The organism is Nitratireductor sp. B36 (genome assembly GCF_020833685.1).
Classification (GTDB): domain Bacteria; phylum Pseudomonadota; class Alphaproteobacteria; order Rhizobiales; family Rhizobiaceae; genus Nitratireductor.
In genome coordinates this window covers 544,118-658,732 of the sequence record NZ_JACKZY010000003.1, presented here as the reverse complement: position 1 = coordinate 658,732, position 114,615 = coordinate 544,118, and the positions used below count along the sequence as shown (strand labels likewise).

Here is a 114,615-nt window from a genome sequence, read left to right as displayed (position 1 = left end):
CCCATCGAAACGAGCCTGCCGCCAGATGAGAACCGGCTTCGGTTCTTCTTCCTCGACGGATGCATTTTCGGCCGAAGCCTCGGAAGCAGGCGCTTCAGCCACAGCCTCAGCTGCTGCATCCGCGGTGGTCTCAGCAGCCGCAGGCGTTGCGGTCTCGGCGGGTGTCTCCGCCACAACGGTCTCTGCCTCTGCTCCCTCATTTGGCTGGGCAGTGGCCTCCTCGGTCGCCGCGGCCGTTTCCGTCCCCTCAGCCACGGGCGCGGCTGATTTGAGTTCCTCGGCCTTTTGTGTCGCTTCCTTTTCCGCAGCCGCCTCGTCGAGCGCCTTCAGATGCGCGGCCACCTCTTCAGCTGATTTCGGCTCTCCACGATAGCCCAGCCCCTTGAGGATCGCTTCCATATCGTCAGCGGTCGCACCAAGAATGGACATCATTGCCGGCGTGACCACAAAGGCAGCACCGTCATAACCGCCTTCAGGCCGCGCGCCCGCTCCCGGCTTCCACGACAGCGCAGGTCGAATAAGATCTGCAAGGCGCTCAAGAATATCGACACGCACCGCACGGCGACCGAGATTGCGATAGCCCGCGAGCCCGTAAAACGCCTTTTCAAAGGTCGGATCGGTGACGATAGACGTGCGCCCCGCGGCAAGCGCGTTCACGACATCCCCATAGCCCGACTTGTCTTTAGCGTCGTTTTTCAGCGCCCACAGAAGTGTCAGAAGCCCTGCAGGAGCGGGTTTGATCAGCGCAGGAACAAAGATGTGATAAGCGCCAAAGCGCACGCCAAGGCGGCGCAACGAGGCGCGCGCGTCCTGATCGAGAGCGCGAACGTCTTCGGCCACATTGCGGCGATTGAGCACGCCGAAATTCTCGGCAAGCTGGAAGGCGATCCCGCGCGCCATTCCCGAAAGACTTTCAGTGTTGCGAAGGTCCACCAAGGGCTTCAGTAGCGACTCGATCTGATATGTCACAAAGCGTTCGGCACGGGCAGCCACCTTGTCGCGTGCCGGCCCGGTAAGCTGCTCATCTGCCAGGAGCACCACACGCGGCTTTAATGCATCCTCGCCAGCCACCAGGGTTGCGATAGGCTGTCCGAGCCAACGCAGCAGACCATCAGAATCGAGCGCCAGATCTCCATTGCCCGATGAGGCAAAACGCTCCGCACGAGCTTCATACTCGGCCGCGAGCGCTTTTTGCGCGGCTGCCTTGACGGCGCGCGCATCCTCGCCCTCCGCCGAACGGTCGGCAGTAAAGCGGAACCCTAGCATCTCACCAACATGGTGCCCCTCGACAAGGACTTCGCCAACGGGGCTGATTTCTGCTTCCGGCATTGCATTCTCTCTCAGGCGCTTCATGAGCACGGAAGTCCTGCGGTCCACAAAGCGTTTCGTCAATCGCTCATGCAGCGCATCGGACAAACTGTCCTCAATCTCTCGTGTTTTTTCTTGCCAGTGTGTCGCATCGGCCAACCAACCGGGCCGATGCGAGACAAATGTCCATGTGCGGATCTGCGCGATCCGCTGCGATAAAGTGTCGATGTCCCCCTCGGTAGACGAGGCACGTTTGACCTGTTCAGCCATATAGTCTTCATCGACATGGCCCATTCGCGCCAGATCAGAAAAGACTGCACCAACAATTTCCGCGTGCTGGGCCGGTGCTATACGCCGGTAATCGGGCAGCACACAGGCTTCCCACAGAAGCCCGACGCGTTCGCGCCCTTCCGCCAGCTTGCGTATGTCCTCATCCCGCGACAGAAATTCGAGCACTTTGGCATCCGCAGCAGGCAGTGCGCGAGTGAGCCCCTCAACCGGAGGCGGCATATCGAGAGATGCCTTGAGAGCATCAACGCTTGAAAAGTCGAACGCGGCCGTGCGCCATTGCAGCACCTTGACCGGATCAAACTCATGCGCCTCGATACGATGGACCAGCTCATCGGCGAATGGGTCCACCTGGCCCGTCACACCAAAGGTTCCGTCCCTCAAATGTCGGCCTGCACGTCCGGCGATCTGGCCGAGTTCCGACGGATTGAGGTCGCGATACTGGAAACCGTCGAACTTGCGGTTTTGCGCAAAGGCAACGTGGTCCACATCGAGGTTGAGCCCCATGCCGATGGCATCCGTCGCCACCAGATAGTCAACATCGCCGGATTGATAGAGCGCCACCTGCGCATTTCGGGTGCGCGGGCTCAACGCGCCAAGCACCACGGCGACACCGCCGCGCTGGCGGCGGATCAGTTCGCCGATCGCATAAACCTCATCGGAGGAAAAGGCCACGATGGCCGAGCGACGCGGCAGCCGCGTGATCTTGCGCGAACCGGAATAGGTAAGCACCGACATGCGCGGCCGGGTTATGACCGAAAGGCCCGGTAGCAGCTTTTCCAGGATGCCGCGCATCGTGCCGGCACCCAGCAGCAGCGTTTCCTCGCGGCCCCGCAGGTGCAGGATGCGGTCGGTGAAGATATGCCCGCGCTCGAGATCAGCGGCAAGCTGCACTTCGTCGATGGCGACAAAGGCCACATCCGCCTCACGCGGCATTGCCTCCACAGTACACACCGAGAAGCGCGCGCCCGGCGGCGATATCTTTTCCTCGCCGGTGATCAACGCCACATGCTGCTCACCCACTTTGGCGACAACACGCGTGTAAACCTCGCGAGCCAACAGGCGCAGTGGCAGGCCTATTATCCCGCTCGAATGCGCCACCATACGCTCAATGGCGAGATGCGTCTTGCCCGTGTTGGTAGGGCCGAGGATGGCTGTGACGTTGCGCCCCGAAAGTGTCCGGGGACTGGCATTCTGATTCTGGAAATTCATAGGGCCCGGAAAGCCGTCTACCTCAGCGAAAAAAGGCGAGCACACGGGTTAGCACGCTTTGCCTTCGCATTCCAAGGCAAGACTGACACTCCGCCGACAAAGCCTGCCCAAACGGGGAGGAGAAAAATTCGCTTGTTAAGGTTTGGAACGAGTCTGGAACGAATCAGCGACGAATCACTCACTTCGAGTGTTTCCCGTTTTGTTCACCCCAATATGCTGTGCATCGCTCAGCACGTGGGCCTACATGCTGAATCGGCACCTTGCCCAAATGGTATGAAACCGGGGATGAGCGTTAACTTTTGAGCGAAAGGCAGAGGACCGCGTCTCTTCTTCCCGAACAAGCATAAGATTTCGTTAGGAAAATTTGCTGAGCGGTTAACGGGTTTTCGACGCTTCGAAGACCCACGCGTTAACACTTCGACCAAACCCGGAACGAATCGGCGACGAATCAGTGATGCCGAAATGTTCCTGATACGTTCGCCACTACATCTGGTGTTTTCCACCAGCTGTCGACAGATAAGGAACAGCTTATCCACAGGGCCGGAGTGTCAGGATGAATGCCGCGTTAACCAAATTGCTTCAATTTGATACAGAGATACGCAAAGCACGACGCTCGCTTTTCTCCACAGCACCGGGTCACTCAGCCGCGCAATGCAGCAGTTTTTCCTTCAGACGAAGTACTGTCCGCCATTGACCGTCAATGTCGACCCGGTCATGAACCCGGCCTCGTCCGAAACCAGAAAAAGCACGGATCTTGCAATCTCCGAGGCCTCGCCCAACCGCCCCACCGGGATCTGGGCGATGATTTTCTCGCGCACGGCTTCCGGCACAGCCATCACCATGTCTGTGGCGATATAGCCCGGGCAGATCGCGTTCACTGTCACGTTGAAGCGCGCCCCCTCCTGGGCCAATGCCTTGGTGAAACCGATCTCGCCGGCCTTGGCCGCCGAGTAGTTGGCCTGCCCCATCTGGCCCTTCTGACCGTTGATGGAAGATATATTGACGATGCGACCGAACCTGCGTGACCGCATACCGGCAAAAACCTGATGCGTCATGTTGAAGACGCCGTTGAGATTGACATCGACAACCGCGCGCCAGTCTTCCACCGTCATCTTGTGGAACATCACATCCCGCGTGATTCCGGCATTGTTGACCAGAACGTCCACCGGCCCGAGATCGGCTTCGATCTTCGCAACACCTTCGGCACAGGCATCATAATCGGCGATCGACCATTTGTAGGCGGCAATGCCGGTTTCCTCGGCAAACCGCGCCGCCGCCTCGTCATTGCCCGCGTAATTCACCGCGACCCGATAGCCAGCATCCCTGAGGGCTGTTGCTATTGCCGCGCCAATGCCACGAGTTCCACCGGTAACAAGTCCCGTCTTCATGCAGGTCGCCTCCCTGAAAATGAATCGTCCCCGCCGCCTTCGCCCCATTGTGCCTGAGCGATAAGCCGGCTGGCACGCGACGTCTGCCGCCGCGTGCCGGCAAACAATCTACAGCGCTTCCACGCACATGGCGACGCCCATTCCGCCGCCAATGCAAAGCGTCGCCAGCCCCTTCTTCGCGCCCCGGCGGCGCATCTCGAAGGCCAGCGTGTTGAAAATGCGTGTGCCCGAAGCTCCGATCGGATGGCCGATGGCGATCGCTCCGCCATTCACGTTCACGATCTCCAGGTTCCAGCCCATATCCTTGTTCACGGCACAGGCCTGTGCGGCAAAGGCCTCGTTGGCTTCGACCAGATCGAGATCTTCCGCCTTCCAGCCTGCCTTTTCCAGCGCACGGCGCGAAGCGGGGATCGGCCCCGTGCCCATGATCGCCGGATCGACACCTGCCGTTGCCCAGGACGCGATGCGTACGAGCGGCGTCAAACCACGGCGCTCCGCCTCGCTTTCGCGCATCAGAACCACTGCAGCAGCACCGTCATTGATGCCTGATGCATTGGCCGCCGTCACGGTGCCCTCTTTGTCGAAGGCCGGACGCAGCTTCTGCATACCCTCAAGGGTCGCGCCATGACGGATATACTCATCCTCCGAAATGACCGTCTCCCCCTTGCGGCTCTTCACGGTCACGGGCACGATCTCGTCCTTGAAACGCCCGGCCTTCTGAGCGGCCTCCGCCTTGTTCTGCGAGGCGAGCGCAAAGGCGTCCTGCTCCTCACGCGTGATCTGAAACTGCCGCGCCACATTCTCCGCCGTGATACCCATATGATAGCCGTTAAAGGCATCCCAAAGGCCGTCGCGGATCATCGTGTCGATCATGGCGTAATCGCCCATCTTCACCCCGGCACGCAGATAGGCGCAATGCGGCGAGAGCGTCATGGATTCCTGCCCGCCGGCCACGATGATGTCGGCATCGCCCGTAGCGATCTGCTGCATTCCGATGGCGATGGTGCGCAAGCCCGAACCGCAGACCTGATTGAGCACCCAGGCGGTTGTCTCCTTCGGCAGGCCGGCTGCGACCGAAGCCTGACGTGCCGGGTTCTGCCCCTGGCCCGCGGTCAGCACCTGACCGAGAATGACCTCATTCACCTCTTCAGGCGCCACGCCAGCGCGTGAAAGCGCTTCCTTGATGGCAGTGGCGCCCAGTTCGTGCGCTGGCACGGTGGCAAACGATCCGTTGAAAGAACCGACCGGTGTCCGAGCGGCACTGGCGACGACGATGGCTTCAGCTGTCGACATGAAGACTTCTCCCGTGAAAAGGCGATACGTAAAATTGTGCAGCCCGTGCAACGGACTGACTTCATCCGCATTTGTCGCGGCTAATAAGTGACGAGTCAAACGGTAGTGTGCAGCGCAACAACTGTTGCGCGTCGCCGAAGAAAAGCGACCGCGTCTTCGCCCCTGCGAAAACCGCTTTCATTCGACCGGATTTTGCGCATATCCTGCCCCTGGTCCTTGAATCCAGGGCATCGTTATTCCAGGTCGACGGAAGAGACGACCGGAAGCGACGCCATAGACACCGTGCTACGGGGAGGTCAGTAATGCCAGCCAAGGACGACCCGATCGTCATCAAGAAATACGCCAATCGCCGTCTCTACAACACCGGCACCAGCACCTATGTGACGCTGGAAGATCTCGCTGAAATGGTGAAACGCGATGAAAATTTCGTCGTGCAGGACGCCAAATCCGGCGACGACATCACCCATTCGGTTCTGACCCAGATCATTTTTGAATTGGAGAATGACCGCAACGGACAGAACATGCTGCCCGTATCCTTCTTGCGCCAGCTCATCGCCTTTTACGGCGATCAGATGCAGATGGTTGTTCCAAGCTTTCTCGAACAATCCATGATGGCCTTCTCGAAAGAGCAGGAGCGCATGCGTGAGCAGATGAACAAGGCCTTTGGGACCTCCTCAATGGACATGATGGGCATGTCAGCTCCAATGAAAATGGTGGAAGAGCAGACACGCCGAAACATCGAGATGTTTCAAAATGCAATGCGCATGTTCACACCGATGTCTGGCGCTTCCGAGCCACCCGCGGCTCCGGAAAGGGACGCGGGCAATGACACGCACCGCTCCGACGATCTGAAAGATTTACGAGAGCAGATTGCCGCGATGCAACGCAAGATTGATTCAATGGGCGATTCCTGACCTGAAGCTCTTTCCCAACTGAACTTCCCTTCGGACTGCACGAGATGACCGACCCTGTGCGCGACCGGCATTCTATGCTTTCAGGCCTGACGCCGGTGCTGAGTGAGGGCATCTATGTTTTCTGCAGCGTCCCCCGCCAGGATACCTCTGAGACGCTCATCAAGGACGCGCTCTGCGTTTTCAAGGAAGAGGAGGGAACGACGCTGGTCGTCTCCCTGCAAAGCGCCAGGGCACATGGCTTCGACACAGATATGCCGATGCGCCGGATCGTCCTTGGCGTCTATTCGGCGCTAGACGGTGTGGGGCTAACCGCTTCCGTGGCCACGGCGCTGGCAGAGGAAGGCATTCCTTGCAATGTGATCGCTGCTTTCCATCACGACCATGTATTCGTGCCCGAACAGCTCGCGGAAAAAGCCCTTTCTGTCCTTCACGACGTTCAGCAGCGCGCTGAGGTGAATGCGGCAAATGGGTAGCCCAAACGAAAAAGGCCGGTCGAAGACCGGCCTTTCCGCAATTCACTAGAGAAAGTCGCTTATGCGTCCTTCGGCTCCAGAACCTGGCGACCGCGATACATGCCGGTCTTCAGGTCGATGTGGTGCGGACGACGCAGCTCGCCCGAATTCTTGTCTTCGACATAGGTCGGTGCCTTGATGGCATCGGCCGAGCGGCGCATGCCGCGCTTCGAAGGCGTCGTTTTCCTTTTTGGTACAGCCATTGTCCTGCTCCGCTAATCGGTCAAAGGCCGTTGCGGCCCCTTGATCCAGGGCCCAGCATCTCGGCCGGGAATTGGAAGTCGGCGTGCCTATACACGTCAAAACGGCCTTTGGCCAGTGGGTCGCAATGCATTTTTTTTGGAGAATTGCTGCAATCAGGGTTTCAGACACCCCACATAACCGCCAGCCTTGCGCGCCCGCTGCTCGATATTTGCAGCGAGCCTGTTGAGGCCGCCGGATGGCTTTGCCGGATTGCGCTCCAGCGGATTGGGCAACGTCACTGCCAACAAAGCGGCCTGGCGGCGCGTAAGCTCGGAAGCCCGCCGCCCGAAGTAATGTTGCGCCGCAGCCTCCGCGCCGTAAATGTTCGGGCCCCATTCGACAATGTTCAGATAAATTTCAAGGATACGTCGCTTGGAAAGGACAAGATCGAGGTAAACCGCCAACGGAAGCTCCAGACCTTTGCGCACGAAGGATCGGCCCTGCCAGAGATAAAGATTCTTCACGGTCTGCATTGGTATGGTGGAAGCTCCCCGCGCCTTTTCGCCCGACAGCGCATCGTTGATGACGAGGTTCAGCGCGGCCCAGTCGATCCCGTCATGCGCACAGAACTGCCCGTCCTCCGACATCACAACAGAGTGCTGGATTAGCGTTCCCATTTCATCGAGCGCAGTCCAGCGGCGGTCATATCCTTGAAGCGTCGCCAGATCGCGCATCATCAATGTGGAAAGAGGGTGAACGAACGGGACCTTGTACAAAAGCGTCAATCCGGCCGGTATCAGGGCCAGCACCACGAGGATGGTCACAACAAGGCGGAAAAACCGTCTTCTCCATCCACGGGCGGTTCCTGCCCGCGCTTTACCGCTACGGCCACGACGCCGGCTGCCCATGGTCGACGGCTTTTTTTCGGGATCGACTGTCGGGCCGCTCAATCCTGTTTCCCCGCATTTGAAACGCCATAACACTGCTTTCCGCATAGCGCTCCAATGCCTGCGGCGCAATGGCACCAACAATCGGACTTGACCCCGACGCCCAATAACGGCATCGCTCCGGGCATGGAAGAGACACTGCCCCTCCCCTTCGAGATTAAACTGGCCGCCGGCGCGAGTCTGGTCGAGAGCACGCTGCGCGACCTGCTCGCGCCCCGCCCACTCGAGGGAGAGCTGCATCGGCCCGAACGTTTGCTGAAGGCCATGCGCCATGGCGTTCTGAACGGCGGCAAGCGCCTACGGCCTTTCCTTGTGCTCGAGACTGCCGCACTGTTCGATACGAAAAACCAGAGCGCTGCATTGCGCGTGGCTGCGGCACTGGAATGCGTACATTGCTACTCTCTCGTCCATGACGATCTGCCTGCAATGGACGATGACGACCTGCGGCGTGGCCAGCCGACTGTTCATCGCGCCTTCGATGAAGCCGCTGCGATCCTGGCCGGCGACAGTCTACTGACCTTCGCTTTCGACATCATCAGCGCCGGCGAGACAGATTTACCCGCTGAAACGAAGGTCATGCTTGTCAATCGGCTCGCCCGCGCCTCTGGCATGGGCGGCATGGCCGGAGGTCAGGCGCTCGACTTGGCTGCCGAAGGCTCCGTCCTCAGCGAAGAGGAAATACTCCTCCTGCAATCTATGAAGACGGGCGCCCTCATCCGCTTTGCCTGCGAGGCTGGCAGCTTGGTGGGCGGCGCGCAACCGGCGGAGATGGAACGTCTCGGTGAATTTGGATCCGCAATCGGTCTCGCGTTTCAGCTGGCCGACGATCTGCTTGATCTCACCTCCAACAGCGAAACGATGGGCAAAGCGACCGGCAAGGATGCCGCCGCTGGCAAGGCGACTTTGGCGAGCCTGCATGGAATTGAGTGGACCCGCCATCAACTCAATGGTCTCGTTGCTCAGGCTGAAGAAATTCTGGAGCCATTCGAAGAACGTGCCGAGACCCTTCGCCAAGCCGCTCGTTTTGTGGCCAATCGCGATAAATAGCACTATCTCGGACCCGTATTTTCTTGAGAGCACACGACAGCTTGGCCTGTCTTGCTTTGTTTTTCTTCCAACATGACTGCGCATTCATGCCGCTTGGCCGCAAAGCCATGTATAAACTCATTCTTTTAGCGTTAATCAGGCATTAATCAGGATGTTCAATTCTTACGGAAAATGGGGACGTCTTGGGAACAGCAATGCCTACCCTGGGGACACAACAATATATGCGCGGACGCTTGTTCGTGCTGCTGGCTGGTTTCGTCATCGCAGTTGCCTTGGGGACCGGTTTCTTGCTGTGGCAAACGCAGACGACCAAGAATCAGGTGCGTTTCGGCGCATTCATCAGCCACATGGCGGATGCCACCAATGATGTGATTCACAACGCGTTGCGCCTTGAACAGGCTGAACTTCTTTCGCGTGGAGACGCGGCGGAAACCGCATCAAGTCACAGCGAACTCGAGCTGGCGCTGACGCGATTGAACGACGCCTTTCAGGCGCTCGAATTCGCGGTTAGTGGGGAAGTCACCACATTGGAAAGTCAGCGCCTGACCAATCTTCAGGGAGGGTTGGACTCAGGCGCGCCCATCTCGCAGACAATGCCGACTGCAACGGATATCACGGGCCATACCGTCCCCGTTTCTGTACGTCGTATCTGGCTTGGCCAGAATGGAGAAACCCCGCTGCGGGCGCAGATCCGCGACATCATCTCGCTCGCCAACAGGCTGGAGGTTTTCACCGACTACGACAACGCCACGGCGCGGCGTGTTTTCAAGCAGCTCCAATCGCTCGCAAACACCCAGGTGCGCCCGGAACTAAAGCGCATCTCCGATCTTCTCAACGCTGGAATGATTGAAAGCCACGGCACCCTCCAATGGGGCCTCTTCGGCGTTGCCGTGGCCATGGTGACTGCGAGCCTCATCCTGGCGCTACGCATTTTTGAGCCGATGATTCGCCGCATCTCCAGGGCGCATCAGGAACTGCACAGCGCAAATATCTCGCTCGCAGCCGAAAAGATAAAGGCACAGTCGGCCGACCGCACGAAATCCGAGTTCCTGGCCAATATGAGCCATGAAATCCGCACCCCCATGAACGGCGTTATGGGCATGGCAGAACTGCTGGCACGCACCAATCTTGACCAGCGTCAGGCGATGTTCGTCGACGTGATCGTCAAATCAGGTACAGCCCTCTTGACCATCATCAACGACATTCTTGATTTCTCGAAGATCGATGCGGGACAGCTGAAGCTGGACGAAGCGCCATTCCGTCTTGGCGAGGCGATTGAAGACGTGGCGGCTCTGGTTTCCTCGCGCGTGGCCGAGAAAGACCTGGAGCTCATCGTCCGCGTCGATCCGGAACTGCCTGCTTCCTTCATTGGCGATGTGGGCCGGTTCCGTCAGATCGCCACGAACCTTGTCGGCAACGCGGTGAAATTCACCGAGCGCGGTCACGTCCTGATTGATGTTTCAGGCAAATCGGAAGGGGAGATCACCCGGGTCACGGTTCGGGTGGAAGACACCGGCATCGGCATTCCCCAAGACAAGCTGGACGTGGTCTTCGACAAATTCGCGCAGGTCGATTCATCGTCCACCCGCCGCCATGAAGGAACCGGGCTCGGGCTGGCCATCGCTGTCAAACTGGCCGAATTGATGGGCGGCTCCATTGAAGCAACCAGCGAGGTGGGGAAAGGATCCACGTTCACCTTCACTGTGCCGTTTGCTGTGGATACGGCCAATGCCGTCCAGGCGACTGCGCCGGTGGACGTTTCCGGGGCACGCGTGTTTGTCATCGATGACAATCCGATCAACCGCGAGATTTTGCTTGAGCAACTGAACAGCTGGGGCTTCGAGTGCGCAGCCGCGGAAAGCGGCGCCGTCGGTCTCGCCTTCCTGCAGCGCTCTGCTCAACTTGATGCGCGGGTGGATTGTGTCATTCTCGACTATCAGATGCCCGAAATGAATGGCGCTGATGTCGCCAAGAAGATCAAAGCGGATCCGGCGCTCGCGGGCATTCCACTCGTCCTTCTCACATCGGTCGACCAGACCGATACGGCGCGCCTCATGAGCGAATGCGGGATTGCCGCGCACTTGAACAAGCCCACACGTGCCTCCATGCTTCTGGAAACGCTGGTTTCAGTGATGCAGGTGAGCCGCGCGCTCCCCACGCGGGACAACGTCGAAGCGCCGATTCAGGCCAAACCGATTCAGATCCATGCCTCAACGCCACTTGAGCGAGGCCTCTCAGGGTCGCGCGGGATCAGCGGGCCGCTCGATGTTCTGGTCGCCGAGGACAACGAAGTGAACCAGCTCGTTTTCAGCCAGATTCTCGATGGAATGGGACTGAAATACAGAATCGCAAGCAACGGTAAGACGGCAGTCGAGATGCTGCGCACGCTGAAGCCCGGGCTCGTCCTCATGGATGTCTCGATGCCGGAAATGAACGGTTACGAGGCAACGGCTGCGATCCGGGAACTGGAAGCTGCCAACGGGACGCACACGCCGATCATCGGCATCACCGCCCATGCCTTGAGGGGCGACCGGGAAAAGTGTCTGGGTGCCGGCATGGACGATTACCTGCCCAAGCCGATTTCCCCCCAGAAACTCGCCGACAAGATCACCCACTGGCGAAACGATGCCCACCGGCTTTCAGCAAGCGCCTGACATAGGCCCGCAGAGGCCCGCAGAGGCTGATTTCAGGGTTCTGGCCTTCAAAGGTTTTCCTGTTGGATACGCCCTGACGCGTGGATGCAAACGATATCGAGGCGGTCAGACCCCACATTGGCGAAGCTGTGCGGTGTATCGGCCGGAACGACAACGATGTCTCCCGTATACGCGCGCACGGTTTCGCCGTTCACCGTGAACTCAGCTTCCCCCGAATGCAGCACCCAGGTCTCCGAATAGGGATGCTTGTGCAGACCTGTGGCGTGGCCGGGCGGACTGTTCATCACGAACATGGAAACCTGCCCACCATAGGGCTCCCCCTCAAAGGTCACCGTACCCTTGGGGCTCGGCTTCTGCTCAGAACGGCGAATGATCTCAAACATCGCTGTTGCTCCCTTCTTCCTCCAAAGCCCTGCGCTGTGCCGAGCCCGAATATCTTAACATCAAGATATTTGCATTTTATCTTCTCGTCAAGATATATAGCAAGCCAACAAGACCCGCGAACGATCAGGAGCTTTCATGAGCATCGAGAAAACCGGTGAGGATCATGTCGACCGTCTGCGGGCGCAGTGGGCACACGAACTTCCCGATCTCGACACGAGCCCCATGAGCATTCTCGGCCGCATCTACCGGCTATCGATGCTCGTTCGCCCCGGCATCGAGGAAACCTTCGCCGCCTTCGGCCTCGATCGGGGCGAGTTCGACGTGATCGCCACCCTACGCCGCGCCGGAGCGCCCTACCGCCTCACGCCGACCGAACTCTACAAATCCCTGATGATCACTTCAGGTGGTCTGACGCACAGACTGAAACGGCTTGAAAAGGCCGGGCTGGTCAAGCGCACCCCTTCGCCCGAAGACGGGCGCAGCATGATGGTTGAGCTTACCTCCGCCGGCAAAGAGCGCGCCGAGAAGGCGTTCAGGGCCGACATGGCCAGCGAGCTTGCGCTCTTTACCGCGATGCCCGAGGCGCGCCGCGAGCTCCTTGAGGAGTTGCTGCGCGAACTGACCCAAACGGTGATGTCATCCCTGGCTGACCGGGGAAAATGAACTGCTATTGCGCTGTCTCGCGGGGCCCGAAACGCTTTTCAATATAGTCGGCGACCATCTTTTCAAACTCTGCCGCGATGTTCTCGCCCCGCAGCGTTGCTGCCTTCTTGCCATCCACAAACACCGGGGCAGCCGGCGTTTCTCCCGTCCCCGGCAACGAAATGCCGATGTCGGCATGCTTGGATTCGCCAGGTCCGTTGACGATGCACCCCATCACCGCGACCTTCAGGCTCTCCACACCGGGATATTTCTTGCGCCAGACCGGCATGTTCTTTCGCAGATCACCCTCGATCTTCTGGGCAAGTTCCTGAAAGACGGTCGAAGTCGTTCGGCCGCAACCAGGGCACGCCGCAACCACCGGCAGGAACTGGCGGAATCCCATCGTCTGCAGAAGCTCCTGCGCCACCTGCACTTCACGGGTGCGGTCGCCGCCCGGCTCCGGTGTCAAGGAAATGCGGATCGTATCACCAATACCCTGCTGCAGCAGAATACCCATCGCGGCTGATGAGGCGACAATCCCCTTGGTGCCCATGCCGGCTTCGGTCAGCCCCAGATGCAGCGAGTGGTTGGAGCGCCGCGCAAGCTCAGTATAGACCGCGATCAGGTCCTGCACCTGGCTGACCTTGGCTGAAAGAATGATACGGTCGCGCCCGAGCCCGATTTCCTCCGCAAGCTCGGCCGAAAGCAGCGCCGACTGCACAATGGCTTCGCGCGTCACTTCCTGAGCCGTCATGGGCGACCCGTTATTCTGGTTCTCGTCCATCAGACGCGTGAGCAATTCCTGATCGAGTGAGCCCCAATTGACGCCAATGCGCACCGGCTTGTCATACTTGATCGCCGTTTCGATGATCGCGGCAAACTGACGGTCTTTCTTGTCCTTGAAGCCGACATTGCCGGGATTGATCCGGTATTTCGCCAGAGCCTCGGCGCAGGCAGGATGATCGGCCAGCAATTTGTGCCCGATATAGTGAAAATCGCCCACGAGTGGCACAAAAATACCCACCCGTTCCAGCCGTTCGCGGATGCGTGGCACGGCAGCGGCCGCCTCATCACGATCCACGGTAATGCGCACCAATTCAGAGCCGGCTCGATGAAGCGCAGCGATCTGCGCCACCGTGCGGTCCACATCCGCCGTGTCCGTGTTTGTCATGGACTGAACGACCACGGGTGCGTCCCCACCGACAATCACATTGCCCACGGCAACACCCACGGCCTCGCGCCGTGGAAATGGTGAAGAGAAATAGCCGCTCACAGATTTGCTGGCCGTGAATGTTCCGGTCATTGGGGGAACTGTCCCGTTTTCAGCCGTATCGGGCTTGAGGTGGCCGAGACAGACCGGAATGTCAATGGCGCATAAGCGCATTTGCGCAGATCGCCTCGCTTGACAGTGTCTCCATCCGTCGCTTTGCTGCGCCGCAACATTACCTCATTTCCCACGCTTCGACAAAGGGACATGCCATGCAGGACGAACCGGGCAAGCAAAAACGGACGGCTGTGATCACCGGCTCAACGTCTGGCATCGGCTTCGGGATTGCCGAAGCGCTGGCAGCCAACGGCTGCAATATCGTCCTGAATTCATTCACGGACAGCTCAAAAGACCATGCTATCGCAAAAAAGCTCGCCGATGATCACGGCGTGGAGGCGACCTATGTGAGCGCCGACATGTCCGATCCGGCCGCCTGCCGTCTGCTGATCGATGAGGCGGCACAACGCTTCGGTGGCGTCGATATTCTCGTCAACAATGCCGGCATCCAGCATGTGGCCCCCGTCGAAGAATTCCCCATCGAAAAATGGAACGCCATTCTGGCGATCAATCTTTCGTCGTCTTTCCACACCATCGCCGCTGCGATCCCGCACATGAAGAAGGCAGGTCACGGACGCATCATCAACATCGCCTCGGCACATGGCCTGCGCGCCTCGCCGTTCAAATCCGCCTATGTCGCAGCCAAACATGGCGTGGTGGGGCTGACCAAGACAGTGGCTCTCGAACTCGCCGAGACTGGCATCACCTGCAACGCTGTTTGCCCCGGTTACGTCCTGACCCCGTTGGTGGAGGCGCAAATTCCTGATCAGATGAAGGTGCATGGCATGGATCGTAAAACGGTCGTGCGCGAAGTGATGCTTGCCAGGCAGCCCACGCGGGAGTTTGTCACTGTCGAGGAGTTGGGCGGGCTGGTTGTGTTTCTGTGTTCCGATCACGCATCGCAGATGACTGGCACGGCCCTGCCGATGGATGGTGGCTGGACGGCACAGTAGCGACGATCACCAGTTTGAAGCCAGCAGCCCGCCTCAACCACGTTCCGGTTGCGCTGCGGCCATGGAAATTTCGAGAACCCGCACCAGTCGCCGCGCACCGTCTATGGCGGGCTTTCCACACAGGCCGCGCATACGCATACCTTCAAGACCATCCAGCAGAATTTCCGCCAGCCCCCGGGCCGAAAGCCCCTGCCCCTCAAGATCGGCATTTGTCCGCGTTGCCTCATCCGCCACCGCTGCCTCAACAATGGCTGTCAGCCCATCGCGCCACTCGGCAATGATATCGGCGGCGATCTTGTTTTCCATGTCGAGAATTTCCTGTCCATGAGCCGACTGATCGATGGTCTCGATCAGCCCGAACAGGGCCCGGTCGAGCGCCGTCATCATCCGCTCGCCAAAGGTTCCTTCTTCGGCAAGCCCCTGCCGCGCGCCTTCCAGCGATTGCTCAAGAACGCATGCGCCGATGGCGCGGAAGATGTCCGCCTTGTTCCGAAACTGCAGGTAAAGCGCCGGCCGCGAAACATCAGCGGACCGGGCAATGTCATCCATCGTGGTTCGGGCAAAGCCATAGGCAAGAAACACCTTCATGGCGCCATCAAGGATACGCTCCCGCTTGGGGTCATCGGTGCATCGGGCAATCAAATTCATGGACTGTACTTTCTTTCGACGACTATTGACAAAATAACGATTTTTGTCAATATGTCCCCAACCTTCGCGCATCCAGCGTGCAGAGGGCGTTTTTATGTGCTTGCATTCTGACGTCAGACAGACGTTCGTTGATGTCAGGAGCATTCGCCATTCGGCTTTTGTAAAGCTTGCGTGTGCGATATATGAGCGTGCTTTTGCCGCAAGATACCGCGTCCTGCCCTTGCGCCTTGGCGAATTGAATTCTGCGCGGGCAGTCCCCATATCGGGCCGGTCCTCAGTCGACAGGCCGGCTCTATCGCATCGGAAAACGACATGCCGAAGATAAGGTTGCACAAACTTGCCGCGATTGCCGTGTTGGTCGCGACAGCCGCCTGGATCGCCACGGGGGAGTTTTCCTCTGTTGGCAGCGCCAGTGAAGAGCCACAGACCGTGGCGCAGCGACCCGAAAACAGGCCGGCGGAAGCGCAGACGGTGACGGTGGCGACGCCGCCGCGTATCGATCACTCCAGAACGATCCGCGTTTCGGGCAAGACCGCTGCTGACAAGCGTTCGGCCCTGGCCCTGCGCGCTGGCGGCGTGGTCTCGGAGCTGCCGGTCTCAAAGGGCGACAGGGTATCCGCGGGCGACCTGATCCTGAGGCTCGAGACTGAAGGCAAGGAAGCGGCGGTGGAGACCGCACGTCAGGTTTTGGCCCAGAGACAGGCCGAATCCGAGGCTGCTGACCGCCTTGCCAAGTCCGGCAATCTTGCCCGCCTGCAGTTGGACAGCGCCCGCTCGGCACTCGCCACTGCCCGCTCCCAGCTCGAGGCTGCTGAAGCCGACCTTGCACGCATCACCGTACGCGCACCCTTCGATGGCATCATCGACAAGGTCGACGTGGAGCTCGGCTCCTCCGCAATGCAGGGTCAGGAAGTTGCCACACTGATCAAACTCGACCCGGTGATCGCCGTGGGCGAGGTCAGCGAACACGACCTTGGATCTGTCGATGTTGGTGACAAGGCGGACGTCCGATTGGTTGACGGCACGAAAGTCAGCGGTGAAGTCCGCTTCGTCAGCCGCGAGGCTTCTGAGCAGACCCGTACGTTCCGTATCGAGGTGGCGATCCCCAATCAGGACGGCAGCATTCCCGCCGGCATGACCGCAGAGATCAACATTCACGCCGAGCCGGTGGAAGCGGTTGCCTTGCCGCGTTCCGTGGTGACGCTGAACGAGAATGGCGAGCTTGGCGTTCGTGCCGTCGATGACACCGGCAAGGTGGTCTTTTACCCGATTGACCTGGTCGATGACACGCCCCGGGCTCTCTTCCTTGCCGGCATCCCGGCCAATGCGCAGGTAATCGTTGCCGGTCAGGATCTCGTGACCGAGGGTGACACGGTGAAGACGGAAATCGCCGACCAGAAGCTGATACGGGAACTGGCAGGCGTCCTCGCCTCCGAGATGACCACCCGCTGAGACAGCCTTCTGTAGCGTAAAACGGCTTTCGCTCGAAGGCTGTATACCATTGAAACAAAGCGCCTCCGGTATCAGGAGAAACACTGAAGCGCGCTGACGGGACAAGACAGGACCTGCCCGATGGACATCGTCCGTATAGCAATTCAGAATGCCAGGCTGACCTTATCCATCCTGCTCTTCTTCGTGATTGCCGGATCACTGGCCTATATCAGCATCCCCAAGGAAGCTGAGCCGGATGTACCGATCCCGATCATCTATGTGAGCCTGACCTATCAGGGCATCTCACCGGAAGACTCGGAGCGGCTCTTGCTGCGCCCGATCGAGACCCGGCTCAAAAGCCTTGAGGGCGTCAAGGAAATGCGATCCTCCGCCTATCAGGGCGGCGGCTTTGTTCTTGTCGAATTTCAGGCCGGCTACGACTTCTCCAATGCCATCGAGGACGTGCGCGCCAAGGTCGCCGACGCACGGCGCGAGCTGCCACAGGGGGCCGATGAGCCCTCGGTGCATGAAGTAAACATTTCAGAGTTTCCGATTCTCGTCGTAACGCTTGCCGGCAACGTACCCGAGCGCGTTCTTTCCGCCGCCGCACGGGAGCTTCGAGACCGGATCGAGGAAATTCCTGGCGTGCTTGAAGGCACGCTGCAGGGCTCTCGCGACGAACTGGTCGAGATTCTCATCGACCCGATGAAGCTCTCCTCTTACGGCTTGCAGCTCGACCAGATGATCAATGGCGTCAATGCCTCAAACAGCCTGGTCGCAGCCGGTTCGCTGGAAGGCGAAGCCGGACGGTATGCTGTCAAGGTGCCTTCACTGATTGAGACTGTGGAGGATGTGGCGAATCTGCCGATTGTCTCAAGCCCGAATGCCGTGGTGCGCGCGCGTGATCTGGCAGAGATCCGCTCCACCTTCAAGGATGCCGAAACGATCACCCGCCTGAACGGCAGGAACGCAATCGCCATTGAGGTCAAGAAGCGGGTCGGCGCGAATCTTGTCGACACGGTTGATGCCGTGAAAACTGCAGCGACCGAATTCGAGAAGGTTACGGACGGCAACATCACTGTGTCCTACAGTCAGGACAAATCGGTGATGATCCGCGACATGCTCAACGACCTGCAAAACCATGTCCTGATCGCAGTGATTCTGGTTTTCATCGTTGTCCTCTACACCCTCTCCGGGCGCGCTTCCCTGTTGATCGGACTCGCCGTTCCCGCGTCCTTCCTGATGGGCATCTACGCTCTCTCGCTTGGCGGCTTCACCGTCAACATGGTGGTTCTCTTCAGCCTCATCCTGGCCGTCGGCATGCTGGTTGATGACGCCATCATCGTAACGGAATTCGCCGAGCGGCGCATGACCGAGGGCATGGACAAGGCGCAAGCCTTCGAGCTTGCAGCCAAACGCATGGCCGGCCCCGTGATCGCTGCAACCATGACTCGTATCGCGGCCTTTTCGCCCCTTTTGTTCTGGCCGGGCATTGTCGGCGAGTTCATGAAATACCTGCCGATCACGCTGATCGTCACGCTAAGCGCCTCGATGATCTATGCATTGATATTCACCCCGACCCTCGGGGCGATCTTTGCCAAGGCACATGTGCAGGAAGAGCAGAAACCGGACGGGTGGTATATGGGGCTCGTGAAGCAGGCTGTGCGCTTTCCCAAAACCGTTCTTCTGCTCACGGTCGGCCTGCTGGGCGGCATCATCTACTCCTACTCTCAATATGGCGCCGGCGTTGAGTTCTTCCCCAATGTGGAGCCGGAATACGGCCTCATGTATGTGCATGCCCGTGGAAACCTCTCGCTTGAAGAGATGGACCGGCTGACAAAACCTGCCGAGGAAAAGCTACTCAACTGGCCAGGCATTGAATCCGTCTATACACGCGTCGGCAAAACCCGTGGCGGCGGACAGGATATCGATGAAGATGTCATCGGTGTCATCCAATACGAATTTATTGACTGGCGGGAGCGCGAGCCTGCGAGCAAGATCCTTGATGATCTGCGGCGTGAGCTTGCCGGCACCCCTGGTGTCGAAATCGAGGTCCGCGTACCCGAAGGCGGTCCTCCGACCGGTCAGCCGATCCAGGTTCGCCTTTCAGCTGCGGATCCGACAGACCTGAACAGCCATGCCGCGGAGGTCGCGCGTGCGATCGGAAACGTGCCGGGCGTGATCGACATATCTGACGGCCTCCCGCCACCCGGCATCGACTGGGCGATCAAGGTGGATCGCGCCAAGGCAGCACAATACGGGATCAGCCCGGTGTCTGTCGGCACGGTGGTCCAGCTTGTGACCAACGGATTGAAACTGTCAGAATACCGGCCCGCCGGTGTCGACGACGCTGTCGATATTCGCCTGCGCCTGCCCGAGGACCGGCGCACCCTCTCTGCCCTGGATCAGCTGCGGGTCCAGACATCACAGGGTCCGGTCCCAATCTCCAACTTCGTATCACGCGAACCGGAACGGTCGACCGGCATTTTGAACCGCATCGACGGACAGCGCACCATTGTCGTCACAGCCAATGTCGCCAGCGGCTATCAGGTCTCGGCCGTCCAGGCCGAAGTCACGCAGACGCTTGGCGACATGGACCTTGGCACCACACGCTGGAAACTCGCCGGGTCGAACGAGGAAAGCGAAGAAGCGAGCGCCTTCCTGTCGAAAGCCTTCGGCGCCGCAATCTTTCTGATTTTCGTGGTGCTTCTTGCCCAGTTCAACAAGTTCACCAGCGTCTTCCTGGTGTTGATGACCGTGGTGATGGCCACAATCGGTGTGTTCCTTGGATTGCTCATAACCGGGCAGCCCTTTGGCATCGTCATGTCCGGCATTGGTGTCATTGCGCTTGCCGGCGTGGTGGTGAACAACAACATCGTTCTGATCGACACCTATGACCGGCTGCGGCGCGAAGGCTGGAAGAAGCAGGAGGCCATCCTTCAGACCTGCCGCGAACGCGCGCGCCCGGTCATGCTGACCGCCATTTCCGCTGTGCTCGGTGTGGCGCCAATCGCTTTCGGTCTCGGACTGGAACTGTTCCACCAGGAAGTGACCATCGGAGCGCCCTCGACCCAGTGGTGGATTTCGCTATCAGGCGCCATCGTCTATGGCCTCACCTTTGCGACAGCTCTAACGCTGATCGTCACGCCCTCTGCTTTGATGGTGTTCACACGCGAGACCCTGCCCGCCGGCCAGAAGCGGCGCGGTCTGTTTGCTCGACTGTTCCGTCGGGGTGAAAAGGACAAGACACCGGTAAAGACTTCCGATGTTCCGGAAGACCCCTTTCCCAAACCAGCTGAGTGAGGGACCAGGCCTTTTTTACATCACGAGCCGGCGCATCCCCAGCGACGCGCCGGCTTCTTTGCTTTTGAGGGAACCGAAGTGCTGCTGACACGTTGAAATGCAAGGCTTTCAACACAGCGAGGAGAACGCGATGTCGCTCGGCACAATCCTCATCATCATTCTGATCTTGATCTTGCTTGGCGCCATCCCCGCCTGGCCGCATTCGCGCGGATGGGGATACGGACCGTCAGGCATCTTGGGCCTGCTGCTGGTTATCGTTTTAATACTAATGCTGATGGGCAACATCTAGCGCCAGGTAAAGATCAAGCACCACCGGCAGGCTGCGCAGCAATCGTATCAGCGGACCTGACGAGATTGGCCAGCATCAGAACGCAGGCAAGCAGCAGGGAAAAAGCCAGGAAAATCGGCGCGAATCCGGTGCGCTCAGCGATGAAGCCCACCAGCGATGGAGCAACAAGCATGCCGGAATAGCCGATCGTGGTTGCCACGCTCATACCTGCCCCCGGTGACAGCCCCGGCTGGTTGCCCGCAGCGGAAAAGACTATCGGCACCATGTTGGCGATACCCATACCGCTGAGAGCGAAAGCTATCGTCGCCAGCATGGGCGAAGTGGCGAACCCGGCTCCAAGCATGCCGATCGTTGCGACGATGCCGGAATAGCGTAAGGTGCGCACTGCACCGAAACGATTGCGCAAACGGTCGCCGGCAAAACGCATCACCGCCATGGCGCCGGAAAATGCGGTAAAGGCCAGACTCGCTTCGGCGATTCCCGCGCCCATTTCCTGCCGGAGGTAAAGCGCTGCCCAATCGAGCACCGCTCCCTCCGGCAACATGCAGAAAAGTGCGACAAGACCTGTCACATAGACCATCGGATTGCGGGGCAATCCCTTGCGCCCATGGCCATCCTCCCCGGCCATGGGCCGAGCTTCAACAATCAGAAATGGCAGCGTGACAAGGACAAGCACAACGGCAAATGCCACCACCATTCCCGCATGCGCCATGTAACCGTAGCGCTCAATAAGCAGTCCGCCCGCGCCGGCACCGACAAACCCGCCCAGACTCCAAAACCCGTGTGACGAAGACATCACCGCCCGTCCGAGCGAGCGCTCCACAGCCACGGCATTGGCGTTCATGGAGATATCCATGGCACCCAGAAATGCACCAAAAAAGATAAGTGCGGCAATCATTTGCCAGATGTACGCGGCTCCGACGAGGCCGCCAAAGGACAGGGCGCACACAATAGCGGCCACCCGCAAGACAATGCGGGAGCCGAACCGGCCGATCAAATAGCCACACAGCGGCATCACGGCCACCGCTCCACAACCGAAAACGAGAATGAGCAGACCAAGCGCCGTCTCGCTCAGCTCAAAGCGGGAGGCGACAACCGGAATCTGCGGAGCCCAACTGCCTACCATGAAACCATTGACGAAAAAGCAGGCCGCAACAGCCCAGCGCCCGATGGACGCATTCCGGAATGACATAACCGGCTCCAAGAAAAACGGCGCGTCAGAAATCACCTGATCGCGCCGCATTTAAATCGGTTTAACCGAGATCGTCAATCGCCGTTCTCGAACACGACGAGCAGATCCTTGGCATCGATCTGATCGCCCGCGCTCACAAGAACCTCGGCGATCGTTCCGTCGCGCTCGGCATGAAGCGCTGTTTCCATTTTCATGGCCTCGATGGACAAAAGCACATCACCAGACTGGACACTCTGCCCCGGCTTGACAGCAAGCGTGGACACGACACCTGGCATCGGTGCCCCCACATGCGCCTCGTTGCCGGCCTCCGCCTTGCGGCGCGCCGCAGATGCAGACGCACCGTGCACCCTGTCGGGGACCTTGACGCGACGAGGCTGGCCGTTGAGTTCGAAGAACACGGTCACCATGCCTTTCTCGTCAACCTCGCCGATCGCAAGGCAACGGATCACCAGCGTCTTGCCCCGTTCGATCTCGACGAAAATCTCGTCCTCGGGCTGCATGCCGTAGAAGTAGACAGGCGTCGGCAACACGCTGACGGGACCATAATTTTCCGATGCGGCGGCGAAGTCCGTGAAGACCTTGGGATACATCAACCATGAGGAAAACTCGAACTCGCTCACCTTGCGACCGAGCTTCTCTTCGAGCGCCTTGCGATCCGCCTCAAGATCGGCCGGCTCCAGCAGCGAACCGGGTCGCACCGTGATCGGCTTCTCCCCCTTCAAGACCTTTTTCTGCAGGGCCTCAGGCCAGCCTGCCGGTGGCTGACCAAGATCGCCATGCAGCATGGAGACCACCGAGTCCGGGAAAGCGATATCCTTTTCCGGATTTTGGACATCCGCGACGGTCAGATCCTGCGAAACCATCATCAGCGCCATGTCACCCACAACCTTGGAGGAGGGTGTGACCTTGACGATATCGCCGAACATCATGTTGACGTCATGATAGGCGCGCGCCACCTCGTGCCAACGGGTCTCCAGCCCCAGCGAGCGGGCCTGCTCCTTGAGATTGGTGAACTGGCCGCCAGGCATTTCGTGCAGATAGACCTCGGAAGCCGGCCCCTTCAGGTCGCTTTCAAAGGCGGCGTACTGGTTGCGCACGGCCTCCCAGTAGAAGGAGATGCGGCGCACCCATTCACGGTCGAGCCCGGTATCGCGGGCATCGCCCTTGAGCGCTTCGACAATGGAGCCGAGACAAGGCTGCGATGTGTTGCCGGAGAGCGCATCCATTGCCGCGTCAACGGCGTCGACCCCGCTTTCAACGGCGGCAAGCACCGTTGCGGCGGAAATGCCGGACGTGTCGTGCGTGTGGAAATGCAATGGCAGATCGGTTGCCTCGCGGAGCGCCTTGAACAGCACCCGCGCCGCACCCGGTTTCAGGAGGCCGGCCATATCCTTGATGGCGATGATGTTTGCACCAGCAGCCTCAAGTTCTCCGGCAAGCCCGACATAGTATTTCAGATCGTACTTCGCGCGGTCCGGATCGAGGAGATCGCCCGTATAGCAGATGGTCGCCTCGCAGAGCTTGCCTTCGGAGCGCACCGCGTCCATCGCCACCCGCATGTTCTCCACCCAGTTGAGGCAGTCGAACACACGAAAGAGATCGATGCCGCCTTCCGCCGCCTGTTTGACGAAGTGCTGCACGACATTGTCGGGATAGTTGGTGTAGCCGACGCCATTGGCACCGCGCAGGAGCATCTGGAGAAGCAGGTTCGGCGCGCCCTCGCGAATGCGTGAAAGACGCTCCCACGGATCTTCCGTCAGGAAGCGCATGGCGACATCGAAGGTCGCCCCGCCCCAACACTCCAGCGACAGAAGCTCAGGTAGTGCGCGGGCATAGACGCCGGCAATGCGCGCCATGTCGAATGTGCGCATACGGGTGGCAAGCAGCGACTGGTGCGCATCGCGCATCGTCGTGTCGGTGACCAGCACGCGCTCCTGCTCGCGCATCCATTTGGAGAAGCCCTCGGCCCCAAGCTTATCGAACGTCTGCTTGCTTCCGTCCGGCACCGGCATGTCGACATAAGGCACATGCGGCGCCGCCGCCTCGGCATTGGGCAGTGCCCGGCCCCGCGCCTCAGGATGGCCGTTCACCGTGACATCGGCCAGATAGTTCAAAAGCTTGGTCGCGCGGTCCCGCCGCTTGACCTGCGTGAAAAGCTCTGGTGTCTCGTCAATGAACCGGGTCGTGTAGGACGCATTGCGGAAATTCGGGTGGCTGATGATCGCTTCAAGGAAGGTCAGGTTGGTCGCCACGCCGCGAATACGGAACTCGCGCAGCGCGCGGTCCATGCGGGCGATGGCCTCTTCGGGTGTCGGCGCCCAGGCCGTGACCTTTTCAAGCAGCGGATCGTAGAATCGCGTGATGACCGCGCCGGAATAGGCCGTACCACCGTCCAGACGGATGCCGAAACCAGTCGCGCCGCGATAGGCGGTGATACGACCGTAATCCGGGATGAAGTTCTGCTCCGGGTCTTCCGTGGTGATGCGGCACTGAAGGGCATCACCATTCAGACGAATGTCCGCCTGCGCGGGAACACCTGAAGCCTTGTCGCCGATTTTCGCCCCTTCCAGAATGTGGATCTGCGCCTTGACGATATCGACGCCGGTCACCTCCTCGGTGACCGTGTGTTCCACCTGGATACGCGGATTGACCTCGATGAAATAGAAGGCGCCCGTGTCTGCATCCATGAGGAATTCGACTGTGCCGGCGCCGATGTAATTGGTTGCCTCGGCGATCTTCAGCGCATAGCCGCACAGTTCGGCGCGCTTTTCGTCATTCAGGTAAGGCGCCGGTGCCCGCTCCACGACTTTCTGGTTGCGGCGTTGAATGGAGCAGTCCCGCTCGAACAGATGCACGGCATTGCCATGCGTATCACCCAGAACCTGAACCTCCACGTGCCGCGCGCGCTCGACCAGCTTTTCGAGATAGACTTCATCCTTGCCGAACGCGGCCTTGGCCTCGCGCTTTGCCTCGGTGACTTCGTGCTCCAGATCCTCACGGCTGCGAATGACGCGCATGCCGCGTCCGCCGCCACCCCAGGAGGCCTTGAGCATAACCGGGAAGCCCACTTCCTCCGCCATGCGGGCAACCTCTTCCATGTCATCGGGCAATGGCTCGGTGGCGGGGACCACCGGCACGCCCACCTCCACCGCCAGATTGCGCGCGGCCACTTTGTTACCGAGGCGGCGCATGGTCTCAGGCTTGGGACCGATAAAGACAATGCCGTTCTCCGCACAAGCTTCGGCAAACTCGGGGCTCTCGGACAGAAGGCCATAGCCCGGATGGATAGCGTCAGCTCCCGACAATTTGGCGACGCGGATCACCTCATCGATCGAGAGATAGCTCTCGATGGGGCCAAGATCACGCTCCAGATGCGGTCCGCGCCCCACCTGGTAGGATTCGTCAGCCTTGAAGCGGTGCAGTGAATATTTATCCTCCTCGGCCCAGATGGCCACCGTTCGGATGTCGAGTTCATTGGCTGCGCGGAAGACGCGGATGGCGATTTCGGAACGGTTTGCGACGAGGATCTTCTTAATCTGCACTGGCAAAAACTCCGGGAAGAGAAGGTTTGTGCGGGATTGCCTGGCGCGAAACTCCCCTCCGCGCCAAAACGACGCGGTATGATTAGCGTGGACGATGCTGCGGTGCAAACTTTCTTGACGCGGAGGAAACTTTGCCGGTTTCGAAGCAGTGTTATTGCCAAACCCTGTTTCCGCCCGATGGCGCGCTTCCATCTTCCCCATCCCGGCCACTGACGGCGCTCGCCCCTCATCTTCACCTTCTCCCCGCCCGCGGGGAGAAAGGGGCATTTGAAGTTGGTGAGCAATTTGCTGAGCAGCGATACATTTCGGGCAGGCTCCTTCGTTGCCGCGCGGGGTTCCGCCGGGGTTTGCATCGTTCGGGAAACGGGGCGCGTTTTTCGTGCCTCTCTGTTGGAATTGAAGTGGCGCGAAAAGCGCGCCCCGCCGGCCGCTGTCCCGACTGCCGACCGGTCACTCGGGCGATCTGTGCCCTAGCGGCTTTTCCGCAACCGACATGATGCCGGCCGCCGGCCTTTCGCGGGCCCTCACAGGCCTCGGGTCACCGAACCCGAGGGGGAGGCTGCCGTCGCCCCTCCTGATCCCCGGCTCCGGACCCGGTTCCCGACAGGGGCGATGGCTGGGAGTGTAGTGGAGGTTTTGGGGGTGGGGGAAAAGGAGTGAATGGTAAATGGTGAATAGTGAATGGGATGAGCACTTCAACGCTCTCGTCATCCTATGGCCAGGCCATGGGAGCCATGCCGTTGCGGCGGTGACGGGGTGCGGCTGAGAAAAATTGCGTGTCGCCTTGAAGGGCTGCGGTTTATCCCCGGCGCTTTGACATGGGTCCTCGGATCAGGTCCGAGGATGACGAAAGGGCTGGAATGCCAGCTGAATGAAATTGGGCGCCAGCCGCTTCACCAAAAGAAAGCGGCCCGGCATCGCTGCCGGGCCGCCAGACCTCACATCAAGCCAGTGGCTTACTGCTCGAGGTAGTCGTATTTGCCGTCTTTCCACTCGTAGAAGACATAGCCCGGCAGCGTTACGTCGCCCTTGTCGTCGAAGGACAGGTCGCCGAGAACGGTCGAGAACGTGCCGTCGTTCAGAGCGGCAACGACCGGATCGTAGTCGGTGGAACCGGCTGTCTCGACGGCATCCTTCCATGCCTGGATGGCGGCATAGGTGTAGAGCGCGTAGCCTTCAGCCGTCTTGCCGGCAGCAAGCAGCTTGTCGACGACCGGCTTTGCGATCTCGTTCTTGCGCGGATCGGGCGAGAAGGTCATCAGCGTGCCCTCACCCGCGTCGCCGGTGATGGCCCAATACTCATCGGTGACAAGCGCGTCACCTGACACAAGCACCGTGTCCATGCCCTGCTCGCGCATCTGGCGCGCCATGAGGCCGGCTTCCGTGTGGTAGCCGCCAACATAAAGGACGCCAACGCCTTCCTGCTTCAGCTTGGAGACCAGCGCGGTGTAGTCCTTTTCACCGGCGGTGTAAGCTTCGTAGAGAGCCGGCTTGCCGCCGGCGGCCTCATAGGCAGCCTTCGTTGCGTCTGCCAGGCCCTTGCCGTAGGCGGTCTTGTCGTGGACGAAAGCAACCTTCTTGTCGCCGAAATTCTCGACAAGGAACTTGCCGGCAACATCGCCCTGCTGGTCGTCACGACCGCAGACGCGGTAGACGCCGGGGCCAGGCCGGTTGTCGGTGAAAGCCGGGTTGGTGGAGGCCGGTGAAATCTGGATGATGCCTTCCTCGGCATAGACCGACGATGCCGGGATGGACGAACCCGAGCAGAAATGACCTGCTACGAACACGACACCCGAGCCTGCAAACTGGTTGGCAACGGCCACAGCCTGCTTGGGATCGCAGGCATCGTCGCCCACTTCCAGCTTCAGCATTTCGCCATTCACGCCACCAGCTTCGTTGATGTCGGCAATGGCCTGTTCTGCGCCCGCCTTCATCTGCTCACCGAAGGAAGCGTATTGACCCGTCATGGGGCCAGCAACTGCAATCGTGATGTCCGCCCAGGCGGAACCGGTCATCATCAGGCTGAGTGCTGCGCCAGCCATAAGTGCCTTTTTCATGACTTCTCCCTTTAAAAACACCAGAAGTTCCCTTGGCTTTCCGGAAATGGTGTTTGGCTTTCCGGTTTGGCCTGTGCGGGCCGCACCGGCCCGCTTAATCGGCATGAAACCTCAATTCAAAAAAGAAATAAAGGCTTCATACCGGTTAATCATGAATCCGTTCAGCCTGAACGCTCCCAACCGAGCGGTCCACTGCGCCGATACTGGAAGCTATACTGTGTCGCCATTTGCCCGGCGCGCGTAATACGCTTGCCGATGAAGGCAATGATCAGCAGGACGATCAGATCGACGATGTAGTAATGGAGCGAAAGCAGAGTGCCGCTGAAAAGCGCGAAATGGATGAAGCGCGTGGCCGCCGCCAGAAGCACGATGTAGAAGGCGAGATGCGCATCACCCTGCCAGGTTCGCGCCATGGCGCGCCCGGTGAGATAGGCCGCACTGCCTGCCAGAAGCACCGTGACAAAGAAGAACTCCCAGAAGGTGACTTCCCAGATCGGTCCGTTTGCGTGTTCCATCAGTGCCTCCCGCCTTCGAGATATGCAGCCCGCACTTCTTCCTTCTTGAGAAGTTCCGCGCCGGTGCCGCTCATGGTCACATTGCCGTTGACCATGACATAGCCGCGATGGGCAAGCTTCAAGGCATGGAAGGCGTTCTGCTCAACCAGAAAGACCGTCAGCCCCTCCTTCTCGTTCAGCTCGCGAATGGCATCGAAAATCTGCTTCACGATCAGCGGAGCAAGGCCAAGCGAGGGTTCGTCGAGAAGCAGAAGCTTCGGCCGGCTCATGAGTGCCCGCGCTATGGCCAGCATCTGCTGCTCGCCGCCCGAAAGCGTGCCGCCGCGCTGGCTGATGCGCTCCTTGAGACGGGGAAACAGCTTGAAGACCTTGGCAATATCCTCGTCGAAATGCTCGGGATCGACCAGCGCCGCACCCATCTGCAGGTTTTCCATCACCGTCATGCGCGGAAAGATGCGACGCCCTTCCGGCGATTGCGCGATCCCCAGGCTGACGATGTCATGCGTCGGCATGTTGGTGATGTCGACACCGTCATAGACGATCTGGCCGTTGCGGGCCCGCGGGTCGCCGCAGATGGTCATCATCAACGTCGACTTGCCGGCGCCATTGGCGCCGATCATGGTGACGATCTCGCCACGATGGACATCCATGTCGACGCCGCGCAGGGCGACGATGTTGCCGTAATAGGTCTCGACGCCACGCACCGAGAGCAAGGGTTCGTTCTGAGAGCTCATGCCTTGCCTCCCTTAGCGGTGGTCTTCTTCTTGGTCTGAGCGCCCCGCTTGCCTGGCACGCTTGTTGCCACCTGCCCCTTGTCGACGCGCTTGGAGAACTCGGTCTCGCCTCCCTTTGCGAGAACCTTGGCCTGCTTGACCCACTCTTCGCGTTCGATACGGCCGGGGAAGGCGAGATAGGAACCGACCCATTGCACCTCGGCCTTCTTCCAGGCGGCGATCTGGTCGAAATGCCAGATGCCGAGCGCGTTCAGCTTTTTCTCATTGGCCGGCCCGATGCCCTTGACGCGGGTGAGGTTGTTGGCCCCGCCCGCGCGTGGCTTCTTCGTGCCGTGCGGCTGGCTGCCCGGATAATCGCCGGCATTGGCAATCTTGATCTCGCTGGCGGCGGGTGCGGCCTTGCTCGCAGCGGCGGTTTTCGGTTTCGCAGCGGTTTTGGGTTTTGCCGCCACGGTTTTCGGCGCAGCCGGAGCGGCAGCTTTTTCCGAAGACGCCGTTGTCGCGGCAAGCTTTGAAGCGGCGGGCTTCGAGGCAGACGATTTTGACGTCCGTGGTTTCGGGGCCTTTTCCGCAGAAGCCTTGGCGCCGGCTGCCTTTGCGGCAGACGTCTTTGTTGCGCCTGTCTTTTTCGACGCTGATCCCGACTTCTTCGCCGCCGTGCCTGCCTTCTTCGCAGCCGAAGCGGGTTTGGACGCTGAGGCCTTTTTCGCCGGCTCATCACCGGAGACCTTGGCCAGGTCCTTACGCACTTCCGGCATGTCGATCTCGGCTTCGTCATCCACGCCCAGATAGGCAGCGATGACCTTCGGATCGTTCTTGACGAACTCGGCCGGACCGTCGGAGATTTTCACACCGTAGTCGAGCACGATCACATGGTCGGAGATTTCCATCACCACGCCCATGTCGTGTTCGATGAGGAGGACCGAGACCTTGTGCTCGTCGCGGATATATTTCAACAGCTCGTTTAGCTCGGCGGATTCACGCGGGTTGAGGCCCGCCGCCGGCTCGTCCAGGCACAGAAGCTGCGGCTTGGTGCACATGGCGCGGGCGATCTCCAGACGGCGCTGGGCGCCATAGGGCAGGTCGGCCGCCGGATCATCCGCACGATCCACGAGGTTTGTGTGTTCGAGCCAGTAGACCGCCCTGTCGATGGCCTCCTGCTGCGCCTTCTTGTAGCTCGGCAGACCCAGAATGCCGCCGATGGAGAAACCGGAGGCCACCATCAACGGGTTGTGCTGGGCGACCAACAGATTTTCCAGAACGGTCATGCCGCCGAACAGGCGAATATTCTGGAAGGTGCGCGCGACCTTGGCCTTGTGCGAGATCTCGTGATCGGGCATGCGCTCAAGCAGGTAGACGGCACCGTTTCCGGTGGTCTTCCAGCGCTGGCCGCTATCGGTCAGCGTTTCCACGTCTTCCTGCTGCCGGCCCGGACCGTGACGCATCACGATGCGGCCCTCGGTCGGTTTGTAGAAGCCGGTGACGCAGTTGAAGACGGTTGTCTTGCCCGCACCATTGGGGCCGATCAGGGCGGTGATGTCGCCCCGGCCGACATTGAAGGAGAGGTCTCCGACGGCCACGAGGCCGCCGAAGCGCATGGTCAGATGTTCGACGCTCAGAACCGGATCCCGGTCCCAGTTGGGCGTCGACTGATCAGAGTTTTTCATAGTCGTAGCCGCGTCCATCAGTGTCCCTCACCCTGAGCCACCATATCGGCGCCGATGCGTTTCTTTTCCTTCAGAACCACGGAAGGTTCCCGGGTCGAGATCAGACCGCGCGGCTTCCACACCATGATGAGCACCATGGCAAGGCCGAAGATCAGCATGCGGTACTGCACCGGATCGAAGCCGGAGCCGAAGACCTGCTGAAGGAAGCCGAGATTGCGCAGCATCTCGATGCCGCCGATCATCACGATGGACGCGATCACCACGCCCACCTGCGAGCCGAGACCGCCCAGAACCACGATGGCGAGGATGATCGCCGATTCCAGGAAGGTGAAGCTCTCCGGCGAGATGAAGCCCTGCCGCGTGGCGAAGAAGGAGCCCGCGAAACCGCCAAACATCGCACCGATGGAGAAGGCCGTCAGCTTCGTGTTGCGCGTGTTGATGCCGAGCGAACGGCAGGCGATCTCATCCTCACGCAGCGCCTCCCAGGCACGCCCGATGGGCAGACGGCGCAGGCGCATGGTCACGAAATTGGTGATCAGCGCCAGAATGAAGATGATGTAGTAGAGGAAGATGAAGCGCTGGATCGGATCGTAGGCGATGCCGAAGAAATCGGCGAAGCCGCCCTCGCCCCGCTTGAGTTCCAGGCCAAAGAATGTCGGCTTCGGAATGCCCGAAATGCCATCTGGACCATTGGTGAATTCATACCAGTTCAGCAGCACGACACGGATGATCTCACCGAAAGCCAGTGTGACGATGGCCAGATAGTCGCCGCGCAGGCGCAGAACCGGGAAGCCGAGCACAATGCCCCAACAGGCCGCGAGAATGCCCGCGAGCGGCAGGGCGAACCAGAAACCGATGTCGAGATACTGTGCCAGCAGCGCGAAGGAGTATGCGCCGACCGCGTAGAAGGCCACGTAACCCAGATCGAGCAGGCCTGCGAGCCCCACCACAATGTTCAGCCCCCAGCCGAGCATGATGTAGGTCATGATCAGAATGGCCAGATCGATGAACTGACGATCCTTGCCCGGGAAGAAGGTGGTGAAGAAGAAGGGCAGCACGAGCGCAAATGCGAAGAGGGCCCGCATCAGCCACTTGCCCGTTCCGGCAAAGCGCGAGCCGCTCGGCATCGCGCCGGCGATCTTCTGCGTGAGCGGGCTGTCGGTTTTCAGGACGAAGAGATTGAGCAGGAGCCTGCCCGCAAAGACGACAAGGATCGAGATGATCCATGCGCCCCAGCGCATCTTGAGATCAAGACCGCCGGGCGCGATGTCTGTGCGAATGCCGATGAAGAAGAAGCCGAGTACAGCAACCAGGAGGCCGGCAATGGCGGCGTCCTTAACCGAAGCGGCGAAGGAGTTGGGGTCGCTCTGCTGAGCAGCGCCCCCCTTGTTCGAAGCGTTCATCGCCATCAGACCTTCTCCACTTCAGGCTGACCGAGAAGACCGGAAGGCAGGAAGATCAGCACGATGGCCAGGATCGAGAATGCCGCAACATCCTTGTATTCGACCGAGAAATAGCCCGACCAGAACACTTCGATAAGGCCGATCAGGAGACCGCCCAGCATGGCGCCGGGAAGCGAGCCGATGCCGCCGAGAACGGCCGCGGTGAACGCCTTAACGCCAGCAAGAAAGCCGATGTAGAAATCGATCACGCCATAAAGCAGCACAAACATCAGGCCGGCCACGGCGGCGAGCGCCGCACCCATGACGAAGGTCAGGGATATCGTGCGGTCGACATTGATGCCGAGGAGTGCCGCCATCTTGCGGTCCTGCTCACAGGCGCGCTGCGCACGACCGAGAGGCGTGCGGGTGATGAGGAGCGTAAAGCCCGCCATCAGCGCAACGGTCGTCAGGATGATGATGATCTGCATGTAGGAAAGCTGCACGACGATGCCGGTTGCGCCACCATCCATCAGGGTGATGCCCCCCTGGATTTGCGGCGGAAGCGGCTTGACGCGCGCGCCCTGCGTGATCTGCACGAAGTTCTGCAGAACGATCGACATGCCAATTGCGGTGATCAACGGAGCCAGACGGAAGGATCCGCGAAGGGGCCTGTATGCGAGCCGCTCAACGGTCCACCCCCAGGCGGATGTGAAGAACATGGCCACGATGAGCACGATGAGCAACACCACGGGCAGAAATGCAAAGCCGAGCACGGTCGTCAGGATGAGGAACATCGCCAGAGCGATGAACGCGCCGATCATGAAGACATCGCCATGCGCGAAGTTGATCATTCCGATAATGCCATAGACCATGGTGTAGCCAATGGCGATCAGCCCATAGATGGAACCCAGCGTCAGCCCGTTGATAAGCTGCTGGACGAAATATTCCATGTGATATGCAACTCCCCTGAAATGTCGCCCTTCAGGCGCATTTCTTATTCTTTCCCCTTGATAGTCGTAGAGGAATGACGCCCGATTGCAACGGCAAATTTCCCACGACCGGCTCCAAACCGAAGGCCGGTTTTTCCGGCTCTTGTTGACGCGGGAAGCTAGCACCGGACCAATGCAATGTCATTGCATTGAAGGGAAAAAAGTGAGTGCTTCTCGCGGATCCTCTCGAAATATGCCGCTTTCACGCATCAATATTGCAAGTTTGAGACAAAAAAGAACAAAACAGTTCTATACGTATCAGCAAGCAAAAAACCCGCACCTGCCACCGGTGCGGGCTTCTCGCCAAACGTGAAAGTGGGTGTGAAAACCCGTTTAATTCATTGTCGGAATGACGAATTCAGCGCCATCCTTCACACCTGATGGCCAGCGCGAGGTGACTGTTTTCGTTTTGGTGTAGAAGCGGAATGCATCCGGCCCATGCTGGTTCAGATCGCCGAAGGAAGATGCCTTCCACCCTCCGAAAGTATAATACGCGATTGGCACCGGAATGGGGACATTCACGCCCACCATGCCGACATCGACACGGGCCGCGAAGTCACGCGCCGCATCGCCATCCCGCGTGAATATGGCAACGCCATTGCCGTATTCGTGATCATTGGGAAGCGCCAGCGCCTCTTCATAGGTGTTGGCGCGCACGACCGAGAGGACGGGACCGAAAATCTCTTCCTTGTAGATGCGCATGTCCTTGGTGACATTGTCGAAGAGACAGCCGCCCATATAGTAGCCGTTCTCATAACCCTGCATCTTGAAATCGCGGCCATCGACAAGGAGCTTTGCGCCCTCCTTGACGCCGAGGTCGACATAGCCCTTCACCCGCTCCAGCGCCTGCTGGGTAACAAGCGGGCCGAAATCGGCCGAGGCGTCTGTTGACGGGCCGACCTTAAGGCTCTCGACGCGCGGAATGAGCTTCTCGACCAGCCTGTCGGCTGTTTCCTTGCCGACAGGTACCGCGACGGACACCGCCATGCAGCGCTCGCCGGCCGAACCATAACCCGCTCCGATAAGCGCATCGACCGTCTGATCCATATCAGCATCGGGCATGATGATGAGATGGTTTTTCGCGCCACCGAAGCACTGGGCGCGCTTTCCATTGGCAGTGGCGCGGCTGTAGATGTACTGCGCAATCGGCGTGGAGCCGACGAAACCGACGGCCTTGATATCCGGATCGTCGAGAAGCGCATCCACCGCTTCCTTGTCGCCATTGACGACGTTGAGCACGCCCTCGGGCAGACCCGCCTCAAGGAACAATTCGGCAATGCGCATCGGCACACCCGGATCGCGCTCGGAAGGCTTCAACACGTAAGTGTTGCCACAGGCGATCGCCGGCGCAATCTTCCAGAGCGGGATCATGGCCGGGAAGTTGAACGGCGTGATCCCGGCAACAACGCCGAGCGGCTGGCGCATGGAGTAGACATCGATGCCCGGCCCCGCACCCTCGGTGTACTCACCCTTCATCATGTGCGGCGCACCGATGCAGACCTCGACCACTTCGAGCCCGCGTTGAATGTCGCCCCTGGCGTCGGGAATGGTCTTGCCGTGTTCACGCGCCAGAAGCTCGGCGAGCTCGTCATAGTCGCGATGGACAAGCTCAAGAAACTTCATGAGCACGCGCACGCGGCGCTGGGGATTGGTCTTTGCCCAGCCGGGCTGTGCTGCCTTGGCATTCTCGACAGCGGCGCGCACTTCGGCAGCGCTGGCAAGCGCAACCTTGCAGCGCACTGTTCCATCCATGGGCTGCATGACATCCTGGCTGCGCCCGCTGGTACCGGCGACATGCTTGCCGCCAATGAAATGACCGAAATCCTCCATGAGGCTTCTCCCTGATTATGAAGTCGGCGTTATTGTCACCACTCGTGCGGGGATTTGCAACGCGACGCGAACAGCAACCGTTGTGCGAAAATTAAAGCCGAAATATTATGTCGCGTGCGAAAAATATCGAACGCGGGAGCAGTGAATGAACTGGGACGATGTACGCGTGTTTCTCGCTGTGGCGCGGGCAGGCCAGATTCTTGGAGCAGCGAAGCGACTGGGACTCAATCATGCGACGGTCTCGCGCCGGGTCGCTGCGCTGGAGGAGGCCATTGGCGCGAAGCTTTTTCACAGGCTGACGACCGGTACCGAGCTAACGACCGCGGGCGAACAACTGCTTGCGACGGCGGAACGCATGGAGGCCGACATGATCGCTGCACGGGCCGAGATCGCAGGTGAAAGCGAGGATGTGACCGGCACTGTACGGATCGGCGCTCCGGATGGTTTTGGCGTGGCGTTTCTCGCCTCGCGCCTGGGAGCGCTGACGGAGCGCCATCCGGGCCTCTCGGTCCAGCTCGTTCCCGTTCCGCGCTCGCTTTCGCTGTCGCGCCGCGAGGCTGACATTGCCGTGACGGTGGACCGCCCGACGGAGGGGCGGCTGGTGGCTGCCAAGCTGGTGGACTACACGCTGGGGCTCTACGCCTCGAAGGCCTATGCGGAGGCTCACGATTTGCCCAGGAGCGCAAACGATCTTCGCCACCACCGGCTTGTCGGCTATGTGCCCGATCTCGTCTTCAGCCCCACGCTCGACTATGCCGCAGAAATCTCTGAAAACTGGTCAGCCGACTTCGCCGTCTCATCGGCCATGGGCCAGGTCGAGGCGGTGCGCTCCGGTGCCGGCCTTGGCATTTTGCACACATTCATCGCACGCGCGCATAGAGATCTGATCGCACTCGACTGGGCGGCCCCCATACGGCGCAGCTACTGGACGGTCTACCATGAATCCATGCGACCAACGCGACGCATCCAGGTCACTTCAGCCTTTATTGGCGAACTCGTTGACAAGGAGCGACATCTCTTTTGCTGAAGCGATGTTCGCCTTTCATTAAAGACTTGCCCCCAGAACGGTCAGGGCAATCGGTTCACACTGGAGACTTCGCGATGGCACCCCGTATTCTCGCAGCCGCAACCGCGCTGGCCCTTTTCGCAGCGCCGCCAGCCGCCCGGGCCAACAACCTGCCTCCACCAGCACAAACGGCAGGCATATCCATTCCCGAGGGGCAGATCGAGAAGGCTGTCGAAGCGCTGGATGGCATTATTGAAAGCGCCATGCGGGAAACCGGTGTTCCAGGTCTTGCCGTCGCCGTGGTGCGCAGGGACGAGGTTCTTTTTGCCAAGGGCTATGGCGTGCGCAAGGCAGGCGAGGAAGGCGTGGTTGACACAGACACGGTCTTCCAGCTCGCATCACTTTCCAAACCGGTAGGCGCAACCGTGGTTGCGAAACAGGTGGGCGAAGGCCTCGTGGACTGGGACACGCGCATGTCCGAAATCCTGCCCTGGTTCAAGCTTTCCAATCCCGAGAGCACGGCACTTCTGACCGTCGGCGATCTCTATGCGCACCGCTCGGGCCTGCCAGACCATGCCGGTGATGACCTTGAAGATCTTGGTTACCCGCAAAAGGTCATTCTCGAACAGCTCCGGCACCTAAAAACCGGCCCTTTTCGACTGCAATATGCTTACACGAATTTTGGTCTCACGGCTGCCGCCGAAGCCGTGGCCGGTGTTGCCGGCAAGGACTGGGCGACACTGAGCGAAGAAGCAATCTACAAACCGCTGGGAATGGAGCGCACCTCCTCGAGGCTGGGCGATTTCCTGGCGCGCGAGAACCGTGCCTACAATCATATGCGCGGGGGCGATGGCTGGGAGGTGCTTTTCCAGCGTGACCCCGATCCGCAATCACCGGCCGGCGGTGTCAGCGCCAGCGTGAACGACATGGCCAAGTGGATGCGGATGGTGCTCGGCAATGGCGCGTATGAGGGCGAACAGATCGTCGATGCAGCGGCACTCCTGCCGGCACTGAGCCCGCAGACCGTGTCGGGCCGCCCCGCCACGCCCGCTGCCCGCGCAGGCTTCTATGGCTATGGGTTCGGTGTGGGCGTCTCGCCGGCAGGCCGGGTGATGCTCAGTCATTCGGGCGCTTTTGCACTGGGTGCGGCAACCAACTTCATCATGATCCCTTCCGCTGATATCGGTATTGTCGTCTTGTCCAACGCACAGCCGATCGGTCTGGTCGAAGGCATCTCCATGAGCTTCATGGACCTCGTGCAGTTTGGCGCGGTCCAGCGCGACTGGCTGGCCATGTATCCGGTTCTCTTTGGGCCCATGCTGGAGCCGTTCGGCAAACATGCCGGGCAGAAAGCGCCGGCAGACGCAAAACCCGCTCGTGAGCTCGAAGACTATACCGGCACGTTCGCCAATGATTATTACGGCAATCTCATTGTCGAGAAGGCGGATGGCGGCCTGCTTATGAAAGTTGAAGGAACGCCCAGCACGTTTCCTCTGCAACACTGGACGGGCGATGAGTTCGTGTTTCGCCCGCTGAACGAGAACGCCATGGAAGGCTCCATCTCTTCGGTTCGGTTCTCAATGGAAGGCGAACAGGCCAAAGAGGTGCACGTGGAGTATTTCGATCAACTGGACGACGGCACCTTCGTCCGCAGATAGACCACTCAAAGATGAGTTAAGGCCCGGCCTTGCCGACCCGCAGCGGATCGAAAGGACGTGGTGTTCCAGACCGAAGCCGGAACCTCACCCCGTGACATGAGTTGACACGTCATTGGGTTTAACAATCGGAGGCTGGTTTCATGTCCTATGGTCGCTTTGCTGCGATGATCGGAACGTCGACGGTCATCATGTTTGGTCTGATGTATCTCAACACCTATGCGCTCGATCATATATTCTGGAGCGAAACGCGGGCATGGATGGCGCTGTTGATGGGAGCGACCATGGCGGTGATCATGCTGGGCTTCATGTGGAGCATGTACCAGAACTCCGCTGTCAATCTTGGCATCGTTGCAGGCGCGGCCATCATCTTTGCAGGCTCGCTCTGGCTGGTTCGCAGCCAGGCAACCGTGGATGACGTGGACTACATGAAGGCCATGATCCCTCACCATTCCATTGCGATCCTGACCAGCAGACGCGCGAACATCTCCGACCCGCGTGTGCGCGAACTGGCCGATGGCATCATCGAAGCGCAATTGCGTGAGATCGACGAAATGAAGGTCTTGATCGAGGATCTGGAACAAAAGAACTGATCCGCCGCGCCGCCGGAGTGTTCTTTGCCGCCAGCCAGGCATGGGAGTGGCCAAGATCGCAAGCGTGGAGTAAGGGTCCGGTCTGAGACATGCTTGGGCACCCAGGCCCGGCACCCCGCTTCAGAAAGGCGCGATATGTCCGACAGCGATGACGATTATGTGTATGACGAGGTAACCGGCGAATGGATGCCGGCCTCGGAAATGAAAGCGCTTGAGGCGCAGCGCGGCGCGGTCGTCGACGCTGAAGGCAATCCGCTGGCGGACGGCGATTCCGTGACCCTGATCAAGGACCTGAAAGTGAAGGGCGCCGGCCAGACGCTGAAACGCGGAACGGTGATCAAAACGATCCGCCTGACGGACAACAAGGATGAGATCGACTGCCGTCACGAAGGCATCAAGGGTCTTGTGCTGCGCACGGAATTCGTGCGCAAGCGATAGACCTTCGACGTCCCACCACCGCAAGCGCGACACGATCCACGAAAGCGAGGCTTACACGAACGGCGTCGCGGGATCGTATCGGCGCGGCAGGAGGCGGTGCAGATAGGCTAGGGCCTCGTCTGACAGACGATTTTCATCCGGCCTGAGATAGGTCTCGGGCATGTGGCGCGTCTTGCCGGCAACGGCGTCGAGATCGACCAGACGGCACACCGTCTTCTCGCCATCGAACTGAAGCGCGACGGATCCGTCGCCCTTTTCCACCGAGCGGACAGCGAAGGCGCCGGCCTCGAAAGCCTCACGCGCATCGGTCTCGCTGATGGTGGCGATGTTGCCGCGCGGCAAATAGCCGAACGTGTCGACGCGGGCGCGCTGGCCGGCAAGATCTTCGGCCAGAATGCGCTCGATGGCCTGACCGAGATCGCTGCCGGAGAGTTTGAGATTGCCGTGGGCATCACGCTCCTGCATCTCGGCTGGCACCAGCGTTTCGATGAGCGAGCGCCCATCGGCATCGGAGACTCCCTCCGACATGGCCACGACACAGCGCCCATGGCGGGCGACCGTCGCCTTCACATCCTCGATGAAGCGACCACGCTCGAAGGCGCGCTCGGGCACATAGACGAGGTGCGGGCCGCTTTCTTCATCCAGCGCCCAGGCGGCAGCCGCTGCCGTGAGAAAGCCCGCATGACGGCCCATCACGATGCCCACATAGACACCCGGCAGAGCGCGGAAATCGAGATCGATGCTCAGGAAGGCGCCGGCCACCATTTCGCCCGCCGAGATGAAGCCCGGTGTGTGGTCGTTTTCCATCAGATCGTTGTCGATGGTCTTTGGCGCGTGCATGAAGGTCATGCCACCACCGGAAGCATCGCGCAGAATTGCCTGCGTGCCGGAAGTGTCGTTGCCGCCAATGTTGATGAAGGCATCCGCGCCGACGTCCTTCAGACCTTTCATGATCTCTTCGCAATAGGCCGCGTCGGGCTTGTCGCGGGTGGAGCCGAGCGCCGCACTTGGCGTGGCGGCGATGCGCAGCAACTCGGTCTCGGAGAGATCGGACAGGGTGACGAAGCGGCCATCGCGAATGCCCCGCACGCCATGAAGCGCACCGAGCACCCGGCAGCCGGGATAGAGCTTCATGGCTTCCAGCGTCGCACCGGCAACGGTCTGGTTGATGACGGCGGTGGGACCGCCGCCCTGGGCGATGACGAAGGTTTCGGCCATGGTTCGCTCTTTCCTTGCAATCCGGGTCTGCCATTCATGGCATGGCGGGCGCGGCGCTGAAAAGAGCCGCCATGCCCGCCTGCAGGATTAGCGGAAGAGCATGACCGGAATCTTGCAGGAGCGCAGCATAGCCTCCGTCGTCGAGCCGATGATCAGGCTGCGAATGCGCGAGTGGCCATAGGCGCCCATGACGAGAAGACCGAAATTCTGGCTCTCGACGCGCTCGGAGATGACCGTCTCGGGCTGACCGGGCAGCACTTCGCTTGTCGCTTCGATGCCACCGCCGCGCAACACGGCTTCTGCATCGGCAAGCCGGTTGCGCGCCTCGCTGGTGTCGCTTCCCACCGTGAGAAGCTTGACGGAGAGGCCGGCGAAGAGCGGCGAGCGCGCCATGGCGTCCACCGCCTTCATGCTGCTTGCACCACCATCATAGGCGACGAGCACCTTGTTGATCGGCTTGAAGGCGCGGTTGGCGACGAAGACCGGGCGATGGCTCGACCGCACCACGCGCTCCAGATTGGAGCCGAGATGCAGTTTTGCAAAATCCGCCGCCTCGCCGCGCTTGCCGATCACCAGAAGGTCGGAATCTTCCTCCACTTCGGCCACCGTCTCGACCACATCGCCATGGCGAATGCGGCCAGAGACCTTTTCGATGCCGGCGGCGCGAACGGCAGCTTCGCCATCTTCGAGGATGGCACGGCCACGCTTCATGGCAAGGCGCGCGCGCTGTTCGTCAAGCTCGGACAGCTCCTTCAGAAGCGATGACCGCGCCCCAAGGGCGATGTTGCCGGAGAGATCGGACGGTGCGCTGCCCGTCTCACGGCGACCAAGCACATGAAGAAGCTCCACGGAGGCTTCGAGCCTTCCGGCAATCCATGCCGCGTGTTCGCACACGCTTTGCGCATAGATGGAGCCGTCGATGAATGCGGTGATCTTTGACATTTCGCCCCCCTTAGTGGCCCATCAGCTTTTCAAGTGCGCCCGGCTTGTCGTGAATGCCAAGCTTGTCGACGATGGTTTCGCTGGCCTCGTTCATGCCAATGATTTCCACCTCGGCACCGTCGCGGCGGAATTTGAGCACGATCATGTCCAGCGCGCCAACACTGGAAATGTCCCAGATGTGAGCACGGGACACGTCAATGACCACCTTGTCCAGCCCTTCCTTGAAGTCGAAGGCTGCGTTGAAATCTTCGACCGAAGCGAAAAAGAGCTGACCCTCGACGCGGTAGGTGCGCTCGCGCCCATCTTCCGACAGGGTGGAGGTGACGCGGAAGATCTGCGCGATCTTGCCGGCGAAAAAGATGCCGGAAAGAAGCACGCCGACCAGAACGCCGATGGCGAGATTGTGCGTGGCCACCACACAGACGACCGTGGCGAGCATGACCACGGAGGAGGAGAGCGGATGCTCGCGCAGATTCTTGATCGACGACCATGAGAAGGTGCCGATCGAGACCATGATCATGATGGCCACAAGTGCGGGCATCGGGATCTGACGCACCCAATCGCCCAGAAGCACGATCATGAACAGGAGAAAGACACCGGCGACAAAGCAGGAGAGACGCCCGCGCCCGCCGGATTTCACATTGATCATCGACTGGCCGATCATGGCGCAGCCCGCCATCCCGCCGATAAAGCCGGTGGCTGTGTTGGCAAGGCCCTGGCCGATGCATTCCTGGTTCTTGTCGCTCTGCGTGTCGGTCAGCTCATCGACCAGCGAGGCGGTCATGAGCGATTCCAGAAGGCCGACCGCCGCCACCGCCGCCGAATAGGGCAGGATGATCTGCAGCGTTTCCAGATTGAGCGGAATGTCGGGAAGGAGAAAGACCGGGAAGGTGGAGGGCAGTTCGCCCATGTCGCCCACCGTGCGCACATCGAGGCCAAAGGCGATCGACACCGTGGTGAGCACGATGATGCAGATGAGCGGCGACGGGATGGCCTTGGTGAGGCGCGGGAACAGATAAATGATGGCAAGGCCGGCGGCGACCATCACATAGGTGAGGTTGGGCACGCCGATCAGCTCGGGCAGCTGCGCCATGAAAATCAGGATCGCCAGAGCGTTGACGAAGCCGGTCATGACCGAGCGCGAGACGAAGCGCATCAGGTGGCCGAGCTTCAGGAGCCCCGCCCCAATCTGCAACAGGCCGGCCAGCACCGTGGCGGCGAGCAGATATTGCAGCCCGTGCTCCTTGACCAGTGTGACCATGAGCACGGCGGTGGCGGCAGTCGCCGCCGAAATCATGCCCGGCCGGCCACCGGCTATCGCCGTAATGACCGCGATGGAGAAGGAGGCGTAGAGCCCGACCTTGGGGTCGACACCGGCAATGATGGAAAAGGCGATGGCTTCGGGGATGAGCGCAAGCGCGACCACGAGGCCGGAAAGGAGATCGGCGCGGATATTGCCGAACCATTCGTCACGGTAATGGGAAAGCGAGAACATGGAACCTTCAGGAGACATGACCTCCCAACCGCCGACAGGCTTCTGCGGCCGGGAAAGACAGAAACGATCGAGGTTGCGCCGGCGGATCAGCGGCCGGCAGAGCCACCCGGAGTTTCACCGGGTCCTAAGCGGATGCGCGGTGTTTAACCCGGATGATGCTGCGGCGCAACATTGTTCGTCTCCTGAAGACGCTTGCGTCAGTCCGGCTTTTTGCGCGCCTTCTTCTTGCCGCCAGCGGGCTTGGCGAATTTCGGCTTGCCGGGTTTGCCATCTTTCTTCGCCCAGGGCTTGGCATCGTCGCGCCAGTCGCCGCCCTTGCGGTGCGGCTTGCCGGCCGGCCTGCGCTTGCCGGCGAAGGGTTTTGGCCCGCTGTTGCGCGACGCGAATTCGGGCGTGCCCTCCAGCTGGACCACCCGGATGCTGCGCTCCAGAACGGCCTGCGGGCCGATGGCCGCAAGGAAACGGCCAACACAGGCGGCATCGAGCTGAACGAAGGTCTCGTCCTGCTGCATCTTGATCGCGCCGATCTCGCGCTTGGTGATTTCGCCGGCACGACACAGAAGCGGGATGAGCCAGCGCGGCTCGGCATTCTGCTTGCGGCCAACCGACAGGGAGAACCAGACGCTCTCGTCGAACTCTTCACGGCGCGGCGCGCGTTCCTCGCGCATGCCGCCACCATCCTGGATGGTCACTTCCGTGACATCCTCCGGCGCGGAGAGCTTTGCGCGGTGAAGCCTGACAAAGGCCGCCGCGATCTGTTCGGCACCATGCTTCTCAAGGAGCGCTTTGACGAGGTCTGCCTCGTTGTCCTGAATGGCATCTTCCAGATGCGGGTCGGCCATCAGGCGTTCGTCATCACGCTGAAGAACCGCGTCGGCGGAAGGCGGGCTGGTCCACTCAAGCCGCACCTTGGCATCGCGCAGAAGGCGCTCGGCCCGGCGGCGGCCATTGGGCGCGACGATCAGCGCGCTGACACCCTTGCGCCCTGCCCGCCCTGTGCGGCCCGAGCGGTGCAGAAGCGTTTCGGAATTGGTGGGCAGGTCCGCATGCACCACGAGCTCAAGATTGGGCAGGTCGATGCCGCGGGCCGCAACATCGGTCGCCACGCAGACGCGCGCACGCCCGTCGCGCATGGCCTGCAGCGCATGGGTGCGTTCGCTCTGACTGAGCTCGCCCGAGAGGGCCACGACCGAGAAGCCGCGATTGTTGAACCGCGCTGTCAGATGGTTGACGGTGGCGCGCGTGTTGCAGAACACCAGCGCATTGCGCGCCTCATGGTAGCGCAGCACGTTGATGATGGCGTTTTCGCGCTCCTGCGGGATGGCGAGGAAGCCGCGATACTCGATATCGCCATGCTGCTTCTGCTCGGCAGCCGTGGTGATGCGCACCGCATCGCGCTGATAGTTCTTCGCCAGATTGGCGATGGTGCGCGAGACGGTCGCCGAAAACATGAGGGTGCGACGCTCGGCGGGAGCGGCATCCAGAATGAACTCCAGATCCTCGCGGAAGCCGAGATCGAGCATCTCGTCGGCCTCGTCCAGAACCACCGCGCGCAGATCCGACATGTCGAGCGCGTTGCGGCGGATGTGGTCGCACAGGCGGCCAGGCGTGCCGACGACGATATGGGCACCGCGTTCCAGCGCGCGACGCTCGGTGCGGATGTCCATGCCGCCGACGCAGGAGGCGATCACGGCACCGGTTTCGGCGTAAAGCCATTCCAGCTCGCGCTTGACCTGCAGCGCCAGTTCACGCGTGGGCGCGACGGCGAGGCCGAGCGGGGCGGCTGCACGATCAAACCTATCCGCGCCATCAAGCAGGCTCGGTGCCAGCGCGATGCCGAAGGCAACGGTCTTGCCAGAGCCTGTCTGGGCAGAAACGAGCGCGTCGGCGCCTTCCGGTTCCAGTTCCAGAACAGCCTTCTGAACCTGGGTCAATTCGGTATAGCCGCGCTTGTCCAACGCCCGGCCAAGCGCTGGCACAATGCCTTCGAACTCGGTCATTCATCTTCTTTCGGAAATGAGCGCGCTTTGTGAGATCGTCTGTGGCAGATGGTCTGGAGGGCGCGCAGCGCGGCGATTTCACCAACGCTTTTGCGCCCTACTACGCGTGTCGGAGGCAAATGTACAGCGGGGAGTGTCAAATTCCCTTTGCTTCGAACGCTCAGCCGGCAGCGGCCTCGCGCTCGTCTCGTGCCGTCAGGCGCATCATGGCCAGGGCGAGAAGCATGGTGAGCGCCGAGACGATTGAGAGCGTCACGAACGCATTGAAATACCCCCCGGCACCATCCGCATGGGCGAGAAGGACGACGATCAGGACAGCACCGATTGCGCCGCCGACACGCTGAACGATGTTCACCAGCGTTGCCGCATCGCCCATTTCCTCTTTATGCGCGGCGGCGTAGGCAGCCGTCATGGCCGGCATCTGGCCAAGCGCCATGCCGATGCCCCTGACGACGAGAAGCGGTGCCAGCCAAAGCGCCGGAAGCGGCGTGGGCAGAAGGAAGGGCAAGGTGCTCAAGAGGAGCGCAAGTGCGCCGGCAAGCGTTACCCGCCCCGCGCCGAAACGGTCTGTCAGCGCGCCGCCGACCGGCAGGGCCAGAGCGCTGCCGAGCCCCATGGCCAAAAGCAGAAATCCGGTCTCCACCGTGTCGCGGGCCGCGATCACCTGAAGGTAAAGCGGCAGGAGCAGGAGCCCGCCATACATGTTGGCACCGGTCAGGCCGGTTGTGAGCGTCGCCGTGGCAAAGACCGGCCTCCGCAGAAGCGCGAGGTCGATAAGGGGTGGCCGCGCACGTGTGGCGTTTGCAACGAAGCCGCCGACGAGGACGAGGCCGGCGACGACACAGACAAGATTGGTGCGTGTGAGGCCTTCTGCACCGAATTCGGTGGCGCCATAGAGGAAGAGCGGCAGCCCGGCGCCGAGCAGAAGCAGGCCCGCAATATCGAGATGCCGCGTCTCGTCCCGGTCGCCTGCTGGCACAAGCCCCTTTGCGAGAAGAAGTGCTGCAACGCCGACCGGAACGTTGATCCAGAACAGCCAGCGCCATGATGCATGATCGAGCAGGAGCCCGCCAATCGCCGGGCCGATGGCCGGTCCCAGCGCAACGACAAGTCCAAGCGCGCCCATGATACGGCCAAGCTGCCTGGGGCCTGCGGTCGCACCGATGATCGCCTGTCCCGCCGGCACCATGAGACCACCGGCGAGCCCCTGAAGAAAACGGGCGGCGATCAGTGACCACGGCCCGGGCGCGATGGCGCAGAGCACCGATGCGCCCGTGAACCCCGCAAGGCTGAACGCCCACACGCGGCCATAACCGAAACGGTTTCCGAGCCAGGCGGCGGCAGGAAGGGAGATTGCCAGCGCGACCAGATACCCGGTGGCAATCCACTGGATCAAAGGCAGCGTGGTGGCGAGATCTTCCCGTATCGTTTCGAGGGCGAGATTGACGACCGTGGAATCGAGCATCGCCATGAACGCGCCCGCGCCGGTGACGGCGGCGATCTTCCATATCCGCGCGGGGATGGCCGGCGGCGGTGTCTTGCGATCCGTGCTCACGGGCCGGAACTCTCAACCGGCCCGGAGCTGAAGTCAACGCGCGATCACGTCGCAGCCTGTGCTACCGAACCACCTCGCCGTCTTCCTTGGTGAACGCTTTCACCGCGCCCTCCGGCAGGAGCTCCAGCACGGTCTCGGACGGGCGGCAGAGTTTCGTGCCGAGCGGGGTTTCCACGATGGGGCGGTTCATCAGGATTGGGTGCTCGACCATGAAGTCGATCAGCTCGTCATCGCTCCATTTGTCTTCGCCAAGACCCAGCTCGTCATAGGGCGTGCCCTTCTGGCGCAGGATCGCGCGGGGCGACACGCCCATGGCGGCAATCAGAGACACCAGTTTTTCGCGGCCGGGCGGGGTCTTGAGATACTCGATCACCTGCGGCTCCTCGCCGGCTTCGCGAAGCATGGCCAGCACGTTGCGCGAGGTGCCGCATTTGGGGTTGTGATAGATGGTGACGGTCATGATTGTCTCGCTCAGCTCGTGGGAAACCAGTCTCGGGTGCGGTTGGCAAAGGCCACCAGCGACAGCATCACCGGCACCTCGACCAGAACGCCGACCACCGTGGCAAGGGCGGCACCGGAATTCAAGCCGAACAGGCTGATGGCGACGGCAACCGCAAGCTCGAAGAAGTTCGACGTACCGATAAGGGCGCAGGGCGCGGCGACATTGAACGGCACTTTCCAGATGCGGGCCGCGAAATAGGTCAGGAAGAAGATGCCATAGGACTGGATCAGGAGCGGCACCGCGATCAGCACGATCAGGATCGGCCGTTCGACGATGACATGCCCCTGGAAACCGAAGAGAAGCACCACCGTGACCAGAAGCCCGATAACGGAGACGGGTTTGAGCGATGCAGTGAAATCCGAAACCGCCTTCTGCGCCTGCGCACCCGAGGCGCGGCCAGTCAGCCATTTGCGGGTCAGGAACCCGGCGACGAGCGGGATGACCACATAGAGGCCGGTGGCCAGAAGCAGCGTCTCCCACGGCACGGCGATGTCTGTCACGCCGAGCAGCAGGGCGACGATGGGCGCGAAAGCGAAGATCATCACCACATCGTTGAGCGAGACCTGAACGAGCGTGTAGGTGGCATCGCCCCGGGTGAGCTGGCTCCACACGAAAACCATCGCCGTGCAGGGGGCAGCGCCCAGAAGGATGAGGCCGGCAATGTATTGCTGGGCATCGGCGGGCTCGATCCACGGCGCGAAAACATACTCGAAGAACAGGACGCCAAGGGCTGCCATGGTGAAGGGCTTGATGAGCCAGTTGACGGCGAGCGTCAGGACGAGCCCCTTGGGCCGGTCGCCGATATGGCTGAGGCTTGCGAAGTCGACATTGACCATCATCGGGAAAACCATGGCCCAGATGAGCACGGCGACGACCAGATTGACCGAGGCGTATTCGAGCGAGGCGAGGAAGCCGAACAGGCCGGGCATCAGATTGCCAAGAGCGATGCCGGCGATGATGCACAGCGCCACCCAGATGGAGAGGTATTTTTCGAAGAAGCCGATGCCGCCCGCAGGGGCCTCATCGCGGTTCAATATGTGGTCAGTCATGCAACATGTCCCTGTTCGGAAGGGGCCGGCGTGCGGCCAATGTCATCGAGACGGCGCTGCAGGGAAAGCCGGTCGAGCGAGGCGAGCGGCAGCGCCGTGAAAATGGAAATGCGGTTGTTGAGCATGCGATAGGTATCGGCGAAAGCGAGGTGCTTCTCGGCTTCTGTTCCGGTCACCGCTGCCGGGTCGGGCAGGCCCCAATGGGCCGTCATCGGCTGGCCGGGCCAGACCGGGCAGGCTTCCTGCGCAGCGCTGTCGCAAAGCGTGAAGACGAAATCGAGCTTCGGTGCATCCGGTGTTGCGAATTCGGCCCAGTCCTTCGAGCGGGCAAAGGCGATGTCGTGGTTCATGCGCTCGAGCAATTCCAGCGCGAATGGATGGACCGAACCCTTGGGCTGGGAGCCTGCTGAGTAAGCGTTGAAACGGCCCGCGCCAACCCGGTTCAGGGAAGCCTCTGCAAGGATGGAGCGGGCCGAATTCCCGGTGCAAAGAAAGAGCACGTTAAAGGTCTTGTCACTCATGGCATTCGTCTCCTAGCAATGACACGTCGCAGCCTCGATGGCGGGGCGGCAGAGATCCGGGTTTCCGTTGCAGCAATCTTCCATCAGGAAGGCGAGGAGATCGCGGAAGCCGGTCATGTCGGCTGAGTAGCGAATGATGCGCCCTTCCCGCTCGGCGCGGATCATGCCCGACTGTGCCAAAACCTTGAGATGCGCGGAGGCGGTGTTTTGCACGACACCCAGCCGCAGCGCGACCTCGCCCGCCGGCAGCCCCTCCGGCCCTGCCTTGACGAGCAGGCGGAACACATCGAGCCGGGTCTCCTGACCGAGCGCGGCGAGTGCATCTATGGCTTCGGTTTTCTGCATTATCGAAATATCCGGATTTATCGATGTATTAAAGTATTTTTTGCATGGTTGCGGAATGGCGTCAAGAGGGATTGAGAGGGGCTGGATGAAAGCCGGACCTCGCTCTTGAGCATTTTCCCAATGGGTCCCGGGTCAAGCCCGGGATGACGACCTCCTTCTCCCCGCCGGCGGGGAGAAGGTCCCGGCAGGGGGATGAGGGGCGGGCGGGGCCTTGCGGTCTTTTCCACCTCTGTCGGTATCTTTGCAGGTGACGGCGCTTGCCCCTCATCCTCACCTTCTCCCCGCATGCGGGGAGAAGGGGACGTTTGGTGCTGGCGTGCGTTCTGCTGAAGAGGGAGGAAGGAGTGAATAGGGAGTAGGGAACGCGCTTCAACGCCCTCGTCATCCTATGGCTTGACCATAGGATCCATGCCTTTGCGGTGGTGACGTCGTGCGGGTGAGAAAGATTGCGTGTCGCCTTTAGGGGCGGCGGTTTATCCCCGGTGTTCCGGCATGGATCCTTAGATCAGGTCCGAGGATGACGAAGGAGCGGGCTGGGGTGGCAGCCCTATCCGTTCGGCAGGTTCAGGAGGCGAAGGGGCAAAGATGTGGTGCGATCATGTGAAGAGCTTCATCCCGACCGGGCGAAGCGCCAACCGGACCGCATGGCAACGGGGCCGAGACGCCCTGCCCTGAACACAACCTCAGCCGACGAAAGCGCGCTCGACGACGAAATCGGCCGGCTCAGCGTTGGAGCCTTCCTTGAGGCCCGCCTTCTCCACCAGCGCCTTCACATCCTTGAGCATGGCCATGGAGCCGCAGATCATGACGCGGTCATTCTCGCGGTCGAATGGCTCGGTGCCGAGCTTCTGGAAGAGTTCGCCATTCTCTATCAGCGTCGTGATGCGGCCCATCACGGGCGAGGTTTCGCGCGTGGTGGAGGTGAAATGGGTCAGGCGCCCGTCGACCAGTTCGCCGATCAGCGGATCGTCCCTGAGAGCGGTCACCAGTTCCTTGCCGTAATCGAGCTCGGCGACGTCGCGGCAGGTGTGGGTGAGAATGATGTTGTCGAACTTCTCATAGGTCTCCGGATCGCGGATCAGGCTCGCGAAGGGCGCAATACCCGTGCCGGTGGAGATCATGTAGAGGTTTTTCGCCGGCGTCAGCGCATCGTTGACCAGCGTGCCGGTGGATTTCTGGCGCATGAGCACCGTGTCGCCGGGCTGGATCTTCTGCAGATGCTGGGTCAGCGGGCCGTCCGGCACCTTGATGGAGAAGAACTCCACTTCCTCGTCCCAGGCGGGGCTGGCGATGGAATAGGCGCGAAACACCGGTTTTTCCGCATTGGGCAGGCCGATCATCACGAACTCGCCTGAGCGGAAGCGGAAGCTTTGCGGCCGCGTGATGCGGAAGGCAAAGAGATTGTCCGTGTAGTGTTTCACCGATGTCACGCGCTCGGCAAAGCAGCCGGCGGGAATCGGGAATTCAGGGGTCTTTTCGGCGTCGTTCTCGCGGAGCGCAGCGCTGTCCATGAATACTGTCCTCGTTCGGTCGGAAGTCTCTAAGCCGGTTTCCGGTTCGGATGCAAATCCAAATCGCGGCACCAATGGCTGCTCTTGCCTGTCGAAATTATTAGTATACAAATGAATTTGACGTCAAGTTTCGTGCGTTCGACACCTATTTCATTTGGTGGGGTCAACAAAGGTTTCACATTCCGGATTTCACCCATGAATGAGAAAAAAGGCATCAATTCGGGTTCCGTGGTCGTTGGCATCGATGTGGGCGGCACCTTCACAGACCTGATCCTGATCGATTCCCGCGAAGGGCCAGACAGGGGCGTGCGGGTCGCCAAGACTCCGACCACCATCGAGAACCAGGCTTTTGGCGTGGTCAACGCGATACGCGAGACCGAGGTTCCGGCCTCCGAGATCGGCCTGATCGTGCATGGCACGACCACCACGACGAATGCGGTGCTTGAGCGGCAGCTTGCCAGAACAGGCATGATCACCACCGCCGGTTTCCGCGACATTATCGAGCTTGGGCGGCGCACACGGCCACAGGCCTATGGCATGACAGGAACCTTCACTCCGGTGGTGCCGCGCAATCTGCGGCTCGAGGTGGATGAGCGCATGGACGCCGCCGGAAACGTGCTCACACCGCTCGATGAGGATGGCGTGCGCGCGGCGGTGAAGGCGCTGCTCGATCAGGGTTGCGTTTCGCTGGTGATCCACTTCCTGCACGCCTATGCCAACCCGGCGCACGAAAAGCGCGCTGCCGAAATCGCCGCCGAACTCTGGCCCAACAATTACATCACCACCGGACATGCGCTGCTTTCCGAAGCGCGCGAGTTCGAGCGCGGCGTGACCGCCGCCGTCAACGCCTCGGTGCAGCCGATCCTGGAGCGCTACATCGCCCGGCTTTCGAACGAGTTGCAGGGCCTCGGCTATGCGCGCGACTTTCTGGTGATGAACGGAAATGGCGGCATGATCTCCGCCGCCCATGTGGCCCGTGAGGCCGCCAAGACGGTAATGTCCGGCCCAGCCTCCGGCGTGATGGCGGCAGCCTTTACCGCGCGGCGGGCGGGCGTCGACAACCTCATCACCTACGATATGGGCGGCACATCCACCGATGTGGCTCTGGTGCGCGGGGCGCGGCCTGCGGTCTCCAACGAGATCGAGGTGGAATATGCGATGCCGATACATGTGCCGATGGTGGATGTGCACACGGTGGGAGCCGGCGGCGGATCGATCGCGCGCGTCAACGATGCGGGACTTCTGGAAGTGGGGCCCCAGAGCGCGGGCGCAAAGCCCGGCCCGATCTGTTATGGCCGCGGCGGCATGGAGCCGACCATCTCCGATGCCAATCTCCTGCTTGGCCGGTTGAACTCGAAAAAACTTCTCTCCGTCGACAATCCGGTTTCCGTTTCCGATGTGGAGGCGATCTTTGCAAAAAGGCTTGGAAGCCGTCTCGGACTTTCCGGCGTGGAAGCGGCGGGTGCTGTGCTGCAGATCGCCAACATCAAGATGGCGGGCGCGATCCGCATGGTTTCGCTCGGCAAGGGGCACGATCCGCGCGACTTTGCGCTCTTCGCCTTTGGCGGCGCGGGACCGCTGCACGCGGCGGCCCTTGCCCGCGAGTTGGGCATTCCGCGCGTGATGGTGCCGGCGCGGCCCGGCATCACCAACGCGCTCGGCTGCGTGGTCGCGGATCTGCGGCACGATTTCGTGCGCACCGTGAATCGTCCCGTAGCGAGCCTCGACGTGGCGCTGGTCAAAAGCGTGCTTGAAGAGCAGCGTGTCGAGGGCGAGGCGCTGATCACGGAAGAGACGGTGCAGCCGGAGCGCATTGAGTGCGTGCACACGGCGGACATGCAGTTTGTCGGCCAGACGCATCTCATCAATGTGCCGCTGCCCGGCCCCGAGGTTGATCGCGATGCGCTGCAGGCGCTCTTCGAGGAGGCCTATTTCAAGCGCTTCAAGGTGCGGCTGCCGGAGATCCGCGCCAATCTCGTCAATCTCAACACCTCGGTGATCGGCGTGCGCGCGGATATCGACCTTGCCAGCCTGATCGACCCGGCGGGACGTGTGGCAACGCTGGCCGAAGCGCTGAACGAAAGACGACAGGTCTGGTTTGCCGGCGACTGGCACGACACACCGGTCTATGCCCGCGAAAAACTGCCGCTCGATGCGGTGATCGATGGGCCGGCGATCCTCGAACAGCTCGACACGACGACGGTGATCGAACCCGGCGACCAGGCGGCATCCGATGCCGATGGAAACATCATCATCACTGTGGGAGCGGGCCGATGACCGACACCTCTTCTCTCGACGCCATCACGCTTTCCGTTATTCAGGCGGCACTTCAGCAGGTGTGCGACGAGATGGACCTGACCTTCTCGCGCGCCGCGTTCTCGCCCGTCATCGCGGAAGCCAACGACCGTTCAGACGGCATCTACGCCGCCGAGGATGGCGCGCTGATTGCGCAGGGTTCGGCCGGTCTGCCGGTCTTTGTCGGCGTGATGCAATATTCCACGCGCACGCTCATCGAGCGCATTGCCAGCGGCGAGACCGCAGCGCCCGAACCCGGCGACATCTACATCGTCAACGACCCATATCTGGGCGGCACGCATCTCATGGATGTGCGCTTTGCGATGCCGGTCTGGCGCGATGGAAAAATCTTCTGCTGGCTTTCCAACACCGGCCACTGGCCCGATATTGGTGGTGCGGTTCCGGGCGGCTTTTCCGCCTCCGCCACGGCGGTGGAGCAGGAAGGGCTGCGCCTGCCGCCGGTGAAGCTTTTCAAAAAGGGCGAACTGGATCCTGAAATCTACGCCATCATCTGCTCCAATATCCGCGTTGCGGATCAACGCATCGGTGACATCCGCGCACAGGGCGCGGCTTTGGAAGTGGGTGCAGATCGGCTGGCGCAGGTGCTCGACCGCTATGGCGACGAGACGGTGCGCCACGCCATTGCCGAACTGCGCACCCGCGCGGCGACACAAATGCGCACGCTGATCGCGCCGATCCCCGACGGGGTTTATCGCGGCGAGGCTTTCGTGGATTCCGACGGCGTGGTGGACGAACCGCTGACCATCGCGCTTGCCATCGAAAAGAAGGGCGACACGCTGACCTTCGATTTCGAAGGATCGAGCCCGCCCTGCATGGGGCCGATGAACAGCGTGCTCGCCACAACGCTCTCCTCCGTCTATCTGGCGATGCGCCACATCTTCCCCGAAGTGCCGCTGAGCGCCGGCGCGTTTGAGCCGCTGATCATCAAGCGGCCGGAGGGCACGTTTCTCGACGCACGCTATCCGCGTCCCGTTTCAGGCTGCGCGGCGGAGGTGTCGCAGCGCATAGCGGAAGCCGTGTTCGCGGCCATGGTGAAGGCGCTACCGGAAAAGGTGACTGCAGCTCCTGCCGGCTCCAGCGGCAATTTCGCGCTTGGCGGGCATGACCCCGCGCGGGGTCGTGATTTCGTGATGTACCAGATCTCCGGCGGCGGCTATGGCGGCAATGCCGACCATGACGGGCTGACCAATGGGTGCTCCACCATCGGCATCTCGAAATCGCCTCCGGTGGAGGTGATGGAGCAGGCCTTTCCCGTGCTCTATCGGCGCTATGCGCTGCGCGAGGGCTCGGGCGGTGCCGGCGAGCATCGCGGCGGGTTCGGCCTTTCCTATGAGGTAGAGCTTCTGCGCGGCGACGCCCGCGCCTCCTTCGTGATGGATCACGGTCGCACCGGCCCGCAGGGCGTGCTCGGCGGCAGGGACGGCAGGGTGAACGAGGTGACGGTGTGGCGCGATGGAAAAGCCCATGTGCCACCGCATCTTTCCAAGGAACAGGATATTCCGCTGAAAGCCGGTGACCGGGTTTGTGTCGGCACGCCCGGTGGCGGCGGCTATGGCGATCCTCTGAAGCGCGCACCGGAAAAGGTTTTGCGCGATGTGGCGCTGGGTTATTACACGGCGGACGAGGCCGAAGCGCTGTTTGGCGTGGTGCTGAGCGCGGATGGTCAGGCGGTGGACGAAGCTGCCACGCAGGCGAAGCGCGGCGGTTGAGAGGGTTGAGCCAAGCGCCCTCGCCCTTCGACAAGCTCAGGATGAGGGCTACTTGAGCGTCGTCGCACGAAGCAACTGCTGAAACACGCCAGCATATCAACAGCCCTCATCCTGAGCTTGTCGAAGGGCGAGGGCGCTTGGCACCGAACCTCCCCACTCACTCGCCCAGCAGCCGAAACTCCAGATAGAGATTGCGCTGCAGCAGCGAGTGGTTGTCGTCGGACATGAGCGAGACCATGGTCGCGCCATCGGCGCGCTGCCAGACATCGAGCGCTTCCATATTGTCGATCTGGTGATCCATGCCGGCGGTGAAGAGCACCGGGCCGTCGGCCACCCTGCCCGGCGCGATGGTTGCACCGTCGATCCGGCGAATGCGCATGGCCACACCGCTGGCGAAGGTGAAGCGGCGCTCCAGCAGAAGCAGATCGCCATCGGGCAAAAACGCGCCATCGGTGATGTCGAAACCTTCGGAGCGCGCGACGGTGAAGACGCCCTTCATCGGCCCTTCGAGAATGGCGGCAAAGCAATTGCCATCCTCATCGATGCTGCGCTCGGCAACGACGACACGCGCCCCGTCCAGCCGCCCGCCCGGCGGCGCATAGGCGATGGTTTCGAAGCCGCGATTGCTGCGCAACTCCTCTCGCGGAACGAGATAGTCCAGATCGCGGATGGCAGATCCCATCGCATCGCGCTCGATCTCGAACTCGGCAATACGCTGAACGCGCTCGAAGCTCACCGTCGCCAGTTCGCCCCTGACGGCGATGCCTTCGGCATCCGTGGTCCACTTCTCGCGGGTGGAGTTGCCATCGCCATCCACCATGGGCTGCATGGAGAACTCCGCAAAGCCGGACGGACGCCCCTCGGCATCCCGGGTCACAGTCCCGAAAAACCAGAAACCCGTGTCGGAAACGCCGATGAACTCGGTGCCAGGCGAGGTGAAGCGAAAAGACGAAAACGCCCCGAAATGATCGACCGGCGAGGTCATGGACAGACCGCCGACAAACTCCAGCGGTCCGAAACGCGTGTCGTGAGAACCGACGGCAAAATGGCGAATGGGCACCGCATTGACCGCCATGGAAATGGCCGGTTCCTGGGCTGTGGCCGGTGCAGAGAGGGCAAAGACCAGAGCCACAAGGAAGAGGCGCAGGCTGTGCGGCAGCCCTTCGCCCCGCCCCCGTGGTTCGACAGGCTCACCATGAGGGCTGTGTGGGCGCTCACCATAAGGGCTGCGTAGGTGCGCGACATGAGGGCTGTGTAGGCGCGCTCCCTGTACTGTCATACCGAAAGATCGCACGAGCCGGACAGGAAGCAGGCGCCTAGAAGCAGACGGATTGGATGGCCGTGCGCCAGTCTGGGCGCACAAAGGACGATCGGCGCGCGTGATCGAGCATCGGAATGACCGAAAACCGGTCTCCGCGTTTCGGTCAGACGCTCTAGCCCGCACGCCGCATCGCGCCGCCGCCGCGGCGCGCGCCCTCTTCCTCGAAAAGCGAGGCAAGCTGCTCGGTCATGGCGCCGGCCAGTTCCTCGGCATCGACAATGGTGACGGCGCGGCGGTAGTAGCGCGTGACGTCATGGCCGATGCCGATGGCAAGAAGCTCGACCGGCGAGCGGGTCTCGATCAGGTCGATGACCCCGCGCAGATGCCGCTCCAGATAATTGCCGGGATTGACCGACAGGGTGGAATCGTCGACCGGCGCGCCATCGGAAATCATCATCATGATCTTGCGCTGCTCGGGCCGCGCCATCAGGCGCTGGTGCGCCCAAAGAAGCGCCTCGCCGTCGATGTTTTCCTTCAAAAGCCCTTCGCGCATCATCAGGCCGAGATTGCGCCGGGCGCGACGCCAGGGGGCATCGGCGCTCTTGTAGATGATGTGGCGCAGATCGTTCAGACGGCCGGGATTTGCGGGCTTGCCTTCCTTCAGCCATTTCTCGCGCGCCTGCCCGCCCTTCCACGCTCGCGTGGTGAAACCGAGGATCTCGACGCGCACGCCGCAGCGCTCCAGCGTGCGGGCAAGAATGTCGGCGCAGGTGGCCGCCACCGTGATCGGCCGGCCGCGCATGGAGCCAGAATTGTCGAGCACCAGCGTCACCACCGTGTCGCGGAAATTGGTGTCGCGCTCCTGCTTGAAGGAGAGCGGCTGCATGGGATCGATGACCAGCCGCACGAGCCGCGCCGTATCGAGCACGCCCTCTTCTAGATCGAAATCCCAGGAGCGGTTCTGCTGCGCCATCAGGCGGCGCTGCAGCCGGTTCGCCAGACGCCCGACCACGCCCTGCAGATTGGCAAGCTGCTTGTCGAGGAACGCGCGCAGGCGGTCGAGCTCCTCTTCGTCGCAAAGCTCTTCGGCACCGATGGTCTCGTCGAACTCGGTGGTGAAGACCTTGTAGTCGATGTCGCGGGCGGCCTGGTCGAACGGGCTGTCGGGACGGCGCGCCTCTCCGGGCGTTTCAGAATCCAGCTCATCGTCTTCAGAGACATCGTCGGCAGTGGTGTCGCCGGCTTCGCTCTCGCCCGTCTCGGTGTCCTCGCTCTCGCCGCTGGACTCCTCGCCCTCGCTCTCTTCGCCGCCGGAATCATCCTCTTCGCTCTGCTCGGCCTGTTCCTGCGCCTCGGGTGCGTCGCTGTCTTCCTCGCTTTCCTCGGTCTGCTCTTCCTCGGCAAGGTCCTCGCCAAGGTCGATGGAGGAGAGAAGATCGCGCACGGCACGGGCAAAGCCGTTCTGATCGTCGATCTGGCTCGCAAGCGCCTCAATGTCGGCCGCCGCCTTGTCCTCGACCCAGTCGCGCCAGAGCGCCACAAGCTTTTCGCCACTTTTCGGTGCGGGGCGGCCCGTCAGCTTCTCGCGCACCATCAGCGCGATGGCCTCCTCGAGCGGCGCATCGGCCCTTTCGGTCACGTCGGCGAGGTTGGCGCGCTCATATTTGTCCTGCAGCATGGCGGCGATGTTGTCGCCCATGCCCTGCATGGCGCGCGAACCGATGGCCTCGACGCGCGCCTGCTCGACGGCGTCATAAATGGCGCGTGCCTCATTGCCTTCCGGCGCAAGGCGGCGATGCAGGTCGATGTCGTGGCAGGCACGGCGCAGCGCCATGGAATCGCCGATGCCGCGCGTGACCGTCAGCGCCTCTGCGGTCGCCCGCTTGGGCAAGTCCGGAAGACGCGCGCGGCTGCCCGTGAGCGACGGCTTGTCCTTGGAAAAGGAGACCTCAAGCTCGTGATCGCCGGCCACCGCGCGCATGCAGGCGGTGGTGGCCCGCTTGAACGGGTCGAGCGGCGCTTCGGCGGGCTGTCCGGGCTTTCGGTTGGTCTGGCTCACGGGTCGTCTTTTCTCGGCCTTGGCGCGACGTTAGCTCAACGCGACGTTGGCAGCCGATTCCGGCAGTTCCTCGCCGAAGGCGCGCTGGTAGAACTCGGCGACCAGCGCCCGCTCCAGCTCGTCGCATTTGTTGAGGAAGGTGAGGCGGAAAGCGAAACCGACATCGCCGAAGATCTCGGCATTTTCGGCCCACATGATCACCGTGCGCGGGCTCATGACCGTCGACAGGTCGCCATTCATGAAGGCCGAGCGCGTCAAATCGGCAACGCGCACCATGCGCGAGATCGTCTCGCGGCCCTTCTCGTTCTGGAAGTGCTTGTTCTTGGCCTGAACGATGGCGACTTCGTCGTCATGCGGCAGATAGTTGAGCGTGGTCACGATGGACCAGCGGTCCATCTGCGCCTGGTTGATCTGCTGTGTGCCGTGGTAGAGCCCGGTCGTGTCGCCCAGGCCAACCGTGTTGGCGGTGGCGAAAATGCGGAAGGCGGGATGCGGGCGGATGACACGGCTCTGGTCGAGCAGGGTCAGGCGGCCCGACGATTCCAGAACGCGCTGGATGACGAACATCACGTCGGGACGGCCGGCGTCGTACTCGTCGAAGACCAGCGCGACATTGTGCTGGTAGGCCCAGGGCAGGATGCCGTCCTTGAACTCGGTGACCTGCTTGCCTTCCTTGACCACGATGGCGTCCTTGCCGACGAGGTCGATACGGCTGACATGGCTGTCGAGATTGATGCGAACGCAGGGCCAGTTGAGACGGGCGGCCACCTGCTCGATATGGGTGGACTTGCCGGTGCCGTGATAGCCGGACACCATGACCCGGCGATTGTGCGCAAAGCCTGCCAGAATGGCGAGCGTCGTCTGCTTGTCGAACAGATAGTCCGGATCGACGTCAGGCACGTGGGAATCGGCTACTGAATAGGCTGGCACGACCATGTCGGACTCGAAGCCGAACGTGTCTTTCACCGAAACGGTCGTATCGGGCAAATTGGCGATATCGCGGTCAATCTTGTTCATCATGCCTCCAGCGGCCAGGCCCTCGCCTGCATCGCTTGAACGTTTTGTTTTTCCGGGACGTCTCATCGGACATCGTTTGACGCGTCTTACCAGACATCGTTCGAGGCGTCTTATCAGACGCGCGCTTTAACAGAAACCCGCCTGTTTCAACAGACGATATGCTTCAAGCACGCTTCTAAGCCGGTCTTCGGACCCCCGGTCGCCACCATTCGCATCGGGATGGTGTTGCTTCACAAGGTTCTTATACCGCGACTTGATCTCTTCGCTAGTGGCTTGTGCACCCAGGCCCAGTGTTTCAAGCGCCTTGGCCTCAAGCGGTTTGAGACGTTTTGCACGCGGCTTGCGCTCCGCCTGCTTGTCGCCGAACAGATTGAATGGATCGCCCATTCGATTGTGATAGGCCGCACGGCCCGAGCGATAGGTCGAGAAATCGGCCGCAGCACGCGTCTCGCTGCTCCCGCCCATCTTCCAGGTGGGGCGATGACCGGTCAGCGCCTCCTTCTGGTAGCGCGCGACCTCGGTGTCGCTGAGACCAGAGAAATAGTTGTAACCCTTGTTGTATTGCCGCGCGTGATCGACGCAGAAGCGAAAATACTGCCCCTCCGCGTGACGCCCTACTGGCGCGCGATGCATGCCAGGCTCATCGCAGCCATCCCACTGGCAGCGGGGCGCGCGCGATTTTGCCTCCGCCTGAGGATCGGGTCGAATTCGAATTTTCTCGAAATATTTCGAGTAGGGTTTCATATCGGACTGTGTGTCACCAAATCAGTGTGGAAGTATGGCCGCTCAGCGCAGGGATACAAGAATTGACTTTTGGTCAAAGTTCGACCTAGCGCATGAATCGAACGTGAATTTGGGGATGCACCCCATATGGTGTGAGGAGACGGAATTGTCCATCCAGTCAACAATAGAAAGCAAGCTGACCAGTGCATTTTCTCCAGAGAGGCTTGCAGTCATCAACGAAAGCCACCTGCATGCGGGTCATCAGGAGCATTTCGACGGAACGGGCGAGACGCATTTTCGTGTGCGTATCGTTTCAGAAGCCTTTGCCGGGATGAGCCGCGTGGAACGGCACCGCGCAGTCAATGAACTGCTTGCCGAAGAGCTCAGGGACCCCGTGCACGCACTCGCGATCGAACCGGCAGCGCCGGGCGAGCCGACGCGCTGGTGATTCAGCGAAGACAGGGGCTCAGGCGAGCGGCCTGATCCGAAGCTTCGTGATGCGGTTCTTGTCGCGTTTCATGACGATGAAGCGCTTGCCGAAGAAGGTGAAAGCCTGTTTTTCCTCGGGGATCGTCTGGGTCTCATGGATAACGAGACCGGCGATGGTCGTCGCTTCCTCATCTGGCAGGTTCCAATCGAGCGCGCGGTTCAGGTCACGAATCGGCACCGAGCCCTCCACCACGATGGAGCCATCGGCCTCCTGCTTGACGCCCTGCACTTCCACATCGTGCTCATCGGCAATGTCGCCGACGATCTCCTCGATGATGTCTTCGAGCGTGACCAGGCCTTCCACCTCACCGTATTCATCCACGACGATGGCGATGTGGGCCTTGCGGCGCAGGAAGGCGTTGAGCTGGTCCTGAAGCGTGGTCGTGTCGGGCACGAACCATGGCTTCGACGCCACCTTGGCGATATCGATCTTGGTGTAGTCGTTCTGCACATCGCCAAGTGCGCGCAGAAGGTCCTTGGCGTGGACAACGCCGACAATATTTTCTGTCGACCCCTTCCAGATCGGAATGCGGGTATAGGGGCTGCGCAGGATTTCGTGCACCACGACCTCCGGAGCCTCGTCCGCGTTGACCGAACGCATGTTGGTGCGGTGGATCATGACATCCGAGACCTCCAGCTCATGCAGGTCGAGCAGTCCACCGACACGGTCGCGGTCCTGTTTCACCACCGCACCCTCACGGTGAAGCACCTCGACAGTGCCGCGCAGTTCCTCATGGGCGGACAGCATCGATTCACGGCTTTGCAGATCGACGCCGAAAATCGACAGCAGAAGTCGCACAATGCCGTTGGCAAGCGACGAGAGAAAGCCGAACAAAAGCACCACGATGCGGGCGAAAGGCGACACGGTAAGCGCGAACATCTCGGGCTTTGCGAGCGCCCATGACTTCGGCAGGATCTCGGCAAAAATGACCAGAAGCACTGTCATGATGACGGTGGCATAAAGCACACCGGCGTCTCCGAAGAGCTTCAGGAACAGGCTGGTCGTAAGCGCCGAGGCAAGAATGTTGACCAGATTGTTGCCTATCAGCAGCGCGCCCACGAGCCGGTCTCGCCGCTGGATCAGGCGATCGACCAGGCCGGCGCGCGCATCGCCATTTGCTTCCATCGTATGAAGCCTGGCGCGCGAAACGGCGGTCATGCCGGTCTCGGTTCCCGAAAAGAGAAATGAGAGCGCGATCAGGCCTAAAATGATGCCACCGGTGATCCACATCTCGGGTGTCATTGCGAAAGAGCTCCCTCAAGAAAGGATAAAACCTCGCTTGCCGGCACATCCTTCGCCACGAAGGACTGACCGACACCGCGGGTGAGAATGAAGGTGAGCGCACCGCGCGACACCTTCTTGTCCTGCGCGATATAGGACAAAAGCTGTTCGGCACCAGGCAGGCCGCCAGGTACGTCGGACAGCCGTGTGGGCAGACCGACAGCGGCGAGATGCGCTTCAACGCGCTCGGCATCATCCACACTTGCCAGATTGAGGCGCGCGGAAAAGCGATGCGCCAGCGCCATGCCGATGGCCACGCCTTCGCCATGCACAAGCCGCGCACTGTCGTAGCCCGTCGCTGCCTCCAACGCGTGGCCGAATGTGTGGCCGAGATTGAGCAGCGCCCGATCGCCTTTTTCGAGTTCGTCGCGGGCCACCACATCGGCCTTGGCCTGACAGGACTGCGCGATCGCCTCAACCCGCTCGGGACCGCCCGCAAAAACCGCCTGCCAGTTTTTCTCCAGCCAGCCAAAGAACTCCGGTCGGTCGATCAGACCGTATTTGGCAACCTCGGCATAGCCTGCCCGGAACTCGCGCGGCGAAAGCGTGTCGAGCACGGCCGTATCGGCGATGACGAGCTGCGGCTGGTGGAAAACGCCGACCAGGTTTTTTCCATGAGCCGTGTTGATGCCGGTCTTTCCGCCGACGGAAGAATCCACCTGGGCGAGCAGCGATGTGGGCGCCTGAACGAAGTGCATGCCGCGCCGCACGATGCCTGAGGCGAAGCCCGCCAGATCGCCCACCACGCCCCCGCCAAGCGGGATCACGATATCGCCGCGCTCAAGCCGCGCATCGAGAATGCCGGCTACCACCTCTTCGAGCGTCGCGAAGCTCTTCGAGCGCTCGCCGGGGGCAACTGTGATCGCAGCGGCATCCACACCGGCGGCAGCGAGGCTCTGCTGAAGGGTGGCCAGATGACTTTGCGCGACATTGGTGTCCGTGACGATCGCTGCGCGCGCACCAGGAAGGCGGGCGGCAATTTCCGCGCCCGCCTGATTCAGCAAGCCCGGTCCAATCAGGATGTCATAGGAGCGCGCACCAAGTGAGACATGCACCTTGGCGGGCGCAGCATTCACATCACTCATGATCGGGTGTCCTTCCGGCCTTCGTCCTGCAGATAGGCATCGAGGGCAGCAATGACCTCGGCCACGATGACTTCCTTGGGCTCGTTACGCGAATGAACCACGATATTTGCCTCGGCATACAGCGGGTAGCGTTCATCCATGAGATTGCGCATGACCCCTTCAGGGTCGTCATTGTTCAACAGGGGGCGGTTGGAACGGCGCCCCACACGTTCCATCAGAGTCGGCAGGTCGGCTTTCAGCCAGACCGAGACACCCCGGCGCGCGACGGCCCGGCGCGTTTGAGCGTTCATAAACGCCCCGCCGCCGGTGGAGACAACACGGGGTCCACTCTTCAGCAGGCGAGCAATCACCCGGCGCTCCAGCGAACGAAACTCGGCTTCACCATAGGCCGCGAACAGATCCGGCACCGTCATGCGTGAGACCGTCTCGATCTCGTGATCACTGTCGATGAACGGCAATTTCAGCACGTCGGCCACACGCCGGCCAATCACCGTCTTGCCTGCGCCCATCAGGCCGACGAAGACCAGCGACCGCCTGCCCAGGCGGCGAGCAAGATTTTCTGTATCTGGAATGGATAGATTTTCGGTGACTGTCATTCTCGCGCCTCTGCCTGCCGGTTTCGACACAAAAGCCATGATCCGTCAAGCGCTTGACTGTCGTGCACCCCACATACTTGCTTGCAAAGGCGGAAGCGGCATCCCATAAACAGCCTGGGTAGGGGAAGATAGAACGGGGCACTGAAGGCATGCCGACGCTTTTTCGGCTATTGATGATCATCGCGGTCCTTGCCGGGCTTGTATATGGTGCCATGGTTGCCCTCGTGACCTTCGTGGAACCGCAAACCGGCGAGATGAGCGTGCGGATCCCGGCAGAAAAATTGAATCCATCGCAATGACTTCGCGGATCGGCAGCGGCGCGCGGATCGAGGCCTTTCTGGAAATGATGGCAGCCGAACGCGGCGCCAGCGACAACACGCTTGCCTCCTACCGTCGTGACCTGGAGGACGCCGCCCTGCACCTCGCCGCAAATGGGAAAACGCTGCAGGATGCCGGCGCAGACGATCTGCGCGACTTCCTCACCGCCCTCTCCGCTCAGGGTTTTGCGGCAACGAGCCAGACCCGCAAGCTCTCCGCCCTCAGGCAGTTTTTCCAGTTTCTCTATGCCGAAGGCCTGCGCGGCGATGACCCGACAGGCGTGCTCGACAGCCCTAAAAAGGGCCGCGGCCTGCCGAAGACGCTGAGCGAGGAAGAGACGGGCAACCTCCTTGAAAGGGCCGAGACGGAGGCTCGCGTGGCTACTCCGCATACGCCCGAACACATCGCCGCAGTGAGGCTTCACGCGCTGCTTGAGGTGCTTTATGCCTCGGGCCTGCGCGTTTCAGAACTGGTGAGCCTGCCGGTAACGGTTGCGCTGCGGGATGAGCGTTTCTTTGCTGTGCGCGGCAAGGGCGGCAAGGAGCGCATTGTACCGCTCTCCGGCAAGGCGCGCGCGGCCATGCAGACTTGGCTCGCCGTGCGGAAGGCAAACCCCTCCTGGGCCGAGAGCACCTGGCTCTTTCCTGCGAATTCGGAAAGCGGTCACTTGCCAAGGCAGGTCTTCGCTCGGGAGCTGAAGGCGGTCGCGGCGCGGGCGGGCATCGACACGGCAAAAATCTCGCCGCATGTGCTGCGCCACGCCTTTGCAAGCCATCTTCTGCAAAATGGGGCGGACCTGCGCGCCGTGCAGGAACTGCTGGGGCATTCGGACATATCCACGACGCAAATCTACACGCATGTGCTTGAAAAACGCCTTGCCGAGCTGGTTCAAAAGCACCATCCGCTTGCCGATTAGCTTCATGAACGTTATGTGGAGCGTCACATTACCGGCGGCAGGCCGTGTTCAACCCAGAGATGCCTCTATCGCAGTGTCTCGTGTTCGATTTGGCGAGTGAATGTACAACTATCTCGATTTTGAAAAGCCCGTTGCCGATCTCGAAGGCCAGATCCTTGAACTGAAAAAGCTCGCCGAAAGCGGCGAAGCGGTGGACGTCGCCGATGAGATCGCACGCCTTGAGAAGCGCTCCAAGGATGCACTGGTAGAAATCTACCGGTCTCTGACGCCCTGGCAGAAGGCACAGGTGGCCCGCCATCCCGACCGTCCGCACTGCCTTGATTATGTACGCGGCCTCTTTACCGATTTCACACCGCTTGCCGGCGACCGCGCTTTTGGCGAAGACAACGCAGTGATTGCCGGCTTTGCACGCTTCAATGGCGAATCCGTTGCGGTGATCGGCCAGGAAAAGGGCAATGACACGCAGAGCCGGCTGAAGCACAATTTCGGCATGGCCCGGCCTGAAGGCTATCGCAAGGCCGTGCGTGTCATGGACCTGGCGGACCGTTTTGGCATTCCATTGATCAGCATTGTCGACACGACAGGTGCCTATCCCGGCATCGGCGCTGAAGAGCGCGGACAGGCCGAAGCCATTGCCCAATCAACGTCGAAATGCCTTGGTCTGAAAGTTCCGAATATCGCTGTTATTATCGGCGAAGGTGGTTCGGGCGGCGCCATTGCCATCGCCACGGCCAACCAGGTCTACATGCTGGAGCACGCCATCTATTCGGTGATTTCGCCGGAGGGCGCTGCCTCCATTCTGTGGCGCGACTCTGCCCGGGCGAAGGATGCAGCGACCAACATGAAGATCACCGCGCAAGACCTTATGGGTCTCAAGGTGATCGACGGCATCATCCCCGAGCCGATCGGGGGCGCGCACAGGGCACCAGACAAGGTGATCGCGGCAGCCGGCGAGCAGATCGCGAAGGGATTTGCCGAGATGGCCGAGGGCAAGATGGACTATCGCGAGCATCGCCGCGAGAAATTCCTTGCCATCGGCCGGACTTTATAGGCCTCAATCAGGCGGCGGAAGCACGCTGCGGTCTGCGCACCACGCGAATGGTACCGCTGTTTCCGCCACCGCAGAAAAAGCGGTCGCCGCCGTCGGACTCAAGACCTGATATGCCCATCCCGGGCGGCATATCCAGTTGGGTCAGCACCGCCCCGTTTTCGGGGTCGATGCGCCGCAGTTCATTTTCGTCGCCTTCCCACGTGCCGTGCCACAGCTCTCCATCCACCCAGGTAACACCTGTGACGAAGCGGTTGGATTCGATGGTGCGCAGGATCGCTCCCGTCTCCGGGTCGATCTTGTGGATTTTCCGATCACGGAACTGCCCGACCCAAAGTGCGCCGTCGGCCCAGGCCAGACCGGAGCTGCCTCCGTCCTGTGGTGCAGGAATGCTGGCCAGCACCGAGCCGGTTTTCGGATCAATCTTCTGGATCCGGTCTTCCGCGATCTGAAACATGTGCGTGCCGTCGAAAGCCGTGCCCGCCATTGCCGTCATCTCGATCGAGCGAACGATCTTGCCTGTTCCGGGATCGACGGCGTTCAACCTGTCTCCCGAAGCAAACCACACATTCTGTCCGTCATGGGTGACGCCGTGAACGGCCTCTACGTCCGGGAAGGGGCCGAGTTCCTGGATGATGTCTGCTTTTGATCTGGTCATGATCCATTTCCTTTCCGATTGATCATGGACCGAACCTATCCGTCGGTGATTTTGGCCGGGAGTAACAAGTTTGTCGGGAAACCGGGCAGTGTTGGCACGACCCAGCGGCAGGCGCGACCGCGCCCGAAGGATCGCACCTTCTCCTCCTCCCGCAACCGCTCAAGGGCCCGCTGAACCGTACGGGAACTGACACCCAAAGCCAGTGCAAGCGCTGCGCTGGACCAGGCCTCTCCATCCGCGAGCAGCGCCAGAACATCTGCATGGCTGTCTTCCACAGGCTGCGCCAGAACAGCAACGTCTCGCCCCTCAGGAACAGTCAGAACAAAGCCCGCATCTGTTGCGCGCAGCCGTGCATGGTGCCCTAGGAGCGCTCGCAACCTGCCGATCTCGACCCGCAAACGCGCACGGTGGGATTCATCCGCAACCCTGCCTCTGAACGCTTTTGCCACCAGCACCTCGCGAGACACATCCGAGGGCCATGCTTCTGCAAGCGCACGTGCAAGGGCGAAGAGAACCGGCCGCGACTCGAGCCCGATCAGTTTTCCTTCACTGCGAATGACATGCCGGCAGGCATCGACCACCAGCGTGTTCGCCGCGAAAAGCGTCTCCACCTGATCGAGCTGGAGCAACGTTTCACGCTTGCTCGTCACCAACCTGGCAGCAGGCGCCTCCAGCGCCCGTTCGGCCGTCTCCACCTCACTCACCAGTGCGGGGATGCCCGCCTGCCTCGCAGCAGCGGCAGCGCGATCCAACGCGGCCCGCGCCTTCCTTGCTTCAACCCGACGCATGGCGATGCCGGCGACCACCATCTCGCAGCCGGCCTGTGCCTGCAGTGGCAGCAGGCGCAGATCGAGCGCATCAAGCGCGTGCTCGGCTTCATCCAGACGGCCGATCAGCAGGAGATGCCGCGCGGAGAGGTAACGGGCATAGGCGGCGTTGACGGTGTCGCCAACCCGTTCCAGCGTTTTGCGGGCCCGTTGAAGCGCCTCCTCCGGCCAGCCCAGATCGCGTGAGACGAGGGCGATCTCGGCTTCCGCCACGATACAGCGCGCCCGTGCCCTGTGCTCCCGCGGGCTGAAAGCGCGGGCCGCGCGGCGCAACAGCGCCTTGGCCAGATCCAGATCGCCGAGCTGCGCCATGGCGATGCCACGCAATGCGAGTGCCGGCGCATCACTGCGCAGCGCAATACGATTAAGCGCGCCCAGCGGGTCGCCTGCCGCCAGGGCTCGGCCTGCTGCCGTGATCAGAGCGTCCATCTAAATCGCGCCACGATTGTCACTCTCACCCCCGAAAACCGATCCCTACTCTAGCCGACAGCCGCCCGCCGACAAGACGCGGATGACAGGCGGCAAGGAAAGGAGAAAACCATGACCGTACACACGACCGGCACACGTGAGGAATGGCGCACAGCGCGGCTGGCGCTTCTGCAGGAAGAAAAAGAGCTCACCCGACGCAGCGATGCGCTGGCACAGAAGCGCCAGCAACTCCCCTGGGTGCGTATCGACAAGGAGTATCGCTTCGACACGGAGACGGGCGAAGCCTCGCTGGCTGATCTTTTTCAGGGACGTTCGCAGCTTCTCGTCTACCACTTCATGTTTGGCCCGGACTATGAAATGGGCTGCCCCTCCTGCTCTGCCATTGCAGACGGATTTGACGGCTCGGTGGTACATCTGGCCAATCACGATGTGACGCTGATGGCCATATCCCGCGCACCGCTCTCAAAGCTGTTGGCTTTCAAGAAGCGGATGGGCTGGTCTTTCCCATGGGCCTCTTCCGGCAAGAGCGATTTCAATCAGGATTTTGGTGTCGGCTTCTCGGAAGAACAGCAGCGCGCAGGCATCGAATACAATTTCCGCAGCGAACCTCCGATGAAGAACCTGCTGGCCGGCAAGACGATGGCGAATTGGGATGGCGACAACCCCGTTGCCCAAACCGCCGCGATGACTGGGACCGACGTGCCCACCTTCACGCGCGAACGTCCCGGCGCAAGCGCATTCGTGATGGAAGACGGCGTGGTCTACCACACCTACTCCACCTATTCACGCGGGCTGGACGGACTATGGGGCATGTATCAGTGGCTCGACCGCGCGCCTAAGGGACGCAACGAAACCGGCATGTGGTGGCGTCATCATGACAAATACTAAGGCGCTGCCCGTGGCTCTGGCCCTTGCGGCAACGCTGGGGCTCGCCGCCCTTTGCTGGGGCTTCATGGCGCAGAGGATGGGCGCTATGCAGATGGGGCCGTCCGCCGCACTCGGACCGTTCCCGGCCTTCATCGCGATGTGGGTGACTATGATGGGCGCGATGATGTTGCCCGGCATCGCACCGACCGTCGTGAAGACGGCCCGGGGCGGCGCATCCGGCGCAGCCGTTCTAGGCTTCGTTGCCGCCTACCTCATCGTCTGGGCGGTAATCGGCTTGCCTGTCTATCTGGTCTACCAGCCCCATGGCACCGCTATCGCGGGCATCGTGACGATTGCGGCAGGCCTCTACGAGCTCACTCCGGTCAAGAAGGAGGCCCGCCGGTGCTGCCATGACCCGGTTGCCTCGGGAATTGAATGCGGGCTCTTCTGTGTCGTGGCGACCGTGGGACTGATGGCAATGCAGATCGCCATCGGCGTCATGAATCTTGGCTGGATGGTGGCGGTAACACTCATCATCTGCGTGCAGAAATTCATACCGCCACGGGAGCCCATCGACACGAGCCTGGCCCTTTGCCTGATCGCCCTCGGGCTCGCCATCATCGCCGTTCCGGAACATGTCCCCGGCCTCATGCCGGCCATGTGACACCGACCCGGCAGATCAAAGTACCTTGCGCAGAAATGCGCGGGTGCGCGGGTCCTTCGGATCGGTGAACATCGTTTCGGGAGGTCCCTGTTCGACGATCTTCCCGCCATCCATGAACAGGATGCGATCGGCTATGTCGCGGGCGAACTGCATTTCGTGCGTGACGATCAGCATCGTCTGGCGCGCATCGGCCACCCGCTTCAGCAATTGCAGCACCTCGTCCACCCATTCAGGATCGAGCGCCGAGGTTGGCTCGTCGATCAACATGATCTCGGCCTCTGCTGCCATGGCGCGGCCTATGCCGACACGCTGTTGCTGACCACCGGAAAGTGCCGCGGGGTAGCTTTGTGCCTTGTCGGCGAGACCGATGGTTGCGAGAATCTCCTCGGCGCGGGCGTGCGCCCTGGCCTTCTCCCAGCCCCGGACGGTGATCAATCCCTCGGCGATGTTGTCGCGCGCGGTCATGTTGGCAAAGAGCGCGTAATTCTGGAATACGAAGGAGGTTTGTCGTCTGAGCGCGAGTTCTTCTGCGGCCCTGACCCGGCGTGCATCCACCGTTACCGGGCCAATGGTGATCATCCCCTCATCGGGCTTTTCGAGAAAGTTGAGCGAGCGCAACAAAGTGGACTTGCCGGTACCGGAGGGTCCGATGATCGCCACCCGCTCGCCCGACCGGATGTCCAGATCGATGCCGTCGAGCACGGTGTTGTCGCCAAAGCGTTTGGTGAGTCCCCGGACAGAAATCATCGCGCCACCGCCTTTCCGAGCCGAGCCTCAAGTTGGCGCTGGACCACCGTAAGCGCCTCGACAATCACCCAATAGATGATCGCCACCAAAATGAAGGCCTCGAAATAGAGAAAGCTGCCGGCGGCTTCCTTCTGGGCAGCGCCCATCAGCTCCGTCACGCCCAGCGTGAAGGCAAGCGAGGTGCTCTTGATGATGTCGACGAAGTAGTTGACGAGCGTGGGAGCAGCGATACGGGCAGCCTGCGGCAGGATGATGCGACGCATCATCTGCGCTGTCGTCATGCCGACGGAGCGCGCCGCTTCCCATTGTGAACGGTCAACCCCGAGGATCGCGGCGCGAATGCTTTCGGCCATATAGGCCGCAAAATGCAGGGTGATCCCCATGATGGCCGCGGTGACGCCATTGATGGCTGTCAGGAATGAAAACACCTGCGGCAGGCCGTAATAGAACAGGAAGAGCTGCACCAGCAGCGGTGTGCCGCGAAAGAAGCTGATGAAAACCTGTGTGAGCCCATCGAGAAGAGGGACGCGCATGACGCGGACGATGGCCATCAATGACGCAAGCATCAGCGCAAGAACCATGGCCACCGACGCCATGGCGAGCGTCAGCGGCACATATTTGAGAAGCACGGGGACGAGCCCCAGCATATAGTCGAGATCAAGCGGTCTCATCGTCCCCGGCTCTCATTGGTGTTGCGTGCTTACTGGGTAATGTCGGTGCCGAACCATTTCTGCGAAATTTCGGTCAGCGTGCCGTTTTCCTTCAGCGTGGTGATGGCTGCGTCCACGCGGTCGCGCAGCGCCTTGCCTTCATCATCGTTGCGGAACGGGAGCGCGTTGCGGATCTCGGAAAAGGGCTGGCCGGCGAGCGCCAGCGGCAGCGGCGTTTCCTTGATCACCTGGCTGGCGCTGACGCGGTCCATGACGAAAGCGTCGACACGGCCGAGCGCCGTATCCTGCTCGAGATTGCTCTCATAGGTCTTGATGTCGATCTCGTCGGCATAAGGCAGTTCGCGCAGGAGCTGCTCGAAATTGGAGCCGAGATTAACCGCGACCGAGCGGCCCTTGAGGCTTTCAGGTCCGGTGATCTCACCCTCATTGCCCTTCTTCACGACCACCTGCGCACCATCGATCACATAGGGCTGCGAGAAGGCGAATTTCGCCTCGCGCTCGGGCGTGATGGTGATCTGGTTGGCGATGGTGTCGATACGGCCGGACTCGAGCGCGCCGACAAGGCCGGAAAAGCTCATCGTGACGTATTCCACCTCGTCACCCGTCTCCTTGACCACGGCATCGATGAAATCCACCTCGAAGCCCTGAAGCTTGTCCTGTTTGACGAAAGTGAACGGGAAATAGCCACCCGACATGCCCACACGGATGGTTTCTGCGTTGGATGCCGAAACGGTGGCGGCAAAAATTGCTGCTGCTAGTGCCAGTTTGCGCATTGTAATCTCCAGCGGCGCCCCTGCGCCTGCGTGTTGCTTGGTGCGGCACAAATAGGCAATGTAGAAAAAAATTCTATACGCAGACGATATCCGCAACTCAAAAAGCCAGTTTTTTATACCACCGGCAAAAATAATAGTATCACATACTAAATGAACGGGATTTATGAGCATGCATTGGCCATGCGGGCGCCATCTCAATGGCGATTTTCTGCCCCAGGAACGGTTCCAGGAGCAGGAAACTCCCCTTGCGCGTCGACCATTCCTCGCCTAGAAGCCGCGAAAAGGCCACAAAGCCCGACAAAATGCCACGAAAAGGTCACGGCATGGCTGCAATGCCTAACGAGCCGGGTAATCTTTTCGAAAGCATAAGGGTTCATTTTCTATAAGCGGAGTGGCATTCTAAAATCTCCGCATGGGGGCCAAATAGGCGGGACGCGACAACATTCCATGACACGCCTGATCAAATATGCCTTCTTGCTGTCGACAGCGCTCGCGCTGGCTGCATGCAACGAAACACTTGAAGACATCGCGCCGAAGGCCGAGCGTCAGTTACCGGCGCGCATCGTACAGACGATGAAGGCCAAGGGGATGAGCAAAACCTCTCCCGTCATGATGCGCATCTTCAAGGAAGAAGGAAAGCTCGAGGTCTGGAAAGCCAAGACCAATGGCCGCTACGACATCATCGCCAGCTACGATATCTGCAAATGGTCGGGCCAACTCGGGCCGAAATTCACCGAGGGCGACCGCCAGGCGCCGGAAGGTTTCTATACCGTCCGCCCCGGCCAGATGAACCCGAAGTCGAGCTATTACCTCGCCTTCAACATCGGTTTTCCCAACGCCTACGACCAGGCAAATGGCCGCACAGGCAAACATCTCATGGTCCATGGCGCCTGCTCATCCGCCGGGTGCTACTCGATGACCGACGAGCAGATCTCGGAAATTTACGCGTTTGCCCGCGATTCCTTCAACGGTGGGCAGCGTGAATTCCAGGTGCAGGCATTCCCCTTCCGCATGACGGCGGAAAACATGGCCCGCTACCGAAACGACCCGAACTACGATTTCTGGAAAATGCTCAAGGAAGGCTACGATCATTTCGAGCTGACCAAGATCCCGCCAAAGGTCGATGTGTGTGGCAAGCGCTACGTCTTTAACAGCGAACCCGTGGACGGACAGAGCTTTTCCCCGACGGCCGCGTGTCCGCCAATGAGCCAGCCTGAATCGTTGCTCACGGCGTATCGTCAACATCAGGCGCTTTACGACATCGCGTTCAACAAGGCTCTCAAAACGCAGTCGACGGCGAAGCGCTCCGAGACCATAGCAGGGCATGAGGAAGCGCGCCTCGTGGCTGACTGGAGCAAGCGCCGCGCCCGGGGCGAGAAGGTTTCGCGCCTGCCGCCGAACCTTCCCTCGCCTACTGCTGTCGCCGAGGCGCCTCAACCGGAAGCCACACCCGCTGTAGCTGCGACGGCCTCTGCTTATACGGCAGAACCTGCCTCACGCCTTCAAACCGCGCTGGAAGCCGCCGCACCGCAGCCTGAACAGCAAGAAGCTGTAGACAACACCACTTCCGCCGCAACGGAAGCGGTCGCGGAGGATGCAGTGCCGAACCCGACACCGCGGCCAGACACAAGCGTGGAACGCACCGCATCCGTCCCGGCTCCGGCGGCCACCGGCGGTCAGGGTACTTCGCTGCGTCGCCGGATTCAGAACATCTTCAGCCGCTGATCGTGACAGCCGCACCGCAGACATACGATCTCAAGGGGCTCAACTGCCCCTTGCCTGTTCTGAAAGCGCGCAAGCGCCTTGCAGGCATGCCGAGAGGAGACCGGCTTTGGCTGGAAACCACAGACCCGCTGGCGGTCATAGACATCCCGGCATTCTGCAACGAGCATGGGCATCTGCTCGTCGAGACCGAAGCGACCCCTGCCGGTCATCGCTTTCTGGTGGAACGCGGCTAAGGACGAAACCCGGCTATGGCGAGCGGATTGTCCTCAAGGGCGGCTCTGTCGGGCGTATCGATCGCCGCCTCACCCATAAAGGCTGCGAACAGGCCTTTCACATAGGCTTCATCGAGGCCGGTTCCGATGATGACCAGCCGTACGCCGCGTCTCTCGTCAGGCCATCCCGCCAAATATCGCGGCGCGTGCAGGATCTGGCGCACCCCTTGCACAACGAGCGGACGCTCGGGTTGCCCACGAAGCTCCACAATGCCCTTCAGCCGCAGAATCTGCGCCCCGCACTGACTGCGCAGCAGGTCGAGAAAATTCTCGAGCGCCGGCCCGCTGATGGGACGGTCATGCGTCAGCAGGATCGTTTCGAAGGCCGCGCTATGCCCATGCCCGTGCTCATGCTCATGATCGTGATCGTGATCGTGGTCATGGTCATGGTGGTGGTCGTGATAGGGTGAAGCCTCACGCAGGACCGGAGCAGCGCGTGAACCGATTTCGAGCGCGCTGCAATCGATAAGCGCCGCTGCATCCATCTCATCGACGGAGAAAGGTTCGAGGCCTGGCGCTAGCTCCGCCAGATACGCTTTCAGACCACGGAGAGCATCCGCATCAACCAGATCGGTCTTGGTCAACAGGAGCCTGTCGGCCACGGCCACTTGATGCCGTGCCTCCTCGTGGGCCTCGAGCGTCTCGCGCCCGTGCATGCAATCCACCAGGGTAACCACACCATCAAGTCTGAAACGGGCAACGAGCGCCGGGTGCGCGGCAAGCGCCTGCAAGACCGGCACTGGGTCTGCAAGACCTGTTGTTTCGATCACCACGCGTTTGAGACCGGCTGCACGATCCTTCGTCAGCCGTTCATCGAGCCCGACGAGGGTGTCCACCAGCGCACCGCGGACAGTGCAGCAGAGACAACCATCCGACAACTCCACAATCCCGTCGGAAGCCTCTTCCACCAACAGATGATCAATGCCCACAGCACCGAACTCGTTGATGATAACGGCAGTGTCCGAAAGAGCGGGATCGCGCAAGAGCCGATTGATCAAGGTGGTCTTGCCGGCACCGAGAAAGCCCGTGACAAGCGTCAATGCAATGGTATTGGCCATGGGTCTCAGCCGCCTTGCGCAGTCTCGGCGGTGGCACTTTTGAACGGGTAGTCCGGCCGCGGCGTCGGGATCGGTACATCGGCATAGCGCGGCACAGATGGCGCAGGACCGGTTGCGCCGCCGAGGCTGATTGCCACGGCACGCGGCTCGTGATCCATCGCTGTCAGATAAGGCGAACGCTCCACCAGCAGGTTGTCATCGTCACCCCGTTCGAAACGCGCCTTGACCGCTGCCTCGGAACAGACCTCGGGGCGCATGTCGACCGCCACGTCACGCCCCTCGCCATAAGGTGCGAAGGAAGCAATGGAAGGGGAAACAGCCCCCTGGATCTTGAACCCTTCCGCAAGCAGACGAGCCGCTTCCTCGCCACGCTCCACCTGGGATGGCGCTCCCAGCACGATTGTCGCAAGCGTGCGCCCATTGCGTGTGGCGGTAGCCGCCAGGTTGAAGCCGGACGAGCACACATAACCCGTCTTCATGCCATCGGCCCCCGGAAAACGGCCGATCAGCCAGTTATAGTTCGGCAAGACCTTGTCGCCGGTGCGTATGGCCTCCAGTGAAAAATAGTGCGCATACTGCGGAAATTCGGTGCGAATGGCTCGAACGAGAAGCGCCAGATCCCGCGCTGTTGTGTATTGCTCGGTCGAGAAAAGGCCATGCGGATTGACGTAATGCGTGCCGGACATGCCCAGCTTGCGCGCTGCCGCATTCATGCGTTCTGCAAACGCGCCAACCGAACCACCAACATTTTCGGCAATGGCCGTCGCCACGTCATTGGCCGATTTGACCATGATCAGCTTGATCGCGTTATCGAGAGTCAGCACCGATCCGGCCGGATAGCCCATCTTGCTCGGCGGTTCCCGCGTTGCGCGCTTGGAGATCGTCACAGGCGAATCGAGTTGCAACTCGCCATCCCGCACGGCCTCAAAAGCCACATAGGCCGTCATCAACTTGGTCAGCGATGCCGGGTACCAGCGTTGGAAAGCGTCTTCATGGGAGAGGACCCTGCCGCTGTTGACATCGAGAACGATCGTCGGCCCTGCCGACGCCGGCAGAGCCGCCGCAACCATCCCCATCACTGCCCCGGCCACAACGGGCGCGGCAAATCTTGCGAAACTCATGCGCATTATCCGAATTTCATGTCCGCCTGAAATGTCAGGCACCTTTGTTGACCCGTATTCCGATCGTGACCCCAAGCGCCAAAGCGCACAGTCAACGACCAAGCTTAAGCCCTGTTCGTTTCCTGCTGATGAAACCGGGCCCATTTAACGCCAACCCGATACTTATAGCAAAAAACCGTTGGGCCGGCGCTTGAATCTCACGGGAGAAACCGACGAGGCGCACAAGAGCCCGAACTGGCCCAAGCGGATCAGCTTGCAATCGCCCGCAATCACATCTTACCTGTTTCCCAGCTTCAGACTGATGACTGCGGGATGCACGCGGCCCCTCCGGCACTGCTGCAAGACCCGCTCCACAGAGAGGCCCGAATACCGGCAAAAATTTGAAGGGAAGAGCAAAACATGCCGATTTTGAATCGCTCTGCGGAGTTGCAGGCAGAAATCACTGAATGGCGGCGTGATATTCACCGCAACCCCGAGCTTCTCTTTGATGTGCATCGCACCGCCGGTTTTGTAACGGAGAAACTGCGGGAGTTCGGATGTGACGAGGTGGTAACAGGCCTCGGCAAGACGGGCGTCGTCGGTATTATCCAGGGCGGGCTCGGGAGCGGCCCGACCATCGGGCTGCGCGCTGATATGGACGCCTTGCCGATGACGGAGATGACGGGCAAGCCCTGGGCTTCCACATCCCCGGGTAAGATGCACGCATGCGGCCATGACGGGCATACCGCGATGCTGCTGGGCGCCGCCAAATACCTTTGTGAAACACGCAATTTCAAGGGCCGTGTCGCGGTGATTTTCCAGCCGGCCGAAGAAGGTGGCGGCGGCGGCAGCGAGATGGTGAAGGACGGCATGATGGAACGCTTCGCCATTGAGCGCGTCTTCGGAATGCACAATCTGCCGGGTTTGCCGATCGGCCAATTCGCTATCCGGCCGGGGCCTATCATGGCCGCCACGGCGGAATTCGTGATCACCGTGAAGGGACGCGGTGGCCACGCGGCCATGCCGCATATGGTCGTCGACCCCATCCTTGCCGCCAGCCAGATCGTCACAGCACTGCAGAGCATTGCTTCGCGCAATGTCCATCCGCTTGATTCTGTGGTGGTTTCGGTCACCAAATTCCATGCCGGTGATGCCTTCAACGTGATTCCGGACAAGGTGGAACTGGCCGGCACCGTCCGCACGCTCAAAAAAGAAGTGAATGTTGATGCCGAAAGCCGGATGCGCGCCATATGTGCAGGCGTGGCGGCGGCCCACGGCGCCACCGTGGAGGTGGATTATGATTCCAATTACCCGGTGACGTTCAACCACGCCGAGGAAACGGCCTTTGCGAGCGCCGTGGCTGGTGAGATTGCCGGCGCAGCGAATGTGGACAACGACATCACCCCGACAATGGGCGGAGAGGATTTTTCCTACATGCTTGAAGCACGCCCCGGAGCTCTGATCTTCATCGGCAATGGCGACAGCGCTGCACTCCACAACACGGAATATGATTTCAACGATGATGCCATCCCGCATGGGGTGAGCTATTGGGTGCGGCTGGCAGAAACCGCCCTGCCAGGCTGACGCCGTGACGCTCTCGGCACAAAGCCCATTTCATCTTGGCGAACCGGCCTCATCGCGTTATGAGAGGGCTCAGCGGTCCCGTAGCTCAGCAGGATAGAGCATCAGATTCCTAATCTGAGGGTCACAGGTTCGAATCCTGTCGGGATCGCCATTTTTTCGAGGGTCCAATCAAGGCGGACGAGCTTTTGCGAGAACCGCCGCTCAGACGATCGGCGACATGCACTTTTCCAAATCACGCCACGATCCGATCCAGATGCACTGGTAACGGGATAGGGGTCGAGCTTTTACCCTGGATTTCCCCAGGCAGCGTGGAGAGACGATGTGTCAGCGAAACCATCCCGGAATGTGAACCAAACGTTTGCTCGCGCCGCCCTGTTCGGCGCCTGCTTTGCCTTTGCGCAGGCTACTCCATCGGCCTTTGCCGACATCGTGGACAGCGGTCGGATCAGGGCGATCACGCTTTCTTCTGGCGGTTTGGCCGAGATAAGACGTTCCGCCCGTATCGAGGGCGAAGGCACATTGCGCATCGACATCCCCCTCGATCAGGTGGACGACTTTTTAAAGAGCCTGGTGGTGAGAGATCCCGCAGGCACCATCGATGCCGTCACACTGGATGGACTTTCCCCGGTCGAAGAGACCTTTCGCCGCCTTCCTCTCGGCCCCGGTGACCTGGGTTCCGTGCCGGCGCTGGCTGCTGCGCTTCAGGGCATCTCCGTGCGCGCCACGTCCGGCGGGCGCACCGTCGAAGGCATGATCCTCGGCGTCAGCACGGAGCAAACAGGCAGTGATACAACGCCGCGCGTGGAACGGGTGCTCTCCGTGATGACCGCGGACGGAACGCTGGAGCTTTTGAAGCTCGGTACGGATACCAAGCTGGACATACTCGACGAGGCCCTGAAGGAACGGTTGCGCGAAGCAGCGAAGGTAAGCGGACGTGGGCGAACGGATGCTATCCGCTCTGTCGCGATCACACTCTCGGGAACAGGTGAGCGCGATATAGCAATTTCCTATGTGGTACCCGCTCCGGTTTGGAAAGCAGCCTACCGGCTCATTTCGAACGGAGAAGACACAGCGCGCCTCCAGGCATGGGCGGTGATTGAAAACGCAACCGGAGAAGACTGGAAAGGCGTCGGTCTGACACTGTCATCCGGCGCCCCGGTAACACTCGCCCAGAAACTGCACCAGCGCTATTGGAGCGAACGCCCGGACATCCCCGTTGCCGTCGGCAACGCCGCGCCGCCACGACCGGACGATGCAGCTGGCATGGAGATGGCTCGGATGGAGTCCGCCCCCCGCCATATGCGTGCTTTCAACGGCGCAGCAGCCCCCGCACCGATGGCCGATATGGTGATGCAGGAGCCCTCGCCCCCCACCAACCCGATTGAGGCGCAAGAGGGTCGCACAAGCGCCACCTACCATTTGCCGAATCCCGTCCACCTTGCCGCAGGGCAAAGCCTTTCCCTGCCTTTCGTGGACGCCGAGATCGAAGCTGAGCGGGTTTCGGTCTTCCAACCGGAGAGTGGCGGCATTCATCCCGTCGCCGCGGTTTTCCTCAAGAACGGCACCGAAGCCAGCCTGCCGCCGGGCATCGTGACAGTCTACGATCGCGCGAGTGGGTATGTGGGCGATGCGCAGCTTCTGGGCATTCCGGCCGGAGAGAGCCGGATGGCAAGCTTCGCCAGCGACCGCAAGGTCGAGATCACGACGGAAACGACACCTCAGGAAATTGTCGGCAAGGTAGCGATCAGCGATGGCGTTCTGCGCGCAACGACGGTTTCACGGATCACCACCACCTACAGGATCAAGGGGGCTTCAGACGCGAAGCGTACAGTGCTGATCGAGCACCCGCGGCGCGATGGATGGCAGATGGAAGCGGCCGCGCTCGATAGCGCAACCCCCACCCACTATCGCCTTCGCGCCGCCGTGGAAGCTGGCGGATCATCCACCGTAAGGACCGTGATGGAACGCAGCCGCATGGAAAGCTTCGCTCTTAGCGACGCAAGCGCAGATGCGCTTTATGTATGGGCCGGCTCAGCCACTGACAGCGACACCGGAAAAAAACTGAAGGACCTTGCCGTTCTCAAGCGCGATGCCGCCTCGGCAGAGCGCACCGCGGCGAATGTCCAGCAGGCGCTGGAAAGAACCGCCGGCGACCAGGCCCGCATTCGCGACAATCTGAGCTCCGTTCCCCGCGAGAGCGCTCTGGCCGAGCGCTACATGCGCATGCTCGAAGAACAGGAAAACCGGATTGCCGCGCTCAATCAGGAAAGAACGGAGGCCGAAGGGGAGCGGGATCGCCTGAATGGCGAGGTCCGGGCTTTCATCAGCAGGCTCTGAAAGCGCATTTACTTGCGATCGACCGCGCCGACATCCAGCAGCGGCGCGGCATCGAGCGCGCCGGCATTGAGCATCGCGCCAACACGCTCAAGGGCTGCAACAATCATGCCCTGTTCCCAGTCCGGCAGAGCCTGAAACTGCTCTGAAAAGGTCTTCTGCAGCGGATCGGGCGCGGCTTTCAGAAGAGCCCGCCCCTCTTCTGTCGGCGCCACCCACACCACGCGCTTGTCGCGCTCACTGCGCGTGCGGGTGACAAGTCCACGCGCCTCCAGCTTGTCGACCAGCGACGTTGCGGTCGCCTGCCCGACACCGGCCTTGCCGGAGATATCCTTGGGCGTCGCCCGGCCCGCTGCAGCGACGATTTCAAGCACGATGAGCTGTGGTGTCGTCAGCCCGGTCGCCCGGGCAAGCGTGCGCGCGTTCAGCTCCGTTGCACGCAAAATACGCCGCAACGCGATCAGGCTCGTTTCGGTACGATCTTCCATGCCGCCATCCCCAAACTCGTTGGCCGAAAAGGGCAATATTCGGCCGCCGCTCTCCGCATATCTATGGATAGCAGAGAAAATATATTTTGATTAGCGAATAAAATTTTCCTCGGAAACCCATTCATTTCATGGGCTTGCGCTTGGTGTGGAACCAAATCGGCTTCCAGCGGTTGAAATATCCTTCGATAGTCATAATATTCGGCGCGCTATGAGGAGACCAATGGCCACCACTGATATCAAGCTTGTACGCAAGCGATCGCCCGAGATTGTCTATCGCCCCCCGCGCAAGGAAGATGGCGCGGATGTGTGGCGGCTCATCCGGTCCTGCGAGCCGCTCGACGAGAATTCGCTCTACTGCAATCTGTTGCAGTGCGACCATTTCGGCGACACATGCATCGCCGCCGAAAGAACCAGCGATGGAGCGCTGGTGGGCTGGGTTTCGGCCTATCTTCTGCCCGATGAAGACGACACATTGTTCGTCTGGCAGGTTGCCGTGGATAAGAGTGTCCAGGGCATGGGCGTCGGCAAGAAGCTGCTTGCCGCACTGCTCGACCGGGAAGCCTGCGAAAACGTGCAGGCGCTCAAGACCACCATCACCTCCGACAACAAGGCAAGCTGGGGTCTGTTTTCCTCGCTCGCCCGCAAGCGCGGTGGTGAACTGAGCCACGAGCCTTACTTCCGCAAGGATGCGCATTTCGATGGCAAGCACGCCACCGAACATATGGTGACAATCCAGTTCGCCGAAGGTGCATCCGACGATGTCAGCGGAAACTGGATGTCCCTGCGCAAAGCAGACGAGGCCCGGAGCGACGATGCCGCCTGATGGCGGCGTCCCAATTCGCACGACCGAACAATCCGAAGGAAAAAAGATGACGACCGTTACGACGGACGACAAACAGATTTTCACGCGACGCGAATCGGAAGCGCGCAGCTATTGCCGCAGCTTCTCGACCGTGTTCACAAAAGCCAGCGGCTCGACCCTGACAGATGCTGAAGGTCGCGATTACATCGACTTTCTGGCCGGCTGCTCGAGCCTGAACTATGGTCACAACGACCCGGACATGAAGGCCGCGCTGATCGAGCATATCGAGCGCGATGGCGTCACGCACGGGCTCGACATGCACACGGACGCGAAGGCCGAATTCCTGAAAACCTTCGAGCGCCTGATCCTGCGCCCGCGCGACATGGATCACCGTGTCCTGTTCACCGGCCCGACGGGCGCCAACGCCATCGAGGCGGCACTCAAGATCGCGCGCAAGGTGACGGGACGCCAGAATGTCGTGTCCTTCACCAACGGCTTCCACGGCGTCACGCTCGGCGCGCTGGCAGCCACGGGCAATGGCTACCATCGCGGCGGCGCCGGCGTGCCGCTCAACCATGTAACGCGCATCCCCTATGACGGCGCGATGGGCGGCGACATCGACACGGCCGATCTTCTGAACCGCATGCTTTCGGAGCCCTCCAGCGGCGTTGAAAAGCCGGCTGCAATCCTGCTCGAAACCGTGCAGGGCGAAGGCGGGCTTAATGCCGCATCGCGCGAATGGGTGCGCCGGGTGAGCGAGATTGCCCGCGCCCATGGCGCGCTGCTCATCATTGATGACATTCAGGCAGGCTGCGGCCGCACCGGCAATTTCTTCTCCTTCGAGGAGATGGGCATCTCGCCGGATATCATCACCATGGCGAAATCGCTGTCGGGCTATGGCCTTCCGTTCGCCACGGTTCTGGTGAAACCGAAATACGACGTGTTCGGCCCGGCCGAGCACAACGGCACCTTCCGCGGCAACAACCATGCCTTCGTCACCGCGCGGGTGGCGCTTGAGAAATTCTGGGCGGATGACACGTTCCGCGCCACGATCGCCGAGCGCAGTGCCTATTTGGAAAAGCGCCTCAACGAGATCGCCGCTCTTCTGCCCGAGGCCCGCGTGAAGGGCCGCGGCATGATGATGGGCGTGGATGTGGGCTCCGGCGAGCTGGCAAGCGACATCTGCAAGCGCTGCTTCCGCGACGGGCTGATCATTGAGACCTCCGGCGCGCATGACGAGGTGGTGAAAATCCTCTGCCCGCTCAACATCGAGCAGGACACCTTTGCGCGCGGACTGGACATCCTTCAGTCTGCCGTTGCCGAAACAACCCAGAACACAAAAATCGCAGCGGAGTAACGAACATGATCGTGCGCGACCTGAACGAAGCGAAGAACACCGAACGTCACGTCCATTCGGAAGGGTGGGACAGTGTGCGTCTTCTCCTGAAGTCGGATGAGATGGGCTTTTCCTTCCACATCACCACCATCCACGCCGGCGCCGAACTGCACATGCATTACAAGAACCATCTTGAATGCGTCTATTGCGTCGACGGCACGGGCTCCATCGAGGACTGCGCCACCGGCGAGGTTCACAAGATCAAGCCGGGCGTCATGTATGCGCTCGACAAGCACGACAAGCACATTCTGCGCGCCGACGCAGAAAAGCCGATGATCATGGCCTGCACCTTCAACCCGCCGGTTTCCGGCAAGGAAGTGCACCAGGCCGACGGCTCTTATGCGCTGGAGGATGCATAACCTTCCCGAAGCCTGGCACCCTTCAACATCGGGGTGCCAGGCTCATGCATCCGACGGCGAAAACCCTGAAAGAAAAGGAGAACGACCATGACAGCGATGTCGAAGGAACGTGACCGAAGAAGTCAGGATCCCTATCCCAGCAGGCTGCCCGAAGAACGTTGGCTGCCCCGCCAGGATCGAACCGTTTGGAGCCAGTGGCGCCCCGATGCGCCCCTGACAGCACAGCAGGCCGACCAGTTTGACCGTGACGGCTTCCTGATCCTCAAAGACATTTTCACGGCCGAAGAGGTCGAGGCGCTGAAGGCGGAATCCGCCGCCATGCGCAATGGCGAGCGCGATCTGATGGATGGCAGCGTGATCACCGAGCCCGGCTCGGACGAGGTTCGCACCATCTTCAAGCTGCCCGAGCAGAGCTCCCTCTTCAATCGTCTGGCCAGCGACCGCCGCGTTGCCGGCATCGCCCGTTTCCTTCTCGGCGACGAGGTCTACATCCACCAGTCGCGGCTGAACTACAAGCCCGGTTTCACCGGCAAGGAATTCTACTGGCACTCGGATTTCGAAACCTGGCACGCCGAGGATGGCATGCCGCGCATGCGCGCTGTCTCCGCCTCGCTGCTTCTGACCGATAATGACGCAATGAACGGCCCGCTCATGCTGATGCCGGGTTCGCACAAACAGTTCATCGCCTGTGCCGGCGAAACGCCCGACGACAACCACAAATCCTCGCTCAAAAAACAGGAAGTGGGTGTTCCCTCCCACGAGGCGCTGACCAAACTCGCGAGCGAGCACGGCATCACCGCCGCCACCGGCAAGGCCGGCACGCTGGTGCTGTTCGACTGCAACACGATGCACGGCTCCAACGGCAATATCACGCCGTTTCCGCGCTCCAACGCCTTCTTCGTGTTCAACGCCGTATCGAACCGGCTTGAAGAACCCTATGGCGCGAAAAAGGCTCGCCCCGATTTTCTCGCCGAGCGCGGCGAACCCACCCCCGTCGAAATCAAGACCGGGAAACTGGCATAAGCCACAACCGAACTGGACATCATGATTGACCGACAAGAAAGCGGTGCGGCCGAAAAGGGCCGCACCAACCAGCAACAACGAGGCATCCACACAGTCGAGAAGATCGGCGGCACGTCGATGAGCCGTGCGCGCGAGCTGCTCGACACGATCCTGATCGGCAAACGCAAGGGCGATGCACTCTACAACCGCGTCTTCGTCGTTTCCGCGTTCGGCGGCATCACGGACAAGCTGCTGGAACACAAGAAGTCAGGCGAACCCGGTGTCTATGCATTGTTTGCCCATGCCGACAACGAACATGGGTGGATGGAGGCGCTGAGCGCTGTGAGCCGCGCCATGCACGCGATCAATGAAGAGATGTTTGACGAGGCCGCCGACCGGCACGCCGCCGACGACTTTGTGCGCGAGCGCATCGAGGGTGCGCGCGGCTGCCTGATCGACCTGCAGCGTCTTTGCTCCTACGGGCATTTCCAGCTCGGCGAGCACATGCAGACGATCCGCGAGCTCCTCTCGGCGCTGGGTGAAGCGCATTCGGCCAACAATCTGGCCCTGCTTCTGCGTCGCTCGGGCGTGAATGCACGCTTTATCGACCTAACCGGCTGGCGCGATGAAACGCAGCCGAGCCTCAACGAACGCATCGAACAGGCGTTTGCCGAGATCAACCTCTCACGCGAGCTGCCCATCGTCACCGGCTACTCGCAATGCCGCGAAGGCCTGATGCGCGAATTCGACCGCGGCTATTCCGAAGTGACCTTCGCCACCATCGCGGCACTGACCGGCGCGCGCGAAGCGATCATTCACAAGGAATTCCACCTTTCGAGCGCCGATCCGCGCCTTGTGGGACCGGAGAATGTGCGCAAGATCGGCCGCACCAATTACGATGTCGCCGACCAGCTCTCCAATATGGGCATGGAGGCGATCCACCCGAAGGCGGCAAAGAAACTGCGTCAGGCGGGTGTGCCGCTGCGTGTTGCCAATGCTTTCGAGCCGGAAGATCCCGGCACGCTCATCGATGCCGAGCCGGCCGATGGGGCAGGCGTGGAAATGGTCACCGGCCTGCCGGTCACCTCGCTCGAACTCTTCGAGCAGGACATGGTGGGCGTAAAGGGATATGACGCTGCGATCCTGGAATCGCTGACCCGCCACCGCGTGCGCATCGTCTCGAAAAGCTCGAACGCGAATTCCATCGTCCACCATCTGGAGGCGACGCTCAAATCCGTGCGCCGCGTGGAACGCGATCTGGCAGAACGCTATCCCGCCGCGCGCATCACGGCGCGTCGCGCAGGCATGGTGTCTGTGATCGGGCGCGATCTCACCGGGCTCGGCGTCATGCTGGAAGGGCTGAAAGCGCTCGACGCTTCCGGCGTGGAGCCGCTTGCCTCGCAGGAGACCGGCCGCGGTGTCGATGTGCAGTTTCTTGTCCGCAGTGAAGACCTGGAAAAAGCCGTCAAGGCACTGCACCGGGCCTTCATCGAGGAGGGGGAGGAAACGTTGAAGGAAGCGGCCTGAACGCCGTTTCCTTCAACGTGACCCTAGAGCACTTCCGCTTTTCGTTGAATCGCGAAAGCGCTCTAACTTATTGTTTTTCGCAATTCCGGACGGAAAACCGGTTCCCACTTTTCCAGGAATTGCTCTAGCGCGCCAGAACGTCGGCCCATTCCGGATGGCGCCGAAACTGAGCGTTGGCAAACGGGCACAGCGGCCTGATCTTGATGCCATTGGCGCGTGCGTCTTCCACGGCGCGCGTGACAAGTGCGAGACCGACTCCCTGCCCGCGAAAGGCGTCCGGCACACCGGTGTGATCGATGATAATCTGGCTCGTTCCGATCTTGGAGTAGGTCATCTCGGCCTCGTGGCCTTCGGCGCGATAGAGATAACGGCCCTTGCTGTCATTGTCCTCGACGATGATGGATTCGCTCACACTCATTGCTCCACTCCTTTCAGAAACGAATGCAGAAAACGCCCCGCCGCCACGGTTTCGTTCGGGCGTATTTCATGCCCGCCCTCATGCCATTCGATCTCGGTCTCTGCACCGGCTTCGGTGAGATAATCCCCAAGCCGTGTCGTGAGATGAGCCGGGCAGATTGGATCCGTCCGACCTGCCGTGAGCAAAAACCGCGTTGTTGCCGTCCCCTCGCCCCAGCGGGGCGCAAAGGGAATGAGCGGATGCATCAGCACGGCAGCATCGAAAAGCTGCGGCGCGGCAAAGGTCACGGAAGCGAGAATGTTCGCTCCGTTGGAGTAGCCCAGACCGAGCACCGCGCTGGGCTTTTCCCGCTGCACATGGGCGGCGATGAATTCACGCATCCTGTCGCTCGCCCGCGCCAGATCGTCCATGTCGTAGACCCCCTCGCCGGTGCGCCGGAAGAAGCGCGCCGCGCCCTGTTCGCTTACATCGCCACGCGGGGAGACAATGCCGGCTCCGGGCGCCAGCTCCGCACCCAGCTGCAGGAGCTGACGCTCGTCGCCACCTGTTCCATGGAAGAGGAACAGGAGCGGTTTTCCCGGCCCCGCGGAGGCCAGGTGATGGACGTAGTGGTCGGTCGTCATGGCTCAGTTCCCGATCTTGGGAAGTGACGCTTCGAGCCGCTCGCGCAGATGCGTGTGCTGTTTGGGCAGTTTCAAAGCCTCGCCCAGATGGGCCATGTCTTCGTCACTGGCAAAGCCCGGCTCGTTGGTGGCGATCTCGAACAACACGCCGCCTGGCGCGCGGAAATAGATCGAATGAAAGTAATCCCGGTCGATGACCGGCGTGATCTGAAAGCCCTGTGCCACCAGTTCCTCGCGCACGGCAATTTGCGCTTCATCATTGGCCACGGCAAAGGCGATGTGATGAACCGAGCCCGCACCCTGCCGCGCCACGGGTGCATCGGGCCGGGTTTCGAGGTCGATCACGTTGGCACCGTTGCCATCCTTCCTGACCATGCGCAGCACACCATTCTCTTCGCCGAGCGGTGTGTAACCCATGAACGAAAGAAGCGCTTCCGTGCCCCCACGGTCGCGCAGGACCAGCGACGCGGAGTGAAAGCCGCGAATTGCCGCATCATCGTCGACCTTCGCACCATTCCACGGTTCACGCGCATCGCCTTCCACCTCGTTCAGGGCAAAGCCATCACCGTTCACGCCCGCAAAAAGCAGGCGATCTTCGCCGAAACGGCTCTCGCGCGAAAGCCCGGTCACGCCCTGCGCTTCCAGGTGTTTCGCCCAGTAGTCGAGACTGCCTTTCGGAACGGAATAAACGGTGGTTCCCACCTCCCCTGCTCCTCGTTTCCCGGCAACGATGTTGGGAAACGGAAAGTAGGTCATCACTGTCCCCGGCTGCCCGGAGCCATTGGCGTAGTAGAGATGATAGACATCTGGTGCATCGAAATTGACGGTTTTCTTCACACGGCGCAGGCCGAGCGTATCGGTGGTGAACCGGTCCGTCGCCAGCGCATCGCGGGCCATGGAAGTGATGTGGTGAATGCCTTCTATCTGGGTCAGCATGGCAATTCCTTTCACACTTGGCCATCGCATGTTTGCGACGACCTCTCACGCCAAGATGGCGACAAATGCGCGTCGATGAAAGCTGTAACGATCAAACGGATTGTCAACGCTCCATGAACAAAGAGCCCCGCGCTTGGCACGGGGCTCTTCGTTCTAATGCGATACGCGCAGATTACTGAACCTGCATCCGCATTTCGTCGCGACGCTCACCATAGCTCGCCTCGTCATAAGCCGGCTGCTGTTCCAGCTCTTCCTCGGTGAACTCGGTGTAGAGGTAGAGCGAACCATTGCCGTCGCTCATGAAAGCGAGATTGTCCATGCCAATGGCGACCTCTTTTTCACCAATGCCGAGGAAGCCGCCGACGTCGACGATGATGGCATCAACCTTGCCGTCCTGCGAGATGATGACATCGCCGATTTCACCGATGTTCTCCTCATTGGCGCCGTAAACCGTGGTGCCCGTGAGTTCCTCGGTGCGAATTTCATTCGCCGGCATTTCCTGAAGGCTGGAACGGTCGATTGCAGCGGTCATCGTATCGTCGGTCGCCTGATCCTGCGTGTCGGCGGCCTGATCGACGGGCTTGGAAGCATCGTCAGCCTCTGGAGCAGGCGTTGCAGCCATATCATCGGTCTTCACAGCTTCATCGCCACTTGCCGCATCGGTGGCCGGTGCCATAGCGGTCTCTTCCGCATTATCGTCGGCCTTGGCCGGAGCTTTGGCAAGATCATCCTTGGAAGCAGGCTTTGCTTCCGACACATCGGCATCAGCCGGCATCGGACGATAAGCAGAGCGATCGAACTCTTCCTGAGCCTCCAGCGCCTCGGCTGTCGTCTCTACCACGAGCCAGCGCTCGCCATCCTGCTCAGCCCACTCGACCAGATCATACTCGAGTGCAACTTCCTTCTGACCAATGCCGAGGAAGCCGCCCACGCCGACGACAATGGCGCTGACTTCGCCTTCTTCGTCCAGAACAAGATCATTGACCTCGCCAATGTTCTCGGCCTCTTCGCCGGTGCCATTGTAAACGGTCTTGCCGATGAGATCGGTAGCCAGATGGCCGTCAGCGCGCACCACCATTTCGGTGGGCTGCTCGGTGGGTGCAGCTGCCGGTGCGCCAGTTCCCGTCGTGGTCGACGTCTGCGCGACCGCACCGGTCGCCACAAGAGTTGCAATTGCGGTGGTCGCCAAAAGGTTGCGGAACATGATAAGCTCTCCGTGTGCAGTGTTTCTGTACAGGCCACGCACCGAACCGAACCTGCCAGGGAGGATTGGTGTGTGGCCGTTTGCACCCTTAGAACGCGCCGCCCCGATTCTTGTTCCGCGATTTTCTTCTCACTCTGACAGTCTTCTTTCGGGAACCATTCTTTCCGCCTCCCCTTAAAGTCGGACCGCAGAGAAACCTTTAGGAAAACCCCGATGCATGTTCTGGCCGTTCTCAACCGCAACGGAGGAACACTCCGAACTCTCGACACGGACGCGCTTGCGGAAGAGATAAGAGATATTTTCGAAACAGCCGGCCATTCCATCGAGGTCAGGCTTTGCTCCGGCAAGAATATCGTGTCGATGATGGAAGAGGCGGCCAGTGATGAGAACGCGGATGTTCTTCTTGCAGGCGGCGGTGATGGCACGATCTCGCTTGCTGCCGGCCTGCTCGCCCATTCCGAAAAGGCGCTTGCCATCCTCCCCGCCGGCACGATGAACCTTTTTGCCCGCAGCCTTGGCATTCCGCAAGACCTGCAGGCGGCCATGCAGGCTCTCGCCCAGGGCTCGATCAGGCGTGTAGACATAGCGGAAGCGGATGGCACTTTTTATGTGCACCAGTTGTCGATCGGTATGCATCCGCAACTTATCCGCCTGCGCGAACGCATGGAGTTCCGATCCCGAGTGGGCAAGATTATCGCCTCAGTGCGCGCGGCAATCGCAACCATGGTCCGCCCCCCGAAGCTGGAGCTCGAGCTGGAACTGCCCGAGACGAAGATGCTCGCCACGACCTCGAACCTGGCGGTAACCAACAATCTCTACGGAGAAGGTCAGCGGCTGCCGTTCACCGACCGCCCTGACGGCGGCCAACTGGGCATATACATAACCCACGCGCGGACCCGCGCCGAAATGCTTCTCTTTTTTCTGAATATGGGTATCGGCCGCTGGCGGAAAAACGAGCAGGTGGAGATCCATCAGGCGAACGAGGTGACGGTGCGCGTTCGCTCCGGGACCCAGCGCTTCAAATGCGCCATCGACGGCGAATTGCGGCCATTGCCGAGAGAAACACGGATCGTCCTTCATCCGAAGGCGCTGCGCGTTCTGGCGCCGAAACAGGAGAGCAGCCTCTCCTGACAAAAAACCGGCCGGAACGAACCGGCCGGGTAGTCTTGGGAGGAGGTTAAATTATCAGTCCGCGATAAGAGCACGCAGCATCCACAGCGCCTTTTCATGGAAGGTCAGCCGATCGGTCAGCATGTCGGCGGTGACAAGGTCGCCCTTCTCGTCGGCCTTGGTACCGATCTCGCGCATCTTGCGCACAGCCTCTTCATGGTCTTCGACCAGATCCTGAACCATCTCCAGCGCCGAGCGGCCGGAGGCGCGAAGCTCAATGGATGTGTCGACACCCTTGCCACTCAGGATGGGAGCGTGATGGCCCAAGGCGCGCACCCGCTCGGCAATGATGTCGGTCGCCTCGAACAGCGTGTTGTACTGCTCTTCGGTCAGCACATGGATCGAATGGAAAAGCGGCCCCACCACGTTCCAGTGGTAGATATGTGTCTTGATCAGGAGCCTATAGGTATCAACAAGGATCTCCGAAAGCCCGGCAGAAATTTCCTTTCTGTCTGCTGCGGTCAGGCCGATATCCATCTTCTCGGCATGGGTTTTGGGTTTGAGAACTTCAGCAGCATCGCTCATGGGGTACTCCTTTGGTTGAAGGGTTTTGACGAGGTAATCAGGCAGATCAGCTCGTCGGTTCATCCTGTGCGGCCGGCAGCTCTATAGCCTGCTGATCATCCAGCATCAGGCCGTAGACTTCGACGCCCCACCAGACCAGGGCAGCCAGCAGGAGACCGCACACCAGCACCATCAGCACTGGAAAGCCTCGACGCCCTTGACGAGCGTCCTGCGGCGTTGTCTTTCGATTGGTTTCGGGCATGGTCAATGCTCCTGTTTCTGTGCCTCAATCAATGCCAAGGTCAGAGGAGAGTTCCATGAAAATGCAGGAGCTGCGCTGAAATCCTTGCGTTAACGGTCGTCCGGATCCTGACCGCTATTCTCTCGGTAAATCGCATATCCAAGAACAGCCAGAACGGGCAGCGCCACCGCGCCAAGACGTCCCGTCCGCGCGAGAACCGACGGCAAAAGGGTCAGAGCCGCAGTGCCGGCAAGCACGCCTGCATCAGCGACGCGGCGACGGCGCGCGCGGCGAGCCTGAATCCGGCTCCACACCTTGAGGCCGACGAGGACGATGATCGCCATGACCATGAAAGCAATACCGAAGCCAAGCGAGGCCTCGATCACGCCCCATTGCCGTGATGCCGCAATGAACCCGGCCAGCACCAGAAAGCCGAGACCGAAAAGGCCAAGCAGCGCAGCCAGCGCATAAAAGCCGGTTGCGACTTTCATGCGCTTGAACACACCCGAAAACTCTCCGGCGGCGAGTGAAGCCAACAGCCTTGCCATCATGGCGAAGGCCTAGCGGCGGGTGGCAAGGGCGATGAGAAACCCGGCTCCGACGGCCAGCGCAAGCGAGGTGAACGGACGCTCACGCACCGTGCGGGCCAGTTCCTGCTCCAGCTCCTGCGTGCTGTCCCGAACGCTGTTCAAGGCGGCTTCGCCCTGACCGCGCAACTGCTCAATGCGCTCTCCAGCGGCCTTTCGCGCCGCCTCGCCGGATTGACCACCCATGTCTTTGAGATGGCTCACCAGCTGCGCCATATCGGTGCGCAACTGCTGAATATCCTTTTCCAGATCGCCGGTCGTTACGGCATCGTCTTTCTGGGACCGGGCGGATTTCGCGGTGGTCGTTGCCATGTACAGTCTCCCATGGTTCGGCCATGTTCGGGGCCATGTTTCTTGCAAGCTTTGCTCACAGCCCAACGCGAAACATCCCACGAAGTTCCCTTCTCCAAGGAACCATTTGCCCGCCCGCACGCTTTCCACTGGAAACGTCGGCGGATAACCGGATGGATCACAAGTCTCTCAACACCACGCGCAAACGCTCGCACATCATGACTCTCGAGATGGCGCTGACCTATGGCGCGCAAGGCTCTGTTCTGCTTCTGGGTCTGCTGGCGCTGATCGTGGCGTTGCACTTCGGGCGATTTCTTCTGGCGCCGATGTCACTCGCGATCTTCATTGGCTTGATGCTGGGGCCCATCGCCACCCGCCTGGAACGAATGGGCATTTGGCCAGCGGTGTCGGCTGTAGCGGTGGTGCTGATCTTCATCGGCCTCGTGGGCGGTTTCCTGACAGCGATCGCAGCTCCGCTGACGGCCTGGGCCGACCGTCTACCCCAGATCTGGAACGAATTGCAGTTGCAGCTCTCGAGCCTGAGACAGCCTCTTGGCACGATAAAGGATCTTCAAGAGCAGATCCGCTCCGCTACCGGCGGCTCCAGCGTGACAGTCGCCGTAAAGGAAGACACCACGGTGGAAAGTGTGGCGGTGCTTGCACCGTCTTTGCTGGCGCAACTGCTCATTTTCTTTGCGAGCCTTTATTTCTTCGTGGCCACACGGCACGAGACGCGAGCGGCGATATTGCGCCTCTGCTTCAATCGTCGTTTGCGTTGGCGGGTCGCGCACATCTTCCGGGATGTTGAAAACGCGGTCTCGGATTACCTGTTGTCGATCACGATCATCAATATTGGACTGGGCATCGCTGTCAGCATCGCATTGTGGCTGCTTGGCGTTCCCTCCCCCGCGCTCTGGGGAGCAATGGCGACATTGCTCAATTTCGTGATTTACATCGGCCCCGCCGTCATGGCCTGCGTTCTTCTGGCTGTCGGCCTTGGCACTTTCGACACGTTGACAGCGAGTTTTCTTCCGCCTCTTACCTATTTGGGCCTCAATGCCATCGAGGCGCAGTTCGTCACTCCCACCGTGATCGGCCGCCGGATGACGCTTAACCCGTTCATTGTTTTCCTTGCCATTGCGTTCTGGCTTTGGATGTGGGGCCCGATTGGCGGCTTCATCGCCATCCCCGCGTTGCTGACGCTTTACGCGATAGCCGGCAACATCATTCCGGGAATTGAGCCTCCTGCACCTGCCAAACCGCACGTATCAAAGCGGTCCATCCACCCAAAACCGCCTATAGAAAAGGCCGCTTCGCCACTTTCTCGGCCGTCCAGTCCGCCAGTTCGGCCAAGGCCTCCGGATTGAGTATCCGGCAGCCGCCATCCTCCCATTTCAAAAGACCCCGCTCGGCGAGACGGGCAATGGTTTTGTTGGTGTGGACAAGAGAGAGGCCGAGCGTGTCAGCCACATGCTGCTGCGTGAGCGACACCGTGCCGTTCCTGGTCAGACCGCTTTGCCGGCTTCGTTCCAGGATGAACATCAAAAGATAGGCAACTTTTTCCAACGCGGTACGACGACCAACCGTAAGAAGGTTATCGTCGAGCATGCATTCCTCACGCGAGGCGATCCAGGTGATATCATAGGCCAGCTCAGGAAACTCTCGGTAGAGGGAAAAAAGCTCGGCTTTTTCAAACACGCACAAAACCATGTTTGAGAGCGCCTCAACCGAGTGCTTCATCTCGCCCAGCAGGCTGCCCTGCAAACCGACAAGATCGCCGGGCATTACGTAATTGACGATTTGCCGGCGGCCATCTTCAAGCAGTTTGTATCGAAATCCCCATCCGGAAAGAACGGTGTAAAGGTGCGGGTTATGTGCGCCCTCGACCAATACGGTCGCGCCCTTTTTGACAGCCAGGTCACCTTTTTTGAAGCGACCGATAAACTCGAGCTCACATGCATCAAAATCACGAAAAAGCTCGCGTTTCCTCAAGGGGCATTTTTCACACGGTAGACTGGCGTGAGCGCGTTCTTGTTCTTTTGTCACAGCTTGCCTCGATCCGCGGATCCGGAAGCATGTCCGCCGATCCCTTCGGCTTATTTGGTACCATGTCTTTTTTTAATGACAAGTCAGTCAACTAATGAGATTTCAGGAGAAAATTTCTCTGGTTTCGGAAGGATGCCCATTTGAAAAAAACCCTCGACGGGGCTCGTGTACTTCTGGTCGAAGATGAAGCCCTGATTGCCATGAGCATTGAAGAGCTCTGCAAGGAACATGGCGCAGAGGACGTCGTAACCGTAACCTCATTCAACGCGCTAAATCCCGACGTTCTCGAGACCGGGCGAATTTCGACCGCAATCCTCGACATCAAAATTTCCGACAATTGGACAAACGAATTCGCCCACCTGCTACAAAGCCGGCGAATTCCCTTTATTTTTGCCACGGGCTACGCCGCCAACCATCAGGTCTTTGAACCCTTTAACGGCATTACCATTATCGAAAAACCGTACAAGGACAGCGACCTGATCCAAGCTTTGGCGCAGGCGATTGACTCTTCGAATGAAAATGGTTCCCGCTCGGATTAAGCGGTGAAGACAGAATTCGTTATCTGGGCGGAAATTGCATCCGGACCGAAGTCGTTCTCGCCGGTGATGCCCAGAATCTCTTGTAGACGCGTACGCGCTCGGCTGACCCGGCTCTTTATGGTGCCGACAGCACAATCGCAGATTTCTGCTGCCTCTTCATAGGAAAAGCCCGAGGCACCAATCAGGATGATCGCCTCACGCTGATCTTCTGGCAGTTGCTCCAGCGCCCGGCGAAAGTCTTTGAGATCGACAGAGCCTTCCTGAGCTGGATGTACGGACAGACGCCCGGTGATGGCCCCGTCACTGTCTTCCACCTCCCGCTTGCGCTTTCGCATTTGGGAATAGAACTCATTACGCAGAATCGTAAAGAGCCATGCCTTCAGGTTGGTGCCCGGCTGGTAGCTCGCCTGCTTGTCCCACGCTTTGACAAGCGCCTCCTGTACCAAGTCATCGGCTCGGTCAGCGTTCTTCGAAAGCGAGACTGCAAACGCACGCAAACTCGGTACGGTGGCGAGAAGATCATCACGAAAGCCAGGATATACACTCATCGACATCAATCCTTGTTCCCGGCGGGCTCAGTGCTCTTCTGTTCCAGTTGGTTGAGAAGATCACTGAAGCGGTCCGGAATGTCTTCCGTTATCAAATCGTCGTAATACTGCCTGAGCTTGCGCCCGATCTCGGAATTTGCACCGAGAGGATCGCTGTCCTTTCCGCGCTTCTCCTGGCCCCTATGGGTATTGGGTTTGCCGTAATTCATGCCCTATCTTCGTCCATATAATCTTGTCTCCCAATGAAGCGGGCACATCGATATCGCCCGCGCCACCACTCTTCCATACGAAACAAAACGCCACCGAGCAGAAATCGTTCCCTGCTTATGGAACATTTTCGCACAACAGGCGTTTTGACCTCATAAATATGCATTATTCCCATTGCCACATTATGAGGGAGACCTGAAATCCATGACCTTGTCAGCGCGTATCGCACCGCACCTTCCATATCTGCGGCGCTTTTCCAGAGCCGTCTCCGGCTCCCAGACAAGCGGTGACGCCCTGGTGGCCGCGGCGCTTGAAGCGCTGATTGCCGACACAAGCATTTTCCCCGAAGCGTCAACGGACAAGATCGCGCTCTTCAGGCTTTTCACATCGCTCTTTGAAACGCTCGATGTGCGCATCCCCGAAAGTGCCCCGACATCCGCTTGGGAAGAACGCGCTTCAAGAAACTTGTCGTCACTTGCACCCCGCCCACGCCAGGCGTTCCTTCTGGTGGCTGTCGAAAACTTCCGTCCGGAGGAAGCGGCGGAAATTCTGGAAACCGACATGAATGGCATCAATGCGATGCTGCACGAGGCCAGCGAGGAAATCTCCCGTCAGGTGGCCACCGACATCCTCATCATCGAGGATGAGCCCTTGATCGCCATGGATATCGAGGAGATGGTCGAAAGCCTCGGTCATCGCGTCGTCGGCAACGCCCGCACCCACAAGCAGGCTGTCGAGATGTTTGCCAAAACCCAGCCCAAAATGGTGCTGGCAGACATTCAGCTTGCAGATGGAAGCTCGGGCCTTGATGCGGTGAACGAGATTCTTGAAGGGGCGACAGTCCCTGTGATCTTCATCACAGCCTTCCCGGAGCGTTTGCTGACTGGCGAGCGCCCGGAGCCGACTTTCCTTGTGACGAAGCCTTTCAGCCCGGAGATGGTCAAAGCGCTGATCAGCCAGGCGCTTTTCTTCGATCACCAGGCTCGTGCGGCGGCCTGAGGCAGCGCAACACCTTTCTGATGAAAAAGGTCGCCTTCGGGCGGCCTTTTTGTTTGCCGGTTTTCTTTCTCCGGGAACCAATCTCCGTGGATAGCGTTTAACTGCCATAACTAAACGGAGAGACAGAATGCTTTACTGGGCACTTATATTCCTCGTCGTCGCTCTTATCGCCGGCGCCCTTGGTTTTGGCGGTATTGCAGGCGCTTCCGCAGGGATCGCACAGATCCTGTTCTACATCTTTCTCGCCCTTCTCGTGATTTCTCTGGTCATGGGACTGATTAGAGGGCGCGGTTAAACGAGTACACCTGACGTAAACGAATGCGGCATCCGACGATGCGGACCATCCATGGCTTCCGCGTCGGGCAGACAGTGAAAGGAGAACGCCATGGAACATATCGCTGCGCTTCTTCTGGTTGTCGGCTGCTCCGGCAACATGGCTGAATGCCGCGAACTTCCTGCCCCCGCTCCGATTTACGAAACCTTTGAGGAGTGCGAGGCCGAGAAGCCCATTTCCCTGCGCGAGCTTGAAGGCGAGGCGCCACGGGTTATGGCAACGTGCGTCTTTGTGGATCCTGCACTCGTCTACGATGACGCTGTGCTGGAGTGGGACATCACCAAAGACGGGAAGCTGACGGCCTCTTTGGAACCGGTCAACAGCTTCGCAGTCGCTCACAATGAGCATGCGCGTCAGAAGAACATCTTCACCGAGTAATCAGACAACAGCTTCAGCAAAAACCCCGGCCAAGTGCCGGGGTTTTTGTATCAGGCTTCTCGAATGGCGTAGCCTGCGCCGCGAATGGTGCGGATCACATCGGGAAGCCGCCCCTGGTTCACGGCCTTGCGCAACCGGCCCACATGGACATCCACGGTGCGCTCGTCGATATAGATCGTCTCACCCCATACATTGTCGAGCAGCTGGCTGCGCGAAAAGACCCGCCCCGGATGCTGCATCATGAATTCCAGCAAGCGAAACTCGGTCGGTCCCAGACGGATTTCATTCTTGCGCCGGTAAACGCGATGCGATTCGCGGTCGAGCACAATATCGCCCACAGACAGCACCGTTGAGAGAACCTCAGGCTTGGCTCTGCGCAGGAGCGCCCGCACACGCGCAACGAACTCGGGCGTCGAAAACGGCTTGACCAGATAATCGTCGGCACCGGTGGAAAGACCGCGAACGCGGTCGCTTTCCTCACCGCGCGCGGTGAGCATGATAATGGGAAGACGCTCGGTTTCAGGACGCATGCGCAGCCGGCGGCACAGTTCGATGCCTGATACGGCCGGAACCATCCAGTCCAGAACGAGCAGATCCGGGACATTCTCCTGCAACCGCACCTCGGCTTCATCGCCGCGCGAGATCATCTCTACCTGATACCCTTCCGCCTCCAGATTGTATTTCAACAGGACGCAGAGCGGTTCGTCGTCTTCAACGACCATGACCTTGGGGGCAATCATGGAAGGCATTCTCCTAAAGCATTGCTACGGCCGCTTAGGCATCCGTATCGACCGTCATCTGTGTTTCATCAAGCTTCGGCCGCTGGACCGGAAGCTGCTCCCCCGTCACCACATAATAGGCATTCTCGGCGATATTCGTCACATGATCGCCAATGCGTTCCAGATTTTTCGCGCAGAAGAGAAGATGCGTGCACGAGGTGATGTTGCGCGGATCTTCCATCATATAAGTCAGCAATTCCCGGAACACCGACGTATACTGAATGTCGATTTTCTCGTCGTCGTCGCGTAACTGGATCAAGGCATCGGCATCGCGCTTCACGTAATGCTCGACCACAGCATTAACCTGCTGCAGCACCAGGCCTGCCATGGCGTCTATGGAATGCGCTAGTGTTCGCGGTGTAGCGCTCTGGCCCACCGCGCTGACGCGCTTGGCGATGTTCTTCGCAAGATCACCGATACGCTCCAGATCCGCCGCCATACGAATGGCACCGACGACGCTTCGCAGATCCTGTGCCATCGGCTGGCGCTTGGCGATCAGTGTTATGGCGCGTTCGTCGAGATCGCGCTGCTTGGCGTCCATGATCGTGTCATCGGAGATAACGCGCTGTGCCAGCGCGGTATCGGAATGAAGAAGGGCATTGGTGGAGGCGCGGGTCATCGCACCGGAGAGATCGCCCATATCGCGAATGAGGCGGTCGATCTCACCGAGTTCCTCATCGAAGGAGCTGACTGTGTGCTCGCCCATGATCTGGTTCCTTATCTGTGCGTCAACCGAAGCGACCGGTGATGTAATCCTGGGTGCGCTTGTCATCCGGATTGGTGAACATCTTGTCCGTCGGACCTTCCTCGACAAGGTTGCCCAGATGGAACATGGCCGTGCGCTGCGAAACGCGCGCCGCCTGCTGCATGGAGTGCGTGACGATGACGATCGTGTAGTTCTCGCGCAGTTCGTCGATCAGCTCTTCCACCTTGGCGGTGGCGATGGGATCAAGAGCCGAGCACGGCTCATCCATGAGGATCACCTCGGGCGAAACCGCGATGGCGCGCGCAATGCATAAACGCTGCTGCTGGCCGCCGGAGAGACCCGTGCCGGGCTCATGCAAACGGTCCTTCACCTCGTTGAAGAGGCCGGCCTTCTGCAGGCTGGACTCGACGATTTCATCGAACTCAGCCTTCTTGGAAGCCAGCCCATGGATGCGCGGCCCATAAGCGATGTTCTCGTAAATCGACTTGGGGAATGGATTTGGCTTCTGGAAAACCATGCCAACACGGGCACGCAGCTCCACCACATCGATCTTAGGATCATAGATGTCTTGATCATCAAGCGTGATCTTGCCTTCGATCCGGCAAATATCGATCGTGTCATTCATGCGGTTGAGACAACGCAGAAACGTGGACTTGCCACAGCCCGAAGGGCCGATAAGCGCCGTCACCTGGTTTTCCAGAACATCCAGATTCACATCGAAAAGCGCTTGCTTCTCGCCGTAGAAGACACGCACATTCTCACCGCGCATCTTGAGAGGTTTTGGCTTCTGGCTCGCATCCAGTGCTTCTTCGACAGCAGCATCAGTGAGCATATTCATGTCCTTCCACTCCGTTACCAGCGACGCTCGACGCGCCGCCGCAGAATTATGGCGGTGATGTTCATCACGGCGAGGAACAGCAGCAATACGATGATAGCGCCCGAGGTACGCTCGACAAAGGCGCGTTCGGCTTCGTTCGCCCACATATAGATCTGTACCGGCAGCGCCGTAGCGGGATCGAGCGGCGTGGTGGGGTAATCGGCCACGAAAGCCACCATGCCGATCAGAAGCAGCGGGGCCGTTTCGCCGAGTGCCTGGGCGAGGCCGATGATCGTGCCCGTCAGAATGCCGGGCGCAGCCAGCGGCAGCACATGGTGAAACACCGTCTGTGTGCGCGAGGCACCAAGGCCGAGAGCTGCCGAGCGGATCGAGGGCGGTACGGCGCGCAGCGCTGCACGCGTCGCAATTATGATCGTCGGCAATGTCATCAGCGTCAGCACCAGACCGCCCACAAGAGACGCAGAGCGCGGCAGATGCATGAAGTTGATGAACACGGCGAGACCGAGGAGACCGAAGACGATGGACGGCACGGCCGCCAGATTGTTGATGTTGACCTCGATCAGATCGGTCAGCTTGTTCTGCGGCGCGAACTCCTCAAGATAAATCGAGGCGGCAACGCCGATCGGCAGCGCCAGAAGGAGCACGATCAACATCATGTAGAGCGAGCCCACGATGGCCACCCCCATACCTGCCGTTTCAGGCCGGCTCGAGGCACCGCGGGTGAAAAGCCCTGTATTGAAGCGCTGTTCCAGAACGCCGTCTGCTTCCATGACGCGCATCCATTCGAGCTGCTGGTCGGAGACCTTGCGGCGGCTTTCCTCCACCTCGAGATTGACCTGCCCCTTGAGAGCGGAATCAACGTCTCCGCTCGCCAGGACCCAGACATTCTGTGTCGTTCCAATGATCGAAGGATCGGCTATCACCATGTCACGCAATTGCGTGCGTACACCATTTGAGATCAAGCCGCCCACCTCGCGAACCAATCGCCGGTTCTCCGGATCGACGCCAAGCTTTGCCGCCAGGGCATCGGTGGCCAGTTTCGGGTAATTGGCGGTGAGCAGCGTGTTGGGGTCGGACGCACGCTCATTATCCGGGTCAATGATATTCTCGGCGAAGGTGACGTCCAGATTGATGGATGTTTGCCAAAAGGCGGTGTAGCCGTTGGAGATCACCGACCATAAAAGCGCAGCCAGAAAGAAGATGCCGATGGCAATCGCAATGATCCCATACATCCGGAAACGCTGTTCTGCCGCATAACGCTTCTTGATGCCGATATCGCGGCGCACAGATGCGCGGGGAGCATCCCCTCCTTTGTAGACAGCATCGGTCATTCGTATTGCTCCCGGTACTTGCGCACGATGTAGAGCGCGAAAACATTCATGCCGAGTGTGAGCACAAACAGGGTCATGCCCAGCGCGAAGGCAACCAGCGTTTGAGGCGAGGTGAACTCAAGGTCGCCCGTAAGCTGGTTGACGATCTTCACGGTGATGGTCGTCATCGCCTCGAACGGGTTGAGCGTGAGGTTGGCAGCAACACCGGCAGCCAGCACGACGATCATGGTTTCGCCAATGGCGCGGGAAGCCGTCAGCAGCAATGCGCCGACAATGCCTGGCAGCGCGGCTGGCAGGATGACCCGTTTGATCGTTTCGGAGCGCGTCGCGCCGAGGCCGAGCGAACCATCGCGCATAGCACGCGGCACTGCTGTGATAATGTCATCCGACAGCGACGAGACGAAGGGGATCAACATGATGCCCATAACGAGACCTGCTGTCAGAACGCTTTGCGCCTGGATAAAGCCGGGGCCGCCGGCGATCGCCGCGCTCATGTCGCGCAGGAATGGACCGACCGTAACCAGGGCGAAGAAACCGTAGACAATGGTCGGAATTCCGGCCAGAACCTCTAGCAGGGGCTTGACCACCGAACGCACGCGCTTGGAGGCATATTCGGCCATGTAAATCGCCGCCATCAGTCCCACAGGCACGGCAAACAGCATCGCCACGAAAGCAATATAGATCGTACCGGCAAGCAGCGGGATGAGACCGAACTGCCCCTCCTGCGCCTCCGCACCGGCCGCAGCGAAGCGCGGGTCCCAGACGGTTCCGAAAAAGAAGTTGCTCAGCGACACCGAGCGGAAGAAATGGATCGTCTCGAACAGCATGGAAAAGACGATGCCCACCGTCGTCAGGATGGCGATGGTGGAGGCGGCCAAGAGGCCCAAGGTAATGATGCGCTCGACATTGTTCCTGGCCCGGCCCCGAGGTCGAACACTTCGTAAGCCGAGTACCGCGCCTCCCAGCGACAGCAGGATCGCGATTACCGTGCCGATCCACGCTGCATTGTCCTGCATGGCGTTAAGCTCGGCCGCGATGGGGATCATGTAATCCTGCGTATCCGAAGCCAGCGCAACACCGCGCTCTGCAAGGACAGGACGCAGCTCCTCAAAACTTTCCGGCACTTCGGCAATGGCCGGATCGGTTTCGAGCCTGCGCATGCCGGCTGCAAGATTGCGCACCATCCCCAAAGCCAGAGAACGGCTTGCGATCGCGCTGTCCGCCGTTTGCTCGGGCATCCGCTCGCTGATTGCGCGATCCACATAGGCATAGCTACCGGCAGACCAGGCCGCCATGAAAAACACCGCCGGCAAAACAGCAAGCAGGAACACCCACCAGCCATGATAATGTGCACGCGAATGCGGCTTCTCGGCCGACGAGGCAATTTGCTTCTTCGCACGTGCACTGCCGAGAACGTATCCGACAACGCCAATGAAAACGATGATGGTAAGGAGAAGTCCCCAGGCCACGAAGCCCCCTCTCCGGCACCTGGCCGGGCGTCCAGTTCACAATCTCTCCGCAAAGACCGAACGCAGGCGGCTTGAGCCGCCTGCGTTGTCATGCGGAAACCGGATTACATGGTTTCGCCAGCCTCGAAAGCCTTGCGCTGAGCATCACGCTCCGCATCCGGAGCCGGAACCAGACCGTAATCGGCGAGCGGGCTTTCCGGGCCGACCATCTGATCGTCGAGGAAGAACTCGACATATTCCTTCAGGCCAGGAACGACCCCGATATGAGCCTTCTTCACGTAGAACTGAAGCGGGCGCGACACGGGGTATTCGCCGGTGGAGATCGTGTCGACCGACGGCGTGATGCCGTTGATGGTGGCGACCTTCAGCTTGTCGGCATTGTTCTCGTAGAAGGAGAGGCCGAACACGCCGACGCCGGTCTTGTTGGCGTCGATGCGGGCGAGCGTCTCGGTGTAGTCGCCGTCGATGTCGACCGCGCCGCCATCCTTGCGAACCGCAATGCATGCGGCTTCGGCAGCGTCTTCGTCGAGGCCAGCCTCTTCGGCAGCCTTGAGACCACCAGCAACCTCACAACCGGCTGCAAGCACCTTCTCCTCGAAGACTTCGCGGGTGCCGTGCTTTTCACCGGGGATGTAAGCAGCGATGTCCCAATCCGGCAGATCCGGGTTCACTTCGTTCCACTTCTTATAGGGATTGTCGACCAGCTTGCCGTCGACTGCGACCTTCGCCGCCAGTGCCTTGTAGACATCAACAGGCTCAAGCGCCCAATCCGGACCCTGGATATCGGTGGCGAAGACGATGCCGTCATAGCCAAACTGGATTTCCTGGATTTCGGTTACACCTGCTTCGGCGCAGGCTGCAACTTCCTTTTCGCGGATTTTGCGCGATGCATTGGCAATGTCGATCGTGGCTTCACCGACGCCCTTGCAGAACTCTTTCAGACCAGCGGACGAACCACCGGACTCGACGACCGGCGTCTTGAAGTTCGGGAAGGTTTCGCCGAAGTTTTCGGCAACGATCTTCGCATAGGGGAGAACGGTCGAAGAGCCGGCGATCTGAACCTGATCGCGGGCCGCGGCCGCGCCGACCGCACCGGCAAGGGCGATCGTGGCCGCCGAAGCGGTAAGAAGGAATTTTTTCATTGGAGACAGCTCCCTGTTCGGAATTCGGTCAGACGCCCTGCCGGCGTCGGGGAGCGGAATAACAACTCTGTGTAACAGTTCCATGACAGTTCCGTGTCAGCCTGATTACGAACGAAAATCAGCGTCGCCTTCTTAAATCGGCAGGGATGCAAAAGGGCACGGTGGGCGGGCATATCCATTCGCCAGCCCCCGACACCAGGAGCGCTGACACCAGGAGCGCCGACACCGAGCCGCCGCTCAGCTCTGAGACACATCTCTTGAGATCAGAAAAAGCCGGGCGGGGGAAAGGCCATATTGAATGGCAAATCACACTGGGCTGGGTTTAAAACCCGGATAGATCCTGTTGGGGCTCGTTTGGACCACCCATGGCCTGTGGACCTCCACCCGCCCGGAAAAACCATGGCCAAGCATTGACCATTTGTCTCAACTTTAATGAGAGCGTCGTTTTCCCTAAATGGTGCGATCACGCTAGTAATACGAAACGCGCATGTTTGGTTGAAAAATCATTATTTATCAAAAGCTTGTAAGGAATTCTTACTCATTTCTGAATTGATTTTACGGATAGGGAATTCACCCAGGAGTTGATTTTCTCCAAAAGCGCCCTGGGACTGATCGGTTTGGAGAGATAATCGTCCATCCCCGCCTCCAGGCACAATTCGCGATCGCCCTTCAATGCATGAGCGGTCACGCCAATGATAGGGACACGTGTGCGAGCGCCAGTTTCACGTTGGCGAATCTCCCTTGTCGCTTCCAGCCCGTTCATCTCGGGCATCGAAACGTCCATTAAAATCAGTCGGGGTTTCTTGCGCGCACATTCTTCGAGCGCACGTCGACCGTTTTCCACGATTTCGAAACGCAATCCTGCTTCGCTGAGAATTTGCCGGAAGACGAGCTGGTTGACCTCATTGTCTTCTGCAACCAAAACATCGATGCTAGGGGAGGTGCCATCATCATCCGGTGACACCTTCTCCACCTCCCGAAGCGGTTCGGCGAGCTCTCCCGCATCCCCGACCGCGGTCGCCGCTGTGTCTCGGTCCGAGAGGCTGCCCGTCGTGGGGCCGTCCACCGTGGTCTGCATCGCCGTGATCATCGCCTCGAGAAGCGCTGAGGACCGCGCTGGCTTGATCAGATGCGCTGCGATTGACAGCTCGCGCGCACCGAAACCAGACAGAGACTGATCGACAGAGGTGAGCAAAACCACCGGCACTTCGGCGATCTCGGGTTCGGCGCGGATCGCTTCCACCATCTCCAGCCCGTTCATGCCCGGCATCTGATAGTCGACAACCATACAGTCGACCCGCAACCCCATTCGCGCCACGGCACGAAGCACTTCCAGCCCTTCAAGGGCATTGCGGGCGACGCAGGCATCAAAGCCCCAGTACTCCATCTGCTCGCGCAAAATCATCCGGTTGACCGAATTGTCGTCCACGACGAGCACGCGGGCGTTCTTCACTTCGCGTGGGGCCAGCGGCTGCTGCGTGACGCCAGCGGCCTTGGGCAGCGTCAGTGTGAACCAGAAGGTCGACCCCCGCCCCTCAACGCTCTCGACACCGATCTGGCCACCCATAAGGCCAACGAGACGCGACGTGATGGCGAGCCCGAGACCGGTCCCCTCATGACGCCGGGTCGACGAGGCATCAACCTGGCTGAACTTGTCGAAGACCAGATGAAGCTTGTTTTTCGGGATACCGATACCCGTGTCCGTCACACTGAATTGCAGTGCGAGTTCACCCTCCGGGGTATCGCTGCCGCTCACATTCACCAGAACATGACCTTTTTCGGTGAATTTGACGGCATTGCCCACGAGATTTGTGAGTATTTGGCGAACGCGTCCGACATCACCCACCACGGCCCGCGTGATCCCGGGATCCACCCGGACGATCAGCTCGATGTCTTTTTCCTTCGCCCGGGAAGACATGAGAGTCGCCACATCGCCGACGGCCTCCCCAAGATAAAACGGCTCCGCTTCGAGGACGATGTGTCCGGCATCAATCTTCGAAAAATCGAGAATGTCGTTGATGATGGTCAGAAGCGCGTTTCCCGACTTCAGGATGATATCCGTGAAGGTTTTCTGCTTGGCTGTGAGATCTGTTTTTGCCAACAGCTCGGTCATGCCCAGAACACCGTTCATCGGCGTTCGGATTTCATGGCTCATATTGGCAAGGAACTCGGATTTTGCCCGGTCGGCGAGGACGGCCTCTTCTCGCGCCGCCTGCAGCTCGGCCTCCCGCTGTTTCAGCTCGGTTATATCCACCCGCACACCGACAAAGGTCCCATCCTCTGTCCGGGTGTCAATGGCTTTCACCCAGCGACCATTTGCGTGACTGCGCTCAAAGATGCGATGGCGCACCTGATAGGACTTGAGATAGCCTTCGATCCACGCTTCTCGATCAGTATCGTATAATGCATCAAGCTCTGCATCACCGCTTTGCCGGAAATATCCGGCGTCATGGGCAAGCTCGACCGCATGCCGCAAGGACTTGCCCGGCCGCATGGCCGGAATCATGGCCGGCAGAGCTTCCTGCATCTTGCGGTTGGCCAGAACATAGCGATCGTCACGATCGTAGATGACGACACCGGCCGGCAGCGTCTCCAGAACTTCTGCAAGCTGCCGACGGGCGTCCTCGGCATCGTTCTCGCGCTTGCGGATATCGGAGATGTCGAACAGGGCCCCCACCACGTAGGGCGTTCCGCTTTCCGTCTCCACACGACACTTGCGCACGATACGATACTTGCCGATGCCCGGCTGGTCGAAATCCTCCTCAATTTCGAAATCCTCATGCGTCTCGAGCACATGACGTTCGCTTCTCTCGAAGCTTTCGGCGAGTTCGGGCGACGTGAAATCTGTCGCGCGCCGTCCGAGTATGTCGGGAACTTCCACGCCAAGCGTCCGTTTGAACGCCCTGTTGACCAGAACGAACCGGAGGTCCTGATCTTTTGCAAAAACAGGATTTGGCAGTTCATCGAGAATTGCCTCGGCAAGTTTCGCTTTCTCGAGCGCTGCCGCCAGCGCGTCCTCATGACGCCTGAGCCGGGTTATATCGGTACATATGCCGATCGTGCCGCCATCGGCGGTCCGCTTCTCCCTATGCATGATCCAGCGGCCATCCGTGAAGCGGATAACGCTTTCAAATGCATCTTCACAACTTCGCAGCGCAAGGACCTTCTGAAGCCAGACTTCGGGGTCGGCACCCTCGGTTGAGAGGATTCCGCGTTCCACCCCCGCACGAAGGAGTGCTTCGAAAGATGTGCCAGGACGAATGAAATCCTCAAGACCGGCGTACATCACATGCATTGCCTGGTTGCTCAGCACAAGCCGATCATCCGCATCGTAGCAGCACAAAGCATCTCGGGTGACATCCAGCGCGGTCATCAACCTGGCAAAGTGGCCGCCACTGCCCGGGTAACGCTCTTTCGGATCCGTTTCGTCATTCGAACGATCAGCATCACGCAGAAGACCCATAATCGGAGTGACATTCTGCGCCACACCCCGATAGCCGCAGAACTGGTGTTCCTCATCGAATATCGGGAAGCCTGAAACGGAGATCCAGCGACAGTCCTGCGGACCGCCTTCGAGGTCGTAAACGAATTGTCCGAATGGCTGGCGTTGAGCAAGAAGCCTCTCATGCGCTTCCACATCGCCAACGGGATGGAAGGCATTGCGCGCAAGGGTGATACGTGACCTGCCGATGAAACGCTTCGGATCGAGCCCTGTAACAGTCTGAAATTCTTTTGAAATCCAGGTCAGGCGATGGTTTTCGTCGGTTTCCCACACCCAACCGGAGGCAGACCGAAGCAACGCGGCCAACGCTTCACCGCGAAATCGCTCCTCAACATCTGACCCCTCACCGGTTCCCAAAACCGCACGCTCCCCAGAAAGGCACTATCGAACCTTCTCGTGTTCCCAACGCATCAGCCTCAGTTTGGTGCCCAAGACTTAACGATTTGCAAAGCATAAGATGTGTTCGCAGCCCACCCTGCCAGACGGAACTTGCCCGTCGCTGGACAGATGACAGCAATCCCGGAAAATAAACATGAGAAGAAGGAATGGCACTCCCAAGGGGACTCGAACCCCTGTTTCCGCCGTGAGAGGGCGGCGTCCTAGACCGCTAGACGATGGGAGCGCAGCGATTGCGGCGATATAGTCGCCTTCGCCGGCAAATGCAACAGCGGTTTTACGTTACCTGTGATTTCGGCTGCAAAAGATCCCAGAGATTGCCGTAGAGATCCGAAAAGACCGCCACTGTGCCATAGGGCTCCTCACGAGGATCTTCATGAAACATGACGCCCGCTTCGCGCATGGCAATATAATCGCGTTGGAAATTATCGGTATGAAGAAACAGAAATACGCGTCCACCCGCCTGATTGCCGACAGCAGCAGACTGCTCCTCGCTCGCAGCGCGCGCCAGAAGCAAGGCACCGGGCGCACGATTTTCCGGCGCCATGACCACCCAGCGCTTTCCGGGTGAAAGCGGAGTGTCCTCCAAAAGGTGGAAGCCCAGTTTGTCGCGATACCAGCCAATCGCCTCGTCATAGTCACGCACGACAAGTGTCGTCAGCGCGATCCGCCGGCCTGGCAAAGTCACGGCTCCAGAACGAACCGGGCGATCATCTGACCGCTGGTGAGATCGAAAAGACGCAGTTCCTCCGCACCATCCGCCAACCGGAGATGGAGCGACACCCGCACACCATCGAGCGACTGAGAGAGGATGCGGGCTCCCTGCGGCAGATCAATCCGGCCCTCGACTGCATCGCCGGGCAACGCAATCGTCGCCGCAGGTTCTTCAGGTGCGCTGCTAAGGGTCTTGTAGACAAAAGCGAGCACGACAGCCATAACCGCAGCGAACAGAATGCCCAGGTTGATAGCCATAAAGCGGACCATTTTGCGGCGCACACGCTCGGCCGCCGGGTCGAGCTCTTCCTGCTCCAGGTCTTCCTGTTCTTGTGGCGTGGCCATGTCTCACCGTTTCGAAAGCAGTTCCAATGGGCGATCCTGATACCGAAGACCACCGTGAATGGGAAGCCATGAACACGTGCAAAGCATTTACCGTCGAGGCAGAAGACGCGGGAGAAAGGCTGGATCGCTGGCTTTCAGGCCGCCTGGGCGCGTCGGTTTCACGCAGCCGGCTACAGGCGCTCATTCGCGCCGGATCGGTAATGCTGGGTGAAAAACCTCTCACCGAAACCAAGCACAAGATCGCGGAAGGTGAGGTTTATACACTCGCCGTCCCCGAAGCGGAGCCGGCCGAACCTGAAGCCGAAGCGATCCCACTTGATGTGCTTTATGAAGACGATGCCCTGATTGTCATCAACAAGCCGGCAGGGCTTGTCGTTCATCCTGCTCCGGGAAACTGGTCGGGCACACTGGTGAATGCGCTTCTGCATCATTGCGGTGCTTCTCTCTCAGGCATTGGCGGTGTACGCCGGCCGGGTATCGTCCACCGGCTCGACCGGGATACCAGCGGCGTGATGGTCGTCGCCAAGACGGACAATGCCCATCGTCTTCTTTCGGAGAGCTTTGCTGACCATGGTCGCAGCGGCGACCTGGAGCGCGCCTATGTCGCCCTCGTCTGGGGTGCCCCGGAACGGATGGCCGGGACCATCGACGCGCCGCTCGGTCGTCATGCGCAAAGCAGAACCTTGCGCGCCGTCGTGCCGGCGGGGCGCAGCGATGCCCGCCACGCGGTGACCCGCTACCAGGTGCAGAAACGCTACGGAACCGATGGCAACGGCAAGGCATTTGCCGCAAAAGTTGAATGCAGGCTGGAAACGGGTCGTACGCATCAGATCCGTGTCCACATGGCTCATATCGGCCACCCGCTTATCGGTGACGCTGACTATGGCCGCGCATTCCGAACAAAGGTCAATCGATTGCCGGAAGAGATACGCCCCACAGTCGCCGCTTTTTCGCGTCAGGCTCTTCATGCGCGCCTGTTGGCTTTCCGTCATCCGGAGACCGGTGATGTCATGCGTTTCGAGGCCGAACCGCCTCTTGATATGACGGCATTGACAAAGGCGCTGGATATTTTGTAATTATCGGTACAATAATATTGTTCACCGTCTGGTGACATAATGTTGACAGCAGAATGAAACTTTAACCGTCGGAATTCGTTCCTACATAGGATATGGTGCGATGCATCAAAGATGGTCGCACTGTCTCTCATTCCAGCAAACGCCAGGTTTTCAAGGCGTCCCCGCATGAGGGCATATCCGGCAAAGGAGGGTGCTTAAATGGCCCAGACATTACCCAGCATCGCTTCAGGTGAAGGCGGACTGACCCGCTACCTGGAGGAGATTCGCCGCTTCCCCATGCTTCAGCCTGAGGAAGAATACATGCTCGCCAAGCGTTATTCAGAGCATGACGACACGGCCGCGGCTCACAAGCTCGTTACGAGCCATCTGCGCCTCGTGGCTAAGATCGCGATGGGATACCGCGGCTATGGCCTGCCGATCGGCGAGGTTATTTCAGAAGGCAATGTCGGCCTGATGCAGGCCGTGAAGAAATTCGAACCGGAACGCGGCTTCCGCCTCGCCACCTACGCCATGTGGTGGATCAAGGCCTCGATCCAGGAATATATCCTGCGCTCGTGGAGCCTGGTGAAAATGGGCACCACGGCGAACCAGAAACGCCTGTTCTTCAACCTTCGCAAGGTTAAGAGCAAGATTCAGGCGCTCGACGACGGCGACCTGAACCCGGAGCAGGTTACGGAGATTGCCACCCGCCTGAATGTGAGCGAGGAAGAGGTGGTTTCCATGAACCGCCGTCTTTCCGGCGACGCTTCGCTCAACGCGCCCATTCGGGCGACGGAAGGTGAATCGGGCGAATGGCAGGACTGGCTGGTCGACGATGGCGAAAGCCAGGAAGACATACTGGTCGAGCAGGACGAACTGGAAACCCGCCGCCGCATGCTCGGCGACGCGATGTCCGTACTCAACGACCGTGAAAAGCGCATCTTTCAGGCACGCCGCCTTTCCGAGGACCCGATGACCCTGGAAGAGCTTTCAGGCGAGTTCGACATCAGCCGCGAGCGGGTGCGCCAGATCGAGGTTCGCGCATTCGAGAAGGTGCAGGAAGCCGTGCAGAACTCCGCCCGTCAGCAGGCGATGGCCGCCAAGGCCACGGCTGCTGAGGCACACCGGCAGGCAGGCGCCTGATACGCCCCCTGATACGCCCCCCGGGATCGGGAGCGGTCTACAATCAAAAAAGCCGGCGGAATACCGCCGGCTTTTTTGCGTTCATGCATGAAGATGGGTGCCTGTAAGATGGATGCCTGTCAGCCGCTCGTCGCAGCCTGCCAGGCGTTGAGAACATCGTTGAACACCTTGTCTCCCGGGATGCCTTTCTCAATCGTGATGAGCGCACGCCGCCCCGATTTGTAAACCACCGGTATGTCGATCCAGCTCTGGCGGCGCAGCAGAAGCATATTCGTTTCTGTATCCGCAGTGCTGTCACTCAGCGCCACCAGGAAGAAGCCGTCGGCAATTTTGGCCGGGATGCCAAGCAGCGGGTTGCCCGTATCCTGCTCGGACCGTTTCAGGGAAACCCGCAGAACATTGTCTATCCCACCACCATCAAAATCATCCGGCGTCAGGAAGATGATCTCGAGAATATGGCTGGCGGGCAGGGACTCATCGGCATTGCGCCGAATCGTCATCTTCAGCTGGAGATTCTTCTCCGGAATGGTCGCATCGGCGCGGATGGCCGGTTCCGGTGGGAGGTCGTTGCCCGGCGATTCCTGAACGACCGACCAGACAACCGCGCCGAGATCGGCCGACCCCTGCGAAACGCTTGTCCGCTCTTCATAGTAAATGGCTTTTTGCCCGACAGGCAGCGCCTCGCTGGCTCCGGGGCTCTCTGACTGACCGTTCTGAGACGATGAGGGCTGGGTTGCTTCTCCATCGCTCGGCACGGTTGCCTGTGCGACCGAGGTTCCCTCACCCAGACCAGGCTCACCGCCAGCCGGGCCCTCGTCGACCTCGCGCCCGTCTGCGAGCAGACGTTGGGTGAATTTCCGCACCGGTTCGGGCTGAGCCGGCTGCTGGCTCGCGCTCGTGTCGCTTGTCTCCGAAGGAGCAGGCGCGGCGCTCTCATTATTGGCGGGTGTCTCATCGCCGGAATTCGCCGCAGGTTCACCGCTCTCGGCGACCGTTTGCTCAGCATTCTCAAAATCGGCGAGACGTGTGAGATCGTCTTTGAAGAACCAGGCCCCGGCCGCGAGTACAGCAAGAAGCAGGACCACGCCCGCAATCAACCCGGTTGCGCCACCTTTGCCTGATTTCCTGCGCGGTGGCGGTGGTGGGGTTTCGAGAGCAGGTTCCGCTGCCGAAAACGATGGCGCATCACCCCGCGTGGCCTGGTCCGCTTCTCCATCCGCTGTCTCAGACCCGGTCTTCTGTGGTGTCCCGACGTCGAAAGAAGCAGGTTCAGGAGGCGCTGGCTGAGACTGAAAGGCTGAAGGGACAGGATCGCGCGGCTTTGCCGGATCAACATCCAGCTCGGCAAAGATCTGGTCGAGCTCGTCCTGCGCGGGTTCTTCAGGCTGTGGCGGAGGCGCGTACTCGGCTTCGACCCGGGCGATTGCGTCCTCGAGCAGCTTGCGTTGGCGGTCGGCAACGGCGGCAGACGGAGCCGGGTCCATTGCCTTGAGCTTGTTCTCGATCGTCGCCCGGGCTTTCTGATAGATCCGCTCGCGCGCCGCCGGAGTGTTTTCCGACAATGCGTCGATCGTCTTCTTCAGAACTGCAGAAAAATCCGCCATGCCGTATCAAACCTGTGTTACTTCCAGAACGCGCACTCATCTGAATAGCACGCAACGCAATTTTGCACGCGAAACTAGTCCTGAAAAGGATCTGTCACAAGTATGGCGTCTTCGCGTTCGGGACTGGTGGAAAGAATTGCCACAGGCGCGCCGATCAATTCCTCCACGTGGCGCACATATTTGACGGCCTGCGCTGGCAGATCGGTCCATTTACGCGCGCCCCTGGTGGTGCCTTTCCAGCCTTCCAGCGTCTCATAAACGGGTTCAAGACGCGCCTGCGCACCCTGACCGGCCGGAAGATAGTCGATCAGCTCGCCATCCAGTTTGTAACCCGTGCAGATCTTGATCTCATCCATACCATCGAGAACGTCGAGCTTGGTAAGCGCGATGCCATTCATGCCATTGGTAACCACGGCCTGGCGCACCAGAACAGCGTCAAACCAGCCGCAGCGCCGCTGACGTCCGGTCACGGTGCCGAACTCATGACCGCGTGTGCCGAGGAATTCACCGACCTCGTTCTTCTGCTCGGTCGGAAACGGCCCTTCGCCCACGCGGGTGGTGTAGGCCTTGGTGATGCCCAGCACATAGTCGATCGAGCCTGGTCCAAGCCCGGAGCCGGTCGCCGCCTGCCCTGCAATGGTGTTGGAAGATGTCACGAACGGATATGTGCCGTGGTCGATGTCGAGCATGGTGCCCTGCGCACCCTCAAACAATATGCGCTGACCGGCCCGGCGCGCATCTTCAAGAATTTTCCAGACGCGGTCGACATAGGGAAGAATCTTGTCGGCGACAGACGTCAGCTCTTCCATGATCGCCTGATGCGTAACTTCTTCATGCCCAAGACCACGACGCAGCGCATTGTGATGCGTGAGCAGGCGGTCGATCTTCATCGGCAGCGTGTCTTTGTTGGCCAGGTCCATTACGCGGATGGCGCGGCGGCCCACCTTGTCTTCATAGGCTGGCCCGATGCCGCGACGCGTCGTGCCGATCTTGTTGCCCGAATTGGAAGCGGCATCCTCGCGGAAACCATCAAGCTCGCGGTGAAGCGAAAGGATCAGTGCCGTGTTCTCGGCAATCTTCAGCCGATCAGGCGTCACCTCCACGCCCTGCTCGGCGAGGCGCCCCATTTCCGCAACAAAAGCATGCGGGTCGAAGACCACACCATTGCCGATGACGGAAAGCTTTCCGGGGCGCACCACACCCGAAGGCAGGAGTGACAGCTTGTAGCTCACGCCGTCGATAACGAGAGTATGCCCGGCATTGTGCCCGCCCTGAAAGCGCGCCACCACATCGGCACGCTCCGACAGCCAGTCCACGATCTTGCCTTTGCCCTCGTCGCCCCACTGTGAGCCGACAACCACCACATTTGCCATGAAAATGTCCTTCCGGCGCAACGTCCGGCGGGTCCCCCGCCTGGATGATCTAAGAAATCGAAAGGCCTCTATAGAGCCTCAGAGCCCCGCTGGGAACCATCTCGAACTCTCCCAAACCGATTTCCGCAGCGAATGGCGCTCATATCGCACTTGACGGAAAAAGCGGATCAGCGTAACTCCGTCCGTGGGCCACCTCTCCCCACCGAGAGGCGTGCTATCTGGAAGGATAGGATATATCATGAGCACACTCCCCACGCCGGACCTCCGTCCGGCCAATACGCATTTTTCCTCAGGTCCCTGCACAAAACGTCCCGGCTGGTCGCTCGACGCGCTTGCCGACGCTCCACTTGGCCGGTCGCATCGTTCTTCCATCGGCAAGGCGAAACTGGCAGAGGCCATCGATCTTACCCGTGAAATTCTGCAGGTTCCCGCCGATTACCGCATCGGCATCGTTCCTGCATCCGACACCGGCGCGGTGGAAATGGCGCTCTGGTCGCTTCTGGGCGAGCGCAGCGTCGACATGGTTGCCTGGGAATCTTTCGGTGCCGGGTGGGTCACCGATGTGGTCAAGCAGCTGAAACTCGATGATGTGCGCCGCATCGAAGCCGATTATGGCGATCTGCCGGATCTCGGCTCCATCGATTTCGACCGTGATGTGGTGTTCACCTGGAACGGCACCACCTCCGGCGTGCGCGTGCCCGACGGCAATTTCATCCCCGCGAACCGCGCTGGCCTGACCATCTGCGATGCCACATCGGCGGCTTTCGCGCAGCGTCTGCCCTTCGACAAGCTCGACGTGGTCACCTTCTCCTGGCAGAAAGTGCTGGGTGGCGAAGGCGCACACGGCGTCATCATCCTCTCGCCGCGCGCGGTGGAAAGGCTGGAAAGCTACACGCCCGCATGGCCGCTGCCAAAGATCTTCCGCCTGACCAAGGGCGGCAAGTTGATCGAGGGCATCTTCCGGGGCGAGACGATCAACACACCCTCCATGCTCTGCGTGGAAGACTATCTGGACGCGCTGAACTGGGCGAAATCCATTGGCGGCCTCGACGGTCTCGTCGCCCGCGCCAATGCGAATTTCGCCGTGATCGATGAGTTCGTCCGCAAGACGCCCTGGCTCGACCATCTGGCGAAAGTGCCGGCCACGCGCTCCAACACATCCGTGTGCCTGACAATCGTCGACCCCGAGATCACCGCACTCGATGCGAGCGAACAGGCGGCTTTTGCAAAGGGAATGGTCTCCGCGCTGGCCAAAGAGAAGGTTGCCTTCGACATCGGCCATTACCGCGACGCGCCGTCTGGCCTGCGGATCTGGGCCGGCGCCACGGTTGAAGCTTCCGATCTGGAAGCTTTGATGCCCTGGCTCGACTGGGCGTTCCAGTCCCAGAAGGCAAGCCTCAAGGCTGCGGCCTGACGTTGAACTGCGGCTCCGCAATCGGAGCCGCCTCCCCAATTCATTTCATTTCATTGAAACAGGAGGCCGCCATGGCGCCCCGCGTACTCGTATCCGACAAACTGTCGCCCACTGCCGTTCAGATCTTCAAGGATCGCGGCGTCGAGGTGGATTACCTGCCCGATCTGGGCAAGGACAAGGAAAAGCTTCTTTCCGTCATCGACCAGTATGACGGCCTTGCCATCCGCTCTGCGACCAAGGTCACCGAAAAGCTCATCAACAACGCCACCAATCTGAAAGTGGTGGGTCGCGCCGGCATCGGCGTCGACAATGTCGACATTCCGGCAGCATCGCGCCGCGGCATCATCGTGATGAACACGCCTTTCGGCAATTCCATCACCACGGCCGAGCACGCGATTGCCATGCTCTTTGCGGTCGCACGCCAGATCCCGGAGGCCAACGCTTCCACCCATGCCGGCAAGTGGGAGAAGAACCGCTTCATGGGTGTCGAGATCACCGGCAAGACACTGGGTGTCATCGGGTGCGGCAATATCGGCTCCGTGGTCGCCATGCGGGCCATCGGCCTGAAGATGCATGTGGTGGCCTTCGACCCGTTCCTCTCGGCGGAACGCGCCTCGGAGCTGGGTGTCGAGAAGGTCGAGCTCGATGAACTTTTCAAGCGCGCCGATTTCATCACCCTGCACACGCCGCTGACGGACAAGACCCGTGGTGTGATCGACAAGGATGCGATCGCCAAGATGAAGAAGGGCGTGCGCATCATCAACTGCGCGCGCGGCGGGCTCGTGGTCGAGGCCGATCTCGTCGAAGGTCTGAAGTCCGGCAAGGTGGCCGGTGCCGGCATCGACGTTTTCGAGACGGAGCCGGCAACCGAAAATCCGCTCTTCAACATGCCCAACGTGGTTTGCACGCCGCATCTTGGCGCCTCCACCAGCGAGGCCCAGGAGAACGTCGCCATCCAGGTGGCGGAGCAGATGTCGGATTACCTGACCAAGGGTGCGGTCACCAATGCGATCAATATGCCTTCGATCAGCGCCGAAGAAGCCCCGCGCCTCAAACCCTTTATCAAGCTCGCGGAAGTGCTGGGCGCATTCGTCGGCCAGGTGACCGACGAGGCCATAGAGGAAGTGGAGATCCTGTTCGACGGTTCCACCACCGAGATGAACCGCAAGGCGCTCATCAGCGCGGCACTCGCCGGCCTGATCCGCCCCCAGGTGGCCGACGTCAACATGGTCTCGGCCCCGATCATGGCCAAGGAGCGCGGCATCATCCTGTCGGAGGTCAAGCGCGACAAGTCAGGCGTGTTCGACGGCTACATCAAGCTGACGGTGAAAACCTCAGAGAAGACGCGCACCATTGCCGGCACCGTGTTCTCGGATGGCAAGCCGCGCTTCATCCAGATCAAGGGCATCAATCTCGATGCCGAGGTCGGCCAGCACATGCTCTACACGACCAATTACGACGTGCCGGGCATTATCGGCCTTCTGGGCTCGATCTGCGCCAAGCACCAGGTCAACATCGCCAACTTCCAGCTCGGCCGAAACCGGCAGGGCGGCGATGCCATCGCGCTGCTTTATCTCGATGCGCCCTTCCCGCCGGAAGTCCTGCGCGAGCTTCGCGCCACCGACGTGATCCTGTCAGCCAAGCCGCTCTCCTTCGACGTGGCAGCGTAGGCGTCACACAATCTGTTGAACATGAAATGCCGGCGTCATGCGCCGGCATTTGCCTGTCTGGATGCCAGCTTCCGGCCGCCATGTTCAGCCAGCCATATCCCACCCAGAACCAGAACCAGCGCGACCGCGTGATAGGTGAAGAACGCTTCGCGCAGAATGACGATCGACAGCAGCGTTCCGAAGATCGGCACAAGATTGATGAACAAACCGGCGCGGTTTCCGCCGATCAGCTCATTGCCGCGAATGTAGAGCGTCTGAGCAAAGATCGAGGGGAAGAGCGCCACGTAAAAGACCACCATCCAGCCCTGCAGATCGGGCGCGATGAGCCGGTCCGTCGCGGCCTCCCACGCCACTAGTGGCAACGAGGCCAGAAGCGCGAAAACCGAAAGCATGAACATCAGGCTCAACCAATGGATAGCCGGTTTCAGCCGGAGCCCGACCGTGTAGCCTGCATAGAGCAACACGGCGACAAGCATGAGCGCGTCACCAAAATTCACGTCCAGTTCCAGGAGGCGGGAAAATTCGCCATGGCTGGCGACCAGCGCGACA

The 114,615-nt window shown here is 60.4% G+C and carries 105 protein-coding genes, 2 tRNA genes and 1 other annotated feature (2 of these 108 only partly in view); of the genes, 41 read left to right on the top strand and 66 right to left on the bottom strand.

What is annotated here, in order from left to right; all coding sequences use genetic code 11:
- The 3 genes from H7H48_RS14880 to H7H48_RS14870 all read right to left on the bottom strand — a co-directional run.
- A protein-coding gene (locus tag H7H48_RS14880; protein WP_229449826.1) for a helicase-related protein crosses the window boundary here: on the bottom strand, positions 1-2,808 show its 5' portion. 228 nt of this gene lie to the left of the window's left edge; only the first 2,808 of its 3,036 coding nucleotides appear in the window; its start codon is at positions 2,806-2,808; the stop codon falls past the left edge of the window.
- A 668-nt stretch (positions 2,809-3,476) separates the two neighbouring features.
- A complete protein-coding gene (phbB, locus tag H7H48_RS14875; RefSeq protein ID WP_229449825.1) occupies positions 3,477-4,196 on the bottom strand; it encodes an acetoacetyl-CoA reductase in 720 nt (239 codons plus the stop codon).
- 108 nt (positions 4,197-4,304) lie between these two features.
- On the bottom strand, positions 4,305-5,489 hold the full coding sequence (locus H7H48_RS14870; RefSeq protein ID WP_229449824.1) for an acetyl-CoA C-acetyltransferase: 1,185 nt from the start codon (positions 5,487-5,489) through the stop codon (positions 4,305-4,307).
- A 302-nt stretch (positions 5,490-5,791) separates the two neighbouring features.
- Between H7H48_RS14870 and phaR the strand changes: the two genes are divergently transcribed.
- Both phaR and H7H48_RS14860 read left to right on the top strand, forming a co-directional pair.
- A complete protein-coding gene (gene phaR, locus H7H48_RS14865; protein ID WP_229449823.1) occupies positions 5,792-6,403 on the top strand; it encodes a polyhydroxyalkanoate synthesis repressor PhaR in 612 nt (203 codons plus the stop codon).
- A 44-nt stretch (positions 6,404-6,447) separates the two neighbouring features.
- Complete coding sequence (locus tag H7H48_RS14860) at positions 6,448-6,876, top strand: ACT domain-containing protein (protein ID WP_229449822.1); 429 nt, start codon at positions 6,448-6,450, stop codon at positions 6,874-6,876.
- 59 nt (positions 6,877-6,935) lie between these two features.
- Here H7H48_RS14860 and rpmF read toward each other — a convergent pair whose 3' ends face one another.
- Positions 6,936-7,118 (bottom strand): 50S ribosomal protein L32, encoded by a 183-nt coding sequence (gene rpmF, locus H7H48_RS14855; protein WP_007007560.1) that lies wholly within the window; start codon positions 7,116-7,118, stop codon positions 6,936-6,938.
- A gap of 153 nt (positions 7,119-7,271) precedes the next feature.
- On the bottom strand, positions 7,272-8,048 hold the full coding sequence (gene mtgA, locus H7H48_RS14850; RefSeq protein ID WP_229449821.1) for a monofunctional biosynthetic peptidoglycan transglycosylase: 777 nt from the start codon (positions 8,046-8,048) through the stop codon (positions 7,272-7,274).
- A gap of 123 nt (positions 8,049-8,171) precedes the next feature.
- Between mtgA and H7H48_RS14845 the strand changes: the two genes are divergently transcribed.
- Together H7H48_RS14845 and H7H48_RS14840 are read left to right on the top strand one after the other, a co-directional pair.
- On the top strand, positions 8,172-9,092 hold the full coding sequence (locus H7H48_RS14845) for a polyprenyl synthetase family protein (RefSeq protein WP_229450092.1): 921 nt from the start codon (positions 8,172-8,174) through the stop codon (positions 9,090-9,092).
- Positions 9,093-9,313: 221 nt separating this feature from the next.
- A complete protein-coding gene (locus tag H7H48_RS14840; protein ID WP_229449820.1) occupies positions 9,314-11,746 on the top strand; it encodes a response regulator in 2,433 nt (810 codons plus the stop codon).
- A 47-nt stretch (positions 11,747-11,793) separates the two neighbouring features.
- Here the strand turns inward: H7H48_RS14840 and H7H48_RS14835 are convergent, their stop codons facing one another.
- Complete coding sequence (locus H7H48_RS14835) at positions 11,794-12,129, bottom strand: cupin domain-containing protein (protein ID WP_229449819.1); 336 nt, start codon at positions 12,127-12,129, stop codon at positions 11,794-11,796.
- A gap of 136 nt (positions 12,130-12,265) precedes the next feature.
- Here H7H48_RS14835 and H7H48_RS14830 point away from each other — a divergent pair, with 136 nt between their 5' ends.
- Positions 12,266-12,793 carry a MarR family winged helix-turn-helix transcriptional regulator gene (locus tag H7H48_RS14830; RefSeq protein ID WP_229449818.1) on the top strand — a complete coding sequence of 176 codons (528 nt, stop codon included), beginning with the start codon at positions 12,266-12,268 and terminating at the stop codon, positions 12,791-12,793.
- 4 nt (positions 12,794-12,797) lie between these two features.
- Here H7H48_RS14830 and ispG read toward each other — a convergent pair whose 3' ends face one another.
- Entirely contained in the window at positions 12,798-14,075 is a 1,278-nt protein-coding gene (gene ispG, locus H7H48_RS14825; RefSeq protein ID WP_229449817.1) for a flavodoxin-dependent (E)-4-hydroxy-3-methylbut-2-enyl-diphosphate synthase, read from the bottom strand.
- Positions 14,076-14,251: 176 nt separating this feature from the next.
- Here ispG and H7H48_RS14820 point away from each other — a divergent pair, with 176 nt between their 5' ends.
- A complete protein-coding gene (locus tag H7H48_RS14820) occupies positions 14,252-15,049 on the top strand; it encodes a 3-hydroxybutyrate dehydrogenase (RefSeq protein ID WP_229449816.1) in 798 nt (265 codons plus the stop codon).
- A 33-nt stretch (positions 15,050-15,082) separates the two neighbouring features.
- Here H7H48_RS14820 and H7H48_RS14815 read toward each other — a convergent pair whose 3' ends face one another.
- Complete coding sequence (locus H7H48_RS14815; protein WP_229449815.1) at positions 15,083-15,697, bottom strand: TetR/AcrR family transcriptional regulator; 615 nt, start codon at positions 15,695-15,697, stop codon at positions 15,083-15,085.
- Between the two features lie 312 nt (positions 15,698-16,009).
- On the opposite strand from H7H48_RS14815, the gene H7H48_RS14810 reads away from it, so the two are divergent.
- The 3 genes from H7H48_RS14810 to H7H48_RS14800 all read left to right on the top strand — a co-directional run bounded on the left by H7H48_RS14810 (position 16,010) and on the right by H7H48_RS14800 (position 20,720).
- On the top strand, positions 16,010-17,149 hold the full coding sequence (locus tag H7H48_RS14810) for an efflux RND transporter periplasmic adaptor subunit (RefSeq protein WP_229449814.1): 1,140 nt from the start codon (positions 16,010-16,012) through the stop codon (positions 17,147-17,149).
- 120 nt (positions 17,150-17,269) lie between these two features.
- Complete coding sequence (locus H7H48_RS14805) at positions 17,270-20,431, top strand: efflux RND transporter permease subunit (protein ID WP_229449813.1); 3,162 nt, start codon at positions 17,270-17,272, stop codon at positions 20,429-20,431.
- A gap of 130 nt (positions 20,432-20,561) precedes the next feature.
- Positions 20,562-20,720, top strand: a complete 159-nt coding sequence (locus H7H48_RS14800) for a DUF3309 family protein (RefSeq protein ID WP_229449812.1) — start codon at positions 20,562-20,564, stop codon at positions 20,718-20,720.
- Between the two features lie 13 nt (positions 20,721-20,733).
- Here H7H48_RS14800 and H7H48_RS14795 read toward each other — a convergent pair whose 3' ends face one another.
- The 9 genes from H7H48_RS14795 to H7H48_RS14755 form a co-directional block, all read right to left on the bottom strand.
- A complete protein-coding gene (locus tag H7H48_RS14795; RefSeq protein ID WP_229449811.1) occupies positions 20,734-21,912 on the bottom strand; it encodes an MFS transporter in 1,179 nt (392 codons plus the stop codon).
- A gap of 74 nt (positions 21,913-21,986) precedes the next feature.
- On the bottom strand, positions 21,987-25,454 hold the full coding sequence (pyc, locus tag H7H48_RS14790) for a pyruvate carboxylase (RefSeq protein WP_229449810.1): 3,468 nt from the start codon (positions 25,452-25,454) through the stop codon (positions 21,987-21,989).
- Between the two features lie 956 nt (positions 25,455-26,410).
- Complete coding sequence (locus tag H7H48_RS14785) at positions 26,411-27,511, bottom strand: branched-chain amino acid ABC transporter substrate-binding protein (protein ID WP_229449809.1); 1,101 nt, start codon at positions 27,509-27,511, stop codon at positions 26,411-26,413.
- Positions 27,512-27,672: 161 nt separating this feature from the next.
- Positions 27,673-28,026 carry a DUF6867 family protein gene (locus H7H48_RS14780; RefSeq protein ID WP_229449808.1) on the bottom strand — a complete coding sequence of 118 codons (354 nt, stop codon included), beginning with the start codon at positions 28,024-28,026 and terminating at the stop codon, positions 27,673-27,675.
- The gene (locus tag H7H48_RS14775) at positions 28,026-28,760 is read right to left on the bottom strand and encodes an ABC transporter ATP-binding protein (RefSeq protein ID WP_229449807.1); all 735 of its coding nucleotides are present in this window, start codon (positions 28,758-28,760) and stop codon (positions 28,026-28,028) included. Before H7H48_RS14775 ends, H7H48_RS14780 begins: the two co-directional genes overlap by 1 nt.
- Complete coding sequence (locus H7H48_RS14770) at positions 28,757-30,445, bottom strand: ATP-binding cassette domain-containing protein (RefSeq protein WP_229449806.1); 1,689 nt, start codon at positions 30,443-30,445, stop codon at positions 28,757-28,759. Before H7H48_RS14770 ends, H7H48_RS14775 begins: the two co-directional genes overlap by 4 nt.
- On the bottom strand, positions 30,445-31,836 hold the full coding sequence (gene livM, locus H7H48_RS14765; RefSeq protein ID WP_229449805.1) for a high-affinity branched-chain amino acid ABC transporter permease LivM: 1,392 nt from the start codon (positions 31,834-31,836) through the stop codon (positions 30,445-30,447). Before livM ends, H7H48_RS14770 begins: the two co-directional genes overlap by 1 nt.
- The gene (locus tag H7H48_RS14760) at positions 31,836-32,759 is read right to left on the bottom strand and encodes a branched-chain amino acid ABC transporter permease LivH (RefSeq protein ID WP_229449804.1); all 924 of its coding nucleotides are present in this window, start codon (positions 32,757-32,759) and stop codon (positions 31,836-31,838) included. The genes livM and H7H48_RS14760 overlap by 1 nt, the downstream gene beginning before the upstream one ends.
- Positions 32,760-33,131: 372 nt before the next feature.
- Positions 33,132-34,628: a CoA-acylating methylmalonate-semialdehyde dehydrogenase gene (locus H7H48_RS14755; protein WP_229449803.1), complete on the bottom strand. Its 1,497-nt coding sequence runs from the start codon at positions 34,626-34,628 to the stop codon at positions 33,132-33,134.
- 145 nt (positions 34,629-34,773) lie between these two features.
- Between H7H48_RS14755 and H7H48_RS14750 the strand changes: the two genes are divergently transcribed.
- The 4 genes from H7H48_RS14750 to H7H48_RS14735 all read left to right on the top strand — a co-directional run bounded on the left by H7H48_RS14750 (position 34,774) and on the right by H7H48_RS14735 (position 38,320).
- Positions 34,774-35,655, top strand: coding sequence for a LysR family transcriptional regulator (locus tag H7H48_RS14750; RefSeq protein ID WP_229449802.1), 882 nt, complete (start codon positions 34,774-34,776; stop codon positions 35,653-35,655).
- Positions 35,656-35,729: 74 nt separating this feature from the next.
- Positions 35,730-37,292, top strand: a complete 1,563-nt coding sequence (locus H7H48_RS14745) for a serine hydrolase (RefSeq protein ID WP_229449801.1) — start codon at positions 35,730-35,732, stop codon at positions 37,290-37,292.
- A gap of 140 nt (positions 37,293-37,432) precedes the next feature.
- Positions 37,433-37,882 carry a DUF305 domain-containing protein gene (locus H7H48_RS14740; RefSeq protein ID WP_229449800.1) on the top strand — a complete coding sequence of 150 codons (450 nt, stop codon included), beginning with the start codon at positions 37,433-37,435 and terminating at the stop codon, positions 37,880-37,882.
- A gap of 135 nt (positions 37,883-38,017) precedes the next feature.
- Complete coding sequence (locus tag H7H48_RS14735) at positions 38,018-38,320, top strand: alkylphosphonate utilization protein (RefSeq protein WP_223021810.1); 303 nt, start codon at positions 38,018-38,020, stop codon at positions 38,318-38,320.
- A gap of 51 nt (positions 38,321-38,371) precedes the next feature.
- Here H7H48_RS14735 and H7H48_RS14730 read toward each other — a convergent pair whose 3' ends face one another.
- The 10 genes from H7H48_RS14730 to H7H48_RS14685 all read right to left on the bottom strand — a co-directional run bounded on the left by H7H48_RS14730 (position 38,372) and on the right by H7H48_RS14685 (position 49,458).
- Positions 38,372-39,538 carry a diphosphate--fructose-6-phosphate 1-phosphotransferase gene (locus H7H48_RS14730; RefSeq protein ID WP_229449799.1) on the bottom strand — a complete coding sequence of 389 codons (1,167 nt, stop codon included), beginning with the start codon at positions 39,536-39,538 and terminating at the stop codon, positions 38,372-38,374.
- Positions 39,539-39,625: 87 nt separating this feature from the next.
- A complete protein-coding gene (locus H7H48_RS14725) occupies positions 39,626-40,480 on the bottom strand; it encodes a universal stress protein (RefSeq protein ID WP_229449798.1) in 855 nt (284 codons plus the stop codon).
- A 10-nt stretch (positions 40,481-40,490) separates the two neighbouring features.
- The gene (locus H7H48_RS14720; protein WP_229449797.1) at positions 40,491-41,975 is read right to left on the bottom strand and encodes a SulP family inorganic anion transporter; all 1,485 of its coding nucleotides are present in this window, start codon (positions 41,973-41,975) and stop codon (positions 40,491-40,493) included.
- Positions 41,976-42,047: 72 nt separating this feature from the next.
- Positions 42,048-42,103 (bottom strand) — a sequence feature (sul1 is cis-regulatory element that is thought to sense ions involved in sulfur or methionine metabolism; They are found in Alphaproteobacteria).
- 69 nt (positions 42,104-42,172) lie between these two features.
- Positions 42,173-43,975, bottom strand: a complete 1,803-nt coding sequence (locus H7H48_RS14715; protein ID WP_229449796.1) for a DEAD/DEAH box helicase — start codon at positions 43,973-43,975, stop codon at positions 42,173-42,175.
- A gap of 160 nt (positions 43,976-44,135) precedes the next feature.
- Complete coding sequence (locus H7H48_RS14710) at positions 44,136-45,530, bottom strand: DHA2 family efflux MFS transporter permease subunit (RefSeq protein ID WP_229449795.1); 1,395 nt, start codon at positions 45,528-45,530, stop codon at positions 44,136-44,138.
- A gap of 61 nt (positions 45,531-45,591) precedes the next feature.
- Positions 45,592-45,990, bottom strand: coding sequence for an arsenate reductase (glutaredoxin) (gene arsC / locus H7H48_RS14705; protein ID WP_229449794.1), 399 nt, complete (start codon positions 45,988-45,990; stop codon positions 45,592-45,594).
- Between the two features lie 11 nt (positions 45,991-46,001).
- Positions 46,002-47,081 carry an ACR3 family arsenite efflux transporter gene (gene arsB, locus H7H48_RS14700; RefSeq protein WP_229449793.1) on the bottom strand — a complete coding sequence of 360 codons (1,080 nt, stop codon included), beginning with the start codon at positions 47,079-47,081 and terminating at the stop codon, positions 46,002-46,004.
- Positions 47,078-47,602, bottom strand: coding sequence for an arsenate reductase ArsC (locus tag H7H48_RS14695; protein ID WP_229449792.1), 525 nt, complete (start codon positions 47,600-47,602; stop codon positions 47,078-47,080). Before H7H48_RS14695 ends, arsB begins: the two co-directional genes overlap by 4 nt.
- A gap of 12 nt (positions 47,603-47,614) precedes the next feature.
- Positions 47,615-47,947, bottom strand: a complete 333-nt coding sequence (locus tag H7H48_RS14690) for a helix-turn-helix transcriptional regulator (RefSeq protein WP_229449791.1) — start codon at positions 47,945-47,947, stop codon at positions 47,615-47,617.
- Positions 47,948-48,630: 683 nt separating this feature from the next.
- Positions 48,631-49,458, bottom strand: coding sequence for a ferredoxin--NADP reductase (locus tag H7H48_RS14685; RefSeq protein WP_229449790.1), 828 nt, complete (start codon positions 49,456-49,458; stop codon positions 48,631-48,633).
- Between the two features lie 195 nt (positions 49,459-49,653).
- Between H7H48_RS14685 and H7H48_RS14680 the strand changes: the two genes are divergently transcribed.
- Together H7H48_RS14680 and H7H48_RS14675 are read left to right on the top strand one after the other, a co-directional pair.
- A complete protein-coding gene (locus H7H48_RS14680; RefSeq protein WP_229449789.1) occupies positions 49,654-51,735 on the top strand; it encodes a hydantoinase/oxoprolinase family protein in 2,082 nt (693 codons plus the stop codon).
- Entirely contained in the window at positions 51,732-53,483 is a 1,752-nt protein-coding gene (locus H7H48_RS14675) for a hydantoinase B/oxoprolinase family protein (RefSeq protein ID WP_229449788.1), read from the top strand. Before H7H48_RS14680 ends, H7H48_RS14675 begins: the two co-directional genes overlap by 4 nt.
- A gap of 157 nt (positions 53,484-53,640) precedes the next feature.
- Here H7H48_RS14675 and H7H48_RS14670 read toward each other — a convergent pair whose 3' ends face one another.
- The 4 genes from H7H48_RS14670 to H7H48_RS14655 form a co-directional block, all read right to left on the bottom strand.
- Positions 53,641-54,558 (bottom strand): esterase-like activity of phytase family protein, encoded by a 918-nt coding sequence (locus tag H7H48_RS14670; RefSeq protein WP_229450091.1) that lies wholly within the window; start codon positions 54,556-54,558, stop codon positions 53,641-53,643.
- A gap of 358 nt (positions 54,559-54,916) precedes the next feature.
- Positions 54,917-56,803 carry a cobaltochelatase subunit CobT gene (gene cobT / locus H7H48_RS14665; protein WP_229449787.1) on the bottom strand — a complete coding sequence of 629 codons (1,887 nt, stop codon included), beginning with the start codon at positions 56,801-56,803 and terminating at the stop codon, positions 54,917-54,919.
- 30 nt (positions 56,804-56,833) lie between these two features.
- Entirely contained in the window at positions 56,834-57,820 is a 987-nt protein-coding gene (cobS, locus tag H7H48_RS14660) for a cobaltochelatase subunit CobS (protein WP_229449786.1), read from the bottom strand.
- 126 nt (positions 57,821-57,946) lie between these two features.
- Positions 57,947-58,564 (bottom strand): J domain-containing protein, encoded by a 618-nt coding sequence (locus H7H48_RS14655; RefSeq protein ID WP_229449785.1) that lies wholly within the window; start codon positions 58,562-58,564, stop codon positions 57,947-57,949.
- Positions 58,565-58,709: 145 nt separating this feature from the next.
- Between H7H48_RS14655 and H7H48_RS14650 the strand changes: the two genes are divergently transcribed.
- On the top strand, positions 58,710-58,991 hold the full coding sequence (locus tag H7H48_RS14650; RefSeq protein ID WP_229449784.1) for a BolA family transcriptional regulator: 282 nt from the start codon (positions 58,710-58,712) through the stop codon (positions 58,989-58,991).
- 18 nt (positions 58,992-59,009) lie between these two features.
- Here H7H48_RS14650 and H7H48_RS14645 read toward each other — a convergent pair whose 3' ends face one another.
- Genes H7H48_RS14645 through H7H48_RS14635 form a run of 3 tightly spaced genes read right to left on the bottom strand, consistent with a single transcriptional unit; the run spans position 59,010 to position 61,995 of the window.
- The gene (locus H7H48_RS14645; RefSeq protein ID WP_229449783.1) at positions 59,010-60,275 is read right to left on the bottom strand and encodes an HlyC/CorC family transporter; all 1,266 of its coding nucleotides are present in this window, start codon (positions 60,273-60,275) and stop codon (positions 59,010-59,012) included.
- The gene (aroB, locus tag H7H48_RS14640) at positions 60,272-61,399 is read right to left on the bottom strand and encodes a 3-dehydroquinate synthase (RefSeq protein ID WP_229449782.1); all 1,128 of its coding nucleotides are present in this window, start codon (positions 61,397-61,399) and stop codon (positions 60,272-60,274) included. The genes H7H48_RS14645 and aroB overlap by 4 nt, the downstream gene beginning before the upstream one ends.
- Positions 61,396-61,995, bottom strand: a complete 600-nt coding sequence (locus H7H48_RS14635; protein WP_229449781.1) for a shikimate kinase — start codon at positions 61,993-61,995, stop codon at positions 61,396-61,398. The genes aroB and H7H48_RS14635 overlap by 4 nt, the downstream gene beginning before the upstream one ends.
- 149 nt (positions 61,996-62,144) lie before the next feature.
- Between H7H48_RS14635 and H7H48_RS14630 the strand changes: the two genes are divergently transcribed.
- The 3 genes from H7H48_RS14630 to H7H48_RS14620 all read left to right on the top strand — a co-directional run bounded on the left by H7H48_RS14630 (position 62,145) and on the right by H7H48_RS14620 (position 64,280).
- Entirely contained in the window at positions 62,145-62,294 is a 150-nt protein-coding gene (locus tag H7H48_RS14630) for a histidine kinase (protein ID WP_223021831.1), read from the top strand.
- 8 nt (positions 62,295-62,302) lie between these two features.
- Positions 62,303-63,229, top strand: coding sequence for a site-specific tyrosine recombinase XerD (gene xerD / locus H7H48_RS14625; RefSeq protein ID WP_229450090.1), 927 nt, complete (start codon positions 62,303-62,305; stop codon positions 63,227-63,229).
- Between the two features lie 100 nt (positions 63,230-63,329).
- On the top strand, positions 63,330-64,280 hold the full coding sequence (locus tag H7H48_RS14620) for an acetyl-CoA carboxylase carboxyltransferase subunit alpha (protein ID WP_229449780.1): 951 nt from the start codon (positions 63,330-63,332) through the stop codon (positions 64,278-64,280).
- Between the two features lie 7 nt (positions 64,281-64,287).
- Here H7H48_RS14620 and H7H48_RS14615 read toward each other — a convergent pair whose 3' ends face one another.
- Together H7H48_RS14615 and H7H48_RS14610 are read right to left on the bottom strand one after the other, a co-directional pair.
- Positions 64,288-64,935, bottom strand: coding sequence for a PQQ-binding-like beta-propeller repeat protein (locus H7H48_RS14615; RefSeq protein WP_229449779.1), 648 nt, complete (start codon positions 64,933-64,935; stop codon positions 64,288-64,290).
- 35 nt (positions 64,936-64,970) lie between these two features.
- Positions 64,971-66,191 (bottom strand): HTH domain-containing protein, encoded by a 1,221-nt coding sequence (locus tag H7H48_RS14610; protein ID WP_229449778.1) that lies wholly within the window; start codon positions 66,189-66,191, stop codon positions 64,971-64,973.
- 111 nt (positions 66,192-66,302) lie between these two features.
- On the opposite strand from H7H48_RS14610, the gene H7H48_RS14605 reads away from it, so the two are divergent.
- Entirely contained in the window at positions 66,303-67,079 is a 777-nt protein-coding gene (locus H7H48_RS14605; RefSeq protein ID WP_229449777.1) for a thioredoxin family protein, read from the top strand.
- Complete coding sequence (locus H7H48_RS14600; RefSeq protein ID WP_229449776.1) at positions 67,066-67,722, top strand: DUF2182 domain-containing protein; 657 nt, start codon at positions 67,066-67,068, stop codon at positions 67,720-67,722. Before H7H48_RS14605 ends, H7H48_RS14600 begins: the two co-directional genes overlap by 14 nt.
- A 15-nt stretch (positions 67,723-67,737) precedes the next feature.
- Here the strand turns inward: H7H48_RS14600 and H7H48_RS14595 are convergent, their stop codons facing one another.
- The 3 genes from H7H48_RS14595 to H7H48_RS14585 are packed head-to-tail and all read right to left on the bottom strand — an operon-like array spanning position 67,738 to position 69,913.
- The gene (locus tag H7H48_RS14595; protein WP_229449775.1) at positions 67,738-68,469 is read right to left on the bottom strand and encodes an amino acid ABC transporter ATP-binding protein; all 732 of its coding nucleotides are present in this window, start codon (positions 68,467-68,469) and stop codon (positions 67,738-67,740) included.
- A complete protein-coding gene (locus H7H48_RS14590) occupies positions 68,466-69,140 on the bottom strand; it encodes an amino acid ABC transporter permease (protein WP_229449774.1) in 675 nt (224 codons plus the stop codon). Before H7H48_RS14590 ends, H7H48_RS14595 begins: the two co-directional genes overlap by 4 nt.
- Positions 69,141-69,169: 29 nt before the next feature.
- Positions 69,170-69,913 (bottom strand): amino acid ABC transporter substrate-binding protein, encoded by a 744-nt coding sequence (locus tag H7H48_RS14585; protein ID WP_229449773.1) that lies wholly within the window; start codon positions 69,911-69,913, stop codon positions 69,170-69,172.
- A gap of 447 nt (positions 69,914-70,360) precedes the next feature.
- Between H7H48_RS14585 and H7H48_RS14580 the strand changes: the two genes are divergently transcribed.
- Both H7H48_RS14580 and H7H48_RS14575 read left to right on the top strand, forming a co-directional pair.
- The gene (locus tag H7H48_RS14580; RefSeq protein ID WP_229449772.1) at positions 70,361-71,638 is read left to right on the top strand and encodes a murein L,D-transpeptidase family protein; all 1,278 of its coding nucleotides are present in this window, start codon (positions 70,361-70,363) and stop codon (positions 71,636-71,638) included.
- Between the two features lie 2 nt (positions 71,639-71,640).
- Complete coding sequence (locus H7H48_RS14575; protein WP_229449771.1) at positions 71,641-71,871, top strand: sulfurtransferase TusA family protein; 231 nt, start codon at positions 71,641-71,643, stop codon at positions 71,869-71,871.
- Here the strand turns inward: H7H48_RS14575 and H7H48_RS14570 are convergent.
- The gene (locus H7H48_RS14570) at positions 71,868-72,968 is read right to left on the bottom strand and encodes a GTP-binding protein (RefSeq protein ID WP_229449770.1); all 1,101 of its coding nucleotides are present in this window, start codon (positions 72,966-72,968) and stop codon (positions 71,868-71,870) included. The genes H7H48_RS14575 and H7H48_RS14570 overlap by 4 nt on opposite strands.
- Before the next feature lie 5 nt (positions 72,969-72,973).
- Complete coding sequence (locus H7H48_RS14565) at positions 72,974-74,089, bottom strand: D-alanyl-D-alanine carboxypeptidase family protein (RefSeq protein ID WP_229449769.1); 1,116 nt, start codon at positions 74,087-74,089, stop codon at positions 72,974-72,976.
- 399 nt (positions 74,090-74,488) lie between these two features.
- On the opposite strand from H7H48_RS14565, the gene H7H48_RS14560 reads away from it, so the two are divergent.
- The 3 genes from H7H48_RS14560 (at position 74,489) to H7H48_RS14550 (ending at position 77,989) form a co-directional block, all read left to right on the top strand.
- A complete protein-coding gene (locus tag H7H48_RS14560; protein ID WP_229449768.1) occupies positions 74,489-75,652 on the top strand; it encodes a M20 aminoacylase family protein in 1,164 nt (387 codons plus the stop codon).
- A gap of 74 nt (positions 75,653-75,726) precedes the next feature.
- Positions 75,727-75,803, top strand: a tRNA-Arg gene (locus H7H48_RS14555).
- A gap of 194 nt (positions 75,804-75,997) precedes the next feature.
- Positions 75,998-77,989 carry a DUF4139 domain-containing protein gene (locus H7H48_RS14550; RefSeq protein ID WP_229449767.1) on the top strand — a complete coding sequence of 664 codons (1,992 nt, stop codon included), beginning with the start codon at positions 75,998-76,000 and terminating at the stop codon, positions 77,987-77,989.
- An 8-nt stretch (positions 77,990-77,997) separates the two neighbouring features.
- Here H7H48_RS14550 and H7H48_RS14545 read toward each other — a convergent pair whose 3' ends face one another.
- Positions 77,998-78,474: a MarR family winged helix-turn-helix transcriptional regulator gene (locus tag H7H48_RS14545; RefSeq protein ID WP_223021846.1), complete on the bottom strand. Its 477-nt coding sequence runs from the start codon at positions 78,472-78,474 to the stop codon at positions 77,998-78,000.
- 220 nt (positions 78,475-78,694) lie between these two features.
- On the opposite strand from H7H48_RS14545, the gene ectA reads away from it, so the two are divergent.
- The 5 genes from ectA (at position 78,695) to H7H48_RS14520 (ending at position 83,560) form a co-directional block, all read left to right on the top strand.
- Positions 78,695-79,297, top strand: a complete 603-nt coding sequence (ectA, locus tag H7H48_RS14540; protein ID WP_229449766.1) for a diaminobutyrate acetyltransferase — start codon at positions 78,695-78,697, stop codon at positions 79,295-79,297.
- Between the two features lie 46 nt (positions 79,298-79,343).
- On the top strand, positions 79,344-80,633 hold the full coding sequence (ectB, locus tag H7H48_RS14535) for a diaminobutyrate--2-oxoglutarate transaminase (RefSeq protein WP_229449765.1): 1,290 nt from the start codon (positions 79,344-79,346) through the stop codon (positions 80,631-80,633).
- 5 nt (positions 80,634-80,638) lie between these two features.
- Positions 80,639-81,031: an ectoine synthase gene (locus H7H48_RS14530; protein WP_007010253.1), complete on the top strand. Its 393-nt coding sequence runs from the start codon at positions 80,639-80,641 to the stop codon at positions 81,029-81,031.
- An 87-nt stretch (positions 81,032-81,118) separates the two neighbouring features.
- Positions 81,119-82,054, top strand: coding sequence for an ectoine hydroxylase (gene thpD / locus H7H48_RS14525; RefSeq protein ID WP_229449764.1), 936 nt, complete (start codon positions 81,119-81,121; stop codon positions 82,052-82,054).
- Between the two features lie 21 nt (positions 82,055-82,075).
- Positions 82,076-83,560, top strand: coding sequence for an aspartate kinase (locus tag H7H48_RS14520; protein ID WP_229449763.1), 1,485 nt, complete (start codon positions 82,076-82,078; stop codon positions 83,558-83,560).
- Between the two features lie 124 nt (positions 83,561-83,684).
- Here H7H48_RS14520 and H7H48_RS14515 read toward each other — a convergent pair whose 3' ends face one another.
- The 4 genes from H7H48_RS14515 to H7H48_RS14500 all read right to left on the bottom strand — a co-directional run bounded on the left by H7H48_RS14515 (position 83,685) and on the right by H7H48_RS14500 (position 86,741).
- Positions 83,685-83,978: a GNAT family N-acetyltransferase gene (locus tag H7H48_RS14515; RefSeq protein ID WP_229449762.1), complete on the bottom strand. Its 294-nt coding sequence runs from the start codon at positions 83,976-83,978 to the stop codon at positions 83,685-83,687.
- Positions 83,975-84,601, bottom strand: a complete 627-nt coding sequence (locus H7H48_RS14510; protein ID WP_229449761.1) for an alpha/beta hydrolase — start codon at positions 84,599-84,601, stop codon at positions 83,975-83,977. Before H7H48_RS14510 ends, H7H48_RS14515 begins: the two co-directional genes overlap by 4 nt.
- A gap of 3 nt (positions 84,602-84,604) precedes the next feature.
- Complete coding sequence (locus H7H48_RS14505; protein ID WP_229449760.1) at positions 84,605-85,537, bottom strand: ring-cleaving dioxygenase; 933 nt, start codon at positions 85,535-85,537, stop codon at positions 84,605-84,607.
- 172 nt (positions 85,538-85,709) lie between these two features.
- On the bottom strand, positions 85,710-86,741 hold the full coding sequence (locus H7H48_RS14500) for a PRC-barrel domain-containing protein (protein ID WP_229449759.1): 1,032 nt from the start codon (positions 86,739-86,741) through the stop codon (positions 85,710-85,712).
- Positions 86,742-86,954: 213 nt separating this feature from the next.
- Here H7H48_RS14500 and H7H48_RS14495 point away from each other — a divergent pair, with 213 nt between their 5' ends.
- Positions 86,955-87,872 carry a diacylglycerol kinase family protein gene (locus H7H48_RS14495; RefSeq protein WP_229449758.1) on the top strand — a complete coding sequence of 306 codons (918 nt, stop codon included), beginning with the start codon at positions 86,955-86,957 and terminating at the stop codon, positions 87,870-87,872.
- 54 nt (positions 87,873-87,926) lie between these two features.
- Here H7H48_RS14495 and H7H48_RS14490 read toward each other — a convergent pair whose 3' ends face one another.
- The 4 genes from H7H48_RS14490 to H7H48_RS14475 all read right to left on the bottom strand — a co-directional run bounded on the left by H7H48_RS14490 (position 87,927) and on the right by H7H48_RS14475 (position 89,555).
- Positions 87,927-88,436 (bottom strand): Dps family protein, encoded by a 510-nt coding sequence (locus H7H48_RS14490; protein ID WP_229449757.1) that lies wholly within the window; start codon positions 88,434-88,436, stop codon positions 87,927-87,929.
- 46 nt (positions 88,437-88,482) lie between these two features.
- A complete protein-coding gene (locus H7H48_RS14485; RefSeq protein WP_229449756.1) occupies positions 88,483-88,677 on the bottom strand; it encodes a T-box-containing protein in 195 nt (64 codons plus the stop codon).
- Between the two features lie 89 nt (positions 88,678-88,766).
- Complete coding sequence (locus H7H48_RS14480; RefSeq protein WP_229449755.1) at positions 88,767-89,192, bottom strand: hypothetical protein; 426 nt, start codon at positions 89,190-89,192, stop codon at positions 88,767-88,769.
- 24 nt (positions 89,193-89,216) lie between these two features.
- Positions 89,217-89,555 carry a YqjD family protein gene (locus H7H48_RS14475; RefSeq protein WP_229449754.1) on the bottom strand — a complete coding sequence of 113 codons (339 nt, stop codon included), beginning with the start codon at positions 89,553-89,555 and terminating at the stop codon, positions 89,217-89,219.
- Between the two features lie 152 nt (positions 89,556-89,707).
- Between H7H48_RS14475 and H7H48_RS14470 the strand changes: the two genes are divergently transcribed.
- Positions 89,708-90,901, top strand: a complete 1,194-nt coding sequence (locus H7H48_RS14470; protein ID WP_229449753.1) for an AI-2E family transporter — start codon at positions 89,708-89,710, stop codon at positions 90,899-90,901.
- On the opposite strand, the gene H7H48_RS14465 is transcribed toward H7H48_RS14470, so the two are convergent.
- The gene (locus H7H48_RS14465) at positions 90,831-91,580 is read right to left on the bottom strand and encodes a Crp/Fnr family transcriptional regulator (RefSeq protein ID WP_229449752.1); all 750 of its coding nucleotides are present in this window, start codon (positions 91,578-91,580) and stop codon (positions 90,831-90,833) included. The two genes, H7H48_RS14470 and H7H48_RS14465, sit on opposite strands and share 71 nt — an antisense overlap.
- 140 nt (positions 91,581-91,720) lie before the next feature.
- Between H7H48_RS14465 and H7H48_RS14460 the strand changes: the two genes are divergently transcribed.
- Positions 91,721-92,119 (top strand): response regulator, encoded by a 399-nt coding sequence (locus H7H48_RS14460; RefSeq protein ID WP_229449751.1) that lies wholly within the window; start codon positions 91,721-91,723, stop codon positions 92,117-92,119.
- On the opposite strand, the gene H7H48_RS14455 is transcribed toward H7H48_RS14460, so the two are convergent.
- Together H7H48_RS14455 and H7H48_RS14450 are read right to left on the bottom strand one after the other, a co-directional pair.
- Positions 92,116-92,667 (bottom strand): sigma-70 family RNA polymerase sigma factor, encoded by a 552-nt coding sequence (locus tag H7H48_RS14455; protein WP_229450089.1) that lies wholly within the window; start codon positions 92,665-92,667, stop codon positions 92,116-92,118. The two genes, H7H48_RS14460 and H7H48_RS14455, sit on opposite strands and share 4 nt — an antisense overlap.
- Before the next feature lie 5 nt (positions 92,668-92,672).
- Positions 92,673-92,876 (bottom strand): NepR family anti-sigma factor, encoded by a 204-nt coding sequence (locus H7H48_RS14450; RefSeq protein ID WP_229449750.1) that lies wholly within the window; start codon positions 92,874-92,876, stop codon positions 92,673-92,675.
- A 202-nt stretch (positions 92,877-93,078) separates the two neighbouring features.
- Here H7H48_RS14450 and H7H48_RS14445 point away from each other — a divergent pair, with 202 nt between their 5' ends.
- From H7H48_RS14445 to H7H48_RS14435, 3 genes are all read left to right on the top strand, one after another.
- On the top strand, positions 93,079-93,873 hold the full coding sequence (locus H7H48_RS14445) for a response regulator (RefSeq protein WP_229449749.1): 795 nt from the start codon (positions 93,079-93,081) through the stop codon (positions 93,871-93,873).
- 127 nt (positions 93,874-94,000) lie between these two features.
- The gene (locus H7H48_RS14440; RefSeq protein ID WP_229449748.1) at positions 94,001-94,168 is read left to right on the top strand and encodes a DUF1328 domain-containing protein; all 168 of its coding nucleotides are present in this window, start codon (positions 94,001-94,003) and stop codon (positions 94,166-94,168) included.
- Between the two features lie 90 nt (positions 94,169-94,258).
- Positions 94,259-94,585, top strand: a complete 327-nt coding sequence (locus H7H48_RS14435) for a hypothetical protein (protein ID WP_229449747.1) — start codon at positions 94,259-94,261, stop codon at positions 94,583-94,585.
- Positions 94,586-94,635: 50 nt separating this feature from the next.
- Here the strand turns inward: H7H48_RS14435 and phoB are convergent, their stop codons facing one another.
- The 10 genes from phoB to H7H48_RS14385 all read right to left on the bottom strand — a co-directional run bounded on the left by phoB (position 94,636) and on the right by H7H48_RS14385 (position 105,807).
- The gene (gene phoB, locus H7H48_RS14430; RefSeq protein WP_025030226.1) at positions 94,636-95,322 is read right to left on the bottom strand and encodes a phosphate regulon transcriptional regulator PhoB; all 687 of its coding nucleotides are present in this window, start codon (positions 95,320-95,322) and stop codon (positions 94,636-94,638) included.
- Between the two features lie 37 nt (positions 95,323-95,359).
- Complete coding sequence (gene phoU / locus H7H48_RS14425) at positions 95,360-96,070, bottom strand: phosphate signaling complex protein PhoU (protein ID WP_229449746.1); 711 nt, start codon at positions 96,068-96,070, stop codon at positions 95,360-95,362.
- Between the two features lie 22 nt (positions 96,071-96,092).
- Entirely contained in the window at positions 96,093-96,908 is an 816-nt protein-coding gene (gene pstB, locus H7H48_RS14420; RefSeq protein ID WP_229449745.1) for a phosphate ABC transporter ATP-binding protein PstB, read from the bottom strand.
- 14 nt (positions 96,909-96,922) lie between these two features.
- Positions 96,923-98,239 carry a phosphate ABC transporter permease PstA gene (gene pstA / locus H7H48_RS14415; RefSeq protein ID WP_229449744.1) on the bottom strand — a complete coding sequence of 439 codons (1,317 nt, stop codon included), beginning with the start codon at positions 98,237-98,239 and terminating at the stop codon, positions 96,923-96,925.
- The gene (gene pstC / locus H7H48_RS14410) at positions 98,236-99,708 is read right to left on the bottom strand and encodes a phosphate ABC transporter permease subunit PstC (RefSeq protein WP_229449743.1); all 1,473 of its coding nucleotides are present in this window, start codon (positions 99,706-99,708) and stop codon (positions 98,236-98,238) included. Before pstC ends, pstA begins: the two co-directional genes overlap by 4 nt.
- A 104-nt stretch (positions 99,709-99,812) precedes the next feature.
- Positions 99,813-100,850 (bottom strand): substrate-binding domain-containing protein, encoded by a 1,038-nt coding sequence (locus H7H48_RS14405; RefSeq protein WP_229449742.1) that lies wholly within the window; start codon positions 100,848-100,850, stop codon positions 99,813-99,815.
- 538 nt (positions 100,851-101,388) lie between these two features.
- A complete protein-coding gene (locus tag H7H48_RS14400; RefSeq protein WP_229449741.1) occupies positions 101,389-104,658 on the bottom strand; it encodes a response regulator in 3,270 nt (1,089 codons plus the stop codon).
- Positions 104,659-104,898: 240 nt separating this feature from the next.
- Positions 104,899-104,974: transfer RNA gene (locus H7H48_RS14395), tRNA-Glu, on the bottom strand.
- Between the two features lie 51 nt (positions 104,975-105,025).
- Entirely contained in the window at positions 105,026-105,430 is a 405-nt protein-coding gene (locus tag H7H48_RS14390) for a VOC family protein (RefSeq protein ID WP_229449740.1), read from the bottom strand.
- Between the two features lie 2 nt (positions 105,431-105,432).
- Positions 105,433-105,807, bottom strand: coding sequence for a fimbrial protein (locus H7H48_RS14385; RefSeq protein ID WP_229449739.1), 375 nt, complete (start codon positions 105,805-105,807; stop codon positions 105,433-105,435).
- 68 nt (positions 105,808-105,875) lie between these two features.
- Here H7H48_RS14385 and H7H48_RS14380 point away from each other — a divergent pair, with 68 nt between their 5' ends.
- A complete protein-coding gene (locus H7H48_RS14380) occupies positions 105,876-106,883 on the top strand; it encodes an RluA family pseudouridine synthase (protein ID WP_229450088.1) in 1,008 nt (335 codons plus the stop codon).
- A gap of 198 nt (positions 106,884-107,081) precedes the next feature.
- Complete coding sequence (rpoH, locus tag H7H48_RS14375) at positions 107,082-108,005, top strand: RNA polymerase sigma factor RpoH (protein ID WP_229449738.1); 924 nt, start codon at positions 107,082-107,084, stop codon at positions 108,003-108,005.
- 119 nt (positions 108,006-108,124) lie between these two features.
- On the opposite strand, the gene H7H48_RS14370 is transcribed toward rpoH, so the two are convergent.
- Both H7H48_RS14370 and H7H48_RS14365 read right to left on the bottom strand, forming a co-directional pair.
- A complete protein-coding gene (locus H7H48_RS14370; protein WP_229449737.1) occupies positions 108,125-109,609 on the bottom strand; it encodes a hypothetical protein in 1,485 nt (494 codons plus the stop codon).
- Between the two features lie 74 nt (positions 109,610-109,683).
- Complete coding sequence (locus H7H48_RS14365; protein ID WP_229449736.1) at positions 109,684-110,982, bottom strand: adenylosuccinate synthase; 1,299 nt, start codon at positions 110,980-110,982, stop codon at positions 109,684-109,686.
- 238 nt (positions 110,983-111,220) lie between these two features.
- Here H7H48_RS14365 and H7H48_RS14360 point away from each other — a divergent pair, with 238 nt between their 5' ends.
- Both H7H48_RS14360 and serA read left to right on the top strand, forming a co-directional pair.
- A complete protein-coding gene (locus H7H48_RS14360; RefSeq protein WP_229449735.1) occupies positions 111,221-112,396 on the top strand; it encodes a phosphoserine transaminase in 1,176 nt (391 codons plus the stop codon).
- Between the two features lie 71 nt (positions 112,397-112,467).
- Positions 112,468-114,066 (top strand): phosphoglycerate dehydrogenase, encoded by a 1,599-nt coding sequence (gene serA / locus H7H48_RS14355; protein ID WP_229449734.1) that lies wholly within the window; start codon positions 112,468-112,470, stop codon positions 114,064-114,066.
- A gap of 35 nt (positions 114,067-114,101) precedes the next feature.
- On the opposite strand, the gene H7H48_RS14350 is transcribed toward serA, so the two are convergent.
- Positions 114,102-114,615: the 3' portion of a DMT family transporter gene (locus H7H48_RS14350; RefSeq protein ID WP_229449733.1), read on the bottom strand. The gene runs 398 nt beyond the window's last position; 514 of the gene's 912 nt are visible here — the last part of the coding sequence; its start codon lies beyond the right edge, outside the window; it ends in the stop codon at positions 114,102-114,104.

Excerpts from the sequence above, each read along its gene's own strand:
- phbB (WP_229449825.1), bottom strand. The coding sequence starts at position 4,196 with ATGAAGACGGGACTTGTTACCGGTGGAACTCGTGGCATTGGCGCGGCA.
- H7H48_RS14870 (WP_229449824.1), bottom strand. The coding sequence starts at position 5,489 with ATGTCGACAGCTGAAGCCATCGTCGTCGCCAGTGCCGCTCGGACACCG.
- phaR (WP_229449823.1), top strand. The coding sequence starts at position 5,792 with ATGCCAGCCAAGGACGACCCGATCGTCATCAAGAAATACGCCAATCGC.
- H7H48_RS14860 (WP_229449822.1), top strand. The coding sequence starts at position 6,448 with ATGACCGACCCTGTGCGCGACCGGCATTCTATGCTTTCAGGCCTGACG.
- rpmF (WP_007007560.1), bottom strand. The coding sequence starts at position 7,118 with ATGGCTGTACCAAAAAGGAAAACGACGCCTTCGAAGCGCGGCATGCGC.
- H7H48_RS14845 (WP_229450092.1), top strand. The coding sequence starts at position 8,172 with ATGGAAGAGACACTGCCCCTCCCCTTCGAGATTAAACTGGCCGCCGGC.
- H7H48_RS14840 (WP_229449820.1), top strand. The coding sequence starts at position 9,314 with ATGCGCGGACGCTTGTTCGTGCTGCTGGCTGGTTTCGTCATCGCAGTT.
- H7H48_RS14835 (WP_229449819.1), bottom strand. The coding sequence starts at position 12,129 with ATGTTTGAGATCATTCGCCGTTCTGAGCAGAAGCCGAGCCCCAAGGGT.
- H7H48_RS14830 (WP_229449818.1), top strand. The coding sequence starts at position 12,266 with ATGAGCATCGAGAAAACCGGTGAGGATCATGTCGACCGTCTGCGGGCG.
- ispG (WP_229449817.1), bottom strand. The coding sequence starts at position 14,075 with ATGACCGGAACATTCACGGCCAGCAAATCTGTGAGCGGCTATTTCTCT.
- H7H48_RS14820 (WP_229449816.1), top strand. The coding sequence starts at position 14,252 with ATGCAGGACGAACCGGGCAAGCAAAAACGGACGGCTGTGATCACCGGC.
- H7H48_RS14815 (WP_229449815.1), bottom strand. The coding sequence starts at position 15,697 with ATGAATTTGATTGCCCGATGCACCGATGACCCCAAGCGGGAGCGTATC.
- H7H48_RS14810 (WP_229449814.1), top strand. The coding sequence starts at position 16,010 with ATGCCGAAGATAAGGTTGCACAAACTTGCCGCGATTGCCGTGTTGGTC.
- H7H48_RS14805 (WP_229449813.1), top strand. The coding sequence starts at position 17,270 with ATGGACATCGTCCGTATAGCAATTCAGAATGCCAGGCTGACCTTATCC.
- H7H48_RS14800 (WP_229449812.1), top strand. The coding sequence starts at position 20,562 with ATGTCGCTCGGCACAATCCTCATCATCATTCTGATCTTGATCTTGCTT.
- H7H48_RS14795 (WP_229449811.1), bottom strand. The coding sequence starts at position 21,912 with ATGTCATTCCGGAATGCGTCCATCGGGCGCTGGGCTGTTGCGGCCTGC.
- H7H48_RS14785 (WP_229449809.1), bottom strand. The coding sequence starts at position 27,511 with ATGAAAAAGGCACTTATGGCTGGCGCAGCACTCAGCCTGATGATGACC.
- H7H48_RS14780 (WP_229449808.1), bottom strand. The coding sequence starts at position 28,026 with ATGGAACACGCAAACGGACCGATCTGGGAAGTCACCTTCTGGGAGTTC.
- H7H48_RS14775 (WP_229449807.1), bottom strand. The coding sequence starts at position 28,760 with ATGAGCTCTCAGAACGAACCCTTGCTCTCGGTGCGTGGCGTCGAGACC.
- H7H48_RS14770 (WP_229449806.1), bottom strand. The coding sequence starts at position 30,445 with ATGGACGCGGCTACGACTATGAAAAACTCTGATCAGTCGACGCCCAAC.
- livM (WP_229449805.1), bottom strand. The coding sequence starts at position 31,836 with ATGGCGATGAACGCTTCGAACAAGGGGGGCGCTGCTCAGCAGAGCGAC.
- H7H48_RS14760 (WP_229449804.1), bottom strand. The coding sequence starts at position 32,759 with ATGGAATATTTCGTCCAGCAGCTTATCAACGGGCTGACGCTGGGTTCC.
- H7H48_RS14755 (WP_229449803.1), bottom strand. The coding sequence starts at position 34,628 with ATGGAGGATTTCGGTCATTTCATTGGCGGCAAGCATGTCGCCGGTACC.
- H7H48_RS14750 (WP_229449802.1), top strand. The coding sequence starts at position 34,774 with ATGAACTGGGACGATGTACGCGTGTTTCTCGCTGTGGCGCGGGCAGGC.
- H7H48_RS14745 (WP_229449801.1), top strand. The coding sequence starts at position 35,730 with ATGGCACCCCGTATTCTCGCAGCCGCAACCGCGCTGGCCCTTTTCGCA.
- H7H48_RS14740 (WP_229449800.1), top strand. The coding sequence starts at position 37,433 with ATGTCCTATGGTCGCTTTGCTGCGATGATCGGAACGTCGACGGTCATC.
- H7H48_RS14735 (WP_223021810.1), top strand. The coding sequence starts at position 38,018 with ATGTCCGACAGCGATGACGATTATGTGTATGACGAGGTAACCGGCGAA.
- H7H48_RS14730 (WP_229449799.1), bottom strand. The coding sequence starts at position 39,538 with ATGGCCGAAACCTTCGTCATCGCCCAGGGCGGCGGTCCCACCGCCGTC.
- H7H48_RS14725 (WP_229449798.1), bottom strand. The coding sequence starts at position 40,480 with ATGTCAAAGATCACCGCATTCATCGACGGCTCCATCTATGCGCAAAGC.
- H7H48_RS14720 (WP_229449797.1), bottom strand. The coding sequence starts at position 41,975 with ATGTTCTCGCTTTCCCATTACCGTGACGAATGGTTCGGCAATATCCGC.
- H7H48_RS14715 (WP_229449796.1), bottom strand. The coding sequence starts at position 43,975 with ATGACCGAGTTCGAAGGCATTGTGCCAGCGCTTGGCCGGGCGTTGGAC.
- arsC (WP_229449794.1), bottom strand. The coding sequence starts at position 45,990 with ATGACCGTCACCATCTATCACAACCCCAAATGCGGCACCTCGCGCAAC.
- arsB (WP_229449793.1), bottom strand. The coding sequence starts at position 47,081 with ATGACTGACCACATATTGAACCGCGATGAGGCCCCTGCGGGCGGCATC.
- H7H48_RS14695 (WP_229449792.1), bottom strand. The coding sequence starts at position 47,602 with ATGAGTGACAAGACCTTTAACGTGCTCTTTCTTTGCACCGGGAATTCG.
- H7H48_RS14690 (WP_229449791.1), bottom strand. The coding sequence starts at position 47,947 with ATGCAGAAAACCGAAGCCATAGATGCACTCGCCGCGCTCGGTCAGGAG.
- H7H48_RS14685 (WP_229449790.1), bottom strand. The coding sequence starts at position 49,458 with ATGGACAGCGCTGCGCTCCGCGAGAACGACGCCGAAAAGACCCCTGAA.
- H7H48_RS14680 (WP_229449789.1), top strand. The coding sequence starts at position 49,654 with ATGAATGAGAAAAAAGGCATCAATTCGGGTTCCGTGGTCGTTGGCATC.
- H7H48_RS14675 (WP_229449788.1), top strand. The coding sequence starts at position 51,732 with ATGACCGACACCTCTTCTCTCGACGCCATCACGCTTTCCGTTATTCAG.
- H7H48_RS14670 (WP_229450091.1), bottom strand. The coding sequence starts at position 54,558 with ATGGCGGTCAATGCGGTGCCCATTCGCCATTTTGCCGTCGGTTCTCAC.
- cobS (WP_229449786.1), bottom strand. The coding sequence starts at position 57,820 with ATGAACAAGATTGACCGCGATATCGCCAATTTGCCCGATACGACCGTT.
- H7H48_RS14655 (WP_229449785.1), bottom strand. The coding sequence starts at position 58,564 with ATGAAACCCTACTCGAAATATTTCGAGAAAATTCGAATTCGACCCGAT.
- H7H48_RS14645 (WP_229449783.1), bottom strand. The coding sequence starts at position 60,275 with ATGACACCCGAGATGTGGATCACCGGTGGCATCATTTTAGGCCTGATC.
- aroB (WP_229449782.1), bottom strand. The coding sequence starts at position 61,399 with ATGAGTGATGTGAATGCTGCGCCCGCCAAGGTGCATGTCTCACTTGGT.
- H7H48_RS14635 (WP_229449781.1), bottom strand. The coding sequence starts at position 61,995 with ATGACAGTCACCGAAAATCTATCCATTCCAGATACAGAAAATCTTGCT.
- H7H48_RS14630 (WP_223021831.1), top strand. The coding sequence starts at position 62,145 with ATGCCGACGCTTTTTCGGCTATTGATGATCATCGCGGTCCTTGCCGGG.
- H7H48_RS14620 (WP_229449780.1), top strand. The coding sequence starts at position 63,330 with ATGTACAACTATCTCGATTTTGAAAAGCCCGTTGCCGATCTCGAAGGC.
- H7H48_RS14615 (WP_229449779.1), bottom strand. The coding sequence starts at position 64,935 with ATGACCAGATCAAAAGCAGACATCATCCAGGAACTCGGCCCCTTCCCG.
- H7H48_RS14610 (WP_229449778.1), bottom strand. The coding sequence starts at position 66,191 with ATGGACGCTCTGATCACGGCAGCAGGCCGAGCCCTGGCGGCAGGCGAC.
- H7H48_RS14605 (WP_229449777.1), top strand. The coding sequence starts at position 66,303 with ATGACCGTACACACGACCGGCACACGTGAGGAATGGCGCACAGCGCGG.
- H7H48_RS14600 (WP_229449776.1), top strand. The coding sequence starts at position 67,066 with ATGACAAATACTAAGGCGCTGCCCGTGGCTCTGGCCCTTGCGGCAACG.
- H7H48_RS14595 (WP_229449775.1), bottom strand. The coding sequence starts at position 68,469 with ATGATTTCTGTCCGGGGACTCACCAAACGCTTTGGCGACAACACCGTG.
- H7H48_RS14590 (WP_229449774.1), bottom strand. The coding sequence starts at position 69,140 with ATGAGACCGCTTGATCTCGACTATATGCTGGGGCTCGTCCCCGTGCTT.
- H7H48_RS14585 (WP_229449773.1), bottom strand. The coding sequence starts at position 69,913 with ATGCGCAAACTGGCACTAGCAGCAGCAATTTTTGCCGCCACCGTTTCG.
- H7H48_RS14580 (WP_229449772.1), top strand. The coding sequence starts at position 70,361 with ATGACACGCCTGATCAAATATGCCTTCTTGCTGTCGACAGCGCTCGCG.
- H7H48_RS14570 (WP_229449770.1), bottom strand. The coding sequence starts at position 72,968 with ATGGCCAATACCATTGCATTGACGCTTGTCACGGGCTTTCTCGGTGCC.
- H7H48_RS14565 (WP_229449769.1), bottom strand. The coding sequence starts at position 74,089 with ATGAGTTTCGCAAGATTTGCCGCGCCCGTTGTGGCCGGGGCAGTGATG.
- H7H48_RS14560 (WP_229449768.1), top strand. The coding sequence starts at position 74,489 with ATGCCGATTTTGAATCGCTCTGCGGAGTTGCAGGCAGAAATCACTGAA.
- H7H48_RS14545 (WP_223021846.1), bottom strand. The coding sequence starts at position 78,474 with ATGGAAGATCGTACCGAAACGAGCCTGATCGCGTTGCGGCGTATTTTG.
- ectA (WP_229449766.1), top strand. The coding sequence starts at position 78,695 with ATGGCCACCACTGATATCAAGCTTGTACGCAAGCGATCGCCCGAGATT.
- ectB (WP_229449765.1), top strand. The coding sequence starts at position 79,344 with ATGACGACCGTTACGACGGACGACAAACAGATTTTCACGCGACGCGAA.
- H7H48_RS14530 (WP_007010253.1), top strand. The coding sequence starts at position 80,639 with ATGATCGTGCGCGACCTGAACGAAGCGAAGAACACCGAACGTCACGTC.
- thpD (WP_229449764.1), top strand. The coding sequence starts at position 81,119 with ATGACAGCGATGTCGAAGGAACGTGACCGAAGAAGTCAGGATCCCTAT.
- H7H48_RS14520 (WP_229449763.1), top strand. The coding sequence starts at position 82,076 with ATGATTGACCGACAAGAAAGCGGTGCGGCCGAAAAGGGCCGCACCAAC.
- H7H48_RS14515 (WP_229449762.1), bottom strand. The coding sequence starts at position 83,978 with ATGAGTGTGAGCGAATCCATCATCGTCGAGGACAATGACAGCAAGGGC.
- H7H48_RS14510 (WP_229449761.1), bottom strand. The coding sequence starts at position 84,601 with ATGACGACCGACCACTACGTCCATCACCTGGCCTCCGCGGGGCCGGGA.
- H7H48_RS14505 (WP_229449760.1), bottom strand. The coding sequence starts at position 85,537 with ATGCTGACCCAGATAGAAGGCATTCACCACATCACTTCCATGGCCCGC.
- H7H48_RS14500 (WP_229449759.1), bottom strand. The coding sequence starts at position 86,741 with ATGTTCCGCAACCTTTTGGCGACCACCGCAATTGCAACTCTTGTGGCG.
- H7H48_RS14495 (WP_229449758.1), top strand. The coding sequence starts at position 86,955 with ATGCATGTTCTGGCCGTTCTCAACCGCAACGGAGGAACACTCCGAACT.
- H7H48_RS14490 (WP_229449757.1), bottom strand. The coding sequence starts at position 88,436 with ATGAGCGATGCTGCTGAAGTTCTCAAACCCAAAACCCATGCCGAGAAG.
- H7H48_RS14485 (WP_229449756.1), bottom strand. The coding sequence starts at position 88,677 with ATGCCCGAAACCAATCGAAAGACAACGCCGCAGGACGCTCGTCAAGGG.
- H7H48_RS14475 (WP_229449754.1), bottom strand. The coding sequence starts at position 89,555 with ATGGCAACGACCACCGCGAAATCCGCCCGGTCCCAGAAAGACGATGCC.
- H7H48_RS14470 (WP_229449753.1), top strand. The coding sequence starts at position 89,708 with ATGGATCACAAGTCTCTCAACACCACGCGCAAACGCTCGCACATCATG.
- H7H48_RS14455 (WP_229450089.1), bottom strand. The coding sequence starts at position 92,667 with ATGAGTGTATATCCTGGCTTTCGTGATGATCTTCTCGCCACCGTACCG.
- H7H48_RS14450 (WP_229449750.1), bottom strand. The coding sequence starts at position 92,876 with ATGAATTACGGCAAACCCAATACCCATAGGGGCCAGGAGAAGCGCGGA.
- H7H48_RS14445 (WP_229449749.1), top strand. The coding sequence starts at position 93,079 with ATGACCTTGTCAGCGCGTATCGCACCGCACCTTCCATATCTGCGGCGC.
- H7H48_RS14440 (WP_229449748.1), top strand. The coding sequence starts at position 94,001 with ATGCTTTACTGGGCACTTATATTCCTCGTCGTCGCTCTTATCGCCGGC.
- H7H48_RS14435 (WP_229449747.1), top strand. The coding sequence starts at position 94,259 with ATGGAACATATCGCTGCGCTTCTTCTGGTTGTCGGCTGCTCCGGCAAC.
- phoU (WP_229449746.1), bottom strand. The coding sequence starts at position 96,070 with ATGGGCGAGCACACAGTCAGCTCCTTCGATGAGGAACTCGGTGAGATC.
- pstB (WP_229449745.1), bottom strand. The coding sequence starts at position 96,908 with ATGAATATGCTCACTGATGCTGCTGTCGAAGAAGCACTGGATGCGAGC.
- pstA (WP_229449744.1), bottom strand. The coding sequence starts at position 98,239 with ATGACCGATGCTGTCTACAAAGGAGGGGATGCTCCCCGCGCATCTGTG.
- H7H48_RS14405 (WP_229449742.1), bottom strand. The coding sequence starts at position 100,850 with ATGAAAAAATTCCTTCTTACCGCTTCGGCGGCCACGATCGCCCTTGCC.
- H7H48_RS14385 (WP_229449739.1), bottom strand. The coding sequence starts at position 105,807 with ATGGCCACGCCACAAGAACAGGAAGACCTGGAGCAGGAAGAGCTCGAC.
- H7H48_RS14380 (WP_229450088.1), top strand. The coding sequence starts at position 105,876 with ATGAACACGTGCAAAGCATTTACCGTCGAGGCAGAAGACGCGGGAGAA.
- rpoH (WP_229449738.1), top strand. The coding sequence starts at position 107,082 with ATGGCCCAGACATTACCCAGCATCGCTTCAGGTGAAGGCGGACTGACC.
- H7H48_RS14370 (WP_229449737.1), bottom strand. The coding sequence starts at position 109,609 with ATGGCGGATTTTTCTGCAGTTCTGAAGAAGACGATCGACGCATTGTCG.
- H7H48_RS14365 (WP_229449736.1), bottom strand. The coding sequence starts at position 110,982 with ATGGCAAATGTGGTGGTTGTCGGCTCACAGTGGGGCGACGAGGGCAAA.
- H7H48_RS14360 (WP_229449735.1), top strand. The coding sequence starts at position 111,221 with ATGAGCACACTCCCCACGCCGGACCTCCGTCCGGCCAATACGCATTTT.
- serA (WP_229449734.1), top strand. The coding sequence starts at position 112,468 with ATGGCGCCCCGCGTACTCGTATCCGACAAACTGTCGCCCACTGCCGTT.